The 100,671-nt window shown below is 36.7% G+C and carries 84 protein-coding genes and 1 tRNA gene (1 of these 85 cut by a window edge); 38 read left to right on the top strand and 47 right to left on the bottom strand.

Annotated elements, in window-relative coordinates; all coding sequences use genetic code 11:
* Window positions 1-520, top strand: partial view of a family 20 glycosylhydrolase gene (locus tag JIV24_RS04435; protein WP_234445703.1) — the final stretch only. 1,787 nt of this gene lie to the left of the window's left edge; 520 of the gene's 2,307 nt are visible here — the last part of the coding sequence; its start codon lies off the left edge, out of view; the stop codon is at window positions 518-520.
* 248 nt (window positions 521-768) lie between these two features.
* On the opposite strand, the gene JIV24_RS04440 is transcribed toward JIV24_RS04435, so the two are convergent.
* From JIV24_RS04440 to JIV24_RS04450, 3 genes are all read right to left on the bottom strand, one after another.
* Window positions 769-1,392: a hypothetical protein gene (locus tag JIV24_RS04440; protein ID WP_200463810.1), complete on the bottom strand. Its 624-nt coding sequence runs from the start codon at window positions 1,390-1,392 to the stop codon at window positions 769-771.
* A 110-nt stretch (window positions 1,393-1,502) separates the two neighbouring features.
* On the bottom strand, window positions 1,503-1,859 hold the full coding sequence (locus tag JIV24_RS04445; protein WP_200463811.1) for a helix-turn-helix domain-containing protein: 357 nt from the start codon (window positions 1,857-1,859) through the stop codon (window positions 1,503-1,505).
* Window positions 1,860-2,369: 510 nt separating this feature from the next.
* Window positions 2,370-3,011 carry a hypothetical protein gene (locus JIV24_RS04450; protein WP_200463812.1) on the bottom strand — a complete coding sequence of 214 codons (642 nt, stop codon included), beginning with the start codon at window positions 3,009-3,011 and terminating at the stop codon, window positions 2,370-2,372.
* A gap of 245 nt (window positions 3,012-3,256) precedes the next feature.
* Between JIV24_RS04450 and JIV24_RS04455 the strand changes: the two genes are divergently transcribed.
* A complete protein-coding gene (locus JIV24_RS04455) occupies window positions 3,257-5,119 on the top strand; it encodes a helix-turn-helix domain-containing protein (protein WP_200463813.1) in 1,863 nt (620 codons plus the stop codon).
* A gap of 130 nt (window positions 5,120-5,249) precedes the next feature.
* Complete coding sequence (locus JIV24_RS04460) at window positions 5,250-5,930, top strand: hypothetical protein (RefSeq protein WP_200463814.1); 681 nt, start codon at window positions 5,250-5,252, stop codon at window positions 5,928-5,930.
* 211 nt (window positions 5,931-6,141) lie between these two features.
* Here the strand turns inward: JIV24_RS04460 and JIV24_RS04465 are convergent, their stop codons facing one another.
* From JIV24_RS04465 to JIV24_RS04480, 4 genes are all read right to left on the bottom strand, one after another.
* Entirely contained in the window at window positions 6,142-6,360 is a 219-nt protein-coding gene (locus JIV24_RS04465) for a hypothetical protein (protein ID WP_200463815.1), read from the bottom strand.
* 80 nt (window positions 6,361-6,440) lie between these two features.
* Window positions 6,441-9,218, bottom strand: coding sequence for a DNA polymerase I (gene polA, locus JIV24_RS04470; protein WP_200463816.1), 2,778 nt, complete (start codon window positions 9,216-9,218; stop codon window positions 6,441-6,443).
* Between the two features lie 156 nt (window positions 9,219-9,374).
* Window positions 9,375-9,824: a 6-pyruvoyl trahydropterin synthase family protein gene (locus JIV24_RS04475; protein WP_200463817.1), complete on the bottom strand. Its 450-nt coding sequence runs from the start codon at window positions 9,822-9,824 to the stop codon at window positions 9,375-9,377.
* Window positions 9,825-9,884: 60 nt separating this feature from the next.
* Window positions 9,885-10,190 carry an ArsR/SmtB family transcription factor gene (locus JIV24_RS04480; protein WP_200463818.1) on the bottom strand — a complete coding sequence of 102 codons (306 nt, stop codon included), beginning with the start codon at window positions 10,188-10,190 and terminating at the stop codon, window positions 9,885-9,887.
* Between the two features lie 189 nt (window positions 10,191-10,379).
* On the opposite strand from JIV24_RS04480, the gene JIV24_RS04485 reads away from it, so the two are divergent.
* Complete coding sequence (locus JIV24_RS04485; protein WP_200463819.1) at window positions 10,380-11,354, top strand: polyprenyl synthetase family protein; 975 nt, start codon at window positions 10,380-10,382, stop codon at window positions 11,352-11,354.
* A gap of 41 nt (window positions 11,355-11,395) precedes the next feature.
* Here JIV24_RS04485 and deoC read toward each other — a convergent pair whose 3' ends face one another.
* Genes deoC through dtd form a run of 3 tightly spaced genes read right to left on the bottom strand, consistent with a single transcriptional unit; the run spans window position 11,396 to window position 13,085 of the window.
* Complete coding sequence (gene deoC, locus JIV24_RS04490) at window positions 11,396-12,286, bottom strand: deoxyribose-phosphate aldolase (RefSeq protein ID WP_234445704.1); 891 nt, start codon at window positions 12,284-12,286, stop codon at window positions 11,396-11,398.
* A 17-nt stretch (window positions 12,287-12,303) separates the two neighbouring features.
* Window positions 12,304-12,633 carry a nucleotide pyrophosphohydrolase gene (locus tag JIV24_RS04495; RefSeq protein WP_200463820.1) on the bottom strand — a complete coding sequence of 110 codons (330 nt, stop codon included), beginning with the start codon at window positions 12,631-12,633 and terminating at the stop codon, window positions 12,304-12,306.
* Window positions 12,633-13,085 carry a D-aminoacyl-tRNA deacylase gene (gene dtd / locus JIV24_RS04500; RefSeq protein WP_200463821.1) on the bottom strand — a complete coding sequence of 151 codons (453 nt, stop codon included), beginning with the start codon at window positions 13,083-13,085 and terminating at the stop codon, window positions 12,633-12,635. The genes JIV24_RS04495 and dtd overlap by 1 nt, the downstream gene beginning before the upstream one ends.
* 297 nt (window positions 13,086-13,382) lie before the next feature.
* Between dtd and JIV24_RS04505 the strand changes: the two genes are divergently transcribed.
* The gene (locus JIV24_RS04505; protein WP_200463822.1) at window positions 13,383-14,360 is read left to right on the top strand and encodes a lipoate--protein ligase family protein; all 978 of its coding nucleotides are present in this window, start codon (window positions 13,383-13,385) and stop codon (window positions 14,358-14,360) included.
* Window positions 14,361-14,416: 56 nt separating this feature from the next.
* Here JIV24_RS04505 and uvrC read toward each other — a convergent pair whose 3' ends face one another.
* The 13 genes from uvrC to nadA form a co-directional block, all read right to left on the bottom strand.
* Window positions 14,417-16,240, bottom strand: a complete 1,824-nt coding sequence (uvrC, locus tag JIV24_RS04510) for an excinuclease ABC subunit UvrC (RefSeq protein ID WP_200463823.1) — start codon at window positions 16,238-16,240, stop codon at window positions 14,417-14,419.
* Complete coding sequence (gene ade, locus JIV24_RS04515) at window positions 16,233-17,867, bottom strand: adenine deaminase (protein WP_200463824.1); 1,635 nt, start codon at window positions 17,865-17,867, stop codon at window positions 16,233-16,235. The genes uvrC and ade overlap by 8 nt, the downstream gene beginning before the upstream one ends.
* Before the next feature lie 22 nt (window positions 17,868-17,889).
* Entirely contained in the window at window positions 17,890-19,767 is a 1,878-nt protein-coding gene (gene mnmG, locus JIV24_RS04520; RefSeq protein ID WP_200463825.1) for a tRNA uridine-5-carboxymethylaminomethyl(34) synthesis enzyme MnmG, read from the bottom strand.
* Between the two features lie 41 nt (window positions 19,768-19,808).
* A complete protein-coding gene (gene ybeY, locus JIV24_RS04525; RefSeq protein ID WP_200463826.1) occupies window positions 19,809-20,231 on the bottom strand; it encodes an rRNA maturation RNase YbeY in 423 nt (140 codons plus the stop codon).
* On the bottom strand, window positions 20,231-20,638 hold the full coding sequence (locus JIV24_RS04530) for an ATP-binding protein (RefSeq protein WP_234445705.1): 408 nt from the start codon (window positions 20,636-20,638) through the stop codon (window positions 20,231-20,233). Before JIV24_RS04530 ends, ybeY begins: the two co-directional genes overlap by 1 nt.
* Before the next feature lie 110 nt (window positions 20,639-20,748).
* A complete protein-coding gene (locus JIV24_RS04535) occupies window positions 20,749-21,900 on the bottom strand; it encodes a murein hydrolase activator EnvC family protein (RefSeq protein ID WP_200463827.1) in 1,152 nt (383 codons plus the stop codon).
* Window positions 21,890-22,741, bottom strand: a complete 852-nt coding sequence (locus JIV24_RS04540) for a DUF4292 domain-containing protein (RefSeq protein WP_200463828.1) — start codon at window positions 22,739-22,741, stop codon at window positions 21,890-21,892. The genes JIV24_RS04535 and JIV24_RS04540 overlap by 11 nt, the downstream gene beginning before the upstream one ends.
* On the bottom strand, window positions 22,741-24,492 hold the full coding sequence (locus tag JIV24_RS04545; RefSeq protein WP_200463829.1) for a tetratricopeptide repeat protein: 1,752 nt from the start codon (window positions 24,490-24,492) through the stop codon (window positions 22,741-22,743). The genes JIV24_RS04540 and JIV24_RS04545 overlap by 1 nt, the downstream gene beginning before the upstream one ends.
* Before the next feature lie 31 nt (window positions 24,493-24,523).
* Entirely contained in the window at window positions 24,524-24,961 is a 438-nt protein-coding gene (gene dut, locus JIV24_RS04550; protein WP_200463830.1) for a dUTP diphosphatase, read from the bottom strand.
* Window positions 24,958-26,418, bottom strand: a complete 1,461-nt coding sequence (locus JIV24_RS04555; RefSeq protein WP_200463831.1) for a lipopolysaccharide biosynthesis protein — start codon at window positions 26,416-26,418, stop codon at window positions 24,958-24,960. The genes dut and JIV24_RS04555 overlap by 4 nt, the downstream gene beginning before the upstream one ends.
* 4 nt (window positions 26,419-26,422) lie before the next feature.
* Complete coding sequence (ruvB, locus tag JIV24_RS04560; RefSeq protein WP_200463832.1) at window positions 26,423-27,436, bottom strand: Holliday junction branch migration DNA helicase RuvB; 1,014 nt, start codon at window positions 27,434-27,436, stop codon at window positions 26,423-26,425.
* A gap of 8 nt (window positions 27,437-27,444) precedes the next feature.
* Window positions 27,445-27,834, bottom strand: a complete 390-nt coding sequence (locus tag JIV24_RS04565; protein WP_200463833.1) for a response regulator — start codon at window positions 27,832-27,834, stop codon at window positions 27,445-27,447.
* A gap of 23 nt (window positions 27,835-27,857) precedes the next feature.
* Window positions 27,858-28,853 carry a quinolinate synthase NadA gene (gene nadA / locus JIV24_RS04570; protein WP_200463834.1) on the bottom strand — a complete coding sequence of 332 codons (996 nt, stop codon included), beginning with the start codon at window positions 28,851-28,853 and terminating at the stop codon, window positions 27,858-27,860.
* Window positions 28,854-29,310: 457 nt separating this feature from the next.
* Between nadA and rpiB the strand changes: the two genes are divergently transcribed.
* The 3 genes from rpiB to JIV24_RS04585 are packed head-to-tail and all read left to right on the top strand — an operon-like array spanning window position 29,311 to window position 31,619.
* Entirely contained in the window at window positions 29,311-29,748 is a 438-nt protein-coding gene (rpiB, locus tag JIV24_RS04575) for a ribose 5-phosphate isomerase B (RefSeq protein WP_200463835.1), read from the top strand.
* 11 nt (window positions 29,749-29,759) lie between these two features.
* Complete coding sequence (locus tag JIV24_RS04580) at window positions 29,760-31,130, top strand: lactate utilization protein B (protein WP_200463836.1); 1,371 nt, start codon at window positions 29,760-29,762, stop codon at window positions 31,128-31,130.
* A 45-nt stretch (window positions 31,131-31,175) separates the two neighbouring features.
* The gene (locus tag JIV24_RS04585; protein WP_200463837.1) at window positions 31,176-31,619 is read left to right on the top strand and encodes an RrF2 family transcriptional regulator; all 444 of its coding nucleotides are present in this window, start codon (window positions 31,176-31,178) and stop codon (window positions 31,617-31,619) included.
* On the opposite strand, the gene JIV24_RS04590 is transcribed toward JIV24_RS04585, so the two are convergent.
* Window positions 31,609-32,031: a VanZ family protein gene (locus JIV24_RS04590; RefSeq protein WP_200463838.1), complete on the bottom strand. Its 423-nt coding sequence runs from the start codon at window positions 32,029-32,031 to the stop codon at window positions 31,609-31,611. The genes JIV24_RS04585 and JIV24_RS04590 overlap by 11 nt on opposite strands.
* Before the next feature lie 106 nt (window positions 32,032-32,137).
* Here JIV24_RS04590 and hemW point away from each other — a divergent pair, with 106 nt between their 5' ends.
* Window positions 32,138-33,271 carry a radical SAM family heme chaperone HemW gene (gene hemW / locus JIV24_RS04595; RefSeq protein ID WP_200463839.1) on the top strand — a complete coding sequence of 378 codons (1,134 nt, stop codon included), beginning with the start codon at window positions 32,138-32,140 and terminating at the stop codon, window positions 33,269-33,271.
* Between the two features lie 47 nt (window positions 33,272-33,318).
* Entirely contained in the window at window positions 33,319-34,176 is an 858-nt protein-coding gene (locus JIV24_RS04600) for a cation diffusion facilitator family transporter (protein WP_200463840.1), read from the top strand.
* Between the two features lie 9 nt (window positions 34,177-34,185).
* Here the strand turns inward: JIV24_RS04600 and JIV24_RS04605 are convergent, their stop codons facing one another.
* The 3 genes from JIV24_RS04605 to JIV24_RS04615 form a co-directional block, all read right to left on the bottom strand.
* Complete coding sequence (locus JIV24_RS04605) at window positions 34,186-35,382, bottom strand: homoserine dehydrogenase (protein WP_200463841.1); 1,197 nt, start codon at window positions 35,380-35,382, stop codon at window positions 34,186-34,188.
* A 118-nt stretch (window positions 35,383-35,500) separates the two neighbouring features.
* The gene (locus JIV24_RS04610) at window positions 35,501-36,796 is read right to left on the bottom strand and encodes an O-acetylhomoserine aminocarboxypropyltransferase/cysteine synthase family protein (protein ID WP_234445707.1); all 1,296 of its coding nucleotides are present in this window, start codon (window positions 36,794-36,796) and stop codon (window positions 35,501-35,503) included.
* A 610-nt stretch (window positions 36,797-37,406) separates the two neighbouring features.
* Window positions 37,407-39,653: a GH92 family glycosyl hydrolase gene (locus JIV24_RS04615; RefSeq protein ID WP_200463842.1), complete on the bottom strand. Its 2,247-nt coding sequence runs from the start codon at window positions 39,651-39,653 to the stop codon at window positions 37,407-37,409.
* A gap of 301 nt (window positions 39,654-39,954) precedes the next feature.
* On the opposite strand from JIV24_RS04615, the gene JIV24_RS04620 reads away from it, so the two are divergent.
* Window positions 39,955-41,649, top strand: a complete 1,695-nt coding sequence (locus tag JIV24_RS04620; RefSeq protein ID WP_200463843.1) for a Na/Pi cotransporter family protein — start codon at window positions 39,955-39,957, stop codon at window positions 41,647-41,649.
* Between the two features lie 523 nt (window positions 41,650-42,172).
* Here JIV24_RS04620 and recJ read toward each other — a convergent pair.
* From recJ to lipA, 3 genes are all read right to left on the bottom strand, one after another.
* Window positions 42,173-43,894 carry a single-stranded-DNA-specific exonuclease RecJ gene (gene recJ, locus JIV24_RS04625; RefSeq protein WP_200463844.1) on the bottom strand — a complete coding sequence of 574 codons (1,722 nt, stop codon included), beginning with the start codon at window positions 43,892-43,894 and terminating at the stop codon, window positions 42,173-42,175.
* Between the two features lie 127 nt (window positions 43,895-44,021).
* A complete protein-coding gene (lipB, locus tag JIV24_RS04630) occupies window positions 44,022-44,729 on the bottom strand; it encodes a lipoyl(octanoyl) transferase LipB (protein ID WP_200463845.1) in 708 nt (235 codons plus the stop codon).
* Entirely contained in the window at window positions 44,729-45,601 is an 873-nt protein-coding gene (gene lipA / locus JIV24_RS04635) for a lipoyl synthase (RefSeq protein ID WP_200463846.1), read from the bottom strand. Before lipA ends, lipB begins: the two co-directional genes overlap by 1 nt.
* 425 nt (window positions 45,602-46,026) lie before the next feature.
* On the opposite strand from lipA, the gene JIV24_RS04640 reads away from it, so the two are divergent.
* The 3 genes from JIV24_RS04640 to JIV24_RS04650 all read left to right on the top strand — a co-directional run bounded on the left by JIV24_RS04640 (window position 46,027) and on the right by JIV24_RS04650 (window position 50,680).
* Window positions 46,027-48,147 (top strand): M3 family metallopeptidase, encoded by a 2,121-nt coding sequence (locus JIV24_RS04640; protein ID WP_200463847.1) that lies wholly within the window; start codon window positions 46,027-46,029, stop codon window positions 48,145-48,147.
* A 751-nt stretch (window positions 48,148-48,898) separates the two neighbouring features.
* Window positions 48,899-49,930 carry an AI-2E family transporter gene (locus JIV24_RS04645; protein ID WP_200463848.1) on the top strand — a complete coding sequence of 344 codons (1,032 nt, stop codon included), beginning with the start codon at window positions 48,899-48,901 and terminating at the stop codon, window positions 49,928-49,930.
* 306 nt (window positions 49,931-50,236) lie between these two features.
* Complete coding sequence (locus JIV24_RS04650; RefSeq protein ID WP_200463849.1) at window positions 50,237-50,680, top strand: hypothetical protein; 444 nt, start codon at window positions 50,237-50,239, stop codon at window positions 50,678-50,680.
* Between the two features lie 181 nt (window positions 50,681-50,861).
* Here the strand turns inward: JIV24_RS04650 and JIV24_RS04655 are convergent, their stop codons facing one another.
* Entirely contained in the window at window positions 50,862-51,329 is a 468-nt protein-coding gene (locus JIV24_RS04655; protein WP_200463850.1) for a hypothetical protein, read from the bottom strand.
* Between the two features lie 103 nt (window positions 51,330-51,432).
* On the bottom strand, window positions 51,433-53,418 hold the full coding sequence (locus JIV24_RS04660; RefSeq protein WP_200463851.1) for a right-handed parallel beta-helix repeat-containing protein: 1,986 nt from the start codon (window positions 53,416-53,418) through the stop codon (window positions 51,433-51,435).
* A gap of 238 nt (window positions 53,419-53,656) precedes the next feature.
* On the opposite strand from JIV24_RS04660, the gene JIV24_RS04665 reads away from it, so the two are divergent.
* From JIV24_RS04665 to JIV24_RS04685, 5 genes are all read left to right on the top strand, one after another.
* Complete coding sequence (locus JIV24_RS04665; RefSeq protein WP_200463852.1) at window positions 53,657-54,601, top strand: hypothetical protein; 945 nt, start codon at window positions 53,657-53,659, stop codon at window positions 54,599-54,601.
* Window positions 54,602-54,754: 153 nt separating this feature from the next.
* Complete coding sequence (locus JIV24_RS04670) at window positions 54,755-55,243, top strand: RNA polymerase sigma-70 factor (protein ID WP_200463853.1); 489 nt, start codon at window positions 54,755-54,757, stop codon at window positions 55,241-55,243.
* A complete protein-coding gene (locus tag JIV24_RS04675; protein WP_200463854.1) occupies window positions 55,240-56,127 on the top strand; it encodes a FecR family protein in 888 nt (295 codons plus the stop codon). The genes JIV24_RS04670 and JIV24_RS04675 overlap by 4 nt, the downstream gene beginning before the upstream one ends.
* 251 nt (window positions 56,128-56,378) lie before the next feature.
* Window positions 56,379-58,898, top strand: coding sequence for a TonB-dependent receptor domain-containing protein (locus JIV24_RS22755; protein WP_289047970.1), 2,520 nt, complete (start codon window positions 56,379-56,381; stop codon window positions 58,896-58,898).
* Window positions 58,899-59,050: 152 nt separating this feature from the next.
* The gene (locus JIV24_RS04685) at window positions 59,051-59,371 is read left to right on the top strand and encodes a hypothetical protein (RefSeq protein WP_200463855.1); all 321 of its coding nucleotides are present in this window, start codon (window positions 59,051-59,053) and stop codon (window positions 59,369-59,371) included.
* Between the two features lie 72 nt (window positions 59,372-59,443).
* On the opposite strand, the gene JIV24_RS04690 is transcribed toward JIV24_RS04685, so the two are convergent.
* Together JIV24_RS04690 and JIV24_RS04695 are read right to left on the bottom strand one after the other, a co-directional pair.
* Complete coding sequence (locus JIV24_RS04690; RefSeq protein ID WP_200463856.1) at window positions 59,444-60,166, bottom strand: SIMPL domain-containing protein; 723 nt, start codon at window positions 60,164-60,166, stop codon at window positions 59,444-59,446.
* A 64-nt stretch (window positions 60,167-60,230) separates the two neighbouring features.
* Window positions 60,231-62,117: a DUF4139 domain-containing protein gene (locus JIV24_RS04695; protein ID WP_200463857.1), complete on the bottom strand. Its 1,887-nt coding sequence runs from the start codon at window positions 62,115-62,117 to the stop codon at window positions 60,231-60,233.
* Between the two features lie 345 nt (window positions 62,118-62,462).
* Between JIV24_RS04695 and JIV24_RS04700 the strand changes: the two genes are divergently transcribed.
* Both JIV24_RS04700 and JIV24_RS04705 read left to right on the top strand, forming a co-directional pair.
* Window positions 62,463-62,912 (top strand): cold-shock protein, encoded by a 450-nt coding sequence (locus JIV24_RS04700; RefSeq protein WP_200463858.1) that lies wholly within the window; start codon window positions 62,463-62,465, stop codon window positions 62,910-62,912.
* Between the two features lie 505 nt (window positions 62,913-63,417).
* A complete protein-coding gene (locus JIV24_RS04705) occupies window positions 63,418-64,215 on the top strand; it encodes an FkbM family methyltransferase (protein WP_200463859.1) in 798 nt (265 codons plus the stop codon).
* Window positions 64,216-64,553: 338 nt separating this feature from the next.
* Here JIV24_RS04705 and JIV24_RS04710 read toward each other — a convergent pair whose 3' ends face one another.
* Together JIV24_RS04710 and JIV24_RS04715 are read right to left on the bottom strand one after the other, a co-directional pair.
* Window positions 64,554-65,603: a TRM11 family SAM-dependent methyltransferase gene (locus JIV24_RS04710; RefSeq protein ID WP_200463860.1), complete on the bottom strand. Its 1,050-nt coding sequence runs from the start codon at window positions 65,601-65,603 to the stop codon at window positions 64,554-64,556.
* A gap of 214 nt (window positions 65,604-65,817) precedes the next feature.
* Window positions 65,818-67,377: a tetratricopeptide repeat protein gene (locus JIV24_RS04715; RefSeq protein WP_200463861.1), complete on the bottom strand. Its 1,560-nt coding sequence runs from the start codon at window positions 67,375-67,377 to the stop codon at window positions 65,818-65,820.
* Window positions 67,378-67,921: 544 nt separating this feature from the next.
* Between JIV24_RS04715 and JIV24_RS04720 the strand changes: the two genes are divergently transcribed.
* Entirely contained in the window at window positions 67,922-68,323 is a 402-nt protein-coding gene (locus JIV24_RS04720; RefSeq protein WP_200463862.1) for a hypothetical protein, read from the top strand.
* Between the two features lie 1,318 nt (window positions 68,324-69,641).
* The gene (locus tag JIV24_RS04725; protein WP_200463863.1) at window positions 69,642-70,364 is read left to right on the top strand and encodes a DUF6261 family protein; all 723 of its coding nucleotides are present in this window, start codon (window positions 69,642-69,644) and stop codon (window positions 70,362-70,364) included.
* 403 nt (window positions 70,365-70,767) lie between these two features.
* Here JIV24_RS04725 and JIV24_RS04730 read toward each other — a convergent pair whose 3' ends face one another.
* Window positions 70,768-74,232: a hypothetical protein gene (locus JIV24_RS04730; protein ID WP_234445708.1), complete on the bottom strand. Its 3,465-nt coding sequence runs from the start codon at window positions 74,230-74,232 to the stop codon at window positions 70,768-70,770.
* 439 nt (window positions 74,233-74,671) lie between these two features.
* On the bottom strand, window positions 74,672-76,849 hold the full coding sequence (gene recQ, locus JIV24_RS04735) for a DNA helicase RecQ (RefSeq protein ID WP_200463865.1): 2,178 nt from the start codon (window positions 76,847-76,849) through the stop codon (window positions 74,672-74,674).
* 354 nt (window positions 76,850-77,203) lie between these two features.
* On the opposite strand from recQ, the gene tatC reads away from it, so the two are divergent.
* The 6 genes from tatC (at window position 77,204) to clpX (ending at window position 82,637) form a co-directional block, all read left to right on the top strand.
* Complete coding sequence (gene tatC / locus JIV24_RS04740; protein WP_200463866.1) at window positions 77,204-78,025, top strand: twin-arginine translocase subunit TatC; 822 nt, start codon at window positions 77,204-77,206, stop codon at window positions 78,023-78,025.
* A gap of 4 nt (window positions 78,026-78,029) precedes the next feature.
* Entirely contained in the window at window positions 78,030-78,788 is a 759-nt protein-coding gene (gene lptB, locus JIV24_RS04745) for an LPS export ABC transporter ATP-binding protein (RefSeq protein ID WP_234445709.1), read from the top strand.
* Between the two features lie 73 nt (window positions 78,789-78,861).
* A tRNA-Leu gene (locus tag JIV24_RS04750) sits at window positions 78,862-78,943 on the top strand.
* 140 nt (window positions 78,944-79,083) lie between these two features.
* The gene (gene tig / locus JIV24_RS04755) at window positions 79,084-80,442 is read left to right on the top strand and encodes a trigger factor (RefSeq protein WP_200463868.1); all 1,359 of its coding nucleotides are present in this window, start codon (window positions 79,084-79,086) and stop codon (window positions 80,440-80,442) included.
* 220 nt (window positions 80,443-80,662) lie between these two features.
* Window positions 80,663-81,343 carry an ATP-dependent Clp endopeptidase proteolytic subunit ClpP gene (gene clpP, locus JIV24_RS04760; protein ID WP_200463869.1) on the top strand — a complete coding sequence of 227 codons (681 nt, stop codon included), beginning with the start codon at window positions 80,663-80,665 and terminating at the stop codon, window positions 81,341-81,343.
* Window positions 81,344-81,422: 79 nt separating this feature from the next.
* On the top strand, window positions 81,423-82,637 hold the full coding sequence (clpX, locus tag JIV24_RS04765) for an ATP-dependent Clp protease ATP-binding subunit ClpX (protein ID WP_200463870.1): 1,215 nt from the start codon (window positions 81,423-81,425) through the stop codon (window positions 82,635-82,637).
* 66 nt (window positions 82,638-82,703) lie between these two features.
* Here clpX and JIV24_RS04770 read toward each other — a convergent pair whose 3' ends face one another.
* From JIV24_RS04770 to JIV24_RS04785, 4 genes are all read right to left on the bottom strand, one after another.
* Window positions 82,704-83,801 carry a glycosyltransferase gene (locus JIV24_RS04770; protein WP_200463871.1) on the bottom strand — a complete coding sequence of 366 codons (1,098 nt, stop codon included), beginning with the start codon at window positions 83,799-83,801 and terminating at the stop codon, window positions 82,704-82,706.
* A gap of 44 nt (window positions 83,802-83,845) precedes the next feature.
* On the bottom strand, window positions 83,846-84,940 hold the full coding sequence (locus JIV24_RS04775) for an HU family DNA-binding protein (protein ID WP_200463872.1): 1,095 nt from the start codon (window positions 84,938-84,940) through the stop codon (window positions 83,846-83,848).
* 74 nt (window positions 84,941-85,014) lie between these two features.
* On the bottom strand, window positions 85,015-85,965 hold the full coding sequence (locus JIV24_RS04780) for a lysylphosphatidylglycerol synthase transmembrane domain-containing protein (RefSeq protein WP_200463873.1): 951 nt from the start codon (window positions 85,963-85,965) through the stop codon (window positions 85,015-85,017).
* Window positions 85,934-86,944 (bottom strand): lysylphosphatidylglycerol synthase transmembrane domain-containing protein, encoded by a 1,011-nt coding sequence (locus JIV24_RS04785; protein WP_200463874.1) that lies wholly within the window; start codon window positions 86,942-86,944, stop codon window positions 85,934-85,936. The genes JIV24_RS04780 and JIV24_RS04785 overlap by 32 nt, the downstream gene beginning before the upstream one ends.
* A 163-nt stretch (window positions 86,945-87,107) precedes the next feature.
* On the opposite strand from JIV24_RS04785, the gene rsmA reads away from it, so the two are divergent.
* The 9 genes from rsmA to ahcY all read left to right on the top strand — a co-directional run bounded on the left by rsmA (window position 87,108) and on the right by ahcY (window position 97,431).
* Window positions 87,108-87,884: a 16S rRNA (adenine(1518)-N(6)/adenine(1519)-N(6))-dimethyltransferase RsmA gene (rsmA, locus tag JIV24_RS04790; protein WP_200463875.1), complete on the top strand. Its 777-nt coding sequence runs from the start codon at window positions 87,108-87,110 to the stop codon at window positions 87,882-87,884.
* Between the two features lie 20 nt (window positions 87,885-87,904).
* Window positions 87,905-89,269, top strand: a complete 1,365-nt coding sequence (mgtE, locus tag JIV24_RS04795) for a magnesium transporter (protein ID WP_200463876.1) — start codon at window positions 87,905-87,907, stop codon at window positions 89,267-89,269.
* A gap of 83 nt (window positions 89,270-89,352) precedes the next feature.
* Complete coding sequence (locus JIV24_RS04800) at window positions 89,353-90,687, top strand: serine hydrolase domain-containing protein (RefSeq protein WP_200463877.1); 1,335 nt, start codon at window positions 89,353-89,355, stop codon at window positions 90,685-90,687.
* 200 nt (window positions 90,688-90,887) lie between these two features.
* Complete coding sequence (locus tag JIV24_RS04805) at window positions 90,888-91,034, top strand: hypothetical protein (RefSeq protein WP_200463878.1); 147 nt, start codon at window positions 90,888-90,890, stop codon at window positions 91,032-91,034.
* 585 nt (window positions 91,035-91,619) lie between these two features.
* Entirely contained in the window at window positions 91,620-92,321 is a 702-nt protein-coding gene (locus JIV24_RS04810) for a LiaF transmembrane domain-containing protein (RefSeq protein ID WP_200463879.1), read from the top strand.
* A gap of 383 nt (window positions 92,322-92,704) precedes the next feature.
* A complete protein-coding gene (locus tag JIV24_RS04815) occupies window positions 92,705-93,751 on the top strand; it encodes a sensor histidine kinase (RefSeq protein WP_200463880.1) in 1,047 nt (348 codons plus the stop codon).
* Between the two features lie 136 nt (window positions 93,752-93,887).
* A complete protein-coding gene (locus tag JIV24_RS04820) occupies window positions 93,888-94,631 on the top strand; it encodes a LytR/AlgR family response regulator transcription factor (protein WP_200463881.1) in 744 nt (247 codons plus the stop codon).
* Window positions 94,632-94,974: 343 nt separating this feature from the next.
* Complete coding sequence (locus JIV24_RS04825) at window positions 94,975-95,910, top strand: bifunctional riboflavin kinase/FAD synthetase (RefSeq protein WP_289047979.1); 936 nt, start codon at window positions 94,975-94,977, stop codon at window positions 95,908-95,910.
* Between the two features lie 117 nt (window positions 95,911-96,027).
* Window positions 96,028-97,431, top strand: coding sequence for an adenosylhomocysteinase (ahcY, locus tag JIV24_RS04830; RefSeq protein WP_200463882.1), 1,404 nt, complete (start codon window positions 96,028-96,030; stop codon window positions 97,429-97,431).
* Between the two features lie 182 nt (window positions 97,432-97,613).
* On the opposite strand, the gene JIV24_RS04835 is transcribed toward ahcY, so the two are convergent.
* The 5 genes from JIV24_RS04835 to JIV24_RS04855 form a co-directional block, all read right to left on the bottom strand.
* Complete coding sequence (locus JIV24_RS04835; protein ID WP_200463883.1) at window positions 97,614-98,303, bottom strand: hypothetical protein; 690 nt, start codon at window positions 98,301-98,303, stop codon at window positions 97,614-97,616.
* A gap of 39 nt (window positions 98,304-98,342) precedes the next feature.
* Complete coding sequence (locus JIV24_RS04840) at window positions 98,343-98,747, bottom strand: hypothetical protein (protein ID WP_200463884.1); 405 nt, start codon at window positions 98,745-98,747, stop codon at window positions 98,343-98,345.
* Between the two features lie 10 nt (window positions 98,748-98,757).
* Window positions 98,758-99,138: a formylglycine-generating enzyme family protein gene (locus JIV24_RS22615; protein WP_200463885.1), complete on the bottom strand. Its 381-nt coding sequence runs from the start codon at window positions 99,136-99,138 to the stop codon at window positions 98,758-98,760.
* The gene (locus tag JIV24_RS22620) at window positions 99,089-99,469 is read right to left on the bottom strand and encodes a formylglycine-generating enzyme family protein (protein WP_200463886.1); all 381 of its coding nucleotides are present in this window, start codon (window positions 99,467-99,469) and stop codon (window positions 99,089-99,091) included. The genes JIV24_RS22615 and JIV24_RS22620 overlap by 50 nt, the downstream gene beginning before the upstream one ends.
* A gap of 337 nt (window positions 99,470-99,806) precedes the next feature.
* Window positions 99,807-100,511, bottom strand: a complete 705-nt coding sequence (locus JIV24_RS04855) for a 2-C-methyl-D-erythritol 4-phosphate cytidylyltransferase (RefSeq protein WP_200463887.1) — start codon at window positions 100,509-100,511, stop codon at window positions 99,807-99,809.
* Window positions 100,512-100,671: the final 160 nt, after the last annotated feature.

A 100,671-nucleotide genomic window follows, 5' to 3' on the forward strand; every position in this document is an offset into this window, starting at 1 on the left:
CATAGTAAAGGCTGTTACCATCAATGAAACAGGTGAAACCAGTGAAGTGCTTGAAATTCCGGTTGTTCGTCTTCAATACATTGAGGGGAAAGCTGCCAAAGGCGACAACAAAGGTTTGTCATGTAAAATGGCCACAGGCAAATTTAAATCGTGCGCCGATGTCCTTAAAGCCGATGGAAAAAACCTTACTGTAGCGGATGTTCTTATTCCTGAAGAAGCGCCATTCGATCACTTTGGCTTGGTATTGGAAGGCATGGTAACCATTACTGAAGAAGGCTTATACCAATTTAGTTTAGGTTCTGATGATGGTTCTCAATTCTATATGAATAATGAATTGGTGATTGATAACGATGGTTTCCACGGTATGGCCTACAAGAAAGCCAACCTGGCTCTTAAAACAGGCACATACCCTGTTAAAATTGTTTATTTTGAAGCAACTGGTGGTGAGAACCTTAAACTACATGTTATAACTCCAGACGGCGAAAAAGTAAGCAGTTTTACTGAATATTTAAGTCACTAGAAAATTTGTATTGAAACAAATAGAAAAGCACTTACCAAATGGCAAGTGCTTTTTTAATAATATAATTCGCGCATTACAGAAATAAGGGTGCACAAAACAATCCCGTCAAATAATACCAATTGTTATTCAAATTGAGCCTTAAGCGAAATTTGTATTTACAATGGTAAATGTCGTAGAATCAATAAAGAGCATTGTTGAAGCGCAGTTGAAAATAAAGCTCATTTTATTGACTAAACGGCATCACTTTCCTATTCATTAAATAAAATCGATTTCAACAACAGTTCCTCGCATGCAATAAGGCCTAAATCGGTTCTTTCGTGGAATTGAACACAAACCGACCGATTGTCTTCTAATTCAATATCAAAATCATTGAGATTAACAGGTTCCAATGTAAGTCCATTCGAAAGCTCAATTACCCATCCGCATCCATCAAAATTTGTCAAATCTCTTAACACACCTGCATGTGCCTCATCACAATCAGACATAACCAGATTATATCGAACACTACCATTATCTTTTTCACTCCATAAGTTTAAATTGTAACCATCAAAACGATAACGATAGTCACCAGATGGAACATATGATGGGCCATAATTAGCAGGAACAATTAAAAACAAAGTATCAATAAAACTAATGGTTTTATGGTTCACTTCTAAGGTGCCTGCCCCACGGCCGTATGGTAAATTGGTCCACGCTCGGTAAGAACCATTTTCAATTGTAAAAGCTACTGTTCCTGAGGTATTATCAGAATTAACCGTATGTAATGTTCCACTAAAAGATGATGTTTTAGTTATATCAAGCAGAAAATGGGAGTCATCCTTATCGCATGCTATTATCAAGCAGGTGATAAGTATTAGGTAAATCTTTTGCATACACAATTTTGATAAAGTACTAATATGAAGACGACTATTACATTGGATGGTTGCGTTGTATTGCTGTTGTTCACACAACGACAACATTCAGATGCTAAGTTTGCAAAGGGCTAGCCATCACTCTTCTCAATTTCCGATTTAATCAGTTGGTTAATACGACTCAAATGCTCAAGTGGAATAGAATTTATCGTTTTGAGCATATCTACCTGCACATCTGATTTCCGAATTTTATGGAGCGGATGGTCATCAACATGTGCAGAATCTGTAGGCGTCCAAACCATTAGATCATTGGGCGTACATTTAAACAAGAGGCATAATTTTTCAAGCTGTTCTGTGGTGAGCCGTAAGACACGATTATTCTTAATTTTTGAGGCAAAATTTGCTGAGAAACCAGCTTGTCGAAGAAACTTGAAAGGTTTATCAATACCGCGAGCTTTCATCACGCGTGTAAAATCATATTCTAACATCTTAAGGATAAATTGGTTATTATTATTTTAAAAATAAGTATTTATTTCGGTGATTAAAATATCTGTCTGGAAAATAATATCTTTCATTCTTTCAATAATATTAATCATTGCGCGATGATGATTTCTTATTCAGTCAACGTATTTCATTAACCGGTAAGTCATATTATCTATTATATCAATTATAATAGATATTAAAGAACTGTTAATTCGCATTGAAGAAAGTAGAGTTCTCTATAACGCAAACTTATATGGCAAAAGAAGTAATTATAGGATGCCCTCTTAATCTGCGATATAAATTAACGTGAGTTCGATGAAAATAATTAGCCTAATTGGCTGAATGCCAAATTTAAGTCAGCCTAATGCAACGCATTCGGTTTGACACACTTTGCAATCCTTCGCCTTGAAAAGGCCGCTTAATAATAAGCTGGGCTTACAGCCCTATTTATAAACCTTATAACCTTGCATTGGGCATGCATAAACCGACCTTTCAGTGTGAGAAATACGTCGTAATCAAGTTTTAGCATCACTGGCAATAACACTTCTTTGTCCACTAAAATTGATATTAATGCTCAGGTGCAGCAGGTAATTCGTATGCCGGTGTTGAAAATCGTGTCCTATACCTGTACCAAGCACAGGACTAAACAATTGGTTTGAAAACAAAGCCTGATTAATGGAAGCTCCAAGATATGGTAACACATCTGAAGCGCTTTGTCCAAAACCAAAATCATCTTTATTTTTGAAACTGATATAATGAAAACCAAAAGCACCATTAAGTGAAGTAGGCAATTGACTGGTGGCATTAAAAATGTAGGATAAACCGCAAGATCCGGAAAATATATTTGCTTTTGAATTAGCAGTGTAAGCCAGTTGCATGTTGGTGCGCATATATGCTTTATCTGGTTTATAGGGTGATTGATAACCAATGTATAATTGTGGCTTTACTTCTTCACCAATTTGCTGACTGGCCACGCCCATGGCAAAGCCGCCTGGAAAGACAAAACCCAAACCAACCGAATTAAAACGACCCACTTCATTACTATTGGCATGACCATAGGTTATGGATAACCCACCATTTTCCCGGTAAAACTCTTGCTGAGCACTCAACTTAAAAACAAGTAATAACAAGAAGCTTCCTAAAGCAATACTCTTCATATTATTCGGGATATAATGACAAATAAAAAGGGCGATAATACCAACTGTAAAACCACCCATCATTCAAAAATATATCTTTTATGGCTAAGTACAAGCACATATACTGCATCTTATTTACCATTTTAAGCAAGCGTATTATTGAATTCTACAAATTATAGTAAGGCATAACGAAAGGTTAACCGCCTCTTTACAATTCTTGGCTTCTGCCTTAACTTATAGTATTGTCAAATTAAGAATTATACAACATGGTTGATAACCATTTCATTTCCAAAGTGACCGATATAATTCTCAACAACATACAAAACGAATTATTCGGCGTAAACGAATTAGCTCAACAACTACAATTAAGCCGTTCTCAATTATTTCGTAAGGTTAAATCCCAAACAGGTGAGTCGGCTAATTTTCTAATACGTAAAATCAGACTCACCGAATCGCTTCGTTTACTAAAAGAACAAGAACTGTCTATTTCCGAAATTGCCTATCAGGTAGGATTTTGCAATCCTTCTTATTTTAATAAATGCTTTCATAAGCACTTTGGAATCACACCCGGTGACTTCAAAAAGGACCCAGAAGCCTTAACTGAGCCTACTCAGCATATTGCAAGCAAAAAAAACTATAGAATAATTACCCTTCTATCCATCATCATTATCTTAGTACTTATATTGCTTACACAACCATTTTTGAATAGAAAATCAGACTCAGAAGAATCTGGCTTACCGCAATTCACCTCGATAGCTGTACTTCCTCTTTTGGATTTATCCGAATCCCATAGCAAAGAATATTTAGTCTTAGGATTAACCGATGCCATTACTCTTGAACTATCAAAATTAAAGGGTTTAAGAGTTATTTCGCGCGGTTCGTCAATGTTATTTCAGGATTCTATTAAGCTATATGCCGACATTGCCAAAAAACTAAACGTTGAATTACTTTTGGAGGGCTCTGTCATATACGGAAAGGACGGATTACGAGTCACTGTACAACTCATTGAACCATTTCCACATGAAAAACATATTTGGGGTAATAAATACGATTTTCAGTCTTCTGATATAATTCAATTAGCCGAGAGCATTTCCACTCAAATAGCTGAAGAAATACATGTGGCTATTCATCCTCAACAACACGTCAAACGACAAAGTAAAATCAATTCTGAAGCCTATGATTACTACTGTCGAGGAAAATATCTCTGGCAAAAACAAAATCCCAAATCAGTAAAAAAAGCGATTGAATACCTTAGCAAATCAATAAGTATCGACTCTACCTTTGCTCCTGCCTATATCACCCTTGCAGAATGCTACATTATTATGAACAAACTGATACCTAATCAGGAGGATAAATTAAGCAACCGAGCCGAAAGCCATATAGCTATTACCCATGCAATCGCTAAAGCATTGTCACTGGATGAATCGTTAGCGGAGGCATACATCACAAAAGGGAATATTCTGGGCAAATATGATTGGGATTGGGAAGGAATGAAGTCCATGGCAGAAAAAGGTTTGTTGCTTAACCCAAATAATCCATACGGCCATATTTTATTAACCAAGTATTGGACAACAAAGGGGGATTATAAAAAAGCACTTGAAGAAGCATTGGTAGCTGAAAGACTTGATCCGCTGAACCCTCATATAAGTTGCCTCTTAGCTGAACGCTATGAATTTACAGGCCAGTATGACTTAGCCATTAAAAAATACAAACAGGTACTCGAGCTCTACCCTGATTACGGTTTTGCCTGGAACGGAATTGGTTTTAGCTATTACCTGAAAGGAGAGAGAGAAAAAGCAAAAGAAGCATGGGCAGAACTACACACTATAATGGGCAACCATGCTATGGCAGAATATTTCAACGGTCACGACTTTAATACTTCAATTAATTACTGGCTAACACAGGCTACTGGTGGTTCAAAATTATATTGTTCCAATCCATCAATAATTGCCATGGCCCATACATTGGTTGATTTGGACGATGGCGTTATTGAATATTTAGATTTGGCACTAAAATTTAAGAATGAAGATTTGCCTATGCTAATACAAAGTCCTGTTTTTAAACCCTATTACAACCACACACAATTTACAAAAATAGTGGCTGAGCTAGACATTATTATTGAGCGATAAACAAGCAATATGCGCCATAATTGTAACAAATGCGTCATAAATACATCAATATTGCGCTTCATTTGATATGTTATAATCAATCGTCTGAAAGATATTTGTACAAAATATTAACCACTTAAAATCAGTACAAATGAAAAGATTCAGATTATCTATCGGATTGGTTTCTATCGGTTTATTATTGACCACTTGTACACAAGATGCCGAAATAGAACCAGAAACAACAACCGACACAAATACAATACTAAAATCAGTGTCGGTTGGTTTTGATGAATGGGGTTTCAATTATAGGGCTCATCTTTTTGAAGGCTATTTAATAAATGCCATGTTTGCCGACCCTGTATTTAAATACATGCCTCATTATAAAAAGATGAATTATAATGGACAGGAAGATCAGTTCTGGAATGAAGTAATGGAGAAATACCCTTATTTTAGCCATATTATGCCAGGCGAACTAATTGATTGTAAATTAATGATGAAATGGAATGAAGATTTACTCTCCAAAGAAGGACAATATCCTGATACCTGGGTAGATTCAGATGCATGGATAGTATTCAAATATAAATTACATACCATGTCAGAACAATGGACCCATGTCAGACGATTAGTTGCCAGAAAAGGCAGCGATTATCTGGATGGCGGTTATTGGTATAATCAGGAAGGTGAAGAAATTGGCAAAGAGTCGTACTACTGGCCCGATTTGATTATTACTCAAGTGGTAAATAATGGTAATAATCCTTTTATTCCGGCCATAATGCCTGATGATTATTTAAGCCCCAACGGTGTTGGTCAAGGCAAATACAAGGTGAAGTAGATTATATCTAAAGCAAATCTCACTATCACGGCAATTGCTTTTAAGCATTTTAAGCTCTTCCCTATTTCGTGATTCTCCTCTTTTTTTTAGAGGAGAACGAAAAAAGATGTCCCCTCCTGAATTCCGGGAGGGGTGCCTATAGGTGGAGTAGTATATTTATTTTTAAAAGCAATTTTACTGCTCTCACTATTTGAAATGCGCTATGAGTAATCTATGTCATTTCATAAAAATTCTCGCCGTTTTTAATGCAGTTCTCAATGGCTTTTAGCTCGGCATCAGCCAGTTCTTCTGATTCATACTTACCTAAATCAACACCCGCACTTAAACTTGCCTGACAGATGCCTTGAAGACTATAGCTTTTTCTTGTCTTATATTTTTTTACCTGTATCACCTTTACCAAGGTCTTTTTGCTTTTCGTTTTTATCCACATAGGTTTAGTTTTAATAATTAACTGTTGAATGAATTGCGAAACTAATAAACCACAAACTCTAAACTATTCACTCTTCACTATCAATGCGCTTCCAGCCAGTTAACACCTACGCCCATATCCACATCAAACGGCACCGATAAGCTAATGGCATTTTCCATTTCTTCTTTCACAATGGCTTTTACTTGCTCCTCTTCCGATTTCAACACATCAAAGTTTAATTCATCATGCACCTGAAGAATCATTTTAGAGGCAATATTTTCGCTTTCAAAGCGTTTTTGGATGTTCACCATGGCTTGTTTGATAATATCAGCTGCTGTGCCTTGTATTGGAGCATTAATCGCATTTCGCTCGGCCATGCCACGCACCACTCCATTTTTTGAATTGATATCACTCAGGTTACGTTTTCGACCAAACAGCGTCTCTACGTAGTTGTCCTCACGCGCCTTGGCCACACTGCCATCCATAAATATTTTCACACCCGGGAAACTCTCAAAATAGCCATCGATAATCTCTTTGGCTTCTTTTCGTGAGATGGTTAAACGCTCGGCCAAACCGAAAGCCGAAATACCGTAGATAATACCAAAGTTAGCTGTCTTGGCTTTTCGACGCATATCACCGTCAACTTCATCCAAAGGCACTTTAAATATTTTAGCGGCGGTAGCAGCGTGAATGTCCTCCCCATTATTAAACGCTTTAATCAAATGCTCATCTTCGCTAAAATGCGCCATCAAACGCAATTCCACCTGCGAATAATCGGCCGATAAGAATACATGTTCTTCATCGGATGCTGTAAAGGCTTTACGTATCTCTTTACCATTTTCATCTCGAATAGGAATATTCTGAAGATTGGGATTATTAGAGCTTAAACGACCTGTTACCACAGTCGCCTGACTATAGCTCGTGTGTATCTTACCTGTTTTCTCATTAATCAGCTTCGGCAAGGCTTCCACATAGGTATTTAAGAGTTTCACCAAACCGCGGTATTCTAAAATGGCAGGAATGATTTCATGCTTATCTTTAAGCTTTTGCAGAATTTCTTCACCGGTGCTGTATTGCCCACTCTTGGTTTTCTTTGCTTTAGCATCAATCTTCAAATGATCAAACAACACTTCGCCCACTTGTTTGGGGCTAGAGATATTAAAGGCTCTGCCAGCCAGTTCTTCAATCTTCTTCTCAAGTCCAATAATCAGCTCACGTAATTTAGCCGCAAAATCTTTCAAGGCATTATCATCCAACGAAACCCCTTCAAACTCCATATTGGCCAATACCTCAATCAAAGGCATCTCAATATTGTGAAACAATTTCTCTACATCACTCCCCTTTAATTCCTCCTGAAATTTAAGAGCCAGTTGAAGTGTGATATCAGCATCTTCTGCGGCATAATCCAACACATTTTCAGGCGTGATATCGCGCATATTCTTTTGCTTCTTCCCTTTTGGCCCAACAATGGATTCGTATGATATGGGCGTATAATTCAGATAGGTTTCTGACATAAAATCCATGCCATTCTTTAAGCCAGGATACAAAAGATGATGCGCCACCATGGTATCAAAATAAGGTCCTTTAACATCGATGCCATAGTTTTTTAATACCAGCATATCGTATTTCAGATTCTGCGCCACTTTCGTGGTTTTATTGTCTTCAAATACTGCTTTAAACGACTTGATGGTATCAACATCTACCACCCCATTTGTCATTACCGGCACATAATAAGCCTCGTTGGCTTTCCACGAAAAAGACATGCCCACCATCTCTGCTTCCATGGCGTTGACAGAAGTTGTTTCGGTATCAAAACAAAATTGCTTTTTGGTGCTTAGTTCAGCTTTTAAAGATGCCAGTTTCTGAGCATTATCCACCAGGTAATAATGGTGCACCACATCTTTGATAGTTTGGCATGAGGTATATACTTCTTCCACCACTTCTTCCTGAGGAGTAGCCGCCATACCAAATAAATCGCCTTGAACGGGCTTGGTGCCATACAAGGAATTAATACGCGAAATAAGATTTTTAAATTCGAGCTCATCAAATAACTTATTGATGGCATCCATGTTTGGCTTTTCTTTCTTTAAAGCCTCCACATCTAACTCCACCGGCACATCTAATCGAATGGTAGCCAGGTAATATGAATCCTCCACTTGCTTGCGGAAGTTAATCATGTTCTCTTTTTGCTTGCCTTTTAGCTCATCAATATGTTCGTATATACCAGGAATACTGCCATAAGCTTTAATCAAATCTTTGGCGCGCTTCTCACCCACTCCCGGACATCCGGGAATATTATCGGCTGCATCACCCCACAATGCCAATATGTCAATTACCTGCAGTGGATTATCTATTTCAAATTTCTCCTTTATCTGCTCAACACCCCAAATATCAATACCGCCACCCTTGCTTCGTGGCTTGTACATAAACACATTGTCTTTTACCAATTGGGCGTAATCCTTATCGGGCGTTACCATATAAGTATTAAAACCAGCCTCTGATGCTTTAGCTGATAAGGTGCCAATCACATCATCGGCCTCAAACCCATCCTTTACAATTACAGGTATATTCATGGCTTCGATAACCTGCTTGATGTAAGGCACCGATAACTTTATATCTTCTGGTGTGGCATCACGATTGGCTTTATAATCGGGAAATTCATCATGTCGAAAAGTAGGTCCTGATGGATCAAAAACAACCGCAATATGTGTTGGATTTTCTTTTGTAAGTATCTCCAATAATGAATTGGTAAAACCAAAAACTGCTGATGTATTAAATCCTTTAGAATTAATGCGCGGGTTACGAATAAACGCATAATAAGCCCTGAATATTAATGCATAAGCATCCAACAAATACAAATCCTTCTTTTCGTCAGCCATAGTTATATTGTGTTTTTTTGCTAAAGATATAAAAAGCTAATGGCTGATGGCTTATTCGCTGCTTGGTAAAACAAAAAAAGGATGACATCTCTATTTTCAGTTTCAAAATAGAGATGTCATCCTTTGCAGAAGCTTATAGCTACTTGCTAACAGCTTTTATTCATTATCACTTGCAAACCACTCGGCATAGCTGGTGGCTGTTTCGTTTAATTTTAAGCTGAATAATTGAATGTTTACGGGCAAACGCTTTTTGATACGCTCTGCGAAGTCCACCAGCATATTTTCACATGTTGGCTGATAATCAACAATTTCATGACGTTGACCCATTTGTGGTAAAGCCAATAACTGTTCTGATGGTGCATTTTTGCTTAAAACAATGGCATGATCCAACTTATCGACAATTTCCTCATTAACGATTGTTTTTAAATCGCCAAAATCCATCACCATACCTAACTTAGGATTCCCCTGTTCGGCTATAGGTTCACCAAGTACGGTTACGTTTAAGATATAAGAATGTCCATGCAGGTTTTTACATAAACCATCATAGTTCCACAAAGCATGCGCCATTTCAAACCTAAACTCCTTTGTTAATCGTATTTTTGCCATCTTCACTACATAAAAAAAGACTGAAAAAATCAGCCTTCATATCTTCAACTAATTATTCGATTACCTTACAATTGTACATTTACTAACACAATCAACTATATTGCGTAAACTATTGTGTTTAAGATAGTAGAATGTATTTTTACCTTGTCGCTCGCTTGCTAAAACACCTTTATCCTTTAAGATACCTAAATGATGAGATGTAGTTGACTGCTCAATATTCAACAATTTATGTATTTCGGTAACAGTCAGTTTATTTCCATCTTCTAAATGGCTCAGAATAGCGATACGCATTGGGTGAGCAATAGCTTTGAGCATACCTGCTGCTCTGTCCAGCATCTCCGTATCTAAATCTTTAATCTTCATCATTTGAGCTTATCTTAATAAAATAATTACAAATACAAATATATAACTATCTTGTTATATTAGTGTTACGAACGGGCAAAAATATTTAAATATTTAGATAATATCAATATGATGGATAAAAATCCTTAATAATAATTAAATTTGGCGTCCGATGTGAATTCGTTGTAATACGTGTATTGAAAGAGGTTAGATATGTCAGATACATCCATTATTAAAGCTCCCATTAAGGAGGAAATGAAACGCTTTGAACCTTACTTTAAGGAACAATTAAAGTCAAAGATTCCGCTTCTTGATATCATCACCAATTATATTCTTCGTCGTAAAGGGAAGCAAATGCGGCCTATGCTGGTTTTTCTTTCAGCTAAACTAAATGGTGAAATAAGCGATGCTAGTTACATATCAGCCACACTAATAGAACTTCTACACACTGCTACATTAATACATGATGATGTGGTTGATGAAACCTATCAGCGAAGAGGTATTTTTAGCATCAATGCCCTATGGAAATCAAAAGTGGCAGTATTGGTTGGCGATTTCTTTTTATCAAAAGGACTTAGCCTATCATTAAATACCGACCAGATTGACGTCCTTAAGGTGGTGTCTGAAGCTGTAACCGAAATGAGCGAAGGAGAACTATTGCAAATAGAGAAGTCGCGCAAACTGGATATAACAGAAGCGGTGTATTATGAAATAATTCGTAAGAAAACAGCCACACTTATTGCTGCTTGTACCAAAGCAGGAGCACTTTCGGTTAAGGCCAACGGTGAGAAACTTCAAAATATGGCTGAATTTGGTTCTAACCTGGGTATTGCTTTTCAAATTCGCGATGACCTGTTTGACTACGAACAAAACGGGTTAGTTGGCAAACCAACAGGCAATGATATCAAAGAAAAGAAATTAACACTCCCTTTAATTCATGCACTTCATTCAACTGATAGTAAGCAACGAAGAAAAATACTAACCCTGATTCGTCGTCATCATAAAAATGAAAAGAAAGTGCAGGAAATTATCGCCTTTGTAAAAGCGAATGGTGGCATTGAATACGCCAATGAACAAATGCAGATGTATGCGCAAAAAGCGAAGGATTCGCTTTCTGCTTATAAAGATTCGGAAACAAAAGAAGCGCTTTTGACCATGGTTGATTACACACTTAAGCGCAAAAAATAATACATCAGGTGAATCATCAAATACACCTGATATATAATATTTTAAAAGTATTTAATTTCTTTTCTGAAACCATTTTCTATTTCAGCAACATCGGACAATAAGTTATTGGCTAAGCGACTGGCACCAATTCTAAATAGCTTATTATTCAACCAATCATCGCCACAAATTTGTTTCACTAAACAATAGTATACCAATGTATCTTCGGCTGTTGATATACCTCCAGCAGGCTTAAAACCAATCTTTTTCCCTGTCTCAGTATGAAATGATTTGATGGCTGACAACATCGTAAAAGCAGCTTCGAAGGTGGCAGCAGGTTGTTGTTTACCAGTTGATGTTTTGATAAAATCACCTCCATACTCCATGGCGATAATACTCGCCGTCCAAATTTCATTTGGCTCTTTTAATGCGCCTGATTCAAGAATCACTTTCAAGTGCGCATCTCCCATTACACTCTTGATGGCAGTAATCTCCTCTCCTACAAATTCGTAGTTTCCTTCAAGAAATTCACCTACCGAGATCACAATATCAATTTCATTGCCGCCAAAATCAATGGCTCTTTGCGTTTCAAGCTTCTTTACATCCAGGTAGGTTTGGGATGATGGAAATCCGGCAGATACCACTGCACGGCCTATGTTTTTATCTTGTAATCCACTTTTTAAAACCGATGCAAACGCAGGATACACACACATGGCCGCAACCTGAGGAACAAGAGAAAAGTGTTTTGGCAATTCGTTTACTTTTTCTACAAAGTCCCGAATACTATCCGATGAATCTTCTGTATTTAATGATGTTAGGTCGATGCAATTAAATAATAGTTTTAAAACATCTTTATCCTGTTTTAGTAATGCAGCTTCAGCTTTTGCAGCTTCTATCCCTTTTGCGATTTCCTCGTCTGTTAATTTAAACGGAAATTTATCCATTAATCCATCCATCTTTATAGTATTTAAGGTTATTTAGTGAGTTTATTATTATTTAAATGACGCGTATTATCACGCTTCGTTTTCTTATCCATATTACGCTTAAAAGCATCTTCAAGGTCAACACCTGTTTGATTAGCCAAACAAATGAGCACCCAAAGAACATCAGCCATTTCATCGGCCATATCTACTTTTAGGTCTGACTTTTTAAAGGATTGATCGCCAAATTTACGCGCCATAACACGCGCCAGTTCACCAACTTCTTCAGTAAGAATAGCCATATTGGTTAGTTCACTAAAGTAGCGAACACCATAGGTTTGTATCCATTTATCTACTTTATCCTGGGCTTCAGATATATCCATTATTCTTTTCTTTTTGAATCAATTATAATTGTTACAGGACCATCATTAACAAGCTGAACCTGCATATTGGCACCAAACTCACCTGTACCAACTTTTACGCCACTGGCTTTTTCAAGTTCAGTCACAAATTCATCATAAAGCGGTATTGCAATATCTGGTCCGGCTGCATTCACATATGAGGGTCTGTTTCCCTTTTTAGTGCGGGCATGTAAAGTAAACTGACTTATAACCAATAAACCTCCTTTGACATCCAGAACAGACTTATTCATCACGCCATTTTCATCATCAAAAATCCGAAGATTACAGGTTTTATTTACTAACCATTCAATGTCCTTCGAATCGTCATTTGGCTCTATTCCTACGAGGATTAATAAACCACAGTCAATAGCAGACTTGAGCTCTTCATTTATTGAAACGGATGCCTCACTAACCCTTTGAATAACTAAACGCATTATCTTTATATTTTTGGCAATCGAAAATACGACTAATCTTTTAACCCGCAATATGCATTAGAAAATCTATTACACATTGAAATTACTTCAAAAGAAGTCACTTCGTTATTTCATCTCAACTCACCAGAACAGTGCTATGCCTCGTTTCGATAAAACCTTGTTTTATTGCACTTTCAATGTTCATGACGACATTCTAATTCATAATTCGGGTTTAATGTTGATTTGTTAATATGCCAATTTGTGTATTTGTTTGTCATTATAATAAACAAATCAATACTTCAGCAGTTTTAGAATCATATGAACGGACTACTTAGTAACACCAACGATCCTGCCATTAACCTGGCAACTGAGGAATATTTACTGCGTCATTCAAATAAAGACGTATTTTTTCTTTACACTAATTCACCATCTATTATCGTTGGCAAACACCAAAACACTTTAGCAGAAATAAACTATAGTTACATCAATGCGCATAACATACCTGTTTACAGAAGACTATCGGGTGGAGGAACTGTGTACCATGACTTAAATAACTTAAACTTTTGCTTTATTCAAACTGGTGAAAAAGGTCATTTAGTGAACTTTGAGCGTTATTCAGAACCTATCCTATTGGCCCTAAAAGAATTAGGAATACATGCAACTTTTGGCAAACGTCATGACATACAGATTGATGGCAAAAAAGTTTCTGGCAATGCCTCGCATGTGTTTAAAACCAGAGTGATGCATCATGGTACTTTATTATTTAGTTCTGATTTAAGTGTTTTAAATAATTCACTTAAAACCAATCCATTAATAATTAAAGATAAAGCAGTTAAATCTGTAAGAAGTGAAGTCACAAATATTTCTAACTATGTAGACCAAAGCTTTACATACACTGACTTTGTTAAACACATTTTTAACTACCTTTTAAAGCACTACTCCAACAGTAATGAACTTAGCCTTGATAATGAAGAATTAAAGCAAATTAAGGCTATTTCAAGAGATAAATACAACACTTGGGAATGGAACTATGGATACAGTCCTGTTTTTGAATTAAACAAACGATACAAGCTCGAGAGCGGCGTAAGAATACAATCCAGGATAAAAATCGAAAAAGGTGTATTTACAGAATGTGAAATAAAGACATCCGATTCTTCAATTAAGAATGCATTAGAAAATTTAGCTAAAAATATCATTGGTCACCAGCATAATACAAATGATATATTATATTTACTAAATTCATCATCATTAACAAAATCTGACAATGAGGCAATCTTAAATGGCTTTTTTAGCTAGATGATGAAAAAAGTAGTTAAATATTAAATTATTATATTCGTCTGTATTTCAATATATTAAATAGTTTTATCTGGATTAAAATAAGAATATACTTTAGCTGCTTTATCTTTAGCCACAACCGCTTCTAAATTTTCAATTGTAGCCTCTTTAATTTTGTTAAATGACTTGAAATTCTTGAAAAGTAGTTCAATTGTCTTATCTCCTATTCCGGAAATATTATTCAGCTCTGATTGAATAAAATTAATCGATCGTTTTTGACGATGAAAAGTAATTCCAAAACGATGTGCCTCATTTCGTAAATATTGAATTATTTTTAACGATTCTGAGTTTTTATCAAGATACAAAGGTACCGGATCACCTGGATAAAATATCTCCTCTAATCGTTTAGCAATACCAATAACTGATATTTTATCAGTTAAATCTAAATCCCGAAGTATCTTAACAGCGGCTCCTAACTGACCTTTACCACCATCAATTACCACTAACTGTGGTAAGCCCTGACCTTCTTCTTTTAAACGCTTGTAACGTCGATAAACCACTTCTTCCATTGAAGCAAAATCATTTGGCCCTTCAACAGTTTTTATATTAAAATGTCGGTAATCCTTTTTATAAGGTTTTCCATTACGAAACACCACACATGCAGCCACTGGATTTGTTCCCTGAATGTTTGAATTATCAAAACACTCGATGTGGCGAGGTAACACTTTTAAGCGCAAATCAGATTGCATTACTTTAAGTATTCGCTCTTCTCTCGGTTCCTTTTTATGCAAGGATTGTTGCTTAAGTTTATCTAAGCGAAAATATTTAACGTTTCGTTCAGATAAATCCATTAACTTTTTCTTATCTCCTATTTTAGGAACGATAAACTTTGCATTATCTAATTCGATATTCAACTTAAAAGGAACCAAAATTTCGCGGGCTAATAGTTTAATTCTGCTTCTCATTTCAAAGATGGCAAGCGGTAAAATCTCAGACTTTTCTTCTGAAAGTTTCTTGCGATACTCCATTGTATGCGACTGAATAATTGCTCCATTAACCACGCGAATAAAATTAACGTAAGCTGCTTTGTCGTCATCAGTAATACTAAATACATCTACGTTGGTTATTTTTGGATTAACCACAGTGGATTTCGATTGATGTCCTTTTAATAATTCAATCTTTCTTTTGACTTCTTCCGCTTTTTCAAACTCCAGTTCATCGGCGTAATTAAGCATGATACCATGCATATATTTAAGAACTGAAGTGATATTACCATGTAAAATTTCTTTAATCGATTGAATATTCCCCTGATAAATATCCTTATCAAACTGACCTATACAGGGTGCTTTACATTTTCCAATATGATATTCTAAGCACTCACGAAACTTTCCGTCCTTAATATTCTCATCACTTAAATTTAGCTTACAGGTGCGCAAAGGGTATATTTGACGGAACAAATCGATTAATGTACGTACCATTCCAATGGATGTATACGGCCCAAAATAGGAACTTCCATCGCGTATAAAATTTCTGGTTTGAAAAACACGTGGGTAAGGTTCATTCTTTATGACAATATAAGGATAAGATTTATCGTCCTTTAATAAGATATTATAACGAGGTTGGTACTTTTTTATTAAGTTATTCTCGAGCAATAAAGCATCTTCTTCCGAATCAACAACAATGTGTTTAATATCGGCGATTTTTTTAACAAGTATTCTTGTCTTTCCATCCTCATGTTTTTTGGAAAAATAGGATGAAACGCGTTTTTTTAAATCCTTTGCTTTACCAATATAAATGATAACACCATCTTCATTATAATACTGGTAAACACCAGGTGAAGATGGTAAGGATTGAACTAATAGTTTTAGTTTATTTTCTAATTCTATGCGAGCTTCATTCATTTACAAACAGGCTTGTAAATTCAAACTTATTGACATCAAACAATCCTTTATCACCAATTTTTAAGGATGGTATAACAAGCAAAGACATAAAGGCAAGCGTCATAAATGGTGCCCTTATAGTACAGCCCATCTCCTCAACCAGAGTATTTAATTCAGCATATTTCTTCGCAACAACATCACCTGGCTCAACCGACATTAACCCAGCTACGGGTAATTCTAGGCGATTTAAACACTCATTATTACAAACAGAAATTCCTCCTTTGCATTCAATAACACTATTTATTGCCTGTATCAAAGCATTATCATCACAACCAATCGCAACAATATTGTGGCTGTCATGAGCAACCGAACTAGCTAATGCCCCATTTTTTAAACCAAAGTTTTTTATAAATCCAACAGTTGGTTTACTCTGACTATATCTATTAACAACTACTATTTTTAGAATGTCATTATTAAGATCAGATTGAATGAACTGCCCCTTTTTTATGTTTGGATGCCAAATAAATTCATTGGTTAATAACTCACCATCCTGTGCTTCTATTACCCGTACTTTAGGTGAATCATACGGTGCTGAAATGGTGATATCAGCTATTGAAATTGGTGAACAATTGAAATTATTTATTAGATCTGATTTTGGAAAATCGAACAATGCGTTACCATTACTGGCCACCTTTAAACCATCAATGTATGTTTCTATAACATTGAAATCACTTAAAGAATCAACAACTATAAAATCAGCAGCATCGCCTTCTCGTAATAAACCAACCGGTAAATTATAGTGTTTTACAGGATTAATAACTGCCACCTGATAAAGTTCAAAAATTGAGTATCCCTTACTTAATCCAAGCTTTATTAACCGATCAATATGTCCTTTTTCAATAATTAAATCCGGATGACTATCGTCAGTACATAACATTGTTTGTAAAGGTTCCTTGCTAATTAAAGGATGTAAAACCTCAAAATTTCGTGCTGCACTCCCCTCTCTAATCTGCGTTTTAATACCTAGTTTTATCTTTTCAAGTGCTTCATCAATCGTAAAAGATTCATGGTCGGTGGTGATATTTCCAGCCGCATATTTTTCTAAATCTTCACCGCGCACACCAGGTGCATGCCCATCAATCGGAACATTGTATTTTTTAGCCAGTTTTAATTTACTCCAAACCTCTTGATTTCCGTAAATCACACCAGGGAAATTCATCATCTCAGCCAAAAATGGAGCGCCTTTTTGTAATAAATATTCCACTTCTAGACTCTCAATTTTAAAACCGGAGGTCTCAAAACTTGTTGCAGGAACACACGAAGGAACACCAAAAAAACATTTTAAGGGTACATTATTTCCATCCTCAATCATGTACTCAACCCCTTTTACACCACAGATATTTGCTATTTCGTGCGGATCAGAAACAACTCCTATCGTTCCACGTGGAACAACTAATTTAGCAAAACCTGAAGGTGTAAGCATACTACTTTCAATATGCACATGACTGTCAATTAAGCCAGGTAAAATATAATTTGAATAAGTACTATTATCTCTCTCTATTTTGTGGATAATATTATCTCGTAAATAGACTTTACCAGGATAAATATCTCTATTAATAATATCAACTATATTTCCAGAAATAATCATAAAATATGTTTCACGTGGAACATTACCTTCCCATTAATACTAATAATACATTTATATCACTTGGAGAAACACCAGAGATTCGACTTGCCTGTCCGATTGTTTCTGGCTGAATACTGTCTAACTTTTGCCTTGCTTCTGTAGAAAGTGATTTAATTGATTTATAATCGAATTTATTCACAATATTCAAATTTTCAAGTCTTTTAAACTTATCAGCTAATAATCTTTCTCGATTAATATAACCTGAATATTTAAGAATAATTTCAGTTGACTCAAGAATCTCATCCTTTCGAGCCATATTTAACTTTTCTATAAATTCGGCAAATGGTTTAATACCATCAAGTAAATCATATATATTAATCTGAGGGCGCGAAATAATATCAATTAACTTCACTCCTTGTTTTAATGGCGCTGTGCCCATATATTCAAGCCACGAATTAATCAGAGCTGGCTTAACACTAAATTCCTTTAGAAATTCAATAATCTGATTTCGCTTATCAATTTTTTCATTCAAATGATCGATTCGCTTTTGAGAAGCTAAACCAATTGCAAAGCTTTTTGGAGATAAACGCGAATCTGCATCATCTTGTCTCAGAAGAATTCTAAATTCAGCACGAGAAGTAAACATACGATAAGGTTCATCAACACCTTTTGTTACCAAATCATCAATCAACACGCCAATATATGCTTCATCCCGACTTAAAGTAAAATCAGTTTTGTTGTTAATTTTTTGATGTGCATTAATTCCAGCGATTAAACCTTGAGCAGCAGCTTCCTCATAACCAGTTGTACCATTAATTTGACCAGCAAAAAATAAATTACTAATCTTTTTTGTTTCAAGGGTATGTTTAAGTTGAGTTGGCTCGAAAAAATCATATTCAATAGCATAACCAGGTCGAAATACTTTTACTTCTTCTAAACCAGGAACAAGTTTTAAGGCATCTATCTGAGTCTTTAATGGTAAAGAAGAACTAAAGCCATTTAAATAATATTCGATAGTAGTCTCCCCTTCTGGTTCGAGAAATAGTTGATGGCGTTCTCTTTCTGAAAAAGTAACAATTTTAGTTTCAATACTAGGACAATATCTAGGTCCAATACTTTGAATCGTGCCATTATACATTGGCGATTCATCTAAACCTGTTTCAAGCACTTTGTGAACCTCAGGATTTGTATAGGTAATAAAACAACTACGTTTTCTCAATCCATTATCAGGAGAAGGCAAATAACTAAATCGATAATCATGCCCATCACCCTTCTGCTCGTCTAATTTATCAAAATTAATACTTCGCTCATCAATACGTACGGGTGTACCAGTTTTCATACGACCAACTGTGAATCCACGCGATAATAATTGCTCAGACAAGCCTTTTGATGCTGGTTCAGAAACTCGACCTCCTTCGGAAGTCACTGAACCAATGTGCATTAGACCATTTAGAAAGGTTCCTGTTGTTAAAACAACGGCCTCCGATAAGAACTCTACATTATTTGACGTTCTAACGCCTTTAATTATGTTATCTTGAAAAATAAATTCAACGACTGAGTCTTGCCAAAAAAATACGTTTGGAATTTTTTCCAACTGAATTCGCCATTCAGATGAAAAAACCATTCTATCACATTGCGCTCTTGGACTCCACATGGCAGGTCCTTTAGAACGGTTAAGCATTCTAAATTGAATGGATGACTTATCTGTTATAATTCCAGTATAACCACCTAACGCATCAATCTCACGCACTATTTGTCCTTTAGCAACACCTCCAATTGCCGGATTACATGACATTTGGGCAAAACGCCCCATATCCATAGTTATAAGCAACACTTTACTTCCGAGGTTAGCAGCCGCGGCTGCAGCTTCACATCCAGCGTGTCCTCCACCTACGACAATTACATCGTATTTAAAATCCATACGTTAAAAATTATTCGTTTACTGTAAGATAAACAGCAAAATTAATGAAAAGTTGATAATAATGATAAAGCCTTATTTTCTTCAGCTCTCATTTGGTCTTTTTCTTCAACAGTAGAATCCTTGAAACCAAGTAAATGAAGAACACCATGAATAACAACACGTTTCAATTCTGTTTCATAAGATGTATTAAACATCTCTGAATTAGAACGTACTGTGTCTAAACTAATAACTAAATCTCCGGATATAACCTTACCAGTACAATAATCGAAAGTAATAATATCGGTATAATAATCGTGTTGTAAGTATTGACGATTAATTTCAATAATATAATCATCATCACAAAAAAGGTAAGATAAGTCACCAAGTTCGTAATCATACGAAGCAATTACAGACTTAATCCAATCTTTAATTTCTTCTTTAATGAAATGTGGTAAGTTAACTTTTTCAGCAAGAAAATCTATCATTAATCAATATTGAAAGTCATTTTGACAATACTTCCTTCTTCGTCGAACTCAATATCATCAGCTAAATGATGCATTAAAAATACGCCTCTCCCATGCGTTTTTTCAAGATTTTCAGGTTTGGTAGGATCTGGAATATTTGTATAATCAAAACCAGAACCTTCATCACTTATTGTAAACTCGACCTTTTCTTCATCGATCATGTAATCAACTGTTACAACCTTCTCTTTGTCAAGCTTATTACCATGTACAATTGCATTATTAACACCTTCAACTACAGCCAATAATAATTTTCCATAAATATCATTATGAAGATCAAATTCATTGGACAAATCGTCAATCAATTTCTCAACAATATTAATATTTTTGGTTTCGGAGTTGAATTCGATTTTATTTGCAGTCAATTCCATTTTATATAGCTTAAATTTAGAGGTTTTTCAATTAAATAACACCGAAAAATTCTAATAATAATACAAGTATTTCGTTTATACGCGGCTTAGTTAAAAAAGTTATACAAAATTTACTTTTTCAACCAATGCTCAGGGTTCAATTTCACACTTTCTTCCCAAATTTCAAAGTGAAGTACGCCAGAATTTTCGCCCTTACCACTGTATATAGTACCCAATATCGAACTTTTAGTTACATTTTGCCCCGGTTTTACATTAACTTCACCAATATTAGCATAAACGGTTAAAAAACGTCCATGACGGATTAAAATAGCTTTATTATAACCAGGTATAGGAACAATACGACTTACTTTTCCTGCGAAAACAGGGCGAACCTTTTTATCCTCTGAAGCTTGTAAATCAAGACCGTTATTATTTACTTTAACGTACTTTAAAACAGGATGAGGATGCTCTCCAAAACGACTTATTACAACACCATCTCTAACAGGCCAAATTAGTTTACCTTTAGACAGATGGAAGTCAGAAGGTTCTACTGTTTCATTAGAAATCTCTTCGATTAGTTTAACAATTTCGTCTTCAAGCTTCTTCAAGGACTTCTTTTGTTTACGAATATCTTGTTTTAATGATGTTTCCTTCTGCTTTAGTTCCTGAATATTTTTATTAACCTTTTGTTTATCATTAATAAGTTGTGCGTATTGTTGTTGCACACTATTTAAAGCGTTGTTCTGAACCTTTAAATTAGTATTTAACAACTTGTATGACTCGTCTAATTTTATAGCCTTATTTTGGATTAAAACACCTTGATTGTGTCTGAATTTATTGTACTCCTTTAGCATAGCATAACGTCTGTATGCTTCATTGAATGATTCAGCCCCAAAAAAGAATGAAAGTTCATTATATTTCTTCTTATTTAAATAAGCTTCATTTATAAGCTTAGTATACTGTTCTTTTAAGGAGGATAATTCCTTTTCATTATTATCTATTTCCGATTCCAGAATATTTATATCAGCCTTTAACACATCTATTTCACTATGATATACAGCAATTAAGCTTTCTCGGTCTTTAATTTGATTATCAAGTAAACGAACACTATTAATATTTGATTGCTTCTTTTTTGAATAGCTTAATAATAATTTGTTAGCATTTTCAATACGTATATTTAATCTATTCTTTTCTTTTTCAAGCTCATCAAGCGTTTGAGCTACAGAAGATAAAGAGAAGGTTAAAATCAGACCTAATAACAGATTTTGAATCTTAATGCTCATTACTTAAATCAACTTTTTTATACTTACCTGAAACTTTGAATCCAATAGAATTTTGACTATTAATATCAATATGATCAAACTGTATAGTTAAAGAAAAGTTGTCGGAACCACGCTGTCCATTAAATAATATTGTTGATGGAACAAGGCCTGACTGAACTTCAATAAACTTACCATACTCAATAGTAATCTCACTATTTACCTCAAAATCCTTAATGTAAACTTTAGATATTTTAAAGATTTCAGGCAAGATTGAAAACTGATGATAGATAATATTTGTAGTCTTATCCTTTTTGTACTTACGTGTGAATTTTCCCTCTTTTAACGATTGTAGTTGATAAACATTATCACTGCAATAATGTTTGTAACGTTTTAAATGTTTATCGTTATCACCAATAGGATAAGCAAATAATTCATTTAAGAGAATGCTTTGAAGCGTATAAAAATCCATTTCAATTAGGAATTTATCCCACAAAATTCTGTAATCACCATGTGAATAAACCTTCTTCGTACGATCGATTATTTCAACTTTTCCAGGTTGAAGTTTTACTCGTAACAACTCAATACCCATTAATGGATTAATAGAGACCACAATTGAAGAATCCTTTAGCACATATAAATTTCCTTTAAAGGATTTACTTTCGCCTTTAAAATCAAATTCAGCTTTAAACTTTTTATAAAAGATTGAATGACAATCAATATACTTCGTTTCCGTTGAATTGATTAATTTATAATCTGGTATATTTTTGAGTTGGCCATTTTTATTATAAAATACTTGTGATGATTTACATCCAAAAAATGAAAGCATCAATCCCACTAATAAGAAATACTTATATCTTCCCACTACTCTACGTATGATTTTGTATCAATTTTTTGTTGAATGGTTTCACTTTCACTTCCCATTTCAACAGCTTTATTCCATTGTTCTACAGCCTTGTCAATATCACCATTCTTATAAAGAATATCGCCGTAATGTTCGACTATAACATTGCTTGAATCACCACCATTATCAATTGCGCGTTCAATAATATATTTAGCTTCAAAATAGCGTTCACGTTTAAATAAAACCCAGGCATAAGTATCTAAGTATGTTGAGTTGCCAGGTTCCATTTCGATGCAACGACTACTCATTCTTTCAGCCTTATCTAAATCTTTGTTTTCCAGAGTCAGGTAGTAGCTATAGTTATTAAGAACCACAATATTTAATTCATCAATTGCCAAAGATTTGTCATATGATTTGAATGCTCTTTCTGCATCATTATTAGCAAAAGCAATATCACCAATATTGGCATAAATTTGTGCTTCCATTGCCTTATTATCCCCAACCTTTGTTAAACCTTTTTCTAACAACTTTAGTGCCTCATCATTATCATCTAATTGACCAGCAGAACTACCTGCAATTAAATAAAAGAAGGCATTGTCAGGAAAATGAGTGAGCGCTACTTTAGCATTTCCATAAATATTTATGAAATCCTGCGTATCAATCATAAGGAGCAAATAATCTTGCCAGATTAACTCATTACGATCTTCAATTGATAATGCTTGTTTATAGGATTTTAAAGCTTTATCACTTTCATTAACAGAGCGATAAAAGTTTCCTTCATACACATAAGCCATTGCTTCATATCGATGAACATCAACAATTACATCGAAAAATTCCGTAAGAAACCCTTTATTGGAGGCAATCGTCTTATTATCCATTAAGAAAGGTAAAATCCGCTGAAATTTAAGTTCAAACGGTGTTGTTTTACTCTGTAATGCCAACTTATAAAACTTAATAAAATTGGCTGTATCCTTTTCCTGAAAAGACAAATTTCCAAGACTAAAGTAAGCCGTTACATTAGCTGGGTCCTTTTCTAGTACGATATTGTAATACTTACGAGCATTTTCCTTATCGTCAAGAAATAAGTAATAATCAGCAATGAAACCATAATAACGACCTTCATTAGGGTACTTCTTTACTAATTTGTTTAACTCTTGTAGGGCTGATTTATTCTTTCCAATATTCAGTAAAATCTTTTCCTTTTCAAGAATTACAACCTCGTTTAATCCAATAGATTTCTCAAGCTTTGAATAGGCTTCTAAAGCTTTTTCATTTTCACCATTTCGATTATATACCTGGGCTAAACCATACAAATATTCATCGTTATCGGGATAATCAGCTACAATTTGCTCATATAACTGAATGGCTTGAAAACCCATCTTGTTTTTTTGGTATAGTTCTGCCAACATCAACTTATACCAAATATTATTTGGCTCAAAACTAATTGCACGTTCTAACAATCCTTGGGCTTTAACAATCTCATTACCTGCAACCAATATATTGGCCAACTCATACATTGCAGCACTACTTGTACCATCAATTTTCAAACACTCACTGAGGTACATCGCAGATTTTTCAAGATTACCCTTCATCTTTTCACGACTAGCTTCGTAAAAGAAATAATCGAACTTGCGTTTATCTACATCATTAAGTTGCACCTTTTTCAGTTGCTCAGAACTTACATTAGAGCTAGAACTTGTCTTTACTGAAGAGCAACCAGCCAAAAGAATTGTGCTTATACAAAGAGAAAACCAAATTAGCTTAAAACTCATATTAATCGATTAATTATGTTGATATGAATGATTAATTGGTTCCCGTGTGTCCAAAACCACCACTACCTCGTACTGTTTCTTCTAATAATTCAACCTCAGTTAACGACACTTTGGTATATTGCGCAATGACCATTTGGCAAACTCTCTCGCCATCATTAATTGTAAAATCATCGTTAGACAGGTTAACGAGAATCACTTTAATTTCTCCACGATAATCAGCATCTATCGTTCCAGGAGTATTTAACACAGTAACACCATATTTGGCTGCTAAACCACTGCGTGGTCTGATTTGAGCTTCATGTCCTTCAGGCAGTTGAATAAATAAACCAGTTGGTATTAAAATTCGTTGTAAAGGTTTTAAAACTATCGGACCATCAATATTAGCTCGTAAATCCATACCAGATGAATGTTCTGTACTATATCCAGGCAATTGGTGCCTGCTTTTATTAATAATTTGAACGTTTGTCATGACAAAATTTTTATTAACTCCTTTCTTTCAATTACATAAAGAAAAGCAAAATAACTAACAAATATAGTGCCTTTAAGCACCAAATGAAATAATAGATTATCTAAGTGAATAAAAGAACTACCGTAAACAACAATTACAGCAACTGAGATATGTAAAATAATTTTGAAAACAGGATACTTTATGGGGTAATATTTCTGTCCAATAAAGTAAGAAATTACAGTCATTAAAAGGAAACAAATTAGGGAACTAATTGCTGCACCTACATAACCATAAATTGGCACTAAAACTATATTGCCTATAATAACTAAAACGGCACCAATACCACTAATTATTGCTCCATAATTGGTTCTATCTGTAAGTTTATACCACAATGATAAAGAGTAGTAAATTCCAAAAAATAATTGTCCCAGTAAGATAAAAGGAATGATAATATTGCCTTCAATATAGTCAGGCAAGAGAAGCAAATTAACAACATCGATAAAGACTAAAACACCCACAAAAATTAAACAACCAAAAAGGACAAAAAATTTAAGTATTTGTGCATATAGTTCCTTTGATGCACAATCCTTTCCTTCTTTAAAAAAGAAGGGTTCAAATGCCAGTCGATATGATTGAATAAATAGCGCCATTAGAATACCAATTTTATAATTAGCACCATATATAGCCAATTGTTCCATCGCGTCTTCGGAAATAAGATGTGGCATTAATATCTTATCGATATTTTGAATAAGCATACCAAACAATCCGACAATCATTATCGGATAGGAATACTTAATGACATTACGAAGTAAACTAAGATCATATTTAGCCTTAACTTTTATTAATTCAGGAATAAAAAACAGACCGATTATAATTGAACTTAACAAGTTTGATACAAAAACGTAATAGAGCTTATTATTTGGATTAAAAAAGTACTCTACGAATCTAAATTCATTTTTAATCAATAGAGGGCAAATAACAAGAAAAAAGACGGTAAATAGGATATTCAGAAGAACTGAAACAAACTTAAGCGTAGCATATCTTTTTGTTTTATTCTGAATTCGTAAATCAGCAAACGGAATGCTAATGATGGCATCAATACTTACAATCGCCACAGCAATCGTGAAATATTTTGCTGTCAAAAACTGATTACCAAGAACATTACTAATTTGATCTTGAAATAAAAATACACAGACAGTCAGAAGAATACTAAAAGCTGTTATAAAACTTGTTAGCGTTTTTAGTAATACTTCTTGCTTATAATCTTTAATAAACCGAAAATAACCAGTCTCAAATCCAAACGTCAGCAGCACTAATATTACAGCTATATAACTATAGATATTAAAAACACCACCAACCTCAGCCATATTAAGCGTTCGAATATAAAATGGCATTAACAACCAATTTAATAAACGACCTAGAATGGTACTTAGTCCATAAATTATTGTATCGCCCGCAAGTTTTTTAAGTTTACTCAAAATACTAAGAAAATAGGGTTCCCTGGTTTAAGTTAGTTTCGCGTCCTAAATGTTCGTAAGCATGCGCTGTTGCCATTCTTCCACGAGGAGTTCTTTTGATAAAACCTTCCATTATTAAAAAAGGTTCATATACTTCTTCAATTGTTCCAGCATCATCACCAACAGCTGTTGCAATGGTATTAACACCAACGGGACCACCATTAAATTTATCAATCAAAGTTAGCAGTATTTTATGATCCATGGTATCCAAACCAAAGGTATCAATGTTTAATGCATTAAGAGCTATTTTACTAATATCCAAATTAATAGTACCATCACCTTTAACCTGTGCAAAGTCACGCACACGACGTAATAGTGCGTTAGCAATACGAGGTGTTCCACGACTACGGCGTGCTATTTCATCGGCCGCATTTTGATGAATTCTAACTTCCAGAATATCTGCTGAACGTTCAATGATATGAGATATAGTTTCAGCATTATAATATTCAAGGTGGCTGTTGATTCCAAAGCGTGCACGCAACGGAGCGGTAAGTAATCCACTTCGTGTGGTAGCACCAATTAAAGTAAATGGATTTAAGTCAATTTGTATGCTTCGTGCTCCAGGACCTTTATCGATAACAATATCAATTCTAAAATCCTCCATGGCACTATAGAGGTATTCTTCAACAACCGGACTTAAGCGATGAATTTCATCAATAAAAAGCACATCATTCTCTTCAAGGCTTGTTAAAATACCTGCTAAATCACCGGGTTTATCTAACACAGGTCCACTCGTTAATTTAAATCCAACCCCAAGCTGATGTGCAATAATATTTGAAAGGGTTGTTTTTCCCAATCCCGGTGGTCCATGCAATAATACATGATCCAAAGCATCGCCACGCATCTTAGCTGCCTGAACGAATATTTCAAGATTTTCGACAATTTTATCCTGCCCTTTAAAATCATCAAAAGAGAGGGGGCGCAATGCCTTCTCCAACTCTTTTTCTGTATCCCCACTTTCTCTTATGTCGAAACTCATATAGTTGATTAGATAATATTTAATTTTTTAAGGTTAGAGAAAAACTCCTGCAAATCGAAAGGTTTAGCCATATATTCATCCATACCATACGATAAACATTTTTCTCGATCGGCATCATATGTGTTAGCGGTTAAACCTACAATTGGCATATGCTCATTGGAAACTTTTTCCTTAGCGCGGATAGCTACCGTCGTTTCTAAACCATCCATTATAGGCATCATTAAATCCATTAAAATTAAGTCATACTGACCGTGTTCTAATTTTTCCAAAGCTTCGCGCCCATGGTTAGCAATATCAATTTTGAATCCGTATTTAGATAAATTTAAGAAGATAAGTTTTTGATTTAAAACATTATCCTCAACTAATAAAACAGATATAGGTTGTTCAAGTTTTTCCATTCCAGGTTAGGTTGTAGTATGTTTTAAAGGCCGGCTTTTTTCGATATCTCTAACATTCGATTAATAGGTTTCACCGCATCTTTCCTTATTTCTTCATCAACATCAATTGAAGGCCATTCATATTTTAGTGCATTGTATAATTTTTCCAATGAATTTAATTTCATGTATTCACAGTCATTACAAGCACAAGTTGAATCATTTGGTGGTGCAGGAATAAAAACCTTTTCAGGACTTTCTTTTTGCATTTGATGAATGATACCTGATTCGGTAGCCACAATAAACTTATTAGCGTCAGAACTAATGGAGTGCTTAAGTAAGGCAGCTGTACTTCCAATAAAATCGGCTAACAATAATAATGGTTTTTTACATTCTGGATGTGCTAAAACAACTGCATCCGGATGCTCAGCTTTTAATTCAACAATTTTCTCAACTGAGAATTTTTCATGCACATGACAGGCACCATCCCATAAAACCATTTCACGTCCCGATATACTATTCAGGTAATTTCCAAGGTTTCTATCCGGACCAAAAATAATCTTTTCGTCCTTAGGTAAACTATCTACTATATTTTTAGCGTTGGTTGATGTTACTACAATATCAGATAAGGCTTTAATCTTAGCAGTTGTATTTACATAGGTTAAAACGGTGTGATCAGGATGCTTATCAACGAAAGCTTTAAACGCTTCTGGCGGACAACTATCAGCTAAGCTACAACCCGCATTTAAATCAGGTACAAGTACCGTTTTATAGGGCGATAATATTTTAGCCGTTTCCCCCATAAAGTGCACACCGGCTAAAACAATGATTTTAGCGTCAGTTTTGGCCGCTTTTTGTGCTAAAGCTAAACTATCCCCAACAAAGTCTGCGATGTCCTGAATCTCGTTCGTTTGATAGAAATGGGCCATTATAATAGCGTCCTTCTCCTCTTTCAATCGAACAATTTCTTTTTTAATATCGATATTAGTTGGAACCGATTCGTTCACATATCCACTTTTCAACCAACTATCTTTTATATTCATATCTATATATAGAAAGTAATTTAAAAACTATAGTAATAATAATATCCTGTTAGCAAGGTTAGTATTTTTTTTTCAAAAACTTTGTTTGTAGAGTTTTTATATTGAGATCAACCTTTACTAACCATTTATTAACAAGGGTAAAACCACTTAATTTACTGATAATAATACGCTTTTTAATCCTATCAACAATTTGTTAATAGGGTTCAAATTTAATAATTTCTTTGTTTGTTAATGTTCAAAGCAGGGTTAAAAACGGTTTAAAAATCGTATCAAAATAATACGTTTACCAACAGCAATTATTCAATAGTATGCTTGTATTGTAATTATTTGATAGAAAATCAAGCATTATTTTTAAAAATTAATCAAATGCTTTTCACAAGTTTTTAACATTAAAGAACAGGTTTTTTAACATGTTTTTAAATGCGCTTAGCATCGTTATCTTTGCAAAAAAAACAACATGATATTCAAATCAATAGCATTAGCTGCCGATCATGCTGGTTACCCAGCTAAAGAGGCCATCAAAAAACACTTAATAAGCAAGGGTATTGAGGTAAAAGACTTTGGTACTCATTCAGAGGATAGTACTGATTATGCAGACTACGCCCACCCGATGGCATCGGCCGTTGAAAATAATGAATTCGAAATTGGCATTGCTGTTTGTGGTAGTGGAAATGGTATTAACATGACTGTTAACAAGCACCAGGGGATTAGAGCAGCCTTATGTTGGTCTGTTGAAATCTCTGAAATGGCAAGGTTGCACAATGATGCTAATATCTGCACTGTTCCAGGTCGTTACGTATCAGAAGAAGATGCTATTAGTATTGTTGATAAGTTTGTTAATACTGCTTTTGAAGGTGGTCGTCATCAAAAACGTATTGATAAAATACCTGTTTAAAACTATTGCCGTTGAGTAAAGTTAAATCCTTTAAAAGTGATGCCGGTATTATTGCTGGTGATTTGAATCATCGTCGTATTATTCATTTTAATATGTCGAAATACGATGCTGCAGTTACTGTTGGTAAGGCTCGTTATTCAAATCTCAAAGAGGCTAAACTAAGGGCATCTATCATAAAGGATAAGGTTATAGAATACCTACCTGATTATTTGGTTGAGTTTGAACGTAATGCTCAGAATAATGGCGCTGAAGTATTTTGGGCCGAAAATAGTCAGCAAATAATCAATCAACTAACCACTGTTTTACAAGATGAGCAAACTAAAATGCTTGTAAAAAGTAAATCAATGGTGACTGAAGAAATAGAACTCAATCATCACCTTGAAAATATAGGTATTGAATCTGTAGAAACAGATTTAGGAGAATTTATTGTGCAGGTGGCTGGTGAGAAGCCATATCATATAGTAACACCAGCCATGCACAAATCCAAGCAGAATATTGCTGAACTTTTTCATCAGCATTTTAATACCGATGAGAATTTGTCGGCGGAAGCACTCACCGATTTTGTGCGACAATTACTGCGAACCAAATTTATAAACGCTGATGTAGGTATTACCGGTGCCAACTTTCTGTGTGCCGAAGAAGGTGCTGTTGCGGTCACTGAGAATGAAGGCAATGCTTTTTTATCAGCATCTTTTCCAAAAATACACATTGTTATTGCAGGTATCGAAAAAGTAATTCCAGGAATTAAGGACTTACCTTTATTTTGGCCCTTATTGGCTTCGCATGGTACTGGTCAACAACTAACTGTTTATAGTAATTTATTTTTTGGTCCTAAGCAGACAACAGAAACAGATGGTCCTGAGCGAATGTTAATATTTTTATTAGACAACAAACGCTCCGAGGTTTATCAGAAAGATACTTTAAAGGCATCTCTAAAATGTATTCGCTGTGGTGCTTGTTTAAATGGCTGTCCTGTGTATAAAAATATTGGAGGCTACACTTATAATACCACTTATAGTGGTCCGATTGGTTCTGTTATTTCCCCTCATTTTAAAGGCTTTGATGAATATAACCACCTGAGTTTCGCTTCTTCGTTGTGTGGTAAGTGTGATGAAGTATGTCCCGTTAAAATACCATTAACTAATCTTTTATTACATAACCGGCAAAAAGCCCAGGCCAATCAATCATTTTCTGATAAAAGTATTAATACAGGGCTTTATAATACATTGTCAAGTCGTCGTACAATGAATTTATTTGGTGGTTTTGTAAAAACGTTTTTTACACGATTATTCTTTCCAAAACTAGTAGGTACACACAAAACTTTATCACCATTTGCGCCAAAAACATTTAATCAAGAGTGGAAAAAGAAGATAAAGAGATAAAGGTTTTTTAATGATTTTATTACCTTAGCCACAAACTCAATACAAATGTTATCAAATACATGTAAATATGCCATCCGTGCCGTTATATATCTAGCTGTAAATGATGAGGATGGGAAGAAGATTGGTATTAAGCAAATATCCAAAGACTTAGATATTCCTACACCATTTTTAGGAAAGATACTTCAAAGCCTGGCCAAGCAAAAATTGCTTAAAAGTACCAAGGGGCCGCATGGAGGTTTTAGTATTGGTCGTTCTCCTGAAGAAATTACATTGTTTGATATTGTTTCTATTATTGATGGTAGTGATGTATTTACCAATTGTTTAATAGGTATGCATTCATGTAAAAGTAATAGTGATGGTGGTTATGCTTGTCCTGTTCATGATCAGTACAGTTCCATCCGAAAGCAGATGTATGATTTCTTTTCAAATGAAACGATTGCAAAAATTCTTTCTAATATGGAAGAAAAATCAGATTACATTAAGCTTTAAACATTGGTTGTTTTAATGGGAATAACATCCATTTTCGTAAAAAGGTGTTATTCCTAAAAAAAGCCACAGCTACAAATGCTGAGAATATACCGCATGAATTAGCCAGCATATCCCACCAGTCTCCACTTCTGTAAGGAGTAATCGAATATTGCAGAATTTCCATCAAACCACCATAAATAAGCGGAAGAATTAAAATTTTAGAAATTCGCTTAATGGTTTTATGATGGTGAATGTAATATTCAAACATAAATATAAACCCCAGCGTGAAGTACATTAAGAAGTGAACAATTTTATCGAAATGTGGTATTATTGGCAGGTTATCGGGTTTTATGCGAGCAGTATTAACCAAGCTCAATACCGTAATAATGAAAATAATACTTAATGTTTTGTGGTATTTTTTAAAATAGTACATTTTTAATTATTAGTGTTAATAACTATTGTTTTTTTTGTTTAAAAACTGTTGATAACGCGTTAATAAAACATTGTTCCTCAGTGTTTCACGTGAAACAATCCTAGTAATGGCAGGCATTTACATACATGTTCCGTTTTGTTATACACGATGTTCATATTGTGATTTTTACAAAACCACCGATCAACAATTCAAGGACGAATATATTAAAGCTCTTTGTAAAGAAATAGAACTTAATCGTTCTTTTTTGTTAAATGAAGACATCCAAACCATTTATTTTGGTGGAGGTACACCATCTACCATAAAAGTTGAAGAGATTACAGTTATTATTAAGGCCATTAAAAAGCATTCATCTTTAAAGCATTTACAAGAGTTCACTCTTGAAATAAATCCGGATGATGTCAGTGACGAATACATTGGTGGACTTGTTGACCTTGGTGTTGATCGTTTAAGTATGGGCATTCAAAGTTTTTATGATGTTCATTTACGTAAAATGAATCGCAGACATAATGCTAAGCAGGCAAAAGAAGCCATTCGTATTGCCAAAGAAAATGGCATTACTAATTTGAGTATCGACCTCATTTACGGTCTACCATACATGACTTTTGAAGAGTGGGAACGCAATGTTCAAATGGCCATTGAAAGTGGTGTTCAGCATATTTCGGCTTATCATCTAACTTTCGAAAAAGGTACTTTGTACTATGATTACCTGAAAAAAGGAAAGTTACAGGAAGTACCTGAGGAATCGAGTGTTAAGCAATTTGATTACCTGGTTAAAGAACTTTCCTGTGCTGGTTTTGAACATTATGAGATTTCTAATTTTTCACTACCGGGTCTTGAGTCAAAGCATAATAGTAATTACTGGACTGGGCAAAAATACCTGGGATTAGGACCATCGGCACATGCTTTTGATGGTAAAAACCGTAGTTGGAATGTAAGAGATGTGAGAAAATACATTACTGCTTTAGAGGGTAATGAAACTTATTTTGAAAAGGAAGAACTCAAGGAAATTGACCGATATAATGAATTAATTATGCTCGGATTAAGAACAAAGTATGGCTTTAATATGTCGCTACTTGATGGTTTTAATACGACTATTTGCACATTCTTTAATAAGGAATTAAAGCGTCAGATTAGTAGTAATAATGTCATGCTTGAAGATGGATTCTGTAAGGTTGCTGACAATCGTAAAATGATAACTGATCGCATAATTTCTGATTTCTTTTTCGTTGATGAAGATTAAACAAAGTCTTTTAAAAATTGTCTAATCCATGAAGTAAAACCAATTCAATGGAAAATAAGGCAGGTATTAAAGCTACTTTTGGCTCTATCTTTTTAAATATATTTTTATTCGCCATTAAACTGTGGGCCGGTATTGTAAGCTCTTCTGTAGCTATTATTGCCGATGCATGGCATACATTAAGCGATAGTATTTCTTCGGTTGCAGTTCTTATTGGTCTTAAAGTTTCGGCTAAGCCAGCTGATGAGGAACACCCATATGGCCACGGACGCGCAGAAGTAATAGCCTCAATTATAGTTGGAATGTTACTGGCTATAATTGGTTTTAGTTTTCTGAAAGAATCCATTGTTAAACTGCAGACTAAGAGTGAAGTAGAATATGGAACCATTGCTGTAGTGGTTACTATTGTTTCTTTATTAGTGAAGGAATTTATGGCGCAATATTCTATTATTATAGGCAAACGAACGAATTCAAAATCGATGATAGCTGATGGTTGGCATCATCGATCTGACGCGATTTCATCATTGGTAATATTGGTCGGTATTTTTATTGGTAGATATTATTGGTGGATAGATGGTGTGCTTGGAATTATCGTTTCTTTGCTCTTGTTTTATACTACCTATTCAATTCTTAAAGAGAATATTAGTCATCTTCTTGGTGAAGGTATCGATAATGAATTAAGAGATGAAATAGTATTGTTGGCCAAAGAAGTCTCTGAATTTGAAATGTATCCACACCATTTTTTGGTGCATCAATATGGTAACCATACCGAAATGACCTTTCATATTCGATTACCCGGAACTTTAAGTATTCATGAAGCGCATGAAATAGCCACTTCTTATGAAATACTCATAAAAAAACGAACCAATATACAAGCTACCGTGCATATTGATTCGTTGGATGTATAGTTTTTTATATTAGTAATTTAGAGACTTTCCGGTAATGCTCATGAAGATATCTAAACTTCGTAACTCATTTTTTATATTAAGCAAATCTGCCAGTTTAATAAAGCCAATTTTATAACTGTACTCCTGCCCTTTGTATTCTTCGGTAATTGACTGGAAATTAAACTTGTTCAAAACTGAATCATCAGAATACCTTAGGTATAATTCTACCTGATGTTCTTTTGAGTAGTTAAAATCATTGGCGTAGTTCATTTTTTTATACTCGTAGGCATAATTGTGTGCCAATGCAGTAATGTCTGATAATACCGCAGAACCTGTTGGATGTGCCCCGGCACCTTTTCCAAACATAAACTGCTTATCGTAGGCTTTTCCTTTTATAACAACACCATTGAATTCATCTTCAACACTATAAATGTATTTATCTTTGCGCACAAAGCGCGGAAGAACAAATAAAGTAATGTTGTTGCCTTCCAGACGCTCCACCTGGCCAACGAGCTTTATTTTGTAGCGCTTTTCACGCGCATACTGAATATCAAAATCAGATATATTTGAAATACCATAGGTCAAAACATCTTCAGGATCGATAACTGAACCAAAGCTGTGTACGGTTAAGATAATGAGCTTGTATAGTGCGTCAAAGCCTTCTACATCAAATGTAGGATCACTCTCGGCAAAGCCTAAATCCTGAGCATCTTTTAAGGCAGAATCGTAAGATTGGTTGTGGTCAAATATCTTAGAAAGAATGTAGTTAGATGAACCATTTAAAATACCTGTAACAGAAAGCAGAAGGTCATTATCGTAGTATTCTTCGAGGTTACGAATCACGGGTATGCTTCCACAGGCTGATGCTTCATATAAAAGCGAAACCTTGTTTTCTTTCTGCAACTGAATCATTTCAGCCATGTTTTCGGCCAACATTTTTTTATTGGCTGATACCACATGCTTCCCTTTTTTAAGGGCTTTTTTTACAATGTGATAGGCTTCGTCAGCATTATCAATCAGTTCAACAACTGTATTGATATTCGGATCGTCTAAAATATCATCAGGATTATAACAAAAATATTGATCTGGGAGTGAACGACTTTTTTTGTTCTTAACACATATTTTTGATATTTCGGAATCGAATGCCGGACTGGTTTTTAATACTTCGTAAAGCCCCTGCCCTACTACACCAAAGCCAAACAGGCCGATGTTGAGTTTTTGCTTCATGGTTTTTTGTTTCTACGAATTAAAGGAATTCGTTGTTGGTTTTTGTTTTGCTTCACAAATGTACAGTAAATTACAAACCATCCAATGTTTGAGTGCATCAGATGGTTTGTTGTCATACTTATAATTTAGAAAAAGCTGATTCTAAATCACCTTTAATATCATCGATATGCTCGATACCAACTGATAAACGTAAAAGACCTGGTTCAACGCCTGATGCTTTTTGTTCTTCAATACTAAGTTGCTCGTGTGTAGTAGAACTAGGGTGAATAATTAATGATTTTGCATCACCTATATTGGCCAAATGACTAATGAGTGATAAGTTATTGATAAATTTATCAGCGGCAGCTGCATCACCTTTTATTTTGAAGCTCATTACTCCTCCAAATCCTCTTTTAAGGTATTTTTTAGCCAGATTGTGGTAAGGACTTGATTCTAATCCAGGGTACTTCACATAGTCAACTTGTGGATGATTCTCGAGCCACTGTGCAATCGTCAGTGCATTGCTGACATGTCTGTCAACACGTAATGATAAAGTTTCTAATCCTTGAATTAGTAAGAAAGAATTGAATGGACTTAAGGCTGAGCCATAATCGCGCAAGCCTTCTACTCTTGCTCTGATGATGAAGGCAATATTACCAAACTGGCTATCGGCACCAAATACTTCCCAGTATTTTAAGCCATGGTAACCTTCAGAAGGTTCGGTAAATGATGGAAACTTGCCATTGCCCCAATTAAAGTTACCACCATCAACAATTACACCACCAATGGATGTACCATGGCCGCCAATCCACTTGGTAGCCGACTCAACAACTATATTGGCACCATGCTCCAATGGTCGGAACAAGTAACCTGCGGTACCAAAAGTATTATCAACGATTAATGGTATTTCGTGCTTTTTAGCAATGGCTGCAATGGCTTCAAAATCAGGAATGTTAAACTGTGGGTTACCTATTGTTTCAATGTAAATGGCTTTTGTTTCGGCATCAATGGCTGATTCAAAATCCTGAGGATTATCTCCTTCAACAAATTTTACTTTAATGCCTAATCGTTTAAATTGAACTTTAAATTGGTTGTAAGTTCCACCGTATAAATACGATGTAGACACGAAATTATCACCAGCCTCCAGAAAATTGGTTAAGGCAATAAACTGTGCGGCCTGGCCCGATGATACGGCCAGTGCTCCTACTCCGCCTTCAAGTGCCGCAATACGTTTTTCAAACACATCGGTGGTTGGATTCATAATGCGTGTGTAGATGTTGCCAAATTCTTTTAAGCCAAAAAGATTAGCTGCGTGTTCTGAGTCTTTAAACAAAAACGAGCTGGTTTGATAAAGCGGTACAGCTCTCGAAAGTGTTGTTTCATCTACTTCATGACCCGCATGTAATTGTAATGTTTCAAATTTTAAATCTGACATGATATTTAGTTTTTATGGTTAATGTTTTACTTTAACCTCTACCTGTGCTCAACGCACCGGTCTGTACTAAATATTTTTTTGATTATCAGATACGATGCGTTGTGACACTTAGCGCGTCATCATCATACACATCATCATATGAGAAGCGTTCTTAAATACATTTGTTGTATTTAAGGCTGTAGAAGTAATATGAAATAATTGCTTTTTCATTGATTACAAATAAAGAGAATTTACTCTTAAATTCAAATAGATATTGAATAGTTTTTTAATTGATTTATAATAATTAGTAAATCAATGCGTTAAATTAGATGAGAGTGATAGGTGAAAAAAATATGCGTATTAACGCAACCTTATTCCCGATGTTACGTCTTAATATTTGGAATCGGGAGTTGTATAGTTGTTAATTGCTAAAATATTTAGCTAAACCCAAATTGCTATGATGACTCGAAGTTTATTAACCGTTAAACACTGGGCAAGAAGTATTGATATTCCGGTAAGATTTCTGATTTTACAGATTTTTATACTTTCAATTATTGCCTTAAGTTTGGCCTTGTAGGATTTAAAGCCAATTGAAGTATGCCAGAATCATACTCCAATTGGCTTTTTTATTTTAGTACGATGGCGGAAATGCTTCCTTGGAATTCCATAACTGCTTATTAGGCTTATTTGTCATCTCAAACTCCAATTGCCCTCCGTTAATAATTTCCTGATGAGTAATAAAACATCGCTTTAATTCCTGACCATTTAATTTGACAGATTGTATATAGATATTCTTATCTGATGTATTGGAACAGGTAATTTCAAACGATTTATTATTTGGTAGATTAATTGATGCTGAGTCCCATAAAGGTGTTCCTATTACATAAATACCATCTGCCGGATTAACCGGATAAAAGCCAAGTGAGCTTAAAGTATACCAGGATGACATTTGACCACAATCTTCGTTTCCACAATGTCCATCAGGAACTGGTGCATATTGCGTTTCCAGAATTTCTCTGACGCGTTCTTGTGTTTTCCAGGCTTTACCAAAATAATTGTAAAGATAAGCTACATGATGGCTAGGCTCATTACCATGAGCATATTGGCCAATCATACCTGTGCTAAATATCGGTAGTTTATCATCATCTTTAGGATAATACGTAAACATACTATCCAACTTTTCTTCGAAGCGATTTGAGCCGCCTGTGATATCGATTAAGCCCTGAATGTTATGTGGAACAAACCAGAAGTAGTGCCATGCATTACTTTCACAGAAATGATCGGTATAATCTTTGGCTATAAAATCACTGATAAATTTGCCATCTGCTTTTTTCGGGCGCATAAATGATGATTCATTATCGTAATGGCTTTTCCAATTATTCGCTCTTTCTAGAAAGTAGTTGTAATCATCCGTTTTGTTTAAATCTTTGGCTAATTGAGCAATGCACCAATCATCGTAGGCATATTCTAATGTTTTTGATACCGACCAGTTTTCATGGTCATAAGAAACGGGCACATAACCTAATTCGCGATATTCTTTAATACCATGTGCGTCATCCATTGCATTTGATTTACAGGCTTCAAATAACAGATCGCTATCAAATTCATTCAGTAAACCCTTAAAATAAGCGTCAACAATTACCGGAATCGCATGATAACCAATCATCATATCTGTTTCATTCCCCTGCATCGGCCATACTGGCGTAAGACCTGTTTGCTCGTAATGACTCAGCATGCTACTTACAAAATCTTTAACACGCTCAGGGTGCATGATGGTATATAATGGGTGAGCAGCCCTAAATGTGTCCCAGAGTGAAAATGTATCATACTTATCGTACCCTTCGGCATGATGATATTTGCCATCTGCACCTTTGTAATGGCCATCAGTATCACTAAACAGTGTTGGAGCCAGCATCGATTGATAGAGTGTTGTGTAAAATGTTTTTTTATTCGTCTCATTATTCGATGTTATGCTGATCTTACTCAATTCTTCTTCCCATGTGTTAGAAGCTTCCTGTCGATACCTATCAAAGTCGTTATGCGCTGCTTCTACCGTTATGCTTTTTGTTGAACCTATATTTGATGCCGACGAAACACCTACTTTAACGATAACTTTCTCCTGGTTTGAGGTGGCAAACTGCACTATTATTTTTGTGTTTTTCCCCTTTGTATTTCTGGTATTTTCCTTCTCATTGTTGTTATACAGTTCGAACGAGGTAAATGGTTTTGAAAATTTAGCCGTAAAAAACACCCGCTGATCTTTAGCCCAGCCTTTTGAGAAACGATAACCTTCAATGGTTGTATCATCAATCACTTTTAAATAAGTATCGGTTGGCGCATCCCAGTTTAAAGAGTAACCTAAGTCAATGATAAAACCTGAGTTATCATCTTCCGGAAAAGTGTATTGATGAATACCTGTTCGTTTGGTAGCAGTTAGTTCAGCATTAATACCATAATCTTGCAAAAACACTTGATAATAACCTGGCTCGGCCTGTTCATTATCATGTGAAAACGTGCTATAAGGTCGATAACCATTTTCTTTAAGTGTTTTAGTTGCTTTCGAGTTTATCGGACTAACTAATATATCATATAAGTCGCCCGCTCCTGTTCCCGTTAGGTGCATATGGCTAAAACCTGTTATAATGGTGTCTGGATAAAAATAACCTGCGATTCTATCCCAGCCCGGTATGCCATGATCGGGGCTTAACTGTACCATACCAAATGACACCGTTGCACCTGGGTACGTATTTCCAGGACCATCGGTTCCCATAAATGGATTTACAAGCGATGTAAGTCTTTCATTCTGAACTTTATTGTTAGAACATGAAACGTAAAACAAGGCAACTACAAGTATTAATATTGTGTTCGTGGTTTTCATATTAATAAATTTTAAATCAGATACTTCGTATTAAAATACAAAGAAAATATTCAGGGTGCATAGTAAAGGTAGATAGAGGTTCAAATTGGTATACTATCTATGTACTTGAAGCTATTATGAAAAGTAAATAGATGATTTTAATTAGACCGATTCTAAAATGGAGGAATTAATGTTAAAAAAGCCTTAAATAAAAGTTATCTGAATATTAATAAAATAAAAAAAATCACATCTTTGGGCTCGAATTTGGGATGTAGAATCTATGTATTATTGAAGAGGTGTTACCTCTGCTTTACAACTAATTATGAATTACTCACTTTTTGATTTATTAACCCTTATTGGTTCATTGGGGTTATTTCTCTTCGGGATGAAGATGATGAGCGAGGCCTTGCAAAAGGTTGCTGGTGATCGTATGCGAAAGATTTTATCCGCTATGACATCGAATCGCTTTTTGGGCGTATTAACGGGCTTTTTGGTAACCACTATTATTCAGTCTTCTTCGGCTACAACCGTAATGGTGGTAAGTTTTGTGAATGCCGGATTAATATCACTAGTGGAATCCATTGGTGTTATTATGGGGGCAAATATTGGAACCACCATTACAGGTTGGATGATTACTTTGCTCGGATTTAAAGTAAAAATTAGTGCTTTTGCTCTTCCTTTAATTGGTTTGGGATTACCTCTAATTTTTTCAAAAAATTCTTCACGCCGTTCTTGGGGTGAATTTTTAGTAGGCTTTGCATTACTATTTTTAGGCTTAGAATATCTCAAGGGATCTGTTCCTAACATTAAAGAGAGTCCTGAAGTTTTAAGCTTCCTTCAGCATTATACCAATTTAGGTTTTGGTTCAACACTTATTTTTCTTTTTATAGGAACTATACTAACTGTTGTAATTCAGTCATCAAGCGCAACGATGGCACTCACATTTGTTATGTGTAGTCAAGGTTGGATTGATTTTCAAATTGCTGCGGCAATGGTGATGGGGGAAAATATTGGAACAACCATTACTGCAAATATCGCTGCTGCTGTTGGTAATGTATCGGCCAAACGGGCAGCTCGAGTACATTTACTGTTTAACCTCTTAGGTGTTACTTGGATGTTAATGTTATTCCCTTGGTTCGTCGAAACAATTGATGGATTCGTTTTAAAAAGTAATGGTGTTTCACCTAGTGAGTCTGTGGCTGCTATTCCAACGGCCTTATCTATTTTTCATACATCCTTTAATGTGTTAAATGTATTGATATTCATCTGGTTTGTGCCACTTTTTAACAAAGCTGTTGTTAAAATGGTGCCTGCATCTGAAATGGAAGAAGAAGAATTTAGGTTGAAGTTTATTACCACTGGTATGTTATCGACTTCTGAGCTTTCGATTTTACAAGCTCGTAAAGAGGTTCACTCATTTGGGAAACACAGTCATAAAATGTTTGGATTCATACGTAAGCTGATGAATCAAAATAAAGACAGTAAGTTTAGTAAACAGTTTGCCCGTATTGAGAAATATGAAGGTATTTGTGATAATATAGAGGTTGAAATAGCTAATTACCTGTCACAGGTTAATCAGGGTAAATTAAGTGATGTAGGACGTAAACGCGTTCGATCTATGCTTAAGCTTGTTGATGACCTGGAAAGTATTGGAGATTGTAACTATAATCTGGCTAAGACGATTAATCGCATGCGTAATGCCAGTGTTAAGTTCGATGAGGACATACTTAAGAAGCTTGATTTAATGTTTAATTTGGTTGATGCTTCTTTAGAAGTAATGATATCGAACCTGGATGATGCCAACGAAGATATTCATTTAACTAAAGCCAAGCAGCTTGAGGATGAAATTAATAATTATCGCAATCAGCTTAAAGTGGAGCACCTTGATAATTTAAAGAATGGTGTTTATGCTTACGAAGCAGGTATTATATTTAATGATTTATTCTCGGAATGTGAGAAATTGGCTGATTATGTAATTAATGTAACGGAAGCCTTGTCAGAGGTGAATCCGCAGTAGAAGAAATATTTTACAATAGAAAATCCCGCTAATTGGCGGGATTTTTTGTTTTATACCAACTAATAAACTGTGAATTGAATACCATAGAGTTTAATTACGAAGAGCCAAAGAAGTATTGTAGTATGAAAACCTTTGTATAGCCGGACGAGAAGTATATATACGCAAAAAGGTCCGGCTGAACCGAACCTTTTTTCATCTGGATTTTATCTGATATAAGGGAAAGGGCTTAACTTTCACGTGTTAAATATATATAAAAATGTCATTCGTGATTCATATCGTTTAAGAAAAAATAAGATGTAATTAACTCAGAGTTAATATATTGGATTGTAGTATTCTACAAATCTAGAAACTAACCCCTAAAAAGTAGATGTAAAAAATTGTTAAAATATATTTTATAAAGATTAACCCCTTAGAATTTTACAATATTGACTTTAAAAGAGGTTTTTTGTAAGATACCCCCTGTTTGAGCTTGGAATTTGAATAATTATCGAAATAGCTTATTTATACTGATTCAAAACAAGACTTATTCCGAATATGGAAATTTTATATCTTTCACCATCACTTGTAAAGTAGTAACACCATTATAGACATTTTCTTCAACCGTGTAACAGATATCAAATGGGTCGTTTGATTTGATGCTATCAATAATACTTCCCATGGAAAAAGCGATACCTTGTTTGATGGCCGCTGAATGTTCTTCTATAATCTCCAATTTAAGATGATCGCGATCTTTACCAACACATTTACTGGTACCATAATCGAATACACGTTCAGAAGAAAATGTAGGTTTCATGTTTCCAGGACCAAATGGTCGGAATTGTTTCAATATGCGATAGAACTTAGAATTGATATCTTTCAAGTGTAATTTTGAATCAATTTCAATTTGTGGAATTAGTTGCTCTGGTAAGATATTATCTTCTACAAACTGCTCGAAACGACGCTGGAATTCAGGTATGTTTTCAATCTTTAAAGTGAGACCGGCTGCGTACATATGACCACCAAAGTTTTCGAGTAAATCACTACATGACTCAATGGCTTTATACAAATCGAAGCCATCAACAGAGCGTGCACTGCCGGTGGCAAATCCCTTTGATTCTGTTAGAATAACCGTTGGACGATAAAAGGATTCGGTAAGACGAGAGGCCACAATACCTATCACTCCTTTGTGCCAGTCTTTATTATAAAGTACGGTTGATTTTTTGGCTAATAATTCAGGATTCGTTGCAATTAAATCGTGTGCTTCAACGGTAATGCTTCTATCCAGATCTTTACGTGTTTCGTTGCATTCGTCAATATCTTTACTCATTAAGCCTGCATTACCCGAATCACGACTAACCAGCAAGTCTACGGCATCGCTTCCTGCATCAATTCGGCCAGCCGCATTAATGCGTGGGCCAATTTTAAATACAATATCACTGATGGTAATTTCCCGGCCTTCCATACCGGCAATTTTAATGATGGATTTTAAGCCAATACCCGGATTAGAATTTAGTTTTTCAAGACCATAATAGGCTAAGATGCGATTTTCGCCTACGATGGGAACAATATCTGATGCAATACTTACAGCTACTAAATCAACTAAATCATATAGCTGCGATTCCTTATAATCATTGTATCGACAAAAACCTTGCATTAATTTAAATCCAACACCGCATCCCGATAGGTTTTTATCAGGATAATTACAATCCGGACGTTTTGGATCGAGACAAGCTGCTGCATTTGGTAAAACATCACCTGGTGTATGGTGGTCGCAAATAACAAAATCAATGCCTTTTTCACGGGCATAATCCATTTTTTCAACAGCTTTAATACCGCAGTCAAGCGCTATTACGAGGGTGATACCATTGTCGGCTGCAAAATCAATGCCTTTGTATGAAATACCATAACCTTCTTCGTAACGGTTAGGTATATAATAATCAATTTGATTGTAGTGAAGGCTTAAGAAGGAGTAAACCAATGATACACTGGTAGTACCATCAACATCGTAATCGCCATAAATAAGAATTTTTTCATTGTTATCGAAAGCCTTTACAATGCGGTGAACCGCCTCTTCCATATCCTTCATTAAAAAAGGATTATGAAGGTCAGTTAGTTTGGGACGAAAAAAAGCTTTAGCCTCATCGTAATTGGAAACTCCTCTTTGTACAAGCAGGTTTGCCAATACACGATTGATATGTAATACCTCTGATAAGTGATTGATTGTTTCGTCATCACTTTCGGGTTTTATGCTCCACCTTTTTTCCATCTCCCTGTTTTAGCCCATTTAAGAGCATAAATTTTTCGAAAATTTATCTTAAATCAAAAGCCGAAAGTGCAATTGTTAATAAAAATTAATTTCCAATGATTAATAAATAACGCTATGTTATTTGTGCTCACTTATTTAATTGCCATTCAAAAAGATCAGATAATTTGCCAAGCAGATTGTCTTTTACCTCTTGCATGTCTAGTTTTCGACCTAATTCCTTTTCCATAGATGTAACACCCTTATCAACAAAACCACATGGATTTATATGATTAAAATACGATAAGTCGGTATTGATGTTTAATGCAAAGCCATGCATAGATACATAACGGCTGGCTTTTACGCCTATTGCACAAATCTTGCGCGATTTTCCAGGTATTTGCGTATCTATCCATACACCAGTGGCTCCGTCAAGGCGCTCGCTGGTAATGTTATAGTCGGCCAATGTTTGAATAATGGCTTCTTCTAATTTATGAATATATGTTTTAACCGTTAAGTCTAATGCTTCTAAATCAAGAATTGGATAACCTACTAGCTGCCCCGGTCCGTGATAAGTGATATCTCCTCCCCTGTTTATTTTGTAAAATGTGGCATTTATCTGTTTTAGAAACTGATCGTTTATCAGCAAATTGTTTTGCACACCACTTTTACCCAAAGTATATACATGTGGATGTTCTACAAATAACAAATGGTTGGTAATCTGTTTTTCATCTTTAGGATTATCGCGATTGTGTAGTTTTACATCAACAACTTCAGAAAATAATTTCTCCTGATAGTCCCAAACGTCTTTGTAGTCGCTCGAACCAAGGTCTTTAAATACGGTATGTTTGTTGTCCATTATTGGTTTTTTAAAGCATTAATGTGTTTCTCGGCATGGTATGATGATCTCACCATCGGGCCGCTTTCGACGTATTTAAAACCCTTTTCGAGGCCTACTTGTTTATATTTTTCGAATTGTTCGGGGCTTACGTACTCAGAAACAGGTAAGTGGTTTTTTGTTGGTTGCAGGTATTGGCCAATGGTCATAACGGTTACACCAGCCTCAAGCAGATCATCCATGGTTTCAAAAACCTCTTCTTCTTTTTCGCCCAAGCCAAGCATAATACCCGACTTGGCTACCATGCCACCATCGGCAATGTATTTTAAAACCTTTAAGCTTAAATCATATTTAGCTTTGGTTCGTATTTGTGGTGTTAATCGACGAACAGTTTCCAGGTTGTGCGAAATTACTTCGGGTTTGGCATCCATAACTTGCTGAATCAAGTGGTGTAAACCGTTAAAATCTGGTATTAGCACTTCCATTGTAGTATTCGGATTCAGTTCTTTAGTTTTGGTGATGGTTTGTGCCCAAACACCAGCACCTCCGTCTTCCAAATCATCGCGATCGACCGAGGTGATAACGGCATGCTTTAACTTCATGATTTGAATTGAGCGTGCAATGCGCAACGGCTCTTTAATATCAACGGCATCGGGCTTACCTGTTTTTACATTGCAGAACTTACAGGCGCGGGTACAAATATCACCCAATATCATAAAAGTAGCAGTTCCAGCAGCCCAGCATTCTGCCGCATTTGGACATTTACCACTGGTACAAATAGTGTGCAGTTTATTATCGCGGATGGTATTATGCATCCATTTATAATCACTAGTATTAGGGAGTTGTATTTTAAGCCAGTCTGGTTTTACTATTTTGCTCTTAATCTTCACCATGCTATCTTCTTATTTAAGCCTTTACATTGCGGCAATATTACTTAAAAAATATGGTCTAAAAAATGAGGGTTATTTCGATTTTCGAAAGTTGAGTATCATTCTGAATTTCAACCTACCGAATCAGAACAGCGGATTTCGAACATTGTTCATCATGGTTAAACGTAAAATGCTACTGTTTGGTCAATAAAACAGGCCTTATTTTCAGCTATGTTTCGATAACGCTCTTTATTGATGCAACGGTATTTACCATTCTAGTAAGCAAAGTAATCTATAGCTCATTTTATGATAGAAATGGCATAATGTGTTGCACGACATATGTAAAACTGACTTTTGTTATGTCATAAGTCATCCCATTTTATTTATCTTGCGACACTTCAAAATAAAAAAACAACCGATAGAAACTCAATAATATAAATTAACGACAGATGAGACAATTTTTATTGCTTTCGTTGGCCATGGTATTTGCTTTTAGCGCATGCCAGTCGCCACAAAAAACAGAAACAAGCGTGGAAAACCCGTTTTTTAGTAAGTATGATACGCCCTTTAATGTGCCTCCATTTGAGCAGATAAAGCCAGAGCATTACATGCCGGCAATTGACAAAGCGATGGCGGAACACAAAGCTGAGGTAGACGCGATTATTAATAATACAGAAGCACCGTCATTCGAAAACACCATTGTGGCTTTAGATGAAGCTGGTAAGATGTTATCAGAAGTGATGTCGGTGTATTACAGTTTAAAATCGGCACATGGTACTGAAGGTATTATGGCTATTGCTTCCGAAGTTGGAAAAAAGATGAGCGCACATGGTGATGACATCAGCTTAAACCCAGCTTTATTTGAAAGAGTGAAAGCTGTTTATGAGCAAAAAGATGCTTTAACTTTAACAGGTGAGCAGCAAATGTTGCTAAAAGATACTTACAAGGGATTTGTACGTAGTGGTGTTAGTTTAGAGGAAGATGAGAAAGTGGAGTTAAGAAAAATCAACTCGCGTCTTTCAGAACTTTATAACTCATTTTCGACCAATGTTTTGAAAGAGACTAACAACTTTAAGTTAGTGATTGAGAATAAAGCTGATTTAGCTGGTTTGCCTGAGTCATCAGTAATTGGTGCTGCCGAAACGGCTAATGAAATGGGAATGGAAGGCAAATGGGTATTCACTACTCAGAAGCCAAGCATGTTACCATTTTTATCATATGCTGATAAGCGTGATTTACGAGAGCAGTTATACAAAGGTTACTTCATGCGTGGCAACAATGGTAACGAGTTTGATAACAAACTAATTATCGAAGAGATTGTAAACCTTCGCGTTAAGAAAGCCAACTTGTTAGGGTATAACAACTATGCCGATTATGTATTGGAAGAGCGCATGGCTAACACAACCGATAAAGTATATGGTTTGCTTGAGGAGCTTTGGGCTCGTGCTATTCCAGTGGCTAAGAAAGAGCTTGCAGATATGCAAAAAATCATCGACCGTGAAAAAGGTGGTTTCGAATTAGCTTCTTGGGATTGGTGGTACTATGCTGAGAAAGTACGTCAGGAAAAATACAATCTGGATGAGAATGAAGTACGTCCGTATTTTGAGTTAAACAATGTACGTGATGGGTCTTTTGCTGTTGCTACCAAGTTATGGGGACTTCAGTTTGAAGAAATCACCACTGAGTTTCCTAAGCCTCATGCCGATGCACAGGTTTTTAAAGTAACTGAAGCTGACGGTTCGCACAAAGGTATTTTATACATGGATTGGCATCCACGTGCCACTAAGAAGCAAGGTGCATGGTGTGGTGTTTTCCGCAAGCAACATCGTGAAAATGGTGATAATGTACCTCCGGTAGTTACGATCGTATGTAATTTTTCTAAACCTGTGGGGGATAAGCCAGCTTTATTAAGCTTTGATGAAGCTTCTACCTTGTTCCACGAGTTTGGGCATGGTTTACACCAGCTCTTGAGTGATTGTAATTACAAAGGCCTGGCAGGTACTTCGGTTCCTCGCGATTTTGTTGAATTACCATCGCAGGTAATGGAAAACTGGGCCGGTGATGCTGAAGTAATGAAAGAATATGCTCGTCATTACAAAACAGGTGAGGTTATTCCTGATGAGTTAGTTGAGAAATTAAAGAATAGCGCACACTTTAACCAGGGCTTTGCCACAACTGAATACTTAGCTGCTGCTTTGTTAGATATGAATTACCATACACAAACAAAAGAGCAGAAACTTGATGTGAATAAGTTTGAAGAAGACTATTTAGCCGGTATTGGTTTAATGCCAGAGATTATTTCACGTTATAAGTCAACTTACTTTATGCACATTTTTGCCAGTAGCGGTTATACAGCCGGATACTACAGCTACATTTGGTCGGCTGTGCTAGATGCTGATGCTTTTGAAGCATTTAAAGAAACCAGCTTATATGATCAGGCAACAGCTACTTCGTTTCGTAAAAATATCCTTGAAAGAGGAGGTACAGTAGAAGCGATGGAGATGTATAAGAACTTCCGTGGTCGTGAGCCGAAAATTGAAGCATTGCTTCGTCAGCGAGGATTAGATTAAGAACTCTCATATCCAATCAACAATAACTGAAATGGCCACCTTGTAATGAGGTGGCCATTTTTATTGAATAGAAATGACTGTTGATTAAAATTACATTACTTACAAATTCAAATGAGTGATAATGTACTAGTTGTTTGTGTTTGATAAATAGCCCCTTATAAACGACAGATGGCTGCATGTTTTTGATTGTATCCCTAAAGAAAATGACGATTACCCATTTATTTTTGATGCATTTCCAATAATAAACGGCTCACTCCCACACAAAAATGACAAAGTACCTGTCATCAATGAAAGTATTGTGGGTATGAGTCAAAAAATTGTGGTCATGAATGATTTTTACGTGGTCATGAATGATTTCTGAATGGGCATGAGTGATTTACAGAAGGTTGCACATGATTTTTATGCGGTTATCAGTCATTAATTTTAGGGAAAGTGTGATTAAAAAGGCGTTATCTGTCAAAAAAATGAGGTTTAGTTTCAGAAATATCGGGTTTTGCGTCATTTATATGTCGTCATTAATGACATTTTTGAGGTAATAAATGATTCTTATGTAAAAAATAAGATTTCTATATGGTCAACTAAGAGAAATGCCAGGGAAATGACGATAAATTGATGTTCATGAATAAAAATCAGGCCATAATCCGATGAATGTTAAAGCTCATTAATGATTTCGGTATAGTGTTAAAGCAATTATTGTTTGGCATTAATCACTTATCTTTGCAATGCTTAATTTTGACTTAGAAGTATTTCGATGAACGACCAAAAAACCACTAACAGATTATTACTAATACTAGTCATTCCTTTTATTTTCTACCTGCTAAAAGTCCTCTCTTTTATATTTGTGCCGTTGGTAATGGCGATGTTTATTTCTTTGTTGTTTCTGCCAATCATGCGATGGTTATCAAAAAAGAAAGTACCAAAAGCCATTAGTATTCTCATAGTTGTGATGATGATAACGGGCATTTTTAAGGTTGGTGGCGAACTGATTAAATTATCCAGTCAGGAGATTCTTTCGGCTGACAATCAGTTTTTTCAAATGGCGGAAGAAAAGCTGGTTGGTGTTATTGTTTCTATTGAAGATTTCTTTGGTATTACACGTGTACAGGGCGAAACGGTTTTCAGTCATTACTTTAAGGGTAATAACATGCTGAATAATATAAGCATGACCATTGATTTTATTGGCAGTTCATTGTCACTAACACTGACCACTGCCTTTTTTGTGGTATTGCTACTAACGGGGTCAATGAATTTTCAGAAGCTCATGAACTCTACTTTGTTTAAAGTGAAGTATTCATCCGTTAAAGCCTTTCGTCAGGTTGAAAAGGACATCATTAAGTTTGTACAGGTTAAGTTTGTCATTAGTCTGTTAACCGGACTTGGCTTTAGTTTGGCTTGCGTATTTTTCGATGTGAGCTTTCCCATTTTCTGGGGTTTGTTTGCCTTTGCCATCAACTTTGTTCAGATGATCGGCTCCATTGTTTCGGTGGTTTTACTTTCTTTATTTGCGCTCGTGGAATTAGATCCGACAGGCACCTTGCTGTTTTTTATATTGACAATTATAGCAGTACAGGCTGTAATGGGTGGCGTGCTAGAGCCTGTTATGATGGGGAAAACCTTTTCGGTTAACGTCATTGTCATTTTGGTGATGTTAATGCTGTGGGGTTATATATGGGGAATACCGGGGTTAATACTCTCTATTCCTTTAACTGTATTTGCTAAAATTTGCCTCGACCAGTTTCCACGCTATAAAGTGATTTCAAGCATTATTAGTGGGAAGAATTAATATAACTATAATAAGGTTAGTTGTAATGTTGATAGTCTGGCACCTGGTTAGTGTCAGGCTCACTCGTTTTTAAATGTTTGTATCTGTTTTTGGTTGCACCAATAGCCTTGTGTGCGAAAGGTATTTTAAGCATACATTTTAAGGTAAATATTATACTATTAGATATAAGGTATGATTTTATATTTATAATATTTTGTTTCGAATGAAACCTTATTCTATAAATCGCGTCTAATCGTTCTTTATCAACAAAATAAGATGATTAATTAAGTCAATTATAGTATTCATCAAATCATACAAATACAGAACATGAAAAAAACGTTTACACTCTTTTGTTTATTGACATTTGGATTATTTGCGCATGCGCAGACCAACGCAGAAACGCTTCAGGAGTTTTTAGGAGATGTTATTTCTTTTGAAGACGTTAAGCTTGATCCTAATCGTCCAATGACAAAAATACGACAATTGGCATCGGTGCAGGCCGATACTCTTTATGTCTTAACTCCTGCCAACGCTAATGAAGTTTTTAAAACAGCTACAGTTTATCAGCATTGTATCGTTTTTACAGGTAGCCATACAATAGCGCGTGTAACTGATTTTGAAAAGACTTTAGCTTCGGGTTCATGGAAAACAAAGATGCCCTACGCCGAAGGCTTTATTCAACGTGGTGACATGTCCAAAAAGAATGATTATCTCAATAACATTATTGGTATGCCCAGCGACCAAAAAAGAGTTGTATTTCTGTTTCGATAAACAACACTTTGGGATCCACGTGAATGGCCATTCGCGTGGAGCTATTTTATTTAATGATTATCACATGTTATAACACGAATATAAACGCTACATCATTTAAATGTAGCGTTGTTCGTTAAGTGTAATCTGTTATGTGAAAGAATTTCTGCAGTAGCTGACAAATTGAAATGTGATGTATTATTTAAAGTCTATATCCTACTCCAATAGTAATGCCTGGAAAATTATTATAACTAACATCATAAAAAACCCATTGAAACTTTATACCACCATTAATGAATAGATGCTCTGATACAGAATACTCCATTTGAATGCCAATGTTTGCCAAAAGTGTAATAAGGCTATCATCGATACTTACATTATAAGCTCCCGAATATTTTGTCGGTTTTCCTGACATATACCCGTCAATGTTTTCATAAAACAGTCCGAGTCCGGCATATGGTATTAAACAAAAACTTTCGTTACTTGAAATGTTATAAGCTAAATTAACGTTGAAAGAAGCATAACTGCTGTAGTATTCATTCTGATTATTATCTTCAAACGTGCCATTATACCTTTTAAAAAAGTAGGCTGCATCAGACAATAATAAAGTATTCTTCCAACCTGGTGTTTTAAAGCCCACCCCTATTCCGTGCTTACCCGTCTTATTCAAGTGTTGATAATTTAAAGAAAATGAAGTGTTGTTCTGAGCAAAAGCCTAACACACCATTATAATATAAGCGCAGGGAAATAGTATTCTTTAATTCCTGATTAATCTATTTCGTTTTTAATATCTTCATCAACTCTTCCGGCAATGGAGTGAAGTTTAAATCAGTGGTGTCGATCACACTCTTGATTTTATCAATATTAAACTGATTGATTTCTGGTACCACCGTTTCCACATTATCCTTCCATATTAACAATTTTGGGTTTCCTCTTTTTAACTGGTCACAATTGATAAAGATATTTTTAAGGACATAGTTCTGGTTCATATTTTCATCATAAAGCAACAACTGAGGGTACTTATTAATATAGGTCATTTGATTATCGAGGTAGGTGTCAATGGTTTTTCGGGTATAGTGTTTCCAATGGTCAAAACTCCAGGGAGTGAATGACATTCCTTTATCACAGTCATAAAAAATATTGTTCCAGACAATGTTTTCTTTTCCGCCATGAATCTGTATACCTCCAAACTTACCTTTTGAGCTATTGTTAAATACATTACCGTAAATCAACACACCACTGATGGCATCATCCAGTCGCACGCCTGCCCGGCCATGTGCGGCATCAATGGCATCGTTATTCTGCGGGCCAACATTGTAAAAATGATTATAACGGATAATATTGCCCCGGTAGTTGGCGGTTCCCCACATATCAATGGCGCCTTGATCATCCGATTCGGTCACCACGGCATACATTGTATTGAATTCCACCATGTGGTCGTTGCCATTCAGGCGGATGGCACTGCTGGGTATGTTGTGCATGGTGCAGTGTGATATGCTGATGCCGACACCATCTACCCAAATACCCGGGGTGTAGGTTAAATCGATGCGCGACAAGTGGTGTATGTGGCAGTTTTTAACACTTGCGTACCCACTTTCCAATGTGCTATAAGAACCTGCGTTGAGGCGTATACCGCCGCGTCCGGTGTTCCATATTTCGCAATTTATAACACTATTGTGCTGGCCTCCATCAATTATCATCCCTTCTCTTGCTACAGAGGTAACTGCGCAATTATCAATCAGTACATTATTGCTGTTCACAATTTTAATACCTGTGTGTGCACTGTTTTTAATACTCAGATTTCTGATAATAACATTATTGCAGTTCTCTATCTCGATGAGAGGAGTTTGACAAACCGATAACTCTAAGCTCTCTATTTCATCGGGAGGAAAGAAATATATCTTCTTATTCTGATAGTCATAAGCATATTCGCCCGGCTGATCGATTTCGCGGATAACATTGACAGCAGCAAAGGGTTTGTCGCCTCTGAACAGATAGTTATTATAGGGAGGCTCTAACCATAGTATGTTATCATCAGCAGCAATGTGGCTCACTGATTCATAGGCATCAGCCCATAACCAATACCAGTAGCCATGCAGCAGGATGTTGGGTTCATCTGCCCACTCACTGATTTTTTGATTTTGAAATTTGATGCCGTATAAAGTTGTATCTCCACTCTGCTTTTTTGCAACACCTGAAAATTTAGTATACCCTTTATTGGGCCACCTGCTAAGCGACATTGGCTCATTATTGAAGATGATTTCATTTAATGCATAATTCTTGGACTGCTTACTTCCTGCAAAACCAGCCAGGCGTATCTTTTGCTGATTTATGGGCAACTTAGCTGTACTTATCTCAATGATTTTTTCACCATTCTTTGGATTTTTCCGATACAAAGGATGTTGGCGATTCAACTTTTTATAATCATCGATCACAACGCTTCCACAGATACTGGTCGACTCTTTTGATTGTCCCTGGACAATAAGTGTACCATCAAATGTTTTTAGTGTCTGATTATTAATTCGAATACCAGAATAACTACGATAAACAGGACTTGCGATATTGATGACAATAGAATCTGATGATTCGCTCAAGTGCTGGTTAATGTGCCTCAATGCCGCTTCAATAGACTGTAATGGACGGTCTTTTGTTCCGTCATTTGTGTTATCGCCTGTGTTGCTGATAAAGATGTGAGTGTTTTGAGCATGTAGTGACATTGAAAATAACATGCACAATATTAATAATATTGTCTTTTTCATTTTTCTGATTTTGTGATAACTGTTAGTAAAAGATAATCAGCGGTGTAGTGTTGTTGGTTATACTGTATTTACTAACGTAAAGGTACTATATTCAAATTATTCTAAAAAAAATCAAATTTTCGGTAGGGTAAAAATAAGTTGATGCGGTATGCCAATGTAAGAGTACTTAAAACCGATTCAAAGGAATCATCAAAATGCTCTTGAAACAGAATAAACTAATCACATAAAAATAAAAGTTATGAAGAAGGTATTATTATCATTAGCAGTTGCAGCAGCATTAGTATCGTGCGATAAGAATGACAACATAATTGACGAAATGCCCATGGCAGATGTTGATTTAAAATCAACAACCGAGTCAGTTGTAACAACCGAAGCATCTTTAGATGATGTGGCCGAAGCAGCTGAATACGAAGTTGATTTATTTACCGGAACAGATGAGGCAGTTGAACAAATAGCAGCCGAGCAAGCCGGAACAACCCTTAAAGCAGGTGGTGATGGTGAGCAAAATCAAACACGCTACCGCAACCGTTACAAGTGGGGTAAATGTCCGGATATCCACATTGTGAAAGAAGAAGGCGGATGGCCACGTACGATTACCTTAAACTATGGTGAATCAACTGAATTAGAGAATGGTCGTGTTATTGCTGGGATCATCGAAATTTATCAAACAGCACCTCGTCGTGATAATGGAGTACGAACTGTTACATACGATGAGTTTAGCGTTGATGGAGTTGCTATTGTTGGGACAAGCGTTAAAACTTTTAAGTCTGAAAGTTTAAGTGTAAATATTGTTCGTGATTTAACATTTACTCTACCGGAAGATGGAACAACTATAGACCGTGTTTCAGAACGCAATCGCATCTGGACGCAAGGTATGGAAACTCCACTTGATCACACCGATGATATTTTTGAAATCACAGGTTTTGTTCAGTGTCAAGACTCAGATAACAATGTTTACCGTCGTGATATTACTTCACCACTTATCAAAAAAGGCGGATGTCGTTGGATTGTTGCCGGAGAAGTATCATTATCTAAAAACGGTGTTGAGTTTGCAACCATTAACTATGGCGATATGGAATGCGACCGCGTTGCAACCATGACAACTGAAGAAGGTAGCAAAGAATTTAATATTGGCGAACGCAAGCGTGAAAGACGTCAGAAAGAAGAAGATACTAATGCTTAAACAACTTCCCGTTCACTCATATTGAGAGCTAACCCCGGAGTAGTAAACTTACTACTTCGGGTTTTTCAAAAAAATAATAGAAACAACGAAACATATAGGTTTACTTTTTACGTACTAACTTAGCTAACGGAAAGACAATCAATTTTATTTATTTTGAAGCGGGAAGATTTTAAAAGTTTATTTAATGAGCAATTCGATCCACTGCGTAACTACATTTATTACCGTTGTGGAGATGCTGAGCTAGCCACCGACATAGCACAAGATGTGTTTATGAAACTGTGGGAAAAGAAACTGGATAAACCGCCCAAGGAACTGATAGGCCTACTCTATAAAATGGCAAAAGATGCCTTTATCAGTAAATACAGGCGAAGCAAAACAGAACAGGAGTTTATAGCAAGGCCGCCTGATAATGCCGAGAGTCAGTCGCCCGAAGAGGAGCTTAATTACAAAGAACTGAAAAGGACTTACGAAAGAGCCCTCAAGGAAATGCCGGAGATTCAAAGAGAAGTTTTCATGATGAGCCGGGTGGAAGAACTCAAGTATCACGAGATAGCCGAACGACTCGAATTAAGCATAAAGGCAGTAGAAAAGCGGATGAAAAACGCATTGCAATTTTTAAGACAAGAACTGGCAGTACAATGAAAAAAGAAGATTTACATAACGAACAATGGACCAATGATGATGACTTAATGAAGTCGTTGCCTAAGGTTGAGCTGCCATACTCGCGTTCAAAAGCCGACGTTTGGAAGGAGATGGAGGCGATGATGGATGATTTGTCACAGACCGAAAAGGAGATGATTCAGCAACCACAAGCTAAAGTAAGAAGTTTACGTCCGGTCTTCATGTCTGTTGCGGCGCTACTAATTATATTGTTAGGTACTACAGCATTCTTTAGTTTGTATACCAAAACTGTTAATGCACAGGCCGGACAGCACCTCACAGCCTTATTACCAGATGGTTCAAGCATTGAACTTAATGCTGGCTCTGTGATTAAGTACAAACCTTTCTGGTGGCGCTTTAATCGAGAAGTACAATTTGAAGGCGAAGGCTTTTTTAAAGTACAAAAAGGTAAATCGTTTGAGGTGGTTTCATCCATGGGACGTACCATTGTATTAGGAACCAGCTTTAATATCTATGCCCGCAAAAATGAATACAAAGTAACTTGTTATACTGGTAAAGTACGTGTAGTGAGTGTAGTAAGTGGCGAGTCAACCGACATTACCCCTAATATGCTGGCCTACATCAAAGACAATGGTCGCGTTTTAAGTGAAGAGGAAGCTCAAATGAGCGAAACCATTTCGTGGTTACACGATATGTTTATTTTTACTGGTGCTGATATTGAAGATGTATTTGAAGAAGTTGAGCGTCAATATGGCGTGAGCATTAAACTAAACGAACAAATGGGATATCAATACACCGGTAATTTCTCACGTGAACGTTCGGTTGACGATGTGATGTACAAAATTTGCCGTGGCTTGGGACTCGATTTTGAGAAAACCAGTTATGGCTATAAAGTGAGTAAGTAGTTGGATGTTAGGATGTGTGATTGATGATGTACGATGTAGGAATTATTGAAAGCATTATGACTTGTAATATTTCGGATTCCCGGGTTAGAGTTAGCGATTCATCAATTATTCAAATCGACAGTATTGTCAAGTGATAGTAAATGAATAATATATGCCGACTTTCACAATGGTGTGTCAACAAAAGGCGAAGGGATTTAAAAGTAGTTTACATTCGGACTTCGAGCTTCGGACTCCGTACTAAAGGTTTTTGAGTGAAACAAGTAATCACCATTTTCATATGTATTTGGAGTTTATCCATCTCAGTAGTTAAAGCACAATCTATTGAGGTGGATTACCTGTCTAAACCCCTGAATGAAATACTGGTTGAGTGGCGCGAACAATATAATTTGCAATTTTCGTTTAATGATGCCTTGTTAGCCAACTACAAGATAAGCATCAAACAAAGCTTTAAATCTACTGATGAAGCCCTCAAAACGATTCTCAAAGGGCTACCACTTGATTTCGAGAAAAATGATGAAGTCTATATCATCTTTCCGCTTAAAAAAGAGAAGAAACCAAAGCATTATACTTTAGTTGGAAAAATTATTGAAAAGGGATCGGGTGAACCGTTGCCCTTTTCGCATATAATGGCTAATGGTCAGCAGTCTGTAACGGATATCAAGGGGGTGTTTAGCTTCAATTTTTCTGATGATAGTGTGTATCAGATAAAAGCATCGCATCTGGGATGTTATATTCTGGATACGACCCTGGTGGCAGGTAATGGTCACACGCTGGTATTGAATCCCTCAGCCGTTGGAATTAAAGAAGTGGTGGTCACCAATAATATTGTTGAAAAAGCAACGCAGATAGGAGAGGAGTCGGGTCTGACGAGTTTAAACCATCACATTGCTAATTACCTGCCGGGTAACGGCGATAACTCAGTGTTTAACCTGTTACGATTACAACCCGGTATTCTGGCAGCGGGAGAACAACCTAATGACCTAATCATCTGGGGAGGCCCTGAAGGAACTAGCCGCGTTACTTTTGATGGCTTCACCATTTGGGGTTTAAAAAATTTTAATGATAACATTAGCGCGGTTAACCCATACATGGCCAAAAATATAGAGGTTCATAAAGGTGGCTACGGGGCTTCGAACGATGACGTGGTAGGTGGCATTGTTCGAATAACAGGTAAAAATGGTAGTACCATTAAGCCCGGTGTTAATCTCTTTCTTAACAACCAGACTTTAAATGGCATGGTTGAATTGCCAATGAATAAGAAATCATCTCTAATGTTGGCTTTCAGACAGACCTATTATAATTTGTTTGGTTCGGAAGATATTGAATACCCCAATAACATGATGATAGGAAGCGATAATATCACCGAAACGCCAGCGTATGATTTTCGCGATTTTAATGTGAAGTATTCGTTGCAGGGCGACAATGGAGATTTGTTTTATATGAGCATGTTGTATGGTGCCGATAATTTTGAATTAGATGTTGACCGCCAGTTTAAGCGCGAAAATAAACAAGGACAAGAAGTAGATACTAATGTTAACCATGAACAGGAGGAAGATAATAAACAGATTGGCAGCACAGTATTTTATGGTAAAACATGGTCGAATGGCCATTCTTCATCTCTGAAAGCGAGCTATTCGGCTCTCAAATCTAATTACTCCTTAAGGCGTGAAGACAGTTCTGCGAGAAGGAATGTTAACCTTGTAAAGAGGGATGATAATGCCCAAAATGATGTGAGTGAAGTAAGTGTTAATTGGGAAAATAACTTACTGGCCGGAGAAAAACAGACGATAACAGTTGGTTTGGAGTGGATAAACAACGATTTAGTATTGACTGAAGATTCTTTTGGTATTGAATATATCAACCTGTCGGAGCGGGCTAATCGATTAGCTCTGTATGTACAGGATCGATTCCGAATAAATCAGCGTTTAAGCTTAACGGCTGGTCTACGATATAACCATTCATTTTTTGTTAATAAAGTTTATTTCGATCCTCGCCTTAGTTTGTCATTCAGAGCATCTGGTAACATTAAATTGAATGCCTCATGGGGGCGATATCATCAATTCGTGGTCAAGAGTTCGATTGATGATGAAGATGGTAATTATCTTTATACATGGACATTAGCGGATAATGATGAAGTGCCTGTGTTGAGCTCAACCCATTATGTACTCGGAGGAGCGTATACGCGGCAGAAGTTCTTATTTAGCATTGATACCTATTTTAAAGAGAATGATGGTTTGACCCGATTTATTCGTTACCGTCAAAACGATTTTATTTTTTATGGAGACAGCCGTTCGTATGGGGTCGATCTTTATGTCAAGCAGGATTTTAAAGGACATTCCATTTGGGCATCCTATTCTTTAGGCAAAACAGAAGAGCATTTCTCTTATTTCGAGGAGGATGGATACCGTCGTTCAAGCCAGGATCAGCGACATGAGGTGAAGGTGGCCGGATTATTTAATATTGGATCTTTCCACCTTTCAGCCAGTTATATTTATGGTTCAGGATTTCCCTTTTTTAAATCTTTTCAGGATTATGTCAACCAGCGATATACTGAGCCAAATTATAACCGCCTGGATGCTTCGTTGGTGTATCGTTTGTCATCTCAAAAATTTAGCGGTGAAGTCGGGATCTCAGTACTGAATGTAACCGATGTCTACAATATTAAATACAATCAATTTAGTCGCATTCCTAAGGATCAAACTAACTCGGTCTTTATTAATTCAGAAGCAGTACCTTTTACCCCTCTTTTGTATCTTAAATTATCTTTTTAAACGATCAGAATAGTTTTCACTGCCTAATTTTTCTAATAAATGAGTATAATTGTAACTCTTTGGTTACAAAATCGTAATCAAATGCAGCTATCTGAATTGGAGTTTTATTAACTACATTCACATACAATTTATTTACTCAAACTATTAATGACATGAAAAAAATTCTAGTAGTATTAGCAGTGGCAGCCATGGTGGTTTCATCATGTGGTATGAAAACAAATGCACAAGGCGAAGATGCCAAAGAAAAAACTGCTGTAGAAGCAACAACTGAAGTGCCTGCTGAAAAAGCTTGTTGCCCAAAAGATGCTGCACAAGCCGAAGCTTGTTGCGATAAGGATAGCACTGAATGCACAGATGCTGAGAAAAAAGCTTGTTGTGATAAAGATAAGACTGCTGATGCTGCAAAAGCTGACTGCGAAGAGAAGTGTGACGAAGCTTGTAAGAAAGAGTGTGAGAAGAAAGAAGAGGCTTAATACGCTTTTTTAGGAAATCATCTCATTTATGATATGAAAATAAAGGCTGTCCAAATCGGACAGCCTTTTGTTTTATTCAAATGCCCACTCAATATAAATCGACTTTTGAATTTGGTGCTCTTTGGGGTTGAGTTCGACGCCTGAAAAGCTTTTGGCTTGTCTGGTAATTGGTGGTGTATCAAACTCAGTGTCCATTAACATATCAACCGGTTCATAGAAAGACGCTGACGAACCATACTTTATAGTTGCTATACCAGCAATCTTCAGGTTTGCTGCCAAGGCAATTGTTTCAGCCTTTTCTTGAGCGTCGGTCACAGCTAATTCAATAGCTTTCTTTCTAAGTTTTGTTTTTTGCTCATCGCTAAAGCCAAAACCGATACGGTAATTAATATCCAGGTTTTCCTGATCGAGGCTTTTTAACAATGATTCCGAGAATTTCTGGGTGAATTGTCCCTTTACTTCCAAAGAAATGTTAGAGACATAGCCCGTTTTAACTCGTTTGTTATGACGATATTCATAACTTTCATTCACACTGATGCTTTTTGATTTTATCAGCTTTGGATCTATTCCGTTCTTTTTAAACGTCTTTTTCAAAGCATTCAGTGATTTCATCGATTGATTAAAACATGCCTGATACAGGCTATCCTTAATGCTCAAATCGACCGATACGATAATCTCTTCAGGCACTTCTCTAATGCGGGCAATGCCTTCAACTTTGATGTGTTTTGTCGTTTGTGCCGATAGAGTCAAACTAATAAATAATAAGAAAAGGCTAATGTAGGTTGAACGTTTCATATTGTTTATTTTAAGTTAATAATCGTTTAATATTAAGATGTTTAAAGCGCATTTCACTCCTAAATTATTCTATCACCAAGTTACGGTTTTTAGGATATTTGACTGAATAGCGTATTTGTAATTTCTTTTCTTCTGAGGGTTTCATATTAAGTTGCCAGTTAACTTCACCCGTTTCTTTATTGTATTTTCCTTTGCTAAGTTCTTCAATTTTAACCTCTATTTCTTCGAGTGTCGAAATTGGTATTTGGTCGAGTACCATCATATTAATAGATTCACTTTTATTATTTCTGATAATGGTTTCCCAGACTCTTAACTCTTGCTTTTTAGTGCCAATGTATTGTTTCGTTGTAAAGTCCTTTGCTTTTTCACGGGTAACCTGTACTTGCTTGTCTCTGCCTAATGAGATATCAAGGGTGTCGCTGGCAAATCGCACATCAAGTAAGGTTTTTCCAATGTATGTGTCTTCAAAAAAGATATTAGCTTCACCTTCCAGTAAATTATATTGCTCCCAATCGGTTATTTGTGCTATCAAAAAGGCATCACGATCCAGTTTAGGTACGCAGTAATACTGATACGACGATTGTAATTCATAGGCATCCATATCAACCGTATAGTTTTTGTTATCAGCCGGAATGGAATAGGCTTGCTTTATTTTAAAATCAAGCGTTGTTTGATTACGAATTTGTTGCGTTGGTACTGCCAGACTGTTAGTTCCTCTAATGCGTATTGGTTTCTCTTTTTTTGCTCTACTCGAAACGCCCGCTACTTTTCCTTGTAGGGCTTTAGAGTAATCACTACCGCTTCCGTATCCCACTACCACAACTTCATCTAAAGCAAGCTGACTGGGTGTTAATTTTACATTCATATTCTGACTGGTAATAGGCAGTGTTTTTGTATCAAATCCTATAAATGAGTAATCAAGATAATCGACTTTGTTGGGTATTGTAAGCGAATAAAAACCATCGGCATTACTAACTGTTCCAATTGTTGTTCCCTTGACAACCACGTTAGCTCCTGGCAGAGATTGATTGTTATCATCGAAAATACGGCCACTTACTTCATTTATAGCTTTTTTATAGCTCGGAGGCAAAAGGTTATAATCCAGGTAATAGGTTTGTAACTGTGGAGCCACACCCGACGCTTTTGGGTCTGATGATGAAAAGGTGAGTTTAACATTTTTCCAATCGACCTTTGTGTCCTGGCGTACATTAGCTTTGTAAATTAACTGAACTGGTTCATTCACATTTTTAGCTCTGATATCGTACGATGGAAACCAGCCTGCATTATTGACCAAATATGATAGAACGAAGCGTGCTTTACCTGCTTGTTTAACATCTACTTTAACCAATACTTCACCACTCGGAAACTCTTTAACACCAAACAGGGCGCTAATTTGCTGCTGAAGGTTTTGTATTTCTTTTTTCAAATGTTCTATCTTTTTATTGTGGTCAATCTCTTTCAATTTAAGTTCAGTCAGTCTTTTGCCATAATAATCTGATGTTTGCTGAAGATTTGTAAGATCAATGGCATTATTACCAGCAATGTTTCGATTGGTTCTTAAGAACTCTAATTCTTCTTTTATAATAGCAAGGTAAGTTTGTTGCAACTGCTGTTCTTCATTAAGTTGCTTTTGCTGTTCTTTTAAAGCATTTAGTTCATCCGATTGCTTGACCTGATTAAGGTAATTTTGCTGATGATTAACGGATAAAACTATTAAATCGCCATTGGCCTTCACCTGTATGCTTTTAGTATCAACAAATGGGGATAGTTTTGTAAACTTTAGAGTTTGTACGCCTTTGCTTAGCTCAATGGTTGTTTGACGCGATACCTGCGCTCCTTTCAAAAAAACGGTTACTTCGTTGACACTTGAAGTGATTTCCTTTTCAAAAGTAGTATTAGCAAATATGGTTTCGACTAGTAGGCATAAAAGAATGAGGTTTAGTAATTTCATAGCTCTGTCTGTTTAATTTATAAATCGTATTTTGCTTTAAGGATGCACCTGTTGATGTTATTCCATAAAACGATTGAATATTTTTTTTGACAGCTAACTTATAATGCAGTAAATTGAAAGTTTATATGTGTCTGGTTAATTGTTTGTAAAGACGGTTTACATGCTGCTAATTGAAAAAAATAGTCATAGACTACTTGGAAATTGACATCATTCTATTGCAAGAATTAAGGCAATTTTTATTAGCTATTTGATTTGCAAATAAATAGAGTTTGCTATTTAGACAGGATAATTACAAATAATTCACTACTATTGCAGTTAAGTTTAATTTAAAATGAAAAATTACTAATGGCGAAATCGCAACAAACATTTGGCAAGAAGGAAAAAGAGAAGAAACGTTTACAAAAACGTAAAGAAAAACAGCAGAAGCTTGAGGAAAGAAAAGCTAATCCAAAGAGTTCATCGCTTGATGATATGATTGCCTATGTTGACGAGTTTGGAAATATTTCAACAACACCCCCAGATCCAACCAAAAAGAGGGAAAAAATTGATGCCGAGAGTATCGAGATTAGTATTCCTAAAAAAGAGGATGTAGAAGAAGATCCAATTAAAAAAGGACGAGTTGACTTTTTTGATAGTTCGAAAGGTTTCGGATTTATTATTGAGCAAGATACAAAAGAGCGTTTCTTTGTTCACGTTAATGGATTATTAGAAGAAATAGTTGAAGGTAACCTGGTAAGTTTTGAATTAGAGCAAGGCTTAAAAGGGCTAAATGCCGTTCGCGTTAAGAAGATTTAATCTTTTAGATACAATGATATAAAATGAACCACGCATAATTATTATGCGTGGTTTTTTTGTCGATTATCAATAGCGTCCTAAACGATTTTATTCAAGGCTCTAAGCATCATGTTACGAAACGGCCTCAGCCGGTAAACCAAAAAACAAGTTTGATTTGACGGTTAAGAATCGATTTCTGTTTGCGACTTTTTGAGGGGAGAGAAAAGTTGAGTTTAATCGATTTCAGTCAATCAAACGTAGCTTTTTTGAGTGAAGCGGGTGTAGCCTTGAATTTCTTTGCTTGCGTTTCTTGCTTCAAGGCAAGAAATGAAGTCGGGTTTGGGCTGAAAGCCCAATTGGTAAAAATAATTAGGACAATATTGGTCGATTATTATAAACTACGATCATCGAACTATTAGATATTTTCATCAAATAATAGCGATAAAAATCGCTATGTGTTCTTGCCCCTTTGGAAACTCGTTAATTATAATTAGTTTAGGTTAACAATGATAACCCGAACTAATCCATGAAAAAAATTAAGAGAGCATTTAAACGCAATACACATTCATACTGCTTTAAACAACTAGCCGGGCTTGGCCGGGCATTAAATCGTCTTTACGAGAATCGTAATCATGACATCTACAGTAATGGAGAACTAATCATTCATAAGAAATTGGCTGCCTTTAAACCTAAAGTGATTATCGATGGAGGTGCTAATGTTGGTAATTATAGTAAAATGCTAAATCGGTTTCATGCAGATTGCACGATTTATGCTTTTGAACCAGTGAAGAGCACCTTTGATACTTTAGTTGCCAATGTTAAAGACATCAACAGTGTGGTTGCTGTTAACAAAGGACTGTTTGTTAATAATTGTCAGAAAGAAATTCACCTTTTTGATTCAAGTACACACTCCTCATTATTTGAATTAAAAGGTGGCAAAAAAGTCTCCAATGAAACGCAAACTATAGAGTTGATTAGTGGCGATAGTTTTGCGATTGAGAATAAACTGGATCAAATTGATTTTATTAAACTGGATCTTGAAGGCGCCGAATATGATGCCATTAGAGGATTTGAAAATTTATTAAAGAGTAAAAGCATCAAAGCCATACAGTTTGAATATGGCTATATTAATATTACCACCAAAAAATTACTGATCGACTATTATGAACTTCTAAATGCCTACGGTTATAAGGTGGGAAAGATATTTCCTAAAACTGTAGAATTCAGGAAGTATGATTTTAAATATGAAGATTTTCTTGGTCCAAATTTTATTGCTGTTAATGAAGATGAAACAGAATTAATACATGTATTGGAAAATCGCTAATACGTCAACCATTTTTCATTAACTTTATTAGAATTAGCTAATGTGAGTTCGCACTAATTGAACGATGACTATTTACACTCCAAACTAACCTCCATGCGGTATTAACTGTGCTCAACGCCCCAATTACAAACGCCCTAAAAACAAATGTGCGGGTTTTGAAGCTGGTTGTAAGGGACGTAAATGCAAAAGCATTTATGTTTGTTGCGTCGAAAAACGTGGTTTGAGATATTGCCATCAGTGCCCCGTTTATCCGTGCAGCCGATATAAACAATTTGCTGCAAGCTGGTTAAAATACGGTCAAGATTTATATCAAAACCAGGAAAATATCAAGAAGCAACTTAAAGCTTCTTCGCCACAATAATATCGCGCTTTATCGATTTATCAACCATGTGCTCGAAGCCGTCGTAAGGGGCTTTAGTCAATACTTTTAAGCCGTGTTCCTTAAATATGTCAGCTAGTTTTTGCTTTGGTGCCACAAAACTGTTCCATGCCAGTACAATAGTGCCGCCCTTTTTTAATACGGCTTTCCAGGCAGGCAGGCAAGAGGCAATTAATTCAGATGGATCGCGCGTGCCTGTGGTGGCTTTATTAGCCCCTGTATTGCCATGGGCAATGCCATAGGGTAAATCACCTACAATTAGATTAATGCTATTCTTTTTAAAGTATTTATCGGCATCTTGCGAGTTACCGTTAATCAAGCCCAATTGTTTACGGTCTTCTTTGTTTTTAAAGGCTTCTTTACTGTTGGCATACTCAAACTCATGCATGTAGATAGCATCCTTCTTACTTTTACCATGTACCATGCGCTTATCGGCAGTGAATTTATAGCGCTCGTTTTGTAAGTATTTTTTAAAGAAGATTTGATTCTCGTGTACCGACTTATTCTCAATCTCAACACCAAATGCGTTAAATCCATAGACGGTAGCTTCATTCAGTGTAGTACCTCGTCCGGCTACAGGGTCGAGAAGGCTGATTGTATCATCGTAAGTGAAATCGCTGGCCAGTAGTGCAACATTCACCATCATTTTGGTGAATAACTCGTTGGTTTTGCCCGCGTATTTCTGAATAGTACTGATTTTGCTGTCAATGTATTGGAAGTTGGCCATTGGAATAGGCGCCAAACCATCATCGGCATGCAGGCCAAACTGGTTAAAAATGGCGAACACAAACGATAGGCGCGATAAGATGGCAATGTCTTCAGTGCTTAACTCATCGTCTAATGTTATAGTGATATAGCGCACCCCACACACATCTTCAAAATCAATTTTCTGACATTTTACACTTAATCGTTTGGCAGCAATGCTCAACTCCGAAACAGCCAATTGAGCCGCTACGTTATAATACACGCGGTTGTGCCCCGGGTATTGCAGAATCAAATACTTCATCATGGGGCAAAGATAGGGATAAATAGTCAGTAGCGAATAGTCAGTAGAATGGGAGTTGGCAGTCGAATTGATTGCGTATGCAGCCTATAATTTTTGTACCGTGCTATTCAATACTCCACTTAGCTTGTCCCAACTCAGACGGGAGGGAGCTGTCTGAACGACTGAGAGGGAACAGAATTTCAGTACCAGGGCGAATAAACTAAATGAACGTGACTATTTACTGAGTTAGTAAGGATTCTTCCTGATTATCGTATTCCAGCAAGGGCATGAAATAGTCTTCCAGCTTACTGTCTTTCGATAGGTTTAACTTTTCACGCACACGCGATTTCGCTTTTCTTACTGTAGATGATTGTACACTTTGTATCTGGCAAATGGCCTCAGTTGACATACCCAAGGCAAACATGAGCGCATAGCGGGCATCAGCTTTGGTGAGTTGAGGGTATTCATTTAGTATAGCCTGATATGATTCTTGGTAACACAAATCGAAATTTTCCGACAGTGTTAATTTGTTTTTTTTGTGGTTTGATATTGATTCATCTGCTATGCCTATTCGTTTTTGCATACGCAGCTTTTCATTAATACCAACCACCAGGTTGTGTAAGTCCTTGTTCTTAGCCTTTATTTGTAATTGACGTTTCTTATTTCTATTGATGAAATAATAGGCCACCATTGTAACAAATAGTAAACCTATAATAGCTGCCATTATGAGCATGGATCGCTGTGATTTAAGGGATGCATTATCCTCTTTAAGTGCATCGACTTCTGCGTTAATATTAAGTATGTGAGTTAAGCGCTTTTTTTGTTCCGCTTCTTTTAATTTTTGGTATTTTACAGCAGCTGTCAAGTGCAGGAAGGCCGCTTGATAATCCTTTTTTATGGTATCAATCCTACTGAGCAATTTATATGGATAGTATTTATTGGAATGCAGTTTATATTTATCGTATGAATCAATTGACTGATAAATCAACTTTTCCGCTTCATCGTAGTCTTTCTTTTTATAAAAAAGTGCCCCTTTAAATTGTAGGAGACTTGGTAAAAGTGAATTATTTATATTTTTTGAGAAAACTAACTCAAGTGCTTCATCAACATAGTATTCAGCAGAATCATATTGACGTTGTTTGTAATAGTTATGTGCTAATCCTTTGTATATATTAATAGCTTCTCTATTAAGATTAAGTTGTAAATATTCATTTCCGATACCATCAAGTTTTTTAAAGGTTTCTGGCTTGCCTTGATTCATTAATGACAAATAGGATTTCTCTGCAAACAGTTGTTGAGCATAGGACCCGTTTTCCTTTAGTTGTTGAACGCCTTTTTCTAGTGTGCTGGAGAAATCATTTTTCTTATAATTATTGCATCTTGCAATGCCTATGTTAGCATAACCTGTGTAAATGGTTGATTGATCTTCCAATAAATCAACACACTTATAATAGTTAATAATAGCTTGATCCCAATTACCTATATCCTCAGATATGAATCCTATTAATAACTGACATTTCGCTTGTCCGCTTAAATTGTATTGTTTGCCATATCTCGGCAGAATATCCTTAATAACAACTAATGCCGAATCATAGTCATTTTTCCGGTATAACTGGAGTGCTTTTATATAAGCAATGTCTTCAGCATATTTTTCGATAACGCTTTGTGATGTTGATTCATTGAAGTGTTCTAATTCTTTTTCAGCCGTATCAGGGTAATGAATAACAAGCTGTTCAATTTTATTTAACTGTTCTTCAACCGACAGTTGTGCCGAGGTAAGTACAGGGCAACTTAACAATATCAGGATATATAGAATGACATTATATTCATAACACTTTCAATGTGATAGTAGGTATACGTTAGTTGTTGCTAAGCTAATCAAATCATAAAGATTATTGTATGCAGGGATTAAAATTTTCGTAACAATCTTTTATATCCGACTACCGTTATTATTTATTCGCAACAATCTTAAAGCACAGAATTATTGTACTATACAAAATGCCGCACTAATTGCCACACTGTTCTTTAGTATTTATTTAGGAGGAATATTTGTTTTGTAGTCGTGTGGTTTACCAATGCAACTTAATCAGGATAAAGATTTATAATTCCCCGATTCAAAACCTGCCTAACCCTTTTTTATTTGTTTGCTTGGATAAGTATTATGATTAGAATGAGTCTGTATTAGAGTATTTATGATTGAATGTGTCAAGTTTATGTTATTTTCAAATGCACAAACAAATGTCTTATTATTATTCACCATCCTTTTATTCACCAGCACAAGCATTACAAAAGCACAATAGTGTAATTATACTCATGAAAAAGTAGACGAGTTTTCAGGGGAAGTGGAAAGACGCATCCTTAAGGCCCATAACTTCTATTTTAAGTTTGCTTTTTACCGCTTGGGTGATGATTTCAGACTCGAATCCTATGTCAATATTCCGGGTGATCAGGCCTTTTTAATTCCCGAAGGCAGTCAGTTGAATTTGAAACTTGGTGATAAGTCGGTAATGGAGCTCACTTCAATCAAAAATGCCACACCCCAATCATTTGTATCTGGTAATCAAATATACTCAGGCTTTGCCATGACCTACCCGATTACCAAAGAACAATTAATGCAAATTGAAGAAGTGGGCATTAAATTTATTCAAACCATGCTGAAGGATGAATCCTATTACGACATGGATTTAAAAAAGAAAAAGATAGAAAAGACAAAGGAATATGCGCGGTGTATTCTTATGGATTAATTCTAGTAATCTTCTGCATCGTAAGATAATAACTAAAGGTACTCCTCACAGGGTACTGGATCACTCGACATACTTGTGGATTAAGCATAAATTACAGATGCTCTAAATAGAAAAAAGTTGCTATCGATATTATTGTGGATTAAACGAGTACAAGGATTTTATTGCTTTTATGGTGAAAAAGGCAACCAACTACTTGGCGCTTCGCCCAAACCCGAGTTACTGTTTTGCAACAGGTCAAAAACTAACGAAAGAACCCGCTGACTACAGCACTCCTCGACCCACTAAGACTTGCTTCGGGAAAGATTTAAAGATTCACAATGCATGCTCCAAATCTTTCTTTTCCTCCGCTTTATCAAGTGGGTCCCCCGACTGCGTTGCTCATGTCAGAATCACTGCATAATCAAATTCACAACTTAACCTTGAATACGAAGTAGTTTTGATTGTGTGTGTTGGCCTGTCTCATTGGCGAGCCAGGGCAAGGGTGAATAATAAATAATTTAGCGGAACATAAAAGGGGTTTACCCTACTTTGATAGTGATGCTTATTATTTATTAGAGCGCAGGGAAGCATCAATGAGACTAGCTTTTTCTTCCCTTTTTGGCAATGAAAAAAGGGAAACCCGCCTGGTAAGGCAAGAAGTAACAATCACACCTATCTCAAGGAAAGATGATAAATTATTTCAAATTCAATTTTAGTCCACAACTTTTTAAAGTGATCTACGGTACCTTTTCTTTTTACATGCAAAGCCACATTATTTTATAATTTTTTCACCAAACCTGACATTTATCATTAGTCTCCCTTCAAAACACTTCATAACTTTTCACTTGTATTTTAAAAACTAACCAATACAAGCCTAATTTATGAGTCCAAAAAATCATTGCCTTCCAAATGCTGTGTATTGCCAGTTAGGCAAGCAAAACAGCTCTTACAAACGCTTAAATCGAGCTATATATCATTTTATCATTCTACTTTTTGGGTGGTGGATTACTTGCTTAAGTAGTATATGCTCCCTTTTTTGAAAAGACACAGTTTGCTTAACTAAGCAAGGCCTCTCTTTTTCATTGGGCAGCCTTTGCTTAAGTGAGCAAAGCCTGTTTTTTCCATGGGGCAAGCTTCGCTTACACAAGCAATGGTTCCTTTTCCCACAGGGGAAGCATAGCTTATTGAAGCAAACAGTGTTTTTTCCGTCGGGGAGCCTTATACCAATTAAGCAAAGGCTGCTTTTTGTAAAAGGCTGTTATATGGTTTAAGCAAGCCTGTTTTAATAACGAATCAAATACAACAATTAATACTATCCTTTATCTACAAATCAATTTTTATGAAAATAAACAAAATCAATAGAAATATCCGGGTGACCGATGCTGCTGATTTAGCCGGTAAGCTGCATGGTGAACTGGATAAATCAACACTCGAAGATGTGCATGTGAGTACATTAAGGAGTGAGATGAGCACCATCAGCATTGGCTTGTCTGGTGCCATTAACGAGAGCAAGGCCATGTCTGCTCTTGAGGACCATGATGAAAGGCGCGATATGACTTATCGCTCGCTTTTGCATATTATTAAAGGTTTTCTCTTACATCCTGATGCCACTATACGTGAAGCGGCTGTTCATGTGGATATGGTGTTAGATAACTATGGTTTTGATCTAATCAATCAGAACTATAGTAGCGAGTCGTCATTGCTCGATGCTTTAATCCGTGATTTAGAAGAGCCTGAAACAGCGGCAATGGTAGCTGTATTACCGGGCATGGTGGCCATTGTTGAGCAGTTGAAAACTGAGCAGAAACAATTTAAAGCTGCGGAAGCTGACTGGCATGAGGCGCGTGCCGAAGATGGTAAAACAGAAAGTGCATCGGCCCTTAAACATGAATTGTTAAAGGTAGTCAACAATAAGCTGCTTGTTTACCTGAAAGCGATGCAACAGATGAATCCTGCACCTTACCAGGAATTAATCAACGATGTGGTGATGCACATCGAGCGTGCCAATGCCTTGGTGAAGCGTCGTCGTAACAGTGAGGAAACTGTTGAGGTAGATAATTAACCATTTGTAAACATGATAAAGGATAGTGAGGGTGCCTGTGATGGGCACCCTTTTTGTATTTTGTAATAGCAGTGGGTCACATTAAAACTTGGGGAGTCAATCGTAATTTGAGATAAATTTATCATTCTTAGCGGTTGGCATGATTGTTATTTCTTTTAGTTGTCTTACCAGAGAGGTTTCCTCTTTTTATTGCCAAATAAGGAAGCAAAAAGTAACTCGGGTTTGGGTGAAACGCCAAAAGAACTTTTACACAAAAGAATATCTATTGTTCCAAGATTTATGCGTAGACCACAAGTATACTTTGTGTTCCATAGTAGTGGTCAAGTAGTCACAAGCAAAAAAAGAGGTGACCAACGGCCACCTCTCTCTGTTTTGTGTATTGTAATATATAACCTAAAGGTGCTTACCCTCGGTAAATAACGTCAGCACCAATTGTTCCTTCAAGATCTTTTAAATATGCTTCAGATGTTGCATAAGCTAAGTATTCATTGGCTTTTGCTAATCTGCTTTCAATATCTAAATCAACTTTAATGTCACCATTTTCAGCCTTAGCAGCAAAGTCTTCAAGGTACTCAATCTGACCTTTGCGGAATGCTACTTCTTTCTCCTGCTTCAAAGCTAAGCGCTCTTTGTACCAATCGCTGTTAATCACATAGTCGCGGTCGAAATACTTACGTAGGTCCGGATGACTGATTTCTTTACCTTCAAACTCACCATACGCCATAATGTGAAGTAAGATTTTCAATGGAGGAATAGCACCTTCAACACTTCCTTCTTCGAAATAGCGTGATGCTACTTTTTGCTGTGCTTCAACAATGTTGTTGATACCGTCAACAAAGTCTTCCATTCCCTGAGTTTCGGGTTTCAACATTTGCTCGTTAAATACTGATAATGGCTCGTCAAACAGACGGTTCATACAGCGGAAAGCAAAGTTTTCAGTAATACGGTAACCTAAACGGCTAGCTAATACTTTCTGACCTTCGTGCTCAAAGTCTTCCAATTTCTCAAGAGATCCGTTCTCAATCAATAATTTCGGATCACGATCTTCAGGTACTAAACGCGCCCAAATCTCAGGAATTAAGATAGAGATGTCGTGGTCGAAACGGTTCTGTCCAACATAACCTGCAGCCGAGCTGAATCCTTGGTACTCAGTAATGATGTATGATAACAAGGCATTGTTCAAGTCAGTTGTAGGAACTAACATGTTGAAAGGACCTTTTGTTAATGCACCCTCTGTACCTGCACCTGTTGTAGATGGAGATTTACCTGTTAAACTACAGATGAAGTCCATGAATAACTCAGGAAGCTCTTGGTAATGAATTGGGTTATAAACAGCCAACGGACGAATGCTATTCTCTTTATCAGCAGGGTTGTTACGACGACCTGGTAATACAGCATTTACAACATCAATAACTGGCTCTTCTGATTTAATCTTACGGAATAAACGTACACCAACTTCCCCTAAATAGTTATCAATGATATCATCTTTAAAGATGTTACGCTCTAAGTAACGAGGGTTGTTAGTTGGCACGCCATCAACGATACGAGTGTGTGAAGGCACTACAAAGTAACCATCTTTATCGTTGTTAATAACTTTCATTAATAAGTCTTTAACAGGCTGTGTATACTTGTCGAAGTTGATAGCATCTTCGTATAACTCAATGGCATCCTTCTTAGTTAAAGGCTCGTAGTTTGTTAAGAAAGTACCGTCTGTTACAATATCTTTCTCAGCTCCTTTGTCATATCCACGGATAATCGCTTCATCAGGACGCTGGAATAAGTGACTTTCACAGTTGGTAACCACTTTGTAACTCTTATTCTTATACTCAGGGTTCAAGTTGCTTAACTGGCTGGCAGGTAAAACAATTGTTGCTGAGATATCATCTTCCATCTGAATTTTCTGGCTAGGAACAAAGTCAGAACGTAATTTGTGTAATAACCAGTTACCATCAGCGTTAAATCCGATACGTACGTAACTTGCTGTTACTTTGTTGTTCTTGTACTGAAGTGTTGTTCCTTCACGACCGTTGATGAATTCAACTGACATATAATCTTTCCAGTTTCCTTTTTCGCTCTCGTTACGGTAAAGGCGCTTAATGAATAGCACTAATGAACGAATGTGCGAAGGAATACCATTTAAGAAGGCATTGTACTCGTCGCTGTATGTTTCTGAAGGTGTTAATAACTTAACGGCCGAACCTAAAGCGCGCTGTGGGCTTAGGAATGGACGTGATGGTTCAGCATCAGGACGAATGTTTTTCCAACGGTTAGAGAAATCGTAGTTAATGATTTCATCAGCTGCTTTAAAGTCTTCCTCAAGGTTTACAATGTTGAATGTACCATACTGGATAGCATTCTGCATTGATTTAGAAATTTCTGACTTACCACCACCAGATACAGTACATGGCTTGTGACAGAAGATACCTTCAGGCTGGGTGTTAACAATACGCCACATTGGTTGTGTTGGGTGTTTTGCTAACTGGAATTTATGACCTGATGGGTGAATGTAAATGGTATCAGGAGAAAGCTTTAGTGACTCTTCTTTTCCATTAATATTCCAAACCACTTTGCTGTTATCGATATCGATAGTAGCGTGTTCCTGGATATATGTAATGTTAGAGAATTTCTTATCTATAGCATAACCTTCAGGATAAATAGTTACTCTATCGCCTAATAAAGCCATGGCTTCATTAAAAGCGTAAGTATCTTTAAGCTTCTCCGAGAAGATATCACCGTATACATTGTCACTCATGATTCCGCGTGGGTAAGCTATGGCTCCTCCGGCGTGCTCTTCTTCAACCAAACCAATCATGTTGGCTGAGTAGCTGATCTGAGTTTTGATTTCTTTTTTAGAATAACCGTAGTAGTTATCACCAATTAGTGTTACCACTACACCATTATCATCACGACAAGTGATTTTGAATGCACCACCTTCGTTATATAATTCGTTTTCATCTTTCCAGCACATACCATCGTTACGCTGACGCTCTGTAGCATCATCATAGTGAGGTAGACCAATGTCTTTCTTCTTTAACTTGGTCATTTGAGGGGCAAGGATAATACAACCTGTAGTACCTGTCCAGTGCTCAACATCTAGTGCTGAATCATTTTCAGCCAGGTTATGGTCACCTGCATTGCCAAAGATGTTCTCAACAAAATCAAGGTTACTTACCAATGTACCTGGTGCAAAAAAGCGAACTTCCATGCTCTTTTGTGCTATTACCCCTGGAACCTCAGGACATACAATCGGACGAAGTAATAATGATACCATTGTTTTTGCCTTATCTTCCTGAGTAGAGGTGAATGGCAAAATATTCATATCATCGTCAGGATTAACAGCTGCTTTTAACATGTTTGCAAAAGCAACTTTTGGCACCTCTTTTTTATCCAATGGTACTGGTAATCCACCTTCTACAATGTGGAATGTACCTTTAGTAGTACGTTTGTCTTTGTCAGGATTATTAAGGATTCCTTGCTTTAAACGGTATGAGCTAACCAATTCACTTTTGAATTCATTCGCATCAGGTGGTAAACTCACCTCGCGTGCTAAGCCTTTTTGGTTAAGAACAAATGTTTTATTTGGTAAGCGATATTCTGAGTTATCAACATCAACATCGCTTAAATAAGTGTTCAAAAAGTTTTGTATACGCGTATCAGCTGGTGACAGATGATCTGATAACAAACGTGATTTCTCTTTAAAACTATTAATTAAACCTTCGGTTAAGGAAAGGAATTTAGTGTTAGAGTATTTGGTGTCGGCATCACAGGCATCATAGTACAAAGGCTGACCAATAGAGGCCAGTTGTAGATTGATGTACTGAATCATATCCTTCCGGTCCTTCTTACTCAGTTTTTGCTTCTTTTGCATATCATCTTTCATTTTGGTACGCGTTTTAAGTTATGAATGAGCGACAAATTTAAATAATAAACCGTTGTTTTAATAACATTTTATCAGGTTTTGTATGTTAATAATTCTAAATTATTTCAATAAATAATAAAAAGTGAACATAATACACGAATCGGATAGTATTGCTTTTATATATGCTAGGAAAAATAGAAAGAATAAATCGGATTGTATAATGTTTTGGATAGTAGTGCAATAGTGAATTCTCGCTTTGTTGTTACCAATTTATTGGGCAAGATACTGAGTAATTATTAGTGCATTTGGTAAATAAAAGGTGATGATTGTCACCTAAAGAATGCGTTTGAATTATAAATTAAACTCAAAACGCATTAAAATGTAATAAATTGAAAAATGATTAGTAAAAGAAAAGGAGCCTGTTAGGCTCCTTTCTGATATCTGGTAATTAATTTCCTACTTCTGATATAAATTTGATGCGAACGATTCTAACATCTTCTTCAGAGTATTGATCTTCTCCCAATTCCTCCAGAGCATCTTGTATATCATCTGTTTCTGCATCCTCTTTAAAATAGTAAAAGATGTCATCACGATGGTCTTCATCCATTACCTGATCGATGTAGTAATCAATGTTGACTCTGGTGCCGGAATAGACAATAGATTCCAGTTCTTTAATTAAATCGACCATTTCCATGCCTTTTGATGAAGCAATGTCATCTAAAGGCATTTGTCTGTCAATGCTTTGGATAATGGCAATTTTGTTTTTCGATTTGTTAGCAACCGATTTAACCACCATATCCATAGGGCGGTCAATTTCGTTCTCTTCAACATGCTTGGCAATCAGTTTTACAAACTCTTTACCAAATCGCGAGGCTTTGCCTGTGCCTACTCCAGGAATGTTTTGTAATTCCTCAATTGAAATCGGATAATAGGTAGACATTGCTTCCAATGAAGGATCCTGGAAAATGACAAATGGCGGAAGGTTAAGTTTTTTAGACAAATCTTTCCGCAGATCCTTAAGCATATTGAATAGGTTGGTGTCAACAGCTGCAGTTCCTCCGGTATTTGTTTCTTCTTCTACCACATCAAAGTCATGATCTTTGGTCATCTTGATTGATGCTGGCTTTTTCAGGTATTCATGACCACTCTTACTAATATGTAGTAGGCCGTATGATTCAATGTCTTTGACAATAAAACCTCTCACCAATGATTGACGAACAACGGCATTCCAGTGTTTTTCATCGTTTTCATCTCCCGAACCAAATTCAGGAATTTCATTATGCTTATATGACTTGATAGCGGTGTTAACGTTACCTGTCAATACATTTATAACATGATCGGCCTTAAAGCGCTCTTTTAATAAAAGAATCATGCTCATCAGCTTAACAATGTCCCCTTTGGCTTCAAACTCTTCTTTGGGGTTAACACAGTTGTCGCACGTTTCACAGTCTTTCACCTGGTATTTCTCACCAAAGTAATGAAGAAGCGTTTTTCTGCGACAAACTGATGATTCGGCATATGCTACAGTTTCTAATAATAGCTGTTTGCCAATTTCTTGCTCAGCCAAAGGTTTGCCCTGCATAAACTTCTCAAGCTTCTGTATGTCCTTATAACTGTAGAATGCAATGCATTTTCCTTCGCCGCCATCACGTCCTGCTCTTCCTGTTTCCTGATAATAACCCTCGAGGCTTTTAGGAATATCATAGTGCATAACCATGCGAACATCTGGCTTGTCAATGCCCATGCCAAAGGCAATGGTTGCAACAATCACATCTGTTTCTTCCATCAGGAATTGATCCTGATTTTTGGCGCGTGTGGAGGCATCCATTCCGGCATGATATGGAAGCGCTTTGATGCCATTAACAACCAATGTTTCGGCTAATTCTTCAACCTTTTTACGGCTGAGGCAATAGATAATCGATGATTTGCCTACGTAGTTTTTAAGAATCTTGATAATCTCCTTTGAGGCATTCGTTTTAGGACGTACTTCGTAATACAGGTTAGGTCGATTAAATGACGATTTAAATACCATCGCATTCAACATGCCTAAGTTCTTCTGTATGTCGTGTTGTACTTTTGGCGTTGCAGTTGCTGTAAGTGCAATGACAGGTGATTCACCTATTTCACTTATAATTGGTCTGATTCGTCTGTATTCAGGCCTGAAGTCATGTCCCCATTCTGAAATACAATGTGCTTCATCAACGGCATAAAATGAAATTTTAACCTGTTTCAGAAACTCGATATTTTCTTCTTTGGTTAACGACTCAGGAGCTACATACAATAACTTGGTTTTACCAGCCAATATGTCCTCTTTAACTTTGTTAATAGCCGTTTTTGTAAGTGATGAATTTAAAAAGTGAGCAATGCCATCATCTTCGCTGAAGTTGCGCATGGCATCCACCTGATTTTTCATCAACGCTATTAACGGTGATATAACAATAGCTGTTCCTTGCAGTATTAGTGCTGGAAGCTGATAGCATAATGATTTACCACCACCTGTAGGCATTAATACAAATGTATCATTACCCTTTAACACATTGTTGATGACCTCCTCTTGATTCCCCTTGAAAGTATCAAACCCAAAATGCTCCTTTAAACTAGCACTCAGATCAACCTGCTTTGCCATAACAAAATCCCTATTTCGTATTGCATTTAAGAAATGCAAATACTTGTTATCCTCGATTATTAGATTGCAACAAAAATAAAATAACCTTTTAATTTTCTATCAAACTTAACGGCTTATTCAACTTTATTAAGAATTAATTCGAGTGTAATTGCCGCATTGTTTATTGCAATGTCGAATGAAGTTAGATAATATCTTTGGTTTAACCAAAAAGTTTGTGATTAGGTGAAGGGTTGCTATCTTCGCATATAGCTTATTGTGACTTGATAGTGCAATGGTTTAAATATTTTTAACTTTTTGTTAAAGTCCGATACTCTACTTTTGTTTACCAAATGAAGATATACTAATTATTATTACATGTCTGAAGAGACCAATAAAGAAATGTCGTTTTTGGAGCACCTGGAGGTACTTCGATGGCATCTTGTAAGAGCTTTCGGTAGTGTTATGGTTTTCGCTGTAGCAGCTTTTATTTTTAAGGGATTTGTTTTTGATACAATAATTTTGGCGCCTTCCAGTCCTGATTTTTTTACGAATCGTTTTTTGTGTGGCTTAGCCGGTACGCTTGATCTACCTTTGTTATGTATTAATCAGGTACCGCTTAGTTTGCAAAATATTAAAATGTCGGGTCAGTTTACCACGCACATTTGGGTGTCATTTGTGGTCGGAATTGTAGTCGCATTCCCCTATATATTCTGGGAGTTCTGGCGTTTTATTCGACCTGCACTTTATCAAAATGAAGTTAATAATTCCCGTGGTGCTATTTTCTTCGCATCTACATTATTTTCGATAGGTATATTATTTGCTTATTATATTATTTGCCCATTATCAGTGCATTTTCTGGGAACCTATCAGGTAAGTGGACAAGTTGAGAATATTGTTAATCTAGGTTCATATATCAGTACCATAACATCTATTGTTTTGGCTGGGGGAATAATATTTGAGTTACCTATCTTTATTTATTTTCTGGCTAAGGTTGGATTAGTGACATCGGGTTTCTTGATTAAATATCGGAAACACTCGATAGTGGTTGCTTTGTTGTTGTCGGCTATAATTACACCGCCGGATGTTATTAGTCAATTACTGGTTTGTTTGCCACTAGTAGTATTATATGAGTCAGGCATTATGATTGCCAAACGACTTGAAAAAAAGAATCAGGTAGATGTACCTGCAAATGTTTAAGATTATGGAAGAAGCTTTAAGACTGCATACAGATACACTGATAAAAAAGTACAAAAGCCGAACGGTGGTAAAAGGTGTTTCGGTTGATGTTAAACAAGGCGAAATTGTGGGGTTACTTGGTCCTAATGGAGCAGGTAAGACAACATCTTTCTACATGATGGTGGGTTTAATTCAGCCCAATAGTGGTAAGATTTACTTGAATGATGAAGAGATTACTGACGCACCTGTTTATAAGCGAGCACAAAAAGGTATTGGTTATTTAGCGCAGGAAGCCAGTGTGTTTCGTCAATTAAGTGTTGAAGATAATATCAAAGCGGTACTGCAAATGACCGATTTTTCAAAGGAACATCAGAAAGATAGGTTGGAAGAGCTGTTGGATGAGTTTAGTTTAAATCATATTCGAAAGAGTTTGGGTATACAGCTTTCGGGAGGAGAGCGTCGTCGTACCGAGATTGCAAGAGCTCTTGCGATTAATCCAAAATTTATTTTGCTCGATGAGCCATTTGCCGGAGTCGATCCTATTGCAGTTCGCGATATTCAGGAAATTGTAGCCAAATTAAAATTTAAAAATATTGGCATATTAATAACCGATCATAACGTACACGAAACATTGGCAATTTGCGATAGAGCATACCTGCTTTTTGAGGGTAAGATACTGAAAGCCGGGACGGCAGAGGAATTGGCCGCTGATGAAGATGTGAAGCGATTATACCTGGGTGATGACTTTGAATTACGTCGTCGCGAGTTTGAGCCAGAGAAATAAATTCAAAAAATATTTATTAAAAATTTGGAGGCAAAGAAAAAGGGTATATCTTTGCACCGCGAAACTAAGAAATGCGGATGTGGCGTAATTGGTAGCCGCGCTAGACTTAGGATCTAGTGCCTTCGGGCGTGGGGGTTCGAGTCCCTTCATCCGCACAAAAACCGCCTCACTTTCGATTCAATTCGGTGGAGAGGCGGTTTTCTAATTTTGTACAAATTGTGAAATTAAATAGATGCCATCCTCAATTGATTTCGAGCAAATAATAGAGGAGCGGTTCACTTTAAATCTTTAGGAAATGAATATTTCAAAGGAAAACATTGATGCATTGAACGCAGTTATTAAGTTAACTGTTGAGAAAGAGGACTACGCAGGCCGAGTTGATAATGTTCTTAAAGACTACCGTAAGCGTGTTAACATGCCAGGTTTCCGTGCTGGTAAGGTACCAATGGGTGTTGTTAAGAAGATGTATGGAAAAGCAGTAATTGCTGATGAGGTGAACAAGCTGGTTTCTGAAAAAATTCACAGCTACATTGTTGATGAAAAGCTTGACTTACTAGGTGAGCCACTTCCGTCAGAAACACAAGAATTAATTGATTTTGATAATTCTGATAAATTTGATTTCGTATTTGATGTAGCAATTGCTCCAGAGATGGAATTAAGCTTAAGCAAACGCATTAAGTTACCTTACTACAAAGTAGAGGTTTCAGAAGAAATGTTTAAGCAACAAAAGGACTCTGTAACTGGTCGTTTTGGTAAATCAGAGCCTGTAGAGGCAGCTACAGAAAAAGCATTGGTAAAAGGTAATTTTACTCAACTTGAAGGTGGCGACGTAAAAGAAGGTGGTATTGCACCTGAGGACGTTGTGTTATCAATGGCCATTATTAAAGATGAAGATGAGAAAGCCAAATTAATGGGTGCTAAGGCAAACGATGTTATAGTGTTTGACCCTAAGAAAGCTTTCCCTAATGATACTGAAATATCTCACATGCTGAAAATCACTAAGGAAGAAGCGGAAGCTTTAACAGGTGATTTCCAGTTTACCGTAACTGAAGTAACTGAGTTTGTTGAGGCTGAATTAAATCAGGACTTATTCAACCAGGCTTTCGGCGAAGGTGTTGTTAACTCTGAAGAAGAATTCAACGCACGAATCAATGAAGACATTGCTAAGAATCTTGAAATGGAAACTGAGTACCGCTTCTCGATTGATGCAAAAGAAAAATTGATGGGCAAAGTTAAAGTTGACTTCCCTGAAGCATTCTTAAAGCGTTGGTTGTTGGCTACTAACCGCGATAACGAAAAGTTAGATGCTGATACAATTGATACTGAAATGCCACGATTTTTAGAGGATTTAAAGTGGCAGTTGATTCGTAACAACATCATCAAAAACAACGATGTAAAAGTTGAAGAAGCTGATGTTATCGAATTCGCTAAAAAATCGGCTAAGATGCAGTTTATGCAGTATGGTTTAGCTAGCGTGCCTGATGAGCACTTAGAAAACTATGCACAGGAAATGTTGAAGCAGGATGAGCAGCGTCGTCAAATGGCTGAAGGAGCAATGCAGGAAAAAGTAATTGCCTTCATCAAAGAAGCTGTTAAAGTTGAAGAGAAAGAAATTACTCGCGACGATTTCAACAAATTATTTGATACTAAATAAGCAATAAAGCATATCGCTACAATTGCGATTCAATATAGAATAGCTCCGAATGATTCGGGGCTATTTTTTTGTCACATTTTTTAGTTTTTATCGATATCAAGTCCTTGCGTTAAACTAACAAATATGAATAAGTGTTAAGAATAGGGCATATCTCAATATGATTGTGAGATAGTTCGCTGTAAATTGTTAAATTAGCACATTCAAACAAAAACTTTTGAAAATGATTGATCCAAAAGATTTTAAAAAGTATGCCACAAAGCATTTGGGAATCAATAGCCTTGCTTTGGACCAATATACATCAGTAACTAACAGTTACATTTCACCTACCATTATCGAAGAACGTCAGTTAAATGTTGCCAGTATGGACGTTTTCTCACGTTTGATGATGGATCGTATTATCTTTTTAGGTTTACCGGTTGATGATTATGTAGCCAACGTCATTCAGGCGCAGCTACTTTATTTAGAATCAGCTGATCCATCTAAAGATATTTCGATTTATTTCAATACGCCTGGTGGCTCAGTATATGCAGGTTTAGGTATTTACGATACCATGCAATACATTTCATCGGATATCGCTACTATTTGTACTGGTATGGCAGCTTCAATGGGAGCTGTATTATTAACTGCCGGAACAAAAGGCAAACGTACAGCTTTAAAGCATTCACGCATCATGATTCACCAACCAATGGGTGGTGCTCAAGGTCAGGCTTCTGATATCGAAATCACAGCGCGTGAAATTGGAAAGTTAAAGAAAGAATTATATACAATTATTGCTGATCACTCAGGCAATACCTATAAAAAGGTAGAGAAAGATTCTGATCGTGATTACTGGATGACAGCTGAGGAGGCTAAAGAGTATGGAATGATTGATGAGGTTCTTGTACGTAACGCTGGTAAATAAGAAAAATTGAAATTATAAGCGATGCAGAATCAGCTTGTTTGTTGGCTCTGCATTCGTATTTTATATTAGGGAAAGAAATATGGATAAATGTTCATTTTGCGGTAGAGAGAGAAAAGACACTAACTTATTAATAGCTGGTGTTTCTGGACATATCTGCGATAGCTGTATTGAACAGGCGCATTCCATCTTAGATGAGGAAGTTAAGAAGAAGAATTCGTTTGATGTTGATGAGATTACGCTATTAAAACCGTTGGAAATTAAGAATTTCCTCGATCAATATGTAATTGGTCAAGAAGCAGCAAAGAAATACCTGTCGGTAGCTGTTTATAATCACTACAAGCGTTTGATGCAAAAGAGTAGCTCCGATGAGGTGGAGATTGAAAAATCAAACATCATCTTAGTGGGAGAAACCGGAACCGGTAAAACGCTTTTAGCTCGTACCATTGCTAAGATGTTACACGTTCCATTTACCATTGTTGATGCAACTGTTTTGACTGAAGCTGGCTATGTAGGTGAGGATATCGAAAGTATCCTGACCCGTCTCTTACAGGCTGCAGATTACAATGTTGAGGCTGCTGAAAAAGGTATCGTATTTATTGATGAGATCGATAAGATAGCGCGCAAAAGCGATAACCCTTCAATTACGCGGGATGTATCAGGTGAGGGTGTTCAGCAAGGATTATTGAAGTTATTGGAAGGTTCAGTGGTGAATGTGCCACCGCAAGGCGGACGTAAGCACCCTGAGCAGAAAATGATACCAGTTAACACCAAAAACATCCTGTTTGTTTGTGGTGGTGCGTTTGATGGTATTGAGCGTAAAATTGCTCAACGATTGAATACCAAAGTGGTTGGTTATATGGCTAGCAAGTCCATTGAAAAGATTGATGCACAAAATTTATTGCAATACATTGCCCCACAAGATTTAAAGTCTTTCGGCCTAATTCCTGAAATCATTGGTCGTTTGCCTGTATTAACCTACCTGCAGCCATTGGATCGTGAAATTTTAAGAAGAATACTATCTGAGCCTAAAAACTCTATAATAAAGCAATACGAAAAATTGTTTGAAATTGACGGTATCGAACTTAAGTTTGAAGATGAAGTGCTGGAATATGTTGTTGATACGGCAGTTGAATTCAAATTAGGAGCTCGTGGTTTACGCTCAATTTGCGAGACAATCATGATGGATGCTATGTTTAACGCCCCTTCTGAGGATGTTAAGGAGTTGCTTATTTCGCTTGACTTTGCTAAAAAGAAGATGGAGCATGCGAATATAGCCCGCCTCAAAGCCAGTTGATTTTAATCGATATTGTGTAAAAATATATAGCAGCCTTAGGGCTGCTTTTTTTTGCTTAAATTGGGCTTATATCGTACGAGATTTCCAGATGACTTTAACGAATAGAGGGTATACAAGGACTATTAAAACATATAATGGATAGATAGCTTGCCAGAATAAAACCTCCAAAAAGGATATATTAAATTTATAATGATTGCTGCCGGCTTTTAAGAGGGTGTAATCGCAAATGCTTTTAGTAAACAATACAATTCCATAGATTTTCCACATTGTTGGTGCCAATATTCCAGCCATTAAACTACCAATAAGGACGAGGTTAACAGAGCTTACAATAATTCCAATAGTTATTATTTGTTTATCCTTATAATGAGGAGCTTTGGCTGCCCATCGAGCGCGTTGATGCAGAAAGGACTTTAGAGTATCCGCTCCCTTTGTTTCAACCAAAACCTTATCTGTTTTTATAAAATCAATTTTTTTATTGTTTTGCTTCATCCATTCAAGCAAAAACATATCGTCGCCGGAGGCTATTCTGGTTTGTAGTTCTGCCTCCAGGTAAGCGGCTTTAGAGCAGGCCAGGTTAGCGCCATTGCACATAATTGCTTTGCCTTGAAGGGCCGCAGCTGCACCACTTAATTGAACTGCAGCAAAGTCAATTTGTTGAAATCGATTGAGCCATCCTTTGCTGCGTTTAATGGTTACGGGTAAAATCAATAAATCGGCTTGTTTACTTTCGCAGGCATTAGCTATATTTATCAGCCATAAAGGGTGGTATGAACAGTCGGCATCGCTCGTTACAATTATCGGATGAGTTGAGCTTTTAACACCGGTCAGGAGCGCGGCTTTTTTACCATTCGAATCAGAATTAATAAGTTGTGCATTCAAATGGCTATTTTCAATGAGTGACCGTGCCAATTCAAAGCTGCCATCTTCTGAATGATCATTAACCAGTATTAATTCCCAGTTAGCATGGCTTTGATTCTCCAACGATGATATTAGCGAGGGCAGATTATCTATTTCATCTTTAAAAGGAATGATCAATGAAATGCCGACATGTGACATTTCCTGCATCTCGAAGTTAGCCGTATGAAGCCATTGCAGATACCAACTGATTATCTGGTAACAGTAGGCAAACAAGGGCAGTAGTAATATGAAAATAAGAAATTGCATAAAAAATAAAGCCGGATACTCATTGTAACCGGCTCTTATCGTTTTTATTTTCTTTTGGTGATTATCCAGCTTTCCATCCGTTCGTTATTCAATATTTGCTCTTGTTTAGCCTGTGCTTCGTAAACCTTAGCAAATGACTCAAGACTGACCAAATAGCGATCGTTATGCAGAAACCAAAAACACTTATCGAAGCCTTTACCATTGAGTGTTTCTACCATTTTACTGGCATTTACCTCTGTACTAAAACTCCCCACAATTAGCTGATGAGGTTTATTTATTGCTGGCTCAACCACTACCGGTGGCTCTTCTATCACTTTTGGTTCTTCAACTTGTTTCTTTGTTGTATCAGGGCCGGCATCAATCGTTCCTTCTGCAGGTTTAAGATCTACAGGTTTGGCTTCGGTTTTTGTTATTTCAGTGTTGATTTTGTTTTCAGCTTCACTCGGCGAATTATCCTTAATAAAGAACAGGTAAACGATTAACAAACCAATTGGGATAATGAATATCGACAAGAAGATTGCAATTGAACGATTCCTTTTCGAATTATCTTCTTCCAGATACTTATTCGCTACACTTACCGGATCATTCTTTTCTTCTGGTTTAGTTTCTTCTACAAACTCAGGTTTTGGCTCATCTTTTAGAGGCTCTTCAATGTCATCAAATTCGGCAATAGGAGTGGTTTCGTTAACTGTGCGTGCCGAAACTGGTAATTCTTCGATTTCCTTTTCCGATTCATCAACAACATTTGTATTGTCAATGTCCAGCAGATCATCCTGTTTTGTATTTTCAACAGGAGGGGTGGTATTTACACTTTCTTCAGATAAATCATCACTCTGCTCGAAGCGAAGAATACCTGTTGCATCTTTTGAAAAAGAACCTAATCCTTTGATATCGTAACTACCTTCGTCATCGAGGTGCTGTTTTACCTTCTCTACATATTCTTCAATCTTTTTTTCGGCTTCCTCTCTTGTTATTGATTCTTCGCTAACAATATGGTCAACTAACAAACCATCGTTAAAACTGAGGAAATTATTAAATAGCACCGAAAAACCATTTTCTTTGGCGACAATAAAAGCACCAAAATTAGGTACAATAACTCGGTTGTTTTCTTTAATTAATGAGAGAATGTAGTTTTCCATTACAAGGTTTGTTTAGGTTAACAAATAGTATGAAGCACCTAAGATAAGCAGATTTCTAAAAAAACGTAAAAGTCTTAAGTTTCTTTTTGCATAACCCTTTGTTTTAATAGCTTTTGACGGATAAGGGTATACGAGCCAATAAGAGTTGGAAGTATAACATTGCTCATCCACATGCAAAAGGTAGCCATTAAAATATTGGGGGTGTGGTTCGATGCTGATGAAAAGAGAAATAGCGCAACACTGCCCCTTATGCCCATGTCGATGAGTATATGAGACGGTATAACACTAATCATTAAAAAATACAGCATTGCTAACAGTATAAAATCACTGGTACTGATTTGAACCCCAAAAAAATAGAGCCAAAAGAATAATTGTAAATGATATACCGAATAACGAAGTGTCGTCCATAAAGTGGATTTAATTAAAGTACTTCGAGATGTGTTTTTAATGACTTTAAGGTAATACCTGATTTTATCGGCGTAGAAATATATTATTCCATAAGTTGAAAGTATGGCCAATGCAATCAGGCCTGTTGCTAACCAGTAATAATAGCCTGAAATGTTAATGTCAATAATTGAATCGGGAATTAGCAATAAAGCGAATACGCCAAAAGTTATTATGATCAGGTTTTGAATAAAGCCACCAAGTATTGTCATAATAGCAGCATTGGCTCTGTATTTCTTCGGAAGAAGTGCCATTCTTCCACCCATTTCAGCTAGTCGTGCGGGTGAGCCAAGGGCTGTTGTTGTTCCAGCCATTACTTGTTGCCAGGCATTTATAAACTTAATACGATAAAAAGGATGCATTAAGGCCTGCCACTTTTTGGCTTCGCAAAACAAGTTGATGAACCAAAGTGAGAGCAATATGGCAGCAAGCCCAATGGCTTGCGTAGTTAATGAGATGGAACGAAAGAGTGCCGGCCAGTAATCAAAGTAAACGAGCTTATGAATGATGTATGCATAAGCCAATATGGCGAAAGCCAATAGAAGTGCTTTACTTATGAGTGGCCAGTACCGTTTCTTCATTTTTAGGTCTGTTGATAACTGGCAAAGCACCAATAGCAATAAGGCCAGCTCCAATAATCATCAAATTTTGAGCTGCATGAACGACTAAAGCAAAAATACCACCATCATCATTTGGAATGCCATACAGCTTAAGTGTGGCAATAACCATAAAATGCCAGGCCCCAATACCACCTTGAACAGGTGCTACCATACCTAAACTTCCTGTTAGTAAGATTGTTATTCCTACATTAATGCCCAGTGATGATGTTGCTGGCATACTAAAGAAGCATACGTATATCATCAGGAAATACATGGTCCAGATAAAAATGGTGTGAAATATAAATAATGGTTTGTTTTTAATTTTACGGATGGAACTAACACCTTCGGTAAACTTACTCATCAGGTTTTTTAAAAACATGAGCGCACGGTATTGCTTTGCATATCTTTTTACCAAAAATATAGATACAATCACTAAGGCAATAAGTCCATAAAAAAGAGCCGAATGAAATATCTCACCAACAGATTCAAGTTTTAAAGTTTTGAGCAAGAAGCCGCCTAGAAAGTCAAATTGCAACGCTAAAACTGTAATCATTATTAACACTAGCATAAATAAATCAGTTAGCCTTTCGGCTACCACCGTACCCACCACTCGTGTAAATGATAATTTCTCGTATTTACTTAATACACCACAACGTGATACTTCGCCCATGCGTGGAAAAACAAGGTTGGCCATGTAGCCTGTCATTACTGCACAAAAAGTATTGATAAGCCCTGGTTTTTTTTCGATAGGTTCAATTAACATCTGCCAACGCATAGCACGGCTTAAATGACTTATTAAACCTATTAGAATTGAAAAAACAATCCATTTGTAATCCACATCGTTACGCAGTATTTTACCTATTTCTGCTGCATTCTGATCTTTATAAAGCTGGTAGATGATAAAAATTCCGATGGCAGGGAAAAGTACATATTGGATAAGTTTGGATGCGGACTTCTTCACAGATTGAACAGATTTAAAATTTTAGGTATCTTCATAACGGCTTTCAAACACGTTTATTACCTTTGCGCGCTAAATGAGCGCCGAAAGATACGAATTTGTAGACCTTATGCAAAAAGCGGTAGACGGCGGCTATTGAATCACCTCATAAATAATAAATTGGGTTATGGTAAAAGCAAAAAAACACTTAGGTCAACACTTTCTGACTGATTTAGAAATAGCCCAGCGAATTGTCACCAGCCTTTCTAATGCGCAAAATCGAGTGATGGAAATTGGCCCAGGTACTGGTGTATTAACACAATACCTGGTGCAACGACCGGATATTGATTTAAACCTGATTGAGTTAGATCGTGAATCGGTTGAATATCTGACTGCCCACTATCAGGAATTAAAAGGCCGTATCTTTTTCAAAGATTTTTTGAAGTTGGATTTAAAAGAAATCTTTGATGAGTCCTTTGCCTTAATTGGTAATTTCCCCTACAATATTTCAGGACCTATCTTTTTTAAGGTATTTGAATATCGAAATCAGATACCCGAAGTGGTCGGTATGTTACAAAAGGAAGTGGCTGAACGTTTGGCTTCGGGCCCAGGCACCAAAGTATATGGTGTTCTAAGTGTATTGTTGCAGGCCTTCTATAAAATTGACTATCTCTTTACTGTAGGAGCGCATGTGTTCAATCCGCCGCCAAAGGTTCAGTCGGGTGTCATACGTTTAACACGAAATGACGTTAAAGCACTCCCGTGTGATGAAAAACTGTTTGTAAAAGTGGTGAAAGCTATTTTTAACCAACGACGTAAAGCCATTCGTAATTCCTTAAAAGCCATTCCATTTAATAAAGAGGCCATTGCAGATCATGTTTACTTAACGCGTCGACCGGAACAAATGAGTGTGGACGATTTTATTGAACTAACATGCATGATTGAGAAAAACCCGCTTAAGTAGAACTTTTAATCCTCAGTAATATGTTGAATTTTGAATTAACCAGGGAGTATATTGACAATCTGACAGAACTGATTGAAGCCAAAAATGAATCGGCCATTTCAGAATTAATGGAAGAGTTACACCCGGCTGATATTGCTGAGATATACGAAGAACTAAGCCTCGACGAAGCCAAGTTCATTTATTTTATGATGGATGATGATACGGCTGCCGATGTGTTAACAGAATTAGAGGAGAACGATAGAAAGAAGTTTCTGGACAGTCTGCCAAGTGATGTCATAGCTAAGCGCTTTATCGACAACATGGATTCGGATGATGCAGCTGATGTACTTGGCGAGCTGGATGATGAGCGTCAGCAGGAAGTACTATCACACATTGATGATGTTTCTACAGCTGGAGATATTGCCGATCTGTTGGCTTACGATGAAGATACGGCTGGTGGTTTAATGGCCAAAGAGCTCATTAAAGTAAAAGAGAATTGGGGCGTGCCTACATGCCTGCGTAGCATGCGTCGACAGGCCGAGGAGATTGATGAGGTTTATTACGTTTACGTTGTCGATAGCGATGGTATTCTAAAAGGAACGCTCTCTCTAAAAAAGATGCTTTTAAGCGCATCTGATGTTCTGGTAAAAGACATCTATAATTCTGATGTCATCTCGGTTAAGGTGGATGTTGATGCTGAAGATGTAAGTAATATCATGGACAAGTATGACTTGGTGGCCTTACCAGTTACTGATTCGATCGGGCGCTTGGTTGGGCGAATCACTATTGATGATGTAGTAGATGTCATTCGTGAAGAGGCTGAAAAAGATTACCAGCTAGCATCTGGTATTGTCGAAGACGTTGAGGCCTCAGATAGTGTTTGGCAACATACGCGTGCACGTATCCCCTGGTTATTAATTGGAATGGCTGGTGGTATTTTAGCATCATGGGTTGCTTTTGGGCATCTCGATTTGATCGATAAATTTCCGATTGTTTCCTTTTTCATGCCTTTAATTGCAGCAATGGGTGGTAATGTGGGGATGCAATCATCAGCAATAGTGGTGCAATCATTAGCTTCTGGTGCAGTAGATTTGGAAACTAATTGGCTGAAACTATTAAAGGAACTTGGATTAGCACTTTTAAATGCCAGTATCTTATCTACATTGATTTTTGCCTACAGCTATTTATTTAATGATGAAATGGCCTTGACAATAACCTTGGGAATATCAATGTTTTCTGTGGTTTTCTTCGCTAGTCTATTTGGGACATTTGTACCGCTTCTGCTTAATAAATTGAAGATTGACCCGGCCGTTGCAACCGGTCCGTTTATCACAACCGTGAACGATATCATGGGTATGTTCCTGTACTTGTCAATAGGCAATGAGGTATTTAAGATGCTTGCCTGAAGGCTTTTCTAAATGGGCGTGCTTTTATGGATTAATAGAGATAATTTTTATTTTTGAGTGCTTGTCACTTAAAAATCATCTTCATGAAAGGTTTTAAACAATTTTTAAAATGGTTTGTATTAACCATGGTAGTTATCTTTATTACTATGGGTTTTATGCTATATCCTCTTCTTCGTGGAGCCACAGGCTATTCAGCCAAAATGCTTTGTTCCGGCGTATTTGTTGAAGGTTTATCCCAACAAAAAGTTGAACAAAGGGAGTTGACTGCTTTTCCTTTTAATAAGGTGGTGAATACGATTGATTATAAAGCCAAAACAGTAAAAAGTACGCTCCTGGGTTTCGTATTACAAACTGCTGCTTACAAAGATGAAGTAGGTGCGACCCTTTATACGGATGGTTATAGTGAGATAAATGGGCGGGTAGCCTTACCGGGGATTAATAATGATACACTGCCATGGCCTCAGGGTAATGCAATTACCGATACATTGCCTGCAGGGATAGATATAGTAGGGCTGGAACGCTTTATAGACCAGAAATTCGAGAAAACAACCAGGGCCCTGGTTGTAGTGAAAGATGGACAGTTGATTACCGAGAAATATGCCGATGGGATAGATGAATTCACACCACTCCTGGGCTGGAGCATGACCAAATCAATCACCGCGGCCCTAACGGGAATACTCGTTAAGGAGGGTAAGCTCGCCATTGATGACGCGGCCTTGTTAGAAGAGTGGAAAGATGATGAACGAAACAATATCACTCTGAATAATCTGCTACAGATGAGTAGTGGCCTGGCTTGGAACGAAGATTATTCCAAAACCAGTTTGTCTGATGTGTCTGAGATGTTGTATACCAAAGGCGACATGTATCAATATGCATCAGCGTTTAAACTTGAGTCACTTCCTGATTCGGTATGGCGGTATTCATCAGGTACCACAAATATTATTTCCGGCCTGATTCGTTCTTGTTTTGATGATTACCAAAGCTATTATCAATTCCCGCAAAAAGCACTTTTTAATAAGATTGGCATGCAGAATAGTATCATTGAAACAGATGCTGCCGGTACTTTTGTAGGTTCGTCATATGCTTATTGCTCGGCGCGTGACTGGGCTCGTTTTGGTATGCTTTATCTTAATAATGGAAATTGGTTAGGAGAACAAATACTACCTGAGTGGTGGGTAAAGTACAGCACCACTCCAGCAAGCTGCTCCCTTGGTAAGTATGGTGCTCAGGTCTGGCTCAATGCTTCCCAAATAAATATCCCGGATATGCCGGCAGATGTTTATTTTTTTAACGGCTATCGTGGTCAGCGCGTAACTATTATTCCTTCGAAAAACATGGTGGTGGTCGGACTTAATTCATCAGCAGAAGAGTTTGATTACAATTCTTTATTAAGTGGCATGATGCAATTTTTCAAATAAAATAAATGGAAGTACTCCCAATTTCAAAATAGTGCATATTGATTGATTATTAACATCAAACGACATCCTTTTTCTGCGCTAGCTGAGGACAGGAGTAAGGAAGTCGATTGAACATTATGCACAAACGTGCAAAGCCTGTTTTTTTGAAAATACGCCTCATGCATAAACGTGTAAAGGCTCTCTTATGAAAAAAAGGAGTCATGCACGATCGTGCAAAGCGTGTTTTCTGGATAAGTGGGCTCATGCACTTACGTGCACGGCTTGTTTTTTCAAAAAGTGAAGGCATGCACGTACGCGCATGGTTGTTGGTGAAGCGTTTGTTAAACCCGCAATATGCATTAGCTTAACTATTACGTAATGAAACTACTGCCAATCAAGGCGTAAACTAACTTGCTTCGACTCACCATAGCGGTGCTATGTATCGTCTCAACAAGTCCTTGATTGTTTGCATTTTCATTCCTCATTTCGATGTTCTAATACATAATCCGGGTTAAAGTTTTTTCCCGTGGAAACGAAAAATCGATATGTCTGGCTAAATATGTGTTATCGATATATTATTCGCAGAAATGTGAAAGACTAATACCAATTTTATTTTGGAATGAGCTTTAATTTTTTCGAATATATTTTGATTAGGCAAGGCGAAAAATTGAGGCATAGCCTTAGCTACGGTGATATTTTTCAACGAAGCTTAGGTAAAAAAGAACGAAAAAACAAGGCTCACTTCAATGTAATATTGGTATAAGACCTTATGAGGCATTTGTAATTCTGCGCTAACGTGAGATATGATGCCATTTATCGACGAATAATTTAAGCGGTCATCTTTTTCGCAATTCATCGGTCTTATTCCGCAATTCGCCGAATTTGTGTTTTAAGCAATGCTTATGTCGCTTACTTTAGCATCATCATTAGTTAATACTTAAAACGATATAATTATGAACGAAGTAAGAAATCATAACAAGCGAGGGGTGCTGGGATCCTTTTTAATTATTATTGGAGCCACATTATTATTAGATAATTTGGGCTATATACCCTATCAAATTGGAGATGTTATTTTCCGTTGGCCAATGATACTAATAGCTGTTGGTGTTTTCAATCTGCTACGAAAGCAATATTCGGCAGCTATTGTAACACTTGCTATTGGTGGCGTTTTTATGGCTCCGCACATTATTGAGGGCTTAAGCTTTAGAGATGTATTTAAGTTTTGGCCGGCATTTCTAATTTTGGCCGGTGTTACTTTCTACTTTAAAAGAAAAGAAATGCTGCCAGGTCAACGAGGTAATGCTAATACCAATGAATATATCGATGAAGTAGATATTTTTGGTGGAGGTGTCACTCAGGTAGAATCAAAGAATTTTAAAGGTGGAAAAGTAACGGCTATTTTCGGCGGTGGCGAGGTGTATATGGATCGTTGTCATCTTTCACCAGAAGGTGCTGTATTGGATATTGCCATGATATTTGGCGGTACTAAAATTGTGGTTCCCCGTGATTGGAATGTAAAATCGGAGGTGGTTTCAATCTTTGGTGGTTTTGCCGATAAGCGTAATTTCTTCTCAGAAACACCCAATGACCCTGCTAAAACCCTAATTATAAAAGGGGCATGTGTATTTGGCGGTGGCGAAATAAGAAGTATCTAATAACCTTAGTTCGACGTGAAATTTTGAACTCAGAACGCTTACAGATAGTAAGTTTCAAGTGTATATTGGCGAAAGAATAGCGGGCTAATTTGAGGCGTTTACGCGAAGAAAATTGCTGTTTGTAAGTGGAATTACTAACCTTTGAATAAAAAACTGATATACTGCGTCAAATTTCATTGCAATAGTTCACTATTCCAATAAAATTATTCCTTGTTTATCAGCTTTTTATTTCAATCTGAGTTTTAAAATTTAAATCGAACTCAGGTTAATAATGGTCAATTGTAAATGATTAATTGTTAATGGTCAATGATTAAATGACATATCCATTAACCATTAATCACTAACCATTAATCACTAACCATTGTACATTAATCATTATAACCATGAATCACCCGATTGTTTCCGAATTACGTATACTAAAGTTATATGCCCTGGTATGGTTAATTGTGTGTGCTGTTCATGCCACATTAAATGTCATTATTTACGAATTACCACTTGAGCCAGCCATTATTGATAGCCTGACATTCACTGTGTTGATGTTCTTTTTGGGTCTTAGTATTTGGTTCCCTATTTTCTATGGCGACCGCACAAAAGGAAAGCTAAGTGTGGCCATTCAAATACTGGTAGTGGGTTCTATCATTGTGTTTTTGTGGCTGTTCTTGGGTTACCAGTTCTTAGAGTTAATCTTCTCCGTAGAAATAATTACTGAACTGTTTGATCGAAATGCATTAATCATACGAGCGACAGTAGGTGGCCTTATTTTTATGATTTTCGTGATGATTTATTACATGCTTATTTTTTACAATGAGCTGGAAGAAAAGAATCGTCAGCACGAAACCATGAACCGCCTTTTGCGCGAGACCGAACTTAATGCCCTTAAGTCGCAGCTGAATCCTCATTTTTTATTCAATAGCCTGAATAGTGTTAGTTCATTAACCATTACAGAACCCGATGCTGCACGAACGATGATTAATAAGCTGTCGGAGTTTATGCGCTACTCGTTAAAGAAAAATGAAGATGCATTACTACCCCTTCGGGATGAATTAAAAAACATTGCCCGTTATCTCGAAATTGAAAAAGTACGCTTTGGTGATCGCCTCTTGTGCGAATTGGAAATACCAAATGAATGCAAGGATAAAAAGGTGCCTGTACTGATTCTGCAACCACTATTTGAGAATGCCGTAAAACATGGTGTTTACGAAAGTATTGAACCGGTTAATATCAGAACCTATTGCCGTCTGATAGATAACGAACTGGAGCTAAGTATCATTAACAACTATGAAGACGACAACGTGCAGCGAAAAGGGGCTGGTGTAGGTCTCGATAACGTTCGAAATCGACTGCATCTGATCTATAACCGCTCTGATTTGTTGACAATCAACAAAGAGAATCACTATTTTGAAGTACTGATCCGTTTACCTCAAATATAGTCTTGCGCTTACTTGAACTTTTTTCCTGGGCTTTTAGTTCAAGCTTATAAGTAAGTCGGGTTTGGTTTAAGCACCAAATGTATTTACGAAGTATATGAAGCAGATGTAATTAAAGTCCTTATAAGACAAATAAACTATGACCTATAAAGCACTAATTATTGACGATGAGCCGCCGGCACGAAGCATCATTCAGGCTTATCTGAAAAAACATACAAATATTGAAATTGCAGGTGAATATGGCAATGGTTTTGAAGCCATCAAAGCCATCAAAGAGCACCAGCCTCATATATTGTTTCTTGATATACAGATGCCGAAGGTAACCGGTTTAGAATTGCTGGAAGTGATTGACGAACCAGTTCAGGTGGTGTTTACAACTGCTTATGACCAGTATGCTCTTAAGGCCTTTGAACTTAATGCGGTCGATTACCTGTTGAAGCCTTTTGATGAAAAACGCTTTGATGACGCGGTAAGCAAAGTGCTAGGTAAACTCCAATCAGGAGAAGAATCAAATCAGCAACAGATTGAGCAGATGCAGGAAGCCAAAAGTGAAGTGCTGGAACGCATCGTGGTAAAGAAAGGGACAAAGCTTGAGGTGATTGACTTAGATAAGTTGTTATACATTGAAGCGCAAGATGACTATGTAATGTTATATGCCGAAACAGGTCATTTTCTTAAATCAAAGACGATGAAGTACTTTGAGGAGCATTTGCCATCAGAACAGTTTATTCGTATTCATCGAAGTTTCATTGTTAATGTTGATAAAATAAATGGCTTAGAGCCATACGATAAAGATACTTACCTGGCTATCATTAATCCGGAGTGCAAACTAAAGGTTAGTCGAACGGGATACAAAAAGTTGAAAGAGCAGATGGATTTTTGATTAAATAATTAAGATACAAAACCGTAAGATGTGGTCTTCACGGCCCCCCATCGCCTGAAGGCACTTCCCCAAGGGGAAGATAAGTACCTTTTGATACTCTCCCCAAGGAGAGATACCCGAAGGGAGTGGGGGATTTTAGTTTAGAGGAATATTTACCTTATAATCCCAATTATATAATGGTATTTGCATTTGGTTTAATACCGAAATATTAATGAATCGAATTACTGGGTTGGCGAACTTAACGCTAAAGTCATTAAACAATCGGAATTAGTGCACCAATAAATCTTATGTCTTTAGTCTATAATCTTATGTCTTATTAGTATTTTTGCGAAAAATTTAATTTGTGAAAGTACACTCCGATTTTTCAACTTTTAAGGCGCAAAAGCCAGTTATTACCATTGGTATGTTTGATGGTGTACACACTGGTCACCGCGTGCTTTTAGGGCAATTAAGCGATCAAGCTAAAGCTGTTGGTGGAGAATCAGTGGTGATTACCTTTTGGCCTCATCCACGCATGGTACTGAAGCAAGATGCTGACAAACTTCGCTTTTTAACATCACCCGAAGAGCGAACAAAACTATTTGCCGAAATAGGCATTGATCATTTGGTACTTATCCCATTCTCATTAGAGTTGGCCGAGCTCACAGCCGAAGAGTTTATTAAGCAGATTCTTATTGATAAGCTGAGCATTTTCCATTTAATGGTTGGGTATAATCACCGTTTTGGTAAAGGACGTCAGCACAATTTTGAAGAATATCAAGGGTTTGCCAAAAAGTATAATTTCTCAATATCGATGGTTGAGGCCGTCTTAACTGATGGTATGCAAACCAGCTCTACCGATATACGAAATCACCTTTTATCTGGAGAGATGGAGGCAGCCAATAAAATATTGGGCTATCAATTTACCATTTCAGGACGTGTTGTTGGTGGCCAGCAATTAGGACGCCGTATCGGTTACCCAACAGCTAATGTTGAAGTGGAAGAGCCTTATAAACTGATTCCGCCCGATGGTGTATATGCTGTTAAAGTGCGAGTGGAAGGAAAGGATTATGGCGGGATGCTAAATATCGGCTATCGACCTACTGTCAATCACAATGTTGATCATCGCTCACTGGAAGTACATATTTTTGATTTTAACCACGACATCTATTCAGAAGAGATTGAGTTAAGATTCATACAACGTGTTCGTGATGAACAAAAATTTGCCAATGTTGATGCATTAAAAGCACAGCTTAAAAGGGATGAAGAAACCATACGTGGGATTGTTGCACAGTCATAACAAATCATTCTGCAAATAGCTAGAAGCTAATAGCTAATAGCTGTCAGCTTTAAAACATTTTTACTACTTTTGTAGTCCTTTTTGAATAAAAAACAACAAGAAAATAAAATAACAGTTATGGCTGATTATAAAGTAGCTGACCTGAGTTTAGCTGATTACGGAAGAAAAGAGATTTTAATTGCCGAAAAGGAGATGCCCGGATTAATGGCACTTCGTGCAAAGTATGGTGCTCAGAAACCTTTAAAAGGTGCACGCATCATGGGTTCATTACACATGACTATTCAAACGGCTGTGTTAATTGAAACATTAGTTGAGTTGGGTGCCGATGTGCGCTGGTGTAGTTGTAACATTTACAGCACCCAAGATCATGCTGCTGCTGCAATTGCAGAAGCTGGTGTACCTGTGTTTGCCTGGAAAGGTGAAACTTTGGAAGAGTACTGGTGGTGTACCGAGAAAGCATTAAACTTTGGCGATGGCTTAGGTCCTGAAATGATTGTTGACGATGGTGGCGATGCTACTTTAATGATTCATAAAGGTGCTGAGGCTTTAGTTGACGCTTCTTTCCTTGATGCTGACTACTCAGCTGAAGGTGAGGATTATCGTGAATTGATCGCTTTGGTTAAGCGTACCTTCAATGAAGATCCTCAGCGTTGGAAGAAAGTCGCTGATGACATTAAAGGTGTAAGTGAAGAAACAACAACAGGTGTTCACCGTTTGTACCAAATGATGGAGCGTGGCGAATTGATGTTCCCTGCTATCAATGTCAATGACTCGGTAACAAAGTCGAAGTTTGATAACCTGTACGGATGTCGCGAAAGTTTAGCGGATGGTATCAAGCGCGGAACTGACGTAATGGTAGCTGGTAAAACAGTTGTGGTTTGCGGGTATGGTGATGTAGGTAAAGGTTGTGCGCAAAGTATGCGTGGCTTCGGAGCCCGTGTAATTGTTACTGAGATTGACCCGATTTGTGCGCTTCAGGCGGCTATGGAAGGTTACGAAGTATCAACTGTTGAAGCTGCTTTACCTGAAGCGAACATTGTGGTAACTACCACTGGTAACAAAGATGTGATCACCATTGAGCACATGGCTGCCATGAAAGACCAGACGATTGTTTGTAACATTGGTCACTTCGATAATGAGATTCAGGTTGAGAAATTGGAGAATTACCCGGGTATTAAGGAAATTAACATTAAGCCTCAGGTGGATCAATTCGAATTCCCAGAAGGGCATAGCATCATCTTATTGTCTCGTGGTCGTTTAGTTAATCTTGGTAATGCTACAGGTCACCCAAGTTTTGTAATGAGTAACTCATTTACAAACCAGGTATTGGCTCAGATTGAAATCTGGAAGAACGATTATGAAGTGGGTGTGTACACTTTACCAAAACATTTGGACGAAGAAGTGGCACGTTTACACCTTGAGCAATTAGGTGTAAAATTAACTCGCTTAACAGATGAGCAGGCTGAATACATTGGTATTAATCCTGATGGCCCATATAAGCCAGAACACTATAGATACTAGAAAGTATTTAATGATATAGGAAAGCCGCTTTCATAATTGAAAGCGGCTTTTTTGATGCTTGACTAGAAACACCAACCAATTCTGATTCCTCCAGAAATTGCTAATGGAAAGGTATCAATACCTCCTATGAACGCTTTGTGAGAGCCAAAGTCATCGTTATTATTTCCAAAGCCGTATCCTACTCAAACAAAGGTGTCGACAATAAATCCGTTATCGATTACCCATTGTTTACCAAAGTTTAGTAGTATTCCAAACATGGCATTTGTCTTTCTTTCTTTGTCTGAAGAGTAAAACATATCATCTACATGATAATCATATGAATAATATGAAAATGCGATTTCGGGTCTGATATAAGTGCCTTTTAATATGTGGGCATATCGTTGACCTCTTAGATAATAATCAGGGCTTTTAATATATTTCAAACCGATTTTAATAAAAGCTCCTTTTTCATCGGCCTCGTATATATCATTTCCCACACCAATTATTCCCAGTGTTGTTTCAAAACTTCTTCCTGGCCTTATACTTCTTTCGTAGCTCATTTTAAGACTATTAAAGAGTGGAGACAGAAAATTAACCTTAATTATGTTTTTATGGTTGTCGGCATAATTAGCTGGGTTAGATATAGACTTTGTAAAAGTCAGGACTTTACCATTGGCCAATATTACTTTAGCTACGTCTGATTTATCAATGCCAAATAGTATGGTTTCGCTAACATCTGGATTAGAATACTTAATTTCTAAATCACCAATTTCTTTTATGACGCAATTAATTGTGTCATTGCTGGTTTTAATAAGCTTATCCTGCGAAAACCCCGTTGTGCAGACTAAGAAGATTGTTAAGGTTGCCAATAGGCAGCTGCCTGAAAATTTCATATGTGTGTGTTTGATTAAATATGCATGACATTTCTATCGTCAGGAATTTATTATTCTTACGATCGTTTTTTGAACTTCTTTTTTGACCTGATTTCGTAACATAAAGAAAACAAATGGAGAAAGAACAAGTGTATAAACACTTGTGGCATAACTAAAGTTTACCAAATATGATACAGTTGCAGCCAATAAGCCAACAATAATAGCTATTAGCAGTGGTTTAGTCATATCTGCAAAAACACTTATCTCTGTCATCATTTTTCTTTCTATCAGTTGAATATCGGTATTCACAATAAGTATTGGGCTTGACGATATCTTTAACTGCAGCTTATAAGTGTTTCTGGTAAGGATAGCACTTTGAAGTAGTGCATGGCTTTTAAACTTTGCCAATAATTCATTATGGTTTTTTCCTTGAATGGTTGTTTCAAAAACTTTGTGTTTGATCATATTGCTAGCCTTAGTTTTTACAGTCTTTTACACATCGAAATCCTACGGCAAAGTAACACCAACCCGGACTTAAGCCCTTACGATAGAATACGCGTTTGCACATTGGCCCTGAATGCCAGCTGCCCCCTCTGATGACCCTTCCGAATCCTTCTTTCGGACCTTGAGGATTCTCATATTCACATTTGGCATAATAATCAGGAGAATATTTGTCGGCTACCCATTCCCAGGCGTTGCCTGCCATGTCATGAATACCGTATGCATTTGCTTTACTATGTGTGCCAACCGGGTGGATGAGGTTAATCCAACCATTGGGTTTTGTTTTATCCTTCTCATATTCCCACTTATTCCCATTCGGCTTCTGTAGGCAAACGTTTTCCAGCCCATTCGGCATATTTTAATGCATCGCCATATGAAACGCCCACTACCGGATAATCCGGATATTGTTCTCCACTTCTGAATACGTCAGTGTTCCAAAACTCAGGCAATCGATGACCGGTTTCTGTACAAAATGCCAAATATTCAGCATTGGTGACTTCATTGACATCTATATAAAAGGAGTTAAGCTTTACAACATGAGCCGGACTTGCAGGGTTTAGATTCTCTTTATAGTCTTTCCCCATTTTAAATTCGCCGCCTTTAATCAGACTCATGCCTTCAGGAATTGGTTGTGAGTGGCAGTTTATACCAACAAGAAGGATGAGTATAATTAGTAGATATTTCATTGTAGTTGATTTGGTTATGGTATAAATATAGAAAGAATGAGCAAGCCTAAATAGTAGAGGCACATTTATTTTATTGGCTGGTATTCTTTTAGCCCTAGCGCTGTCAATTAATTTGATGTCGAACTTGGCTTAAGCGCGAAATTTGCCCATTTTTTATTGTCCTGTACTGATAGTGTTTCGCCCTGTATATATATTCACCCAATTGGGGGCAGTATGAAGCCGTTCGTGGCATATTATGGCCGTGTTGGGGGCTATTTAAGTTAGGATGGGGGCAACTTGTATCAGTGTTGGGATAGTTTTTATTCCAATTGGGAGGAAAAGTAATCGGATTGGGATGCTAAATCTCCAGCTCGTCCTCATCCTCCATTTCTTCAAAGCCTGCCTTGATAAATGCTTCGGCAAGAACGAGGTCAAAAGGTGTAGTGATCTTAATATTTTCACGATTACCTGCTACCAAATGAATCGTTTTGCCGTAGGCTTCCACAACCGATGCATCGTCGGTAAACAAGGAGTCATAGTCCTGATTATAGGCCGCCATTAACTGGTCAGAATGAAATACCTGGGGTGTTTGTACCAGTTTAATACTTGAGCGATCTATTGCTTTGCTGCAATCATCATTAAGCTGACGAATGGATTCAAAAGCATCTAAAACAGGTATCGCGTTCCCTAAAGCCTGGGCATGATGATAACAGCGTTTTAAAGTATTGGGTGATACAAAAGGACGAACGCCATCGTGAATACCAATAAGAGCCGTTTCAGTAATTAAAGACAGACCGTTTTTGACACTTTCAAAACGTGTTGAACCACCTTTAGCTATTTGATGTTTTGCATCGAACTGATGCTCTTCACATAGCTGTTGCCAATAGTCAATCTGACTTTCGGGCAATACCAGAATTAGTTTCATCTGGGTGTCAAATTGTTGGAAGGTCTTAATCGTGTGCATCAAGACCGGCAGGTCATTGATTTTTAGAAATTGTTTAGGAACCGAACTTCCCATTCGTGTGCCGCTACCACCGGCTACAATTACAGCATAATTTGTCATTCGTTCATTGGGTAAACGTTTTTTAATTTTCTCCCTGCTTCAAATTTAAGGTGTGTTTACTAATAACACAAGAGAAAAGAGCTTTGGAGTTACCCCATAATACAGATGCCTATCTCATGGATTTCTTAGTTAACAAGGGTTTGCAGGGAATGCTAAGTGA

Source organism: Carboxylicivirga marina (assembly GCF_016612505.1).
GTDB lineage: Bacteria > Bacteroidota > Bacteroidia > Bacteroidales > Marinilabiliaceae > Carboxylicivirga > Carboxylicivirga marina.

Coding starts and splice junctions, on each gene's coding strand:
- JIV24_RS04440 (WP_200463810.1), bottom strand. CDS start 1,392: ATGCAAAAGATTTACCTAATACTTATCACCTGCTTGATAATAGCATGC.
- JIV24_RS04445 (WP_200463811.1), bottom strand. CDS start 1,859: ATGTTAGAATATGATTTTACACGCGTGATGAAAGCTCGCGGTATTGAT.
- JIV24_RS04450 (WP_200463812.1), bottom strand. CDS start 3,011: ATGAAGAGTATTGCTTTAGGAAGCTTCTTGTTATTACTTGTTTTTAAG.
- JIV24_RS04455 (WP_200463813.1), top strand. CDS start 3,257: ATGGTTGATAACCATTTCATTTCCAAAGTGACCGATATAATTCTCAAC.
- JIV24_RS04460 (WP_200463814.1), top strand. CDS start 5,250: ATGAAAAGATTCAGATTATCTATCGGATTGGTTTCTATCGGTTTATTA.
- JIV24_RS04465 (WP_200463815.1), bottom strand. CDS start 6,360: ATGTGGATAAAAACGAAAAGCAAAAAGACCTTGGTAAAGGTGATACAG.
- polA (WP_200463816.1), bottom strand. CDS start 9,218: ATGGCTGACGAAAAGAAGGATTTGTATTTGTTGGATGCTTATGCATTA.
- JIV24_RS04475 (WP_200463817.1), bottom strand. CDS start 9,824: ATGGCAAAAATACGATTAACAAAGGAGTTTAGGTTTGAAATGGCGCAT.
- JIV24_RS04480 (WP_200463818.1), bottom strand. CDS start 10,190: ATGATGAAGATTAAAGATTTAGATACGGAGATGCTGGACAGAGCAGCA.
- JIV24_RS04485 (WP_200463819.1), top strand. CDS start 10,380: ATGTCAGATACATCCATTATTAAAGCTCCCATTAAGGAGGAAATGAAA.
- deoC (WP_234445704.1), bottom strand. CDS start 12,286: ATGGATGGATTAATGGATAAATTTCCGTTTAAATTAACAGACGAGGAA.
- JIV24_RS04495 (WP_200463820.1), bottom strand. CDS start 12,633: ATGGATATATCTGAAGCCCAGGATAAAGTAGATAAATGGATACAAACC.
- dtd (WP_200463821.1), bottom strand. CDS start 13,085: ATGCGTTTAGTTATTCAAAGGGTTAGTGAGGCATCCGTTTCAATAAAT.
- JIV24_RS04505 (WP_200463822.1), top strand. CDS start 13,383: ATGAACGGACTACTTAGTAACACCAACGATCCTGCCATTAACCTGGCA.
- uvrC (WP_200463823.1), bottom strand. CDS start 16,240: ATGAATGAAGCTCGCATAGAATTAGAAAATAAACTAAAACTATTAGTT.
- ade (WP_200463824.1), bottom strand. CDS start 17,867: ATGATTATTTCTGGAAATATAGTTGATATTATTAATAGAGATATTTAT.
- mnmG (WP_200463825.1), bottom strand. CDS start 19,767: ATGGATTTTAAATACGATGTAATTGTCGTAGGTGGAGGACACGCTGGA.
- ybeY (WP_200463826.1), bottom strand. CDS start 20,231: ATGATAGATTTTCTTGCTGAAAAAGTTAACTTACCACATTTCATTAAA.
- JIV24_RS04530 (WP_234445705.1), bottom strand. CDS start 20,638: ATGGAATTGACTGCAAATAAAATCGAATTCAACTCCGAAACCAAAAAT.
- JIV24_RS04535 (WP_200463827.1), bottom strand. CDS start 21,900: ATGAGCATTAAGATTCAAAATCTGTTATTAGGTCTGATTTTAACCTTC.
- JIV24_RS04545 (WP_200463829.1), bottom strand. CDS start 24,492: ATGAGTTTTAAGCTAATTTGGTTTTCTCTTTGTATAAGCACAATTCTT.
- dut (WP_200463830.1), bottom strand. CDS start 24,961: ATGACAAACGTTCAAATTATTAATAAAAGCAGGCACCAATTGCCTGGA.
- ruvB (WP_200463832.1), bottom strand. CDS start 27,436: ATGAGTTTCGACATAAGAGAAAGTGGGGATACAGAAAAAGAGTTGGAG.
- JIV24_RS04565 (WP_200463833.1), bottom strand. CDS start 27,834: ATGGAAAAACTTGAACAACCTATATCTGTTTTATTAGTTGAGGATAAT.
- nadA (WP_200463834.1), bottom strand. CDS start 28,853: ATGAATATAAAAGATAGTTGGTTGAAAAGTGGATATGTGAACGAATCG.
- rpiB (WP_200463835.1), top strand. CDS start 29,311: ATGATATTCAAATCAATAGCATTAGCTGCCGATCATGCTGGTTACCCA.
- JIV24_RS04585 (WP_200463837.1), top strand. CDS start 31,176: ATGTTATCAAATACATGTAAATATGCCATCCGTGCCGTTATATATCTA.
- JIV24_RS04590 (WP_200463838.1), bottom strand. CDS start 32,031: ATGTACTATTTTAAAAAATACCACAAAACATTAAGTATTATTTTCATT.
- hemW (WP_200463839.1), top strand. CDS start 32,138: ATGGCAGGCATTTACATACATGTTCCGTTTTGTTATACACGATGTTCA.
- JIV24_RS04600 (WP_200463840.1), top strand. CDS start 33,319: ATGGAAAATAAGGCAGGTATTAAAGCTACTTTTGGCTCTATCTTTTTA.
- JIV24_RS04605 (WP_200463841.1), bottom strand. CDS start 35,382: ATGAAGCAAAAACTCAACATCGGCCTGTTTGGCTTTGGTGTAGTAGGG.
- JIV24_RS04610 (WP_234445707.1), bottom strand. CDS start 36,796: ATGTCAGATTTAAAATTTGAAACATTACAATTACATGCGGGTCATGAA.
- JIV24_RS04615 (WP_200463842.1), bottom strand. CDS start 39,653: ATGAAAACCACGAACACAATATTAATACTTGTAGTTGCCTTGTTTTAC.
- JIV24_RS04620 (WP_200463843.1), top strand. CDS start 39,955: ATGAATTACTCACTTTTTGATTTATTAACCCTTATTGGTTCATTGGGG.
- recJ (WP_200463844.1), bottom strand. CDS start 43,894: ATGGAAAAAAGGTGGAGCATAAAACCCGAAAGTGATGACGAAACAATC.
- lipB (WP_200463845.1), bottom strand. CDS start 44,729: ATGGACAACAAACATACCGTATTTAAAGACCTTGGTTCGAGCGACTAC.
- lipA (WP_200463846.1), bottom strand. CDS start 45,601: ATGGTGAAGATTAAGAGCAAAATAGTAAAACCAGACTGGCTTAAAATA.
- JIV24_RS04640 (WP_200463847.1), top strand. CDS start 46,027: ATGAGACAATTTTTATTGCTTTCGTTGGCCATGGTATTTGCTTTTAGC.
- JIV24_RS04645 (WP_200463848.1), top strand. CDS start 48,899: ATGAACGACCAAAAAACCACTAACAGATTATTACTAATACTAGTCATT.
- JIV24_RS04650 (WP_200463849.1), top strand. CDS start 50,237: ATGAAAAAAACGTTTACACTCTTTTGTTTATTGACATTTGGATTATTT.
- JIV24_RS04660 (WP_200463851.1), bottom strand. CDS start 53,418: ATGAAAAAGACAATATTATTAATATTGTGCATGTTATTTTCAATGTCA.
- JIV24_RS04665 (WP_200463852.1), top strand. CDS start 53,657: ATGAAGAAGGTATTATTATCATTAGCAGTTGCAGCAGCATTAGTATCG.
- JIV24_RS04675 (WP_200463854.1), top strand. CDS start 55,240: ATGAAAAAAGAAGATTTACATAACGAACAATGGACCAATGATGATGAC.
- JIV24_RS04685 (WP_200463855.1), top strand. CDS start 59,051: ATGAAAAAAATTCTAGTAGTATTAGCAGTGGCAGCCATGGTGGTTTCA.
- JIV24_RS04690 (WP_200463856.1), bottom strand. CDS start 60,166: ATGAAACGTTCAACCTACATTAGCCTTTTCTTATTATTTATTAGTTTG.
- JIV24_RS04695 (WP_200463857.1), bottom strand. CDS start 62,117: ATGAAATTACTAAACCTCATTCTTTTATGCCTACTAGTCGAAACCATA.
- JIV24_RS04700 (WP_200463858.1), top strand. CDS start 62,463: ATGGCGAAATCGCAACAAACATTTGGCAAGAAGGAAAAAGAGAAGAAA.
- JIV24_RS04705 (WP_200463859.1), top strand. CDS start 63,418: ATGAAAAAAATTAAGAGAGCATTTAAACGCAATACACATTCATACTGC.
- JIV24_RS04710 (WP_200463860.1), bottom strand. CDS start 65,603: ATGATGAAGTATTTGATTCTGCAATACCCGGGGCACAACCGCGTGTAT.
- JIV24_RS04725 (WP_200463863.1), top strand. CDS start 69,642: ATGAAAATAAACAAAATCAATAGAAATATCCGGGTGACCGATGCTGCT.
- JIV24_RS04730 (WP_234445708.1), bottom strand. CDS start 74,232: ATGCAAAAGAAGCAAAAACTGAGTAAGAAGGACCGGAAGGATATGATT.
- recQ (WP_200463865.1), bottom strand. CDS start 76,849: ATGGCAAAGCAGGTTGATCTGAGTGCTAGTTTAAAGGAGCATTTTGGG.
- tatC (WP_200463866.1), top strand. CDS start 77,204: ATGTCTGAAGAGACCAATAAAGAAATGTCGTTTTTGGAGCACCTGGAG.
- lptB (WP_234445709.1), top strand. CDS start 78,030: ATGGAAGAAGCTTTAAGACTGCATACAGATACACTGATAAAAAAGTAC.
- tig (WP_200463868.1), top strand. CDS start 79,084: ATGAATATTTCAAAGGAAAACATTGATGCATTGAACGCAGTTATTAAG.
- clpP (WP_200463869.1), top strand. CDS start 80,663: ATGATTGATCCAAAAGATTTTAAAAAGTATGCCACAAAGCATTTGGGA.
- clpX (WP_200463870.1), top strand. CDS start 81,423: ATGGATAAATGTTCATTTTGCGGTAGAGAGAGAAAAGACACTAACTTA.
- JIV24_RS04770 (WP_200463871.1), bottom strand. CDS start 83,801: ATGCAATTTCTTATTTTCATATTACTACTGCCCTTGTTTGCCTACTGT.
- JIV24_RS04775 (WP_200463872.1), bottom strand. CDS start 84,940: ATGGAAAACTACATTCTCTCATTAATTAAAGAAAACAACCGAGTTATT.
- JIV24_RS04780 (WP_200463873.1), bottom strand. CDS start 85,965: ATGAAGAAACGGTACTGGCCACTCATAAGTAAAGCACTTCTATTGGCT.
- rsmA (WP_200463875.1), top strand. CDS start 87,108: ATGGTAAAAGCAAAAAAACACTTAGGTCAACACTTTCTGACTGATTTA.
- mgtE (WP_200463876.1), top strand. CDS start 87,905: ATGTTGAATTTTGAATTAACCAGGGAGTATATTGACAATCTGACAGAA.
- JIV24_RS04800 (WP_200463877.1), top strand. CDS start 89,353: ATGAAAGGTTTTAAACAATTTTTAAAATGGTTTGTATTAACCATGGTA.
- JIV24_RS04805 (WP_200463878.1), top strand. CDS start 90,888: ATGCACGATCGTGCAAAGCGTGTTTTCTGGATAAGTGGGCTCATGCAC.
- JIV24_RS04810 (WP_200463879.1), top strand. CDS start 91,620: ATGAACGAAGTAAGAAATCATAACAAGCGAGGGGTGCTGGGATCCTTT.
- JIV24_RS04815 (WP_200463880.1), top strand. CDS start 92,705: ATGAATCACCCGATTGTTTCCGAATTACGTATACTAAAGTTATATGCC.
- JIV24_RS04820 (WP_200463881.1), top strand. CDS start 93,888: ATGACCTATAAAGCACTAATTATTGACGATGAGCCGCCGGCACGAAGC.
- ahcY (WP_200463882.1), top strand. CDS start 96,028: ATGGCTGATTATAAAGTAGCTGACCTGAGTTTAGCTGATTACGGAAGA.
- JIV24_RS04835 (WP_200463883.1), bottom strand. CDS start 98,303: ATGAAATTTTCAGGCAGCTGCCTATTGGCAACCTTAACAATCTTCTTA.
- JIV24_RS04840 (WP_200463884.1), bottom strand. CDS start 98,747: ATGATCAAACACAAAGTTTTTGAAACAACCATTCAAGGAAAAAACCAT.
- JIV24_RS22615 (WP_200463885.1), bottom strand. CDS start 99,138: ATGCCGAATGGGCTGGAAAACGTTTGCCTACAGAAGCCGAATGGGAAT.
- JIV24_RS22620 (WP_200463886.1), bottom strand. CDS start 99,469: ATGAAATATCTACTAATTATACTCATCCTTCTTGTTGGTATAAACTGC.
- JIV24_RS04855 (WP_200463887.1), bottom strand. CDS start 100,511: ATGACAAATTATGCTGTAATTGTAGCCGGTGGTAGCGGCACACGAATG.